Genomic DNA, 115,343 nt, shown 5'->3' with positions numbered 1-115,343 from the left:
AACTCGATCTTCAGGGAGCGGGACTTGGCCAGGACGTATGTGGTGTGCCGGGTGTAGCCCATGTTGTCGCGGGAGCGGCCTGCGGTGTTGAACGTCAGGGTCTGGGTGGGTTGGTTGTTGACCCGCAGTTCGCCGGTCTTGACGGCGGGCGGGCCCACGTAATTGCCGCCCAGGGCGTAAGTGATCCGGTACGTCAGCAGCGGTGTGGTGGGGACCGTGCGGGTCACGGCGCCGTTTGTCGTGCCGTCCAGGTCCAAGTTCTGGCGGCCCTCGGCGGTGGTCCACAGGTGGGTTGTGGAGAGGTCCACATCGCCGGCGGAGACCTGCCACGGGCCGATCTGGGTGCCTGCGGACAAGCGGGAGAAGCCGCTCGGGACGGCAGGTGACTCGAAACCGTCCTGAAAAGCGGGGGCGACGACTGGAGCGGGAGCGGCCAGGAGCGCGGCGGCCAGAAGGGCTCGCATGGGGGACCTCCGTCGGGTGGGCTCGGGAACGAGATCACCGTAGCGGCGGTCGGACGAAACGGGACGTAGCGGACAGCGTGTTGCCGGCCCGCCGAGGACGGCGGACCGGCAACAAGACGGTCAGGAACTGGTGGCGGCCAGGCTGACCGTGAATGGGGCATCCCTGATCACGGACGTGTGGCCGTCGGCGATCAGGGTGTAGGTGCCGGCAGCGGGGAAGGTGCACTTCCCGAGGGGGACGCTGCCGGCCGTCTCGCAAGGCGACGCACCGTCGGCGTCGCGGATGGTGATGCTCCGGGTGTCGCCGCCGGTGCCGAGGGCGGTGACGTCATAGGTGCCCGCGGCCGGCACGGTCAGCGAACGGCACCGGATACCGCTCGGCTGGTCGGTGCCGCCCACCGTGACCGCGGGGCAGCCGACGGCGGGGGTGAGCGAGCGGATCTGGATCTCGTCCTCCCCGCCGTCCGGTGGGGCGATCGTCGAGACCCGGTACGGGCCGGGGCCGGTGAGCTCGCACGGCGGGTTGTACCGGCTCGGGAAGCCGCAGACGCCGGTGCCCGAAGCGTCGTAGATGACAAGGATTCCGGTCTCGGAGAAGCCGAGGATCTTGTCGCCGGCCGTGCCCTCGAACGTGGTGCAGTGGGCCTCGAGCGGGTCGCCGGTCGGGATACGGACGGGCGCCGCGTCCCAGGCCGTGCTGATCCGGCCGGTGCAGTCGGCCGGGTCTTCCAGGACGGCCGCGACCCGGTAGCTGATCGGCTCGGTGCCGTAGCGGTTGCTGACCTCGATCGCGTATTCGCCGGTGGTGCGGATCAGGCAGCGCCAGAGGACGCCGCGCGGGGCCAGGCAGACGCGGTCACCGTTCGCGTTGCGGACGAAGGCCGAGATGCTGTTGCCCGCGCCGCGGACCTGGATGTAGTGCCAGCCGGCCGTGAGCTTGACGTCGTGGCAGCCCGCCTGGCCGGCCGGCACCGTGACCGTGCCGATCTGCTCGGGGGCGAGCGGGCCGTAACGGGCCTCGGTCACCGAGGTGCACGTGGGCGGCTCCGGCTCGGGTTCCGGCTCGGGGTCGGGTTCCGGCTCGGGCTCGGGGGCCGATCCGTACGAGCGGGTGATCTGGTATTTCGCCGCGGTCGGGTCGGCCGTCAGCACGAGCCGGAGCAAGGTGCCGACCGAGATCTCACACGTGAAGACCATCTGGTCGCCGCCCTCGCAGGGCGGGCCGGCGGTCGGACGGACCGAGGCCCGGATGGTGCCCGCGCCGCTGGTCCGCTGCATGGCCACCTCGAACTCGGGGGCGTTGCGGTCGGGCACGAAGTCGAAGCACTGGGTGAACTGGCCGGGGCGGAACGACACCGTCACCGATGGGTCCCAGGGCCGGCAGTTCCAGATCGAGTGCTTGTCCTGCAGGGCGAAGATGTAGTCGCCGGTCGTGGCGTCCGCCGGCGCGGTCACCAGCATCCGGAAGGTCGCCGGGCCGGGCAGATCGCACTCCACGGTGGAGCAGACGACGTTGTTGTCGCTGTCGTAGTAGCGGATGACCGGCACGCCCGCACCGGAGGCGTTCGGCGGCAGCACCAGGCTGGTCTCCGACTCCCACGGGGTCGGGAACTCCCAGCAGTCGACCTGGCCGACCGCCCGGAACTTGCCGCGCGCGTTCGGGCCGGCCACGCCCTGGGTGGTGGTGGCCTTGCAACCGGGCCCGTTCATCGCGGCGAACGTGGTGGTGAACGAGCTGGTGACGATGCGGTTGTTCATCGTCTCGGCGATCACCAGATAGCGCCCGGCGGCCGGGAACGTGCAGACCTCCTGCTGGAGGACGGGCCTCGGGGTGGTGGTGCAGACCGGCTTGCCGTCCGGGGCGAGGACGCCGGTGAGCTGACCGACGTTGGCGGGGGTGCGGAAGCGTACGAGATAGGTGCCCGCGGCCGGAACGTCGAGCACGCGGCAGCGGACGTCGCTGAACCGGTTGGTCGAGCCGAACGGCTTCGGTTCGTGAACCGGGCAGCCCTTCGGGTCGGTCACCGAGCGGACCTGGATCTCGTTGCTGGTGGCCGCGGCCGGCGCCGCGGTCATGGCCAGGAAGGTGCCCGCGCCGGTGAGCCGGCAGGGGTCGTTGTACTGCGACGTCGGCAGGTGGCAGACGAGGCTGCCGTCGAGCTTGCGGACGTTGGCCGAGGCGGCCGGGTTGTAGACGTACACCTTCTCGCCGTCGGACCCGGTGAACCGGACGCAGTTGGCCTCGAGGTCGGTGCTCGGCGCGGGCGCGGTGACGGTGTTCCACGCGGTGCGGACCCGGGTCGTGCAGTGCGCCGCGTCCTGCCGGATCACGGCCGTGCGGTAGGTCAGAGTCTGGCTGGTCGGGTTGGCCAGCTGGACGGTGTAGACGCCGGAGGCGGGGATGTCGCACTCGAGCGCGTCGCAGACCTGGTTGCCGGACGCGTCGCGCACGGTGCCGAACCGCGGCGGCCGGGCGTCGTTGCGGATCTGGAGGTAGTGGGGGCCGGCGGTGAGGGCGACCTCGTGGCAACCCGTCTCGCCCGGCAGCACCTCGCCGGTGCCGATCTGGTCGGCGGCGAGATCGCCGAAGTGGCCCTCTCGAAGCGGCGTGCAGGAGGTGGGTGCGGCTGCCTTTGAGGAAGGAGGGGCAGGAGAGGCGGCATCGGCGACGCCGGTGAAACTCGTGGCCAGGATCAGGCCGCACGCCAGTGCGGCACCCCATCGTTTCAAGTCGTTTCCCCCGTGACTCGATCGGTGTGTCCCCAGTGGATACCACGCGGGACATCGATCTCTCCACCCCGCTCATGACATATGCGTAAGCGGGACGCATATGTCATCAGCTAGAAGCGGCGCCGTGGGTGATTCGCACCGAAGATGAGGGTTGCTACTTTTGTGTGGTACCTCTGAGAGCAAGCCTCGGAGGTGACCCATGAAAGCGCCCAAGCCCGACAACGAGACCGACCGGCTCGCCGCCCTCTACTCGCTCGACATCCTCGACAGCGCGCCGGAGCAGGACTTCGACGACATCGTCGCGCTCGCGTCGAACGTCTGCGGAACACCGATGTCTCTGGTCACTCTGCTCGACACGGATCGCCAGTGGTTCAAGGCCCGGGTCGGCATGGAACAGACCGGGACCGACCGGGACACGTCGTTCTGCGCGCACGCGATCATGGGCCGGGACCTGTTGGTCGTGCCGGATGCCACCAAGGACCGCCGGTTCGCCGACAACCCGCACGTGACCTGCGAGGACGGCATCCGCTTCTATGCCGGGGCGCCGCTGCTGACGACCGACGGGTTCGCGCTGGGGACGCTCTGCGTGGTCGACAACGAGCCCCGCCGCCTCGACCTCGAGCAGCTCCAGGCGCTGCGCGCGCTCGCCCGGCAGGTCGTCTCGCAGATGGAGATGCGCCGGCACGCGGTCGCGCTGGCCAACACCACGGCCCGGCTGCAGGAGCTGGAGCGGCGCAAGGACGACCTGGCCGGCCTGCTCGGCGGGGACCTGCGGGCACCGTTGCGCCTGATCTCGGCGTACGTGGAAAAGCTCGGGAAGACCGGTTACCACGACGCCGAGATGGCCGACCTCATCGGGCGCGCCACCGCCGGTCACATCCGCGGCTTCCTCGACCTGCTGCACCATCTGAGCGAGATGGCCGAGGCCGGGTTCGGCACCGAGGCGCTGCACATGCGTCAGATCGACCTCACCCGCATCACCCAGCGCGCCGTCGACGCGGTGCGGCCGATCGCGGCCACCAAGCAGATCTGGATCCTCAACCAGGCGGGCGGCCCGGCCCTGCCGATCATCGCCGACCCCGTACGGCTCGAGCAGGTGCTCACCCACCTGCTGTTCGCCGCGGTCAAGTACACGCCGTCGGGTGGACGGGTGCGGGTGGGAACCGAGATCGAGTCGGGCCCGGCCGTACGCCTCGACGACATGGACATGCCCGACGGCATGCGGCCCGAACTGTTCCCGCACCTCTACTACGGCGCCATCGCCAACCCGGCCACCATCCCGGGACCCGACCGGGGCCTGGCCGTGGCCAAGAAGATCCTCGACGCGCACCACGCGACGGTGGCGCTCTCGGACCGGCCCGGCGACGGCACCTCGCTGCACGTCGTGTTCCCGTCGGCCGACCTCACGCCGGCCGCCATGCTGGACGAGCTGATCTCCGTCTGAGACACATCGGCCCGCGCCCGCTCGGCTGCAGTTCGAGCGGGCGCGGGCCGACGCTTCACCCGGTGTAGACCGGGCCGGATCCGCCACCCGGGGGCGAGCCGGCTGACGGAAGGTCTTCGGGGCCCAGTTCGGCGGTGTGGCCGCGGGCCGATTGGGTCGGCACCGCGGGGCGGGCGACCGCCCGGCCCGCCGCCGGATGGGAGTCGGCGCGCCCCTGACCCAGTGTCGACGGCCAAGTGTCCACAACGGGCGCAACATCGCGGGGTACGGGAGGGGGAACGGCTTCCGCCCGTACGCCCAGACCGGCTCGGTGCAGTTTGTGCCAGCGCAGCCGTCCGCCGGTCAGGGCCGTGGTCGCCGACTGCATGAGCACCAGATACATCAGCTGCCGGTAGGCGAACTGCTGCAACGGCAACCGCCACAGCGGCTTCAGCGACTCCTTGTCGAAGCGGAACGCGACCGCGGCCGTGAACAGCTGCAGGGCCAGCATGCCGAGCCAGGCGATGACGGTCTCCTCCAGCTCCCAGAAGACCAGGCCGTACAGGAGCATGATGTCGACGACCGGGGCCAGCATCGGCAGCGCCACCCCGAACAGGGCCAGGAACGGCAGCCCGACCCGGCCGAAGCGACCCGACGGGCCCTTGTCGAACAGGGCGCGACGGTGCTTCCACATCGCCTGCATGGTGCCGTAGCTCCACCGGTACCGCTGGCGGTACAGCTGCTCCAAAGTGGCCGGTGCCTCGGTCCAGGCCTTGGCATCCTCCGCGTAGACGACGCGCCAGCCCTGCCGCAGCATGGCCATCGTGACGTCGGTGTCCTCGGCCAGCGTCTCGTCGCTGATCCCGCCCACCTGGGCCAGGGCCTCGCGCCGGAACGCGCCGATCGCCCCGGGGACGGTCGGCATGATGCCCAGCACCTCGTAGAGGCGGCGGTCCAGGTTGAAGCCGATCACGTACTCGATGTGCTGCCAGGCCGCGACCATCTTCTCCCGGTTGCCGACCTTGACGTTGCCGGCGATCGCCCCGACGGTGGGGTCGGCGAACGGCTGCACCAGCGTACGGATCGAGTCCGGCTCGAAGATCGTGTCGCCGTCCACGGTGACGATCAGGTCGTGGCGCGCGAGGGCGATGCCCGTGTTCAGCGCGTTCGACTTTCCGCCATTGGGTACGCGTACCACCCGTACGTTGGGAAGCCGCATCTGCTCGACCAGCGAGGCCGTCCCGTCCGTGGAGCCGTCGTCGACGACCACGACCTCGATCGCCGGGTAGTCGCCGCCGGCCAGGGAGCGTACGGCGGCCTCGATGCCTTCCTTCTCGTTGTAGGCGGGCACGATGACCGACACCGGCTCGACCACCGGAGGACCCCAGCTCCAGCCCGGCTTGCGGCGCTGCCGGGTGTGCCGGGTGGCGAGGAGCAGCAACAACGCCGTACGGCCGATGGTGAGTGCCCCCACGACCAGGAACAGGATGGCGATGAACCAGACCAGGCCGTCGGCGACCCGTACGGTCCAGATGACCGCGCTGCCCCGCCACACGTCGCTGCCGGCCGCGTCGGGGTTCTCCGGCAGCAGCGGCACCTTCCCCGCGGCGGCACTGTTGCTCTGCTCGATCGTGCGGTTCAGGCCCTCGGTGACCGTGGTGAACGTGTAACCGCGGGCCTTCATCATCGGGATGAACTCGCGCAGCGCCGCCACCGACTGCTGCCGGTCGCCGCCCGCGTCGTGGAACAGGATGACCGCCGAGCTCTCGCCGGCCGGGGTCGCGTTCTTCACGATCTGCGGCACGCCCGGCTTCTGCCAGTCCTCGCTGTCCAGGTCGTTGACGACGACCAGGTAGCCCTGCCGGCCCGCGTCCTTGATGATCTTCCAGTTGGTCTCGTCGATCGCGGCGTTCTTCGACGAGTACGGGAACCGGGCCAGGTTGGTGTGCACGCCGGTGGCCCGGGCGATCGCGACCTGGGTCTGCGAGAGCTCGAGGGTGCGCCGCCATGGCGCGAGGCGCTGCAGGTTCGGGTGGGTGAAGGTGTGCAGGCCCAGCTCGTTGCCCTCGTCGGTGATCCGCTTGGTGAGCTCGGGGTGCCGGGAGACCTCGGAGCCGACCACGAAGAACGTGCCGTGCGCGTCGTTCTCCTCGAGCACGTCGAGAATCTTCGGCGTCCACGTCGGATCGGGGCCGTCGTCGAAGGTCAGCGCGATCGTCTTCGCGGGCATGCGGCTGGTGCTCGCCTGGCCGCCGGTGGTGTTGATGACCGGGCCGCCGTTGAGGATCTCCTCGGGGACGCCGGCCTGGTCGCCGACCTCGGAGTCGAGGTGGTCGCTCTTGAATTCGGCGTTGATGTACGCCTGCACGACCAGGACGCCGACGAAGACCAGCACCAGCAGCGTGCCGAGCATGATCCGGGGGCGGGGCAGGAGCCGTCTCCGGACCGGGCCGCGGCCGCGGGTGCGGGCCCGGCGGGTGGGCATCGGCGGGGGTGTGTTGGGTGCCGGGGCCTGGTGAGCGGGGGTGTGGGTCACTGAAGCACCTTGGTCGTGAGGGATATGGATTCGGTGAGGACCAGGTCGGTGGCCTGCAGGGCCTGAGGGGTTATGTCGGTGGGGTCGTCCTTGTCGTCGCCGCTGTCGCTGTCGCCGCCGTTGTTGTTGTTGCTGCCGATCGGTTCCGGGGTCGCCGTGCCACTGCCGCCTCCGGTGCCGCCGCTGCTTCCGCCTCCGTTGGCTTCGCCGCCGCTGCTTCCGCCGTTGCTTGTTCCGGTCCCGCTTGTTCCGGTCCCGCTTGTTCCGCCTCCAGACTGGGACGAGCCCGAGCCGCTCGGGCTCGGGCTCGTCGGGTTGTCCACGGCGCCACCGCCGCCGGACCCACCAGTTCCGCTGCTGGGCGGCGGGACGGGGTTGGCCGGCGGGTCCACCGGGGTGCTGGGCGGGGTGCTGTCCGGCGGATCGTTGATCACCGGCGGCGGGTTGGTGTCGGTCGGCTGGGTCGTCGACTCGGTGGGCGGGTTCGCCGGGGGCTTCTTCACCGGGGGCTTCGTCGTCGGCGACGCGGAGGGCGTGGGCGACTTCGAGGGAACCCGGGTGGACTCCAGCCGAGGGGTTTGCGGCCGGACGGTGGTCCGGCGCACCTCGGGGACGTAGAGGGCGCGCGCGGCCTGGGTCGGCGTGGGCGTCGGGGCCGGGCTCGGGGCGACGGCCGGCTTCTCCTCCTTCTTCTCGGGCTCGAGACCGGGCAGAGGCAGCACAGCGCTGGAGCGGACGGGGCCGCCGGCCAGGCTGACGCTGATCAGGCCGCCATAGAGCATGACCAGCGCGCCGAAGGCGTACGCGAGCCGCCGCAAGAACCGGCTGCGGCGCCCGGTGCTGTCCACGAACACCGGTGCGGGCGTCTCGACCGAGATCACTTCAGTTTCCGGGAACTCGGACGCGACGAATTGCGGGTTTTCTGGCTCGTGCGAAGTCACGCGGCGAGCTTAAAAAGATATTTGGAGATCTTGGTGGCGCTCACTCTTCCGCATGACGGATGATCGTTAAGCGGAAATCAACCGAAATGATGAGGCCTGGAGTTTGACCAGATGGGGGCTCATCTGTGCCACGGCCGAGAGGGCGTCGCTGAGCTGCGGCGAAATGGTGAATGGGCCGAGGTTACGCGGTTTTACCAATTGTTTCGCTGTCGTATCCCCGACAATGAAAGAGGCTAAAGCCCGAAGCTTATTCGCATGGCGATATGCACTTCTTGTAAAGAGTAAACCGTTATGTCCGAATTGTCGAATCGGCTTGATCGAAATTTGAAAGTTCCCCTGGCCACCCGTTGTGTCCGACATCGGAGGTCGTTAAGCTTGCTCGTGCGCGCCCCTATCGCCCGCTTCCCCCGTGGCAGGCGATCGGGGCGCGCCCTTTCTTTCTCCGGGCCCGCTCGCGGTGAGTTTTCCCGCCGGCTCTGAGCCCTCTGTGGATGTCCACGAAACCCCGGTCGCCGCTCCGGTGGACAACTCCGGGCTTCCCGCTTGACACGCGTTAGGGTCGGCCCCGCCGCTTTTCCCTGGGCGGGCGGGGGAGGTGGTGGCTGCTCAAACGATCTTGATATCTGATGATCTTGATAAGCGGTGGGGAAAGTGTCGAGCCGCCGCGTGGCGGGTGCCACGGCGACGGCTCGAGTAGGGCGGGAAGGGCGGGCCTAGATCCAGCGACCGCCCAACCACATTCGGCCGGACCAACTGTCGTACGGGATGGTCTGGGCCGTGAAGATCGGATAGAAGTAGGCGAAGCAGACGGCTACCAGCACGATGAAGGCGCCGGCCACGACCGTGCCTATGAGCTGGCGGTCCGATCTCGCGGAGCCCTGCGCTATGCCTTCGGGTGGCGTCATGATCGCGCCGAGGACGTAGACGACGGCCAGGATCAGGAACGGCAGGGCCGGCAGCACGTAGAACGAGAACATCGTGCGGCCGTCCTTGACCGCGTAGTAGAACCACGGCAGCAGGCCCGCCACGACCGGCACCAGGATCGCCCACGCGCGCCAGTCCCGCCGGGCCAGGCCGAACCAGATCAGGCCGGCCAGCGCGGGGAGGAACGACCACCACAGGATCGGCGTGCCGAGCAGCAGGATCTCGCGGGCGCAGCTGGGGGCGCCGCAGTTGCCGCCGTTGTTCCAATAGAACGCGACCGGCCGCCCGAGCAGCAGCCACTGCCACGGCCACGACTGATAGACGTGCCGTTCGGTCAGGCCGCTGTGGAACCGGTACGCCTCGTGGTGGTAGTGCCACAGGTTGAGCAGCGCGCCGATCACCGGCGGCTCGCTCATGCCGTTGGCCTCGCGGTAGTGGCGGAAGTAGCCGGTGTCGGTGACGAACCAGCCGGTCCAGGTGGCCAGGTAGATCACGAAGGTGAGCGCAAAGCTGAGCAGCAGCCAGCCGAGGTCGCCGATGACGCCGGCCAGGAACGGGCCCTGCACCCCGGCCGAGCGCCGCGCCTGCACGCGCCACAGGATCACCAGCGCGGCCAGGAACGGCGCGAAGAACAGGGCGCTCCACTTCACGCCGCAGGCCATGCCGAACGTGACCCCGGCGACCAGCAGCCACCACGGCACGATCCGGGGCACGTGGGGCGTCTTCGCGGGGTCGTAGCCGTTCTCGAGCGCCTTCAGCCACTGGCGGCGGTAGTGGTCGCGGTCGAGCACCAGCGCCGCGAACGTGGCCAGGATGAACGTGCCGAGGAAGATGTCGAGCAGCGACGTGCGCGAGAGCACCAGCTGGAAGCCGTCGAGCGTCATCAGCAGGCCGGCCAGGCCCGCGAGCAGCACCGAGTGGAACAGCCGGTAGGTGACCCGGATCAGGATCAGGATCATCACGATGCCGGCGATCGCGGCCGGGAAGCGCCAGCCCAGCTCGTTGTTACCGAAGATCATCTCGCCGCCGGCGATCAGCCATTTGCCGAGCGGCGGATGCACCACATACGCCGGGCCGTTGGTCTTCTCGTCCCACTCGACGCCGTGCTGCAGCATGTCCCAGGCGTCGGTCGGGTAGTACACCTCGTCGAAGATGTACCCCTTCGGGCTGCTGATCCCGTTGAGCCGCAGGATCGCCGCGATCGCCACGATCACGCCGGTGACCAGCCACGAATGCGGGTTGAGCCAGTTGTCGAGCGTGCTGAGCCGTCGCCGCACGATCTCCGGGACGGCGCGGACGCCCCCGGGTTCGTCCGCCGACGGCGGTTCCGGGGTGCGTTCTGTCTCCGTCGTCGCCGCCGTAGTCACCCCGCGATCGTAGGACCTGCGTCCGGGAGGTGGTGCCCGCCGTCACCTCGTCGCGGCGTGTGATGGACTTTCCGGGTGGTTCCCACCAACGAAGGCCGCGTGGTGCTGGTCGGCGCTCCGCTGGGCAACATCGGCGACGCCTCGGCCCGTCTGCGCGAGATCCTGTCCACCGCCGACGTGGTCGCCGCCGAGGACACTCGTCGCCTGGCCCGTCTGGCTCGCGATCTGAACGTCACGGTCGCCGGGCGGGTCGTTTCATATTTTGAGGGAAACGACGAAAGGCGCACGCCCGAGCTGGTCGAGGCGCTGGCCGGGGGCGCGGTCGTCGCGGTGGTCACCGATGGCGGCATGCCGAGCGTCTCCGATCCCGGATACCGCCTCGTGCGGGCCGCCTTGGACGCCGGTTATCCGGTCACCGCCGCGCCCGGGCCGAGTGCGGTCACCACGGCTCTCGCGCTCTCGGGTCTGCCGAGTGACCGCTTTGTGTTCGAGGGCTTCCTTCCCCGTACGGGCTCGAACCGCCGATCGCGACTGCGGGAGCTCGCCGCCGAGCCGCGCACGCTGGTCTTCTTCGAGGCGCCGCACCGGATCGCGGGCATGCTGGCCGATCTCGCGGCCACCTTCGGCGACGAGCGGCCCGCCGCGGTCTGCCGGGAGCTGACCAAGACGTACGAGGAGATCAGGCGGGACACCGCGGCCGAGCTCGCCGTGTGGGCGCAGCGGGAGGAGCCCCGGGGCGAGATCACCGTGGTGGTGGGCGGCGCCCCGGAGCGCCCGGCCGAGCGGCCCGCCGACGAGGAGCTGCGGGCGGCGGTCGCGGCCCGGGAAGCGGCCGGATCGTCGCGGCGCGACGCCATCCAGGCCGTCGCCGACGAGTTCGGGATCAAGAAGCGCGAGGTGTACGCGCTGGTGCACGGCTAATAAGCAGCGGCCAGGAACCCGGCCAGCAACGCCAGGGGGCCGGCCAGGCTGAGCAGCACGGCGCCGCGCCGGGCCCGGGCCGTCTCGAGCCGCCGGGCCTTGGTCACGCCCGCGATCGCATAGCCGCAGAGCAGCACGAGCGCGAACCCGAGCAGCCAGCGCAGCTGGAGCAGGGCGCCGGTCCCGCCGACGTACGCCTGCCGGCTGTCCGGACTGACCATGCGGGCCGGAGTCACCGTGCCCGCGATCCGGGCCTGCCCCTCGACGCCGAGCAGTCGCACCTGCGTGATCGTGTAGCGGCCGTCGCCCGACACGAACCGGCCCGAGCAGCGCTGGGTCACGCCGTCGCCGCTGCACTGGGTCGTCGTGACGTATCCCTGGTCGCCGTGGCCGACCGCGAGCCAGAAGGGTTCCGCGCTGACCCAGGCGAAGAACGCCGCCACCAGGCCGAGCGCCACGAGCGACACCTGGGCCGAGAGCGGCAGCCCGGACGGTTTGCGGGTGGCCCGGCCGGTGCCGCGGTGCCGGGCCCGGGTGAGCACCGGCGGCGGCTCCTCGCCGGGCGGGACCTCGATCGTGTCGTCCGTCTGGTCGCGCCAGAACGTGGAGTTCTCGAGCCGCTGGAGGCGGGCGTCGGTGGCCGGGGTGCCGGTCGGCGGGGGCAGCGGCTCGGTGGGCCGGACCTGTTGGCGGGGCCGCATCGGCATCGGATGGTCCAGCGGCACGGTCGGGCGGTGGTGCAGGCTCGGCTCGGGCAGCACCATCACGTCCTCGGGCGGAGGCGTGACCTTTGCCTTCGCCTTGGTCGCGGGAGTCACCGCTTCGGGTGACACCGGGGTCGGCGGTTCCGGAACGACCGGCGCGTCGGTGACGGGCGGAGTGGGCGCGGTGGGCGCGGCGGCAGAAACGGGGGCGGCCGGGGGAGCAGGCGCCACGTGACCGGCCGGCGGGCGCAGCGGGTTGTAGCGGTGCGGGTCCGGCTGGTTGTGGTCGCGCTCGACCGCGGCCGGCGGCTTCTTCACCACCGTCTCCGGGGCCAGCTGCTCCGATACGTCCTGCGTGCCGGCCGCGTGGGCCTCGGCCGCCTCGCCGGTGCGGGGCACGGCGGCCGGGGGCACCAGCACTCCGGTGCCGCCGGCCGCGGGCTGTTCGGGGCCGCGCTGAGGCCGGGCCGGCCGTCCTTCAGCGGAGCGGTCGGTCTTGCCGCGCCACCAGGCCGGGTCGGGATCGCCGAACTTCCACGGGTCGCCGTCGTTGCGAGGCGTTTCCCCAGGCTGTGGCGTGTCTCCGATCACCGGTCCATTGGACTACGCGGCCGAGCGGTGATCACGTTTAGAATCGGGCGTGTCGTGATAAATGCGTATCTCGCGGGAGCCTGAGCGAATCCGTTCGCGAGCCGCCCCGGCCGCTCACTACGCTTGTACCTCATGAGTCACGTTCTCGCCGCGGTTGCCTGGCCCTATGCCAACGGCCCGCGCCACATCGGTCATGTCTCCGGCTTCGGGGTGCCCTCCGACGTTTTCAGCCGGTACATGCGCATGGCCGGCCACGACGTGCTCATGGTCTCGGGGACGGACGAGCACGGCACGCCGATCCAGGTGCAGGCCGACGCCGAGGGCGTGACCGCCCGCGAGCTGGCCGATCGGTACAACCGTGTCATCGTCGAGGACCTGCACGGGCTCGGCCTGTCCTACGACCTGTTCACCCGCACCACCACGCGCAACCACTACGCGGTGGTGCAGGAGCTGTTCACTGCGCTCGAGCGCAACGGTTACATCGTCAAGCGCACGACGCTGGGCGCGCGGTCGCCGTCGACCGGGCGCACCCTGCCCGACCGCTACATCGAGGGCACCTGCCCGATCTGTGGTTACGACAGCGCGCGGGGCGACCAGTGCGACAACTGCGGCAATCAGCTCGACCCCGAGCAGCTCATCAACCCGCGCTCCAAGATCAATGGGGAGACGCCGGAGTTCGTCGAGACCGAACACTTCTTCCTCGACCTGCCCGCCTTCGCCGAGGCCATCGGCAACTGGCTCGACCAGCGGGAGAACTGGCGGCCCAACGTCCTGAAGTTCTCGCGCAACCTGCTCGACGACCTGCAGCCCCGGGCCATCACCCGCGACCTCGAGTGGGGCGTGCCGATCCCGCTCGACGGCTGGCGTGACCGCAACGACAAGCGCATCTACGTCTGGTTCGACGCCGTGATCGGCTACCTCTCGGCCTCGATCGAGTGGGCCCGTCGCTCGGGCGACCCCGAGGCCTGGCGCCAGTGGTGGTCGGCCGACGCCCAAGGCAAGGACGCCCTGGGCTACTACTTCATGGGCAAGGACAACATCGTCTTCCACTCGGTGATCTGGCCGGCGCTGCTGCTCGGCTATTCCGGCGAGGGTGACAAGGGCGGCGAGCCGGGCGAGCTGGGCCGGCTCAACCTGCCGACCGAGGTGGTCTCGAGCGAGTTCCTGACGATGGAGGGCAAGAAGTTCTCGTCGTCGCGGCGGGTCGTCATCTATGTGCGCGACTTCCTGGAGCGCTACGACGCCGATGCCCTGCGCTACTTCATCGCGGTCGCCGGTCCGGAGTCCAACGACACCGACTTCACCTGGGCCGAGTTCGTGCGGCGCAACAACGACGAGCTGGTGGCGGGCTGGGGCAACCTGGTCAACCGCTCGATCTCGATGGCCGCCAAGAACTTCGGCGCCATTCCCGAGGCGGTCGACCTGACCCCCGAGGACGAGGCGTTGCTGGCGGTCGCGAAGGCCGGTTTCGCCACGGTCGGCGAACTGATCGGCAAGCACCGGCAGAAGGCGGCGATCGGCGAGGCGATGAAGGTCGTCGCCGAGGCCAACAAATACCTGTCCGAGCAGGCCCCCTGGAAGCTCAAGAGCGAAGAGGAGAAGCCCCGCCAGGGCACCGTCCTCGCCGTGGCGCTCCAGGTCGTCAGCGACGCCAACACGCTGCTGACGCCGTTCCTGCCGCACTCCGCGCAGAAGGTGTTCGAGCTGCTCGGCGGTGAGGGTGTGCACGCGCCGATGCCGCGCATCGAAGAGGTCGACGACCTTGACGGCGGCCCCGGCTACCCGGTGCTCACGGGTGACTACACGGTTGGCGCCCGCTGGGAGTCAGTGCCGTTGGTCACAGGAACGCCGCTGGCGGCGCCGAAACCGGTCTTCCGCAAGCTCGAGCCCTCGGTGATCGAGGAGGAGTTGGCTCGTCTAGCAGGCTGATCTCATTCCATCGACGAGGCTCATTGGCACTAACGGTGCCAATGAGCCTCGTCCATTTATAGGATTGATCGACGTGAGATCAATCCGGTAGCGTTCGCGCTCCACGGGGGAACACCAGCGTTACATCGATACGGCTTCGTTCTGTCGAAGCCGGGTCAGTTGTGCCCCCTTCGTGAGGTTTTACCCCCTCGAAGGAGCAGTTCCTTGAACACTCGCCTCTCGCGCCCGCTGCTCGCGGCCGTGATCAGCGGCGCCCTGGCCAGCGGCCTGTTCGTCGCGCCGGCGCTGGCTGAGCCGCCGCCGCTGCCCGACGCGACGGAGTCGCCCGCGCCGCCCACCACGCCTCCGGCGACGCCGCCGTCGACTCCCGACACGACGCCGCCCACCACCCCTCCGGTGACGCCGCCGTCGACTCCCGACACGACGCCGCCGGTCACCACGCCGCCGGTGACGCCGCCCGTCACCACCCCTCCGGTGACGCCGCCGGTCACCACGCCGCCGCCGGCCACGGACAAGACCCCGCCCTCGGGTGCGTTCAGCCTGAACCGGTGGTCGATCTTCACCGGCCAGACCGTCACGATCACCGTGGTCGGCGTCGCCGACAACGTCAGCCGGCCCGAGAAGATCACTCGCGTGGTCACCTGGGGCGACGGCCAGACGCAGACCCTGCACTGGACCGCGAAGAACGTCTCGCACACGTACAAGTCGTCCGGCAAGAAGCCGATCACGCTGACGGTGACCGACGAGGCCGGCAACAAGAAGGTCGCCAAGTCGGTCGGCCCGACCGTGGCCAACCCGGTTCTCAAGTACAAGCTGAACAAGTCGTCGGTCTGGCACGGCGAGAAGTTCGTCTGGGAGATGACTCAGGTCCCGGCCGGCGCCACGAAGGTCACGGTGGCGTGGGGTGACACCCGGGCCACGGCCATGTCGCCCAAGAAGCAGAAGATCACGCGTTACTACTACTCGCTTCCGGCCAACGGCAAGTCCGTTCCGGCGGGCGCGAAGACGCTGAAGGCAACCGTCTACAACAAGTACGGTGCCGCCACCGCCATCACGGTGGGCAAGGTGACGCTGAAGAAGGACTCCTGGCGTCCGGTGCTCAAGCTGACCGTTCCGTCCAAGGCGAGCAAGGCCTCGTCGTGGAAGGCGATCAAGGGCACGGCGACCGACAAGGGCTCCGGCATCAAGGAGATGTACGCCGGCATCATCGTGCTGAAGAACAACGGCCACTTCGTCTGCTGGACCGGCAAGTCGTGGGCCAACGCCGACACGACCACGCCCGCCTCCTGCGACCGCCGGGTGACCATCTCCAAGGGCAAGTTCTCGCTGCCCCTGAAGAACACCCCCAAGGGCATCATCGGCATCGGCTTCGGTGCCGCGGACTGGGCTCAGAACCTCGACAACTTCCAGCCGTACGCGCGGCCGATCAGCTGATCTGACACCGCACGTCAAGCCGGCGTCACCCGAGGAGGGTGGCGCCGGCTTGTGCGTTCCAAGAGGAGATGCATGTCCGACGCGTTCGTGTCCTGGTTCCGGTCGTCCCGCACCAGCGCCGAGGAGTTCCTGGCGCTGGTCGAGGATCTGGAGTCGGCCGGTGTGTCGATCGTCCACAAGGCACACGGGACAGCCGTTCTGCTGAACGTCGAGGGCGACCATGTCCCGATGGCGGTCGACGAGGTCGCCCGGCTGATCGAGCTGGCGATCGCCCCGCTCCACATCACCTGGTGGGACGGCGCGGGCGGCCTGCTCTCGCTGTTCGAGGCGAATGCGATCGAGGGCGAGACCCAGATCTACTACCTCGACGGTCAGCCGATGGATCTGCGGGAGCGGCTTACCGGCGTTCTCCGTCGGCGGATCCGCGCGCGGCCCGACGAGACGGTCGGACTGGTCCTCGACAATTCCCGGAACCCGCCCGAGTACGACTGGGAGAGGTTCATGCGGTACGGGCCGGTAGCGCTCGGACCTGTGCCCGACCTGCTCGTGCTGTCGGCGCAGCTGTTCGAGGAGAGCGTCCCCGGGCACTGGCGCGAGGACTTCCATCGCGGCGAGGACGGCCTCTACGTGCTCACCCGCGGTCGCTGACGGTCAGAGGACGTACGGGATGTCGGCGATGTGATGGTCGAGGAGCTCGCCGACCGGGGCCCAGGACTCGTAGACGCCGCGCTCGTAACAGCGCGCGCCGGTGGCCGCGAGCGAGTCGTTGTCGGGCCGGACCAGGCGCAGGCGGGCCCAGGCCTCGTCGCGTTGCAGCACCCAGCACGGCACCCCGCGCCACAGGGCCTGCTCGGCGCGGCGGCTCAGGGTCGACACCGGGTAGCGGGCCGCGCGGGTCAGCGCCCGCACGCGGAACTCCTCCGGCGGGTCGGCGACGGCCTCGTACTCCTTGTCCTTGATGTGCCCGACCAGTTTCGCCGAGCCGGTCGCGGTGCACGGCACGTATTCGCGCTCGGGGCTGACGCCGGGCAGGTTCTCGAGCAGTCCCCGCCAGCGCGGGCCGGCCAGACGCAGCCAGCCGTTCTGCTCCGGCTGGTAGGTGTAGAGGATCACCTCTTCGCCGCCTGGCACGTGCGCAACGATCTGCGAGTTGGCCGGGATCGGCAGGTCGGCGAACCCGGCCGTGACGTATTCCGGGATCAGGTCGTCGGTGCTGGGCGAGAAGCCGGTGCCCAGGATCATCGCGCCGATCCGCTGGTGTGACTGGATCATCGCCAGGCCGGGCTGGGCCGGGCCACCGGGGATCTCGTAGTCGAGCGGGTCAACCGCACGCCAGCGCAGCGCGTAGGCCACCTCGGAGTCGGTCACGCCGTCGGTGCCGAGAAGGGCCAGGTCGCGCGGGTCGGTCAGGTGCGCGACGTCGCAGGCGCGGTAGCAGAAGCCGTACGGAAGCCAACCGCCCAGATGCCCGGAGACCTGGGCCGGAGAGAGCACCTTGGTCATCCGGGTGCCGCGCCGGATGGCCGCCGTGGCCCGGATCTGACGCAGGACGTAGTCGTCGCGGTAGTGGGCCGACTGGCTCATCTGCTGCACCTGAGCCCAGCCGAGGTCGCGCCGCAGCGGGGCGGAGAGCGCAGGCTCGAGCGGATCAGTCTCGATCACGCTGTCCTCGCCCGTCACGGTCACGGTCGGAAAATAGACAACAGCAGTGGACTCGAGGTGAACAAACGGTAGCCACAAGGTCGAAGTGCAGAATGTCTCACATGCCAACGTCACCTTCGGAATCCCGGCGGGAGAAGGCGCGCCGCCGGGCGGGCGAGTTTCCCGCCGCCCCCGAGCCGCTCGCCGTGCCGGTCTTCGACAGCCACACCCACCTGGACCTGACCGTCCAGGAGGCCGGTGTGCCCGGGGGCGACGCCGACCCGGCCGAAGCCCTGATCACCGCGGCCGCGAAGGCCGGCGTCGACCGGATCGTCCAGGTCGGAGTGGACGAGCCGTCGTCGCGCTGGGGGGCCGAGCTGGCCGCGCGCCACCCGTCGGTGCTGGCCGCGGTCGCGCTGCATCCGAACGAGGCGCCGCTGCTGTCCGACCTGGACGAGTCGTTGCGCGTGATCGAGGCGCTCGCGGCCGAGCCCCGGGTGCGGGGGATCGGGGAGACCGGCCTCGACACCTTCCGTACGGGGGAAGAGGGCCGCGCGGCCCAGGAGGCGAGCTTCCGGGGGCACATCGCGATCGCCAAGCGCTACGGCAAGGCGCTGATCATCCACGATCGGGACGCCCACGCCGACGTGCTGCGGGTGCTCGACGAGGAGGGCGCCCCGGAAACGGTCGTCATGCACTGTTTCTCCGGCGACGCCGAATTCGCGGCCGAGTGCGTGCGCCGGGGCTTCCATCTCAGCTTCGCCGGAACGGTGACCTTCGCCAGCGCCGGCAACCTGCGTGAGGCGGCCGCCCTGACCCCGGCCGAGCAGATCATGGTGGAGACCGACGCGCCCTACCTGACCCCGATGCCGCACCGGGGCCGCCCCAACGCCTCCTACCTGATCCCCCTGACCGTACGGGCCCTGGCCGCGACCAGGGGTGATGACGTCGACGCGCTGTGCGCCGCGATCTCGGCGAACGGTGACCGGGTCTTCGGTCCCTGGCATCAGGCTCCCGACTAGGCTTGGAACCCATGGCTGACGCACTTCTCGGCCCGGCGGAGATCCGGGAACTGGCCGCCCGGCTGGGTGTGGCCCCCACGAAGAAGCTCGGTCAGAACTTTCTGCACGACCCGAACACGATCCGGCGCATCGTGGCCGCGGCCGGGCTCACCCCCGACGACGTCGCTCTCGAGGTGGGGCCGGGTCTGGGGTCGCTCACGCTGGGGCTGGCCGGCGCCGTGAAGCACGTGCACGCGGTCGAGATCGACCCGCGGCTGGCCGAGGCACTGCCCGCCACGGTCACGGCGGCTCACCTGACCGTGCACAACGCGGATGCCCTGCACGTGCGGGGCGGTGACTTCGACCCGGCGCCGACGATGCTGGTGGCCAACCTGCCCTACAACGTGGCCGTCCCGGTCGTGCTGCACCTGCTGGCCGAGCTGCCCAGCCTGCGTGGGGGCCTGGTCATGGTGCAGAAAGAGGTGGCCGATCGGCTCGTCGCGGGTCCCGGTTCCAAGGTGTACGGCGTCCCTTCGGTGAAGCTGGCCTGGTATGCCGACGCCCGTGCGGCCGGAAAGGTGCCCCCGGCCGTTTTCTGGCCGGTGCCCAATGTGGATTCGGGGCTGGTCGCCTTCACCCGGCGCACTCCTCCGGGTGACATCGATCGATCGGCGGTGTTCGCGGTGGTCGACGCGGCCTTCGCCCAGCGCCGCAAGACCCTGCGGGCGGCCTTGGCCGGGTGGGCCGGTGGCGCCGCCCGGGCCGAGGAGGTGCTGGTGGCGGCCGGGATCAGCCCACAGGCACGCGGCGAGTCACTGACCGTCGAGCAGTTCGTGGCGATCGCGGCCGCGGCCAAACTGTCGCCTCCCGGCGGTAAGCTCAGCCCGTCCGACACGCAGCCCGAGGAGGTGGACTCATGACCGCAGAACCGGCCGGTCATGTCATGTGGTCGCCCGATCCGCTCCGGCAGCGTCTCGCTGACCACACCGTTGAAGATGTGCTCGCTCTCCCCGATGACGCTCCACGCGTCGAGCTCAGCGACGGAGTCATGATCGTGGTTCCTTCCCCCACCTATGATCATCAAGACATCGTCGGCCTGCTGTGGCATTGGCTGCGACAGCGCACCCCTGAGGGGTTGCGCGCCAGCATGGCGACCGGTGTTGCGCTGAGCCTGGACACCACCTTCGAGCCGGATGTGCTTCTGGTGGATGCGGAGGTCGAAGGCAAGCGGCACTACTCGAAGGCCCACAAAGTTGTCCTCGTGGTCGAAGTTGTGTCGCCCGGCACGAAGAGGCGCGATCGTCTCGAGAAACCGGCCGAGTACGCCGCGGCCGGAATTCGCCATTACTGGCGTGTCGAGCAGGAGCCGATCCACGTCTTCGCCTATGACCTGGTCGGCGATCGATACGAGCTGGTCGCGGATTCGGATATTGAGCTGGTGCTGAGCGCGCCGTTCGAGATCAAGTTGCCGATCGGGGACATCACTCCGTGACCGAAGCCTGGGGACCGGACGACGACGAGCCGCGCCGGCATCACGGGCCCGTGCGTGTCCGGGTGCCCGCGAAGATCAATCTGCATCTCGGTGTGGGGCCGTTGCGGGCCGACGGCTTTCACGAGCTCAACACCGTCTATCACGCGATCAGCCTGTTCGACGAGCTCACTGCCCGGGCGGGTGACACGCTCACCCTGACCATGGAGGGCGAGGGCACGGGCACGCTCGCGCTCGACGAGACCAACCTGATCATGCGGGCGGCCAAGGCGCTGGCCGCGCGGGCCCGGGTGCCGGCCTATGCGCGGCTGCACCTGCGCAAGTCGATCCCGCTGGCCGGCGGGCTGGCCGGGGGCAGCGCCGACGCCGCCGCCACCCTGATCGCCTGCGACCTGCTGTGGGGCACCGGGCTCACCCGCGAGGAACTGGCCGAGGTGGGCGCCACGCTCGGCTCCGACATCCCGTTCCTGCTCCACGGCGGCACCGCCCTCGGCACGGGCCACGGCGAGGCGATCAGCCCGATCCTGGCCCGGCCCACCACGTGGCACTGGGTGGTCGCGATCGCCGATGGCGGCCTGTCCACCCCCGAGGTCTATCGCAAGCTCGACGACCTGCGGGCCGGTTCCTGGCCGCCCAAGGCCCTCGACGGGCCCGACGATCTGATGGCCGCGCTGCGCCAGCGCGACCCCGAGGTGCTCGCGGCCGCTCTGGGCAACGACCTCCAGGCGGCCGCGCTCGCGCTGCGGCCCGAGCTGGCCGACGTGCTCAAGGCCGGCAGCGAGGCGGGCGCGGTCACCGGCCTGGTCTCCGGCTCCGGCCCCACCTGTGTGTTCCTGGCCACCGACGCCGCCCACGCGGGCCAGGTCGCGGCCGGGCTCAACGCCGCCGGGGTGTGCCGCGAGGCGGTCACCGCCCGGGGCCCGATGCCGGGCGCGCGGGTAACCTAGAGCCATCGTGGCGAACATCATCAACCTGGACCGGGTCAGCAAGGGCTACGGCGCCGCCGGCCAGCTTCTCACCGACGTCTCTCTCGGGCTCGACGACGATGCCCGCATCGGCATCGTCGGCCTCAACGGCGCCGGCAAGTCGACCCTTCTGCGGCTGCTCGCCAAGAGCGAGGAACCCGACTCCGGCCGCGTCACCCACCGTCGCGACCTGCGGGTCGCCACCCTGCCTCAGGCGCTCGTCCTGGACGGCGACCTGACCGTGCGCGACGTCGTGCTCGGCACGGCCTGGCTGGCCCAGGGCATGGGCGCCGAGCACGAGTGGGCCGGTGACGCCGGGGTGCGCGCCATCCTCGACGGGCTCGGCATGCCCCACCTGGGTCTCGACACCCCGGTCGGGCCGATGTCGGGTGGTGAGCGCCGGCGGGTGGCGCTCGCGGCCCTGCTCGTACGGGAAAGCGATCTTCTGATCCTCGACGAGCCCACCAACCACCTCGACGTCGCCGGCGTCGACTGGCTGGCCCGTCACCTGCTCACCCGTCGCGGCGGCCTCGTCGTCGTCACCCACGACCGCTGGTTCCTCGACGCCGTCTGCACGGCCACGTGGGAGGTCGCCGACGAGCAGGTCCACACGTACGAGGGTGGTTACGCGGCCTGGACGCTGGCCCGCGCCGAACGGCAGCGTGTCGCCGCCGTGGTCGAGGCCCGCCGGCAGAACCTGCTGCGCAAAGAGATCGCCTGGCTGCGCCGGGGCCCGCCCGCCCGCACGTCGAAGCCGCAGTTCCGCATCGACGCCGCGAACGCGCTGATCGCCGATGTCCCGCCGGTGCGCGACAAGGTCAGCCTGCAGCGGTTGGCCACCTCCCGGCTGGGCAAGCAGGTCTACGACCTCGAAGACGTGACGTTGCACGCCGGACCCAAGAGCATCCTCGAGGGGCTGACCTGGCAGGTCGGGCCGGGCGACCGGTTCGCCATCCTGGGCGCCAACGGCGCCGGCAAGACGACGCTGCTGCGGCTGCTGGCGGGCATCACCACGGCCGACGGCGGCCGCCTGGTCACCGGGTCGACGGTCCGCGCGGCATTCCTCTCCCAGGAACTGAAGGAGCTGCCGGGCGACCTGCGCCTGCTCGAGGCGGTCGAAGAGGTCGCCAAGCGGGTCAAGCTGGGCGACCGGGAGCTCTCCGCGGGTCAGCTGGCCGAGGTGTTCGGCTTCACCGACAAGCGCATCTGGACGCCGGTCAGCGACTTGTCGGGTGGTGAGCGGCGCCGGTTGCAGCTGTTGCGCCTGCTCGCCACCGAGCCCAACGTGCTGCTGCTCGACGAGCCGACCAACGACCTCGACACCGACACCCTGGCCGCGCTGGAAGACCTGCTCGACTCCTGGCCGGGCACGATGATCGTCGCCAGCCACGACCGCTACCTGGTCGAACGGGTCACCGACACGGCCTACGGCATGTTCGGCGACGGGCGCCTGGTGCATCTGCCGGGTGGCATCGACGAATACCTCGAGCGGGCGGCGGCGCGGGGAACCTCCGGCGGCACGCTTTCCTCCGCCGTACGGGAAACCGGGTCTGATCTTGCGGAAAGCGCCAGTGGCCTGTCGGCGGCCGAGGTACGCCAGGCTCGCAAGGATCTGACCCGGCTGGAGCGGCAGCTGGGCAAGCTCGAGGAGCGCATCGTCAAGATCAACGAGAAGCTGGCCGAGCACGGCAGCGACTACGACAAGATCATGGAGTACGACGCGCAGCTCAAGGCCGTTCAGCAGGAGCGGGCCGAGGTCGAGGAGGCCTGGCTGGAGCTGGCCGAGCGGGTGCCCGGAAACTGATCCGGGGGGTGTGCCTGCGCCGCTTGGGGGCAATACGCGAGAATCGGCGGGTACAACACCTGACCTTGGAGACGGACACCATGGCGCACACCCCGGTCAACCACCCGCTGCGGCCTCTCTACCGCGCGCTCGCCCTGGTCGCGGGCGCCTACATGGTCGTGTTCGGGATCATCGGGATGATCCAGACCTCGGGCGAGAGCTTCACCGGCGTCACCGGCGTGCGGGTGCTCGGCCAGGAGACCAACATGCTCTGGTCGATCGTCGCGCTCGTCGTCGGCATCCTGGTGCTGGCCACCAACGCGCTGGGCCGCAACATCGACGTCGCCGCCAACAAATACCTGGGCTGGGCGCTGCTGGTCGTGGGCAGCTACGAGCTGTCGACCAACCGCACCGACGCCAACCTGTTCGGCTTCAGCATGTCGGCCGTCGTGGTGACCTACCTGGTGGGCCTGATCCTGATCCTGGCCAGCCTGTACGGCAAGGTCGCCCCGCAGTCGCAGGCCGGCGCGCCGCGGCAGGTGCGGGAGGGCCGTACCGCCTGATGGCGCACTACCCCCTCAACCACCCTCTGCGTCCCCTCTACCGCTTCCTCGCCTTCCTCGCCGCGGTCTATGTGACGCTGTTCGGCGCCATCGGCCTCGGCGTGACGGCGGGGGAGCCGTTCTTTCACCGCGGCGCCGACTGGGTGCTGGGGCTGCGCACGAATCCGGCCACGGCCTGGATCAGCCTGCTCGTGGGGCTGGTGCTGCTGGCCGCGGTGGTCGTCGGCCGCAACCTCTACCACCAGGTCGCGCTCGTGCTCGGCTGGGGGATCCCGGCCTGGGCCATGGTCGTGATGGCCGTGATCCAGACCGACGCCAACGTCTTCAACTTCTCGATGGTCAACGTGGTCGTGCTGACCGTGGTCGGGCTGATCGTGCTGACGGCCGGGCTGTATGCCAAGACCGGCAGCTCGGACGACGCGCGGCACGAGGCGGAAGCCGCTCACCTGCCCCGCTGACGCCGCTCGACGGCGCCGCCGGCGCTTTCCTCAGCGGGTCTTGCGGGTGAGCAGGGTGGGCTTCGCCTCGAGGTGGGACAGGCCGTTCCACGCCAGGTTGACCAGGTGGGCGGCGACGGTCTCCTTCTTCGGCTTCTTCGCCTCGCGCCACCACTGGCCGACCAGGGCCACCATGCCCACGAGCGCCTGCGAATACAGCTCGGCCAGCTTGGGGTCGAGGCCGCGCGTCTTGAACTCGGCGCCCAGGATGTGTTCCACCTGGTGCGCCACGTCGTTCATGACGCTGGAGAAGGTGCCGGCCGGGGCCAGCACCGGCGACTCGCGGGCCAGCACCCGGAAGCCGTGCGGCTCCTCCTCGATGTAGTCGAGCAGAGCCAGCGCCGCCTGTTCGAGCAGTTCGCGCGGGTGACCCGCGGTCAGCGCGGCCGCGATGCGGTCGAGCAGTGCGCGGACTTCGCGGTCGACGACCACCGCGTAGAGGCCTTCCTTGCCGCCGAAGTGCTCGTAGACGACCGGTTTCGACACCTTGGCCCGGGCCGCGACCTCTTCCACACTGGTCGCGTCGTAGCCCCGCTCGGCGAAGAGCTGGCGGCCGATTGCGATCAGTTGTTCGCGGCGCTGCGCGGCCGACATGCGGACCCGGGGAGTTGTCGCGGGCCGCGTGCGGCGTGGTCTGCCCGTGGCGTCGTCTGGATCCGTCACCCAGCCATCCTGCCAGTTCTGTCCTGATCCCATCGTCCCGCAACTGTGGTCGCACCTTCGGCTTAGTACGGATCCCCGCATCCATGGTTGGCATATTTTCAGGCTTACAACTCTGCGTCGGGACGTGCTTATGTAGGTACATGGTGATGATGCAAGACGCAACGGGGAAGCAGCGTGACGCCGAGCGAGCGTGAGGAGTTTCAGTTCAACCGGATCGAGCTCTTCAGCCAGATGGAGAGCGACTGGTCGCTGATCGACAACTATCGAGCGAACGAGCGGTTCTATCTCGAGAGGTTGGTTGCGACCAGTCGTATGCTTGGCCGACTTGACGAGCGACTAGGGGATGTCGATGACGCTTGATGAGGTGCGCGCTCAGTTGCACGAACATGCGCGCCAGTCGCAGGAAGAAACCGCGCAGATCTACGACAAGCTGGCTGCGATGGCCCGCCGCCGAGGTGACGAGAAAGCGGTAGCGGGTTACGAGCGCGAGGCGGCGCGGCAACGGGCTGTGCCGCTGCCCAACGCCGCCTGAGCGGCATGCCGACTGCCCCGCGCCGCACTCTGACTCCACGGTGTCGCGCGGGGCTCGGCGGTGGCGAAAGGGATTGACCGGGTGCCGCTAAGATGTGACCGGTGGACATGGCCCCGTGGGGGAGATGTCCGTGATGGTCCCGGATCGTCTAATGGTAGGACCGCGGCTTTTGGTGCCGTTTATAGGGGTTCGAATCCTCTTCCGGGAGCAGTCTGTCTGCGGTTGAGTCGTCGCCGCCCGTCTGAGTGACTACTGCGAACACTGGAGTACCGCGTGAGTCAGACCCCTCGTCGTACCGTTGTCGTCCTTGCCGCCGGTGAGGGCAAGCGGATGAAGTCCGCCACGCCCAAGGTGCTGCACTCGATGCTCGGCCGCACGCTGCTCGGGCACGTGCTCACCGCCTCGTCCTCGGCCGGTGCCGAGCAGACGATTGTGGTCGTGGGGCACAAGGCCGACCAGGTCGAGGCCCACCTGACCGAGGTCGCGCCGGCCGCCACTCCGGTTCTGCAGGCGCAGCAGAACGGCACCGGTCACGCCGTGCGGATCGCTCTCGAGTCGGTCTCCGACGCCGCCGGCACCGTGGTGGTGCTCAACGGCGACGTGCCGTTGCTGCGGGCCGAGACCGTGGCGAGCCTGATCGAGGCCCACGAGTCCGGCGCCCGGGGCGCGACCGTGCTGGCGGCCGAGGTCGACAACCCCGTCGGCCTGGGCCGCATCGTGCGCGACGGCGCCGGCAACCTCGAGAAGATCGTCGAGGAGCGCGACGCCTCGGCCGAGGTGCGGGCGATCCGCGAGATCAACGCCGGCATCTACGCCTTCGACCTGGCGTCGCTGCGCGAGGCGCTGTTGAAGCTGTCGACCGACAACGATCAGGGTGAGGAATACCTGACCGACGTCTTCGGGATCATGGCCTCGGTCGGTCACCCGGTCGGGGTGTTCGTGGCCCCCGACGCCGACGAGACGCTGGGCTGTAACGACCGGGCCGAGCTGGCGGGCCTGCGGGCGCTGCTGCGCGACCGGGTGAACGAGGCCTGGATGCGCTCGGGAGTGTCGATCCTCGACCCGGCGACCACCTGGATCGACGTCACCGTGACGCTCGAACCGGACGCCGAGATCGACCAGAACTCGCAGCTGCTGGGCTCGACCACGGTGGCCGCGGGTGCGATCGTCGGGCCCGACTCGACGCTGATCGACACCACGGTCGGCGCGGGCGCGGTGGTGCTGCGCACCCACTCGATCGGCGCCGAGATCGGGGCCGAGGCGACCGTCGGGCCGTTCTCGTTCCTGCGCCCGGGCACCCGCCTGGGTCGCAAGGCCAAGGTCGGCGGCTTCGTCGAGACCAAGAACGCCGAGCTGGGCGACGGCGCCAAGGTCCCCCACCTGTCGTACGTGGGTGACGCCACCATCGGTGCGAAGTCGAACATCGGCGCGGGCACGATCTTCGCCAACTACGACGGCGTCAACAAGCACCACACCAAGGTCGGCGAGGCCGCGTTCGTGGGTTCCGACACCGTGCTCATCGCGCCGGTCGAGATCGAGCCGGGGGCCTATGTTGCGGCCGGCAGCGCCATCCAGAAGGGTGTGCCGGCGGGCAGCCTGGGCGTGACCCGGGCGCCGCAGCGCAACGTCGAGGGCTGGGTCGCGCGCAAGCGGGCCGGCACGGTCTCGGCTGCGGCGGCCGAGAAGGCGATCGCCGAGAAAGACACCGGCGGCGAGGTCAGCACCGCCGAGTAACGCGCGGATCCGGGCGGGGTGGGGTTAGCTGGAGATGGACACAAGGCCACTGCCGGGTATCCGACAGTGGCGGGCCGGAGCCGGTGACCGGTGAGGTGACCGCGCCTGAGCTGGAATGTTCCGGCGGGGGTGAGGCATCCCACGCGGTGGCCTCGGAAAGTGGCGCCGCGGTGGCCTAGGGGGATACTTCACTCCGATTACATCCCCACCCCCTCGATCCAACGGGAGTAGCGAGCCGATGGGCAGCATCGTCGCGGAGAACCGTAAGTCTCTGATGCTTTTCTCCGGTCGGGGTTTCCCGGAGCTGGCGGAAGAGATCGGCCAGGTGCTCGGCGTGGCCCCGACCCCGGCCGACTCGTACGAGTTCGCCAACGGTGAGATCTTCGTCCGCTTCAAGGACTCCGTACGCGGCTCGGACGCGTTCGTCGTGCAGTCGATGACCGAGGGCGTGAACCGCTGGGTCATGGAGACCCTGATCATGATCGACGCCCTGAAGCGGGGCTCGGCCAAGCGGATCACCGTCGTCCTGCCGTTCTACCCGTATTCGCGGCAGGACAAGAAGCACCGCGGCCGCGAGCCGATCTCGGCCCGCCTGGTCGCCGACCTGCTCAAGACCGCGGGCGCCAACCGCATCCTCACCGTCGACCTGCACACCGCGCAGATCCAGGGCTTCTTCGACGGCCCGGTCGACCACCTGTTCGCGATGGACATCCTGGCCGAGCACGTGCAGAAGAAGTACGCCGGCCGGCCGATGACCGTGGTGGCGCCCGACTCGGGCCGGGTGCGCGTGGCCGAGCGCTGGACCGACCGGCTGGGCGGCTGCCCGCTGGCGTTCATCCACAAGACCCGTGACCCGCTCAAGCCCAACCAGGTCGTGGCCAACCGCGTGGTCGGCGAGGTCGAGGGCCGGGTCTGCCTGATCGTCGACGACATGATCGACACCGGCGGCACGATCACCAAGGCGGCCGACATCCTGTGGGACGAGGGAGCGGCCGACGTGATCGTCGCCTCGACCCACGCCCTGCTCTCCGACCCCGCGACCGAGCGGCTCAAGAACAGCCGGATCAGCGAGCTCGTGGTGACCAACACCCTGCCGTTGCCGGCCGAGAAGCGGCTCGACAAGATCACCGTGTTGTCGATCGCGCCGCTGCTGGCCCGGGCGATCCGCGAGGTCTTCGACGACGGATCGGTCACCACCCTGTTCGGCGGTCTGAGCTGACGGGCAGCAAAAACTGCGCTGATGTCGGGTTTGGGGCGCCTTGATCCGGAGATCCTCGATGCAAGTTGCATCGAGAGAGTGAAGTTTTTCGCGCACTGCCGGAGCAAGGCGGACCCGCTGAGTCGTGCGCGCGTGCAGCAGGTAAGCTAGTGCGGTTGCCACGGCGAGGGTGCCCCGCGGTCTGCTGAGGTTCGCAGCCGCTCGGGGGCACCGTGATCGACGCGGTGCTCCGGGCCTGTGCCCAGCGCGCCCCCTTGCCCGGCAGCGCCGACGACGGCCTCCAGCACCGACGGCGGCCGATTTCCACACACTGCCGGACCGTACGCACGCCGACTTAGTCGCAGCCCGATCGAAGAGTTTCAGGAGTTTCCCCGTGTCCGAGGTAAAGATCAGCGCCGAGCCCCGCACCGAGTTCGGCAAGGGTGGTGCCCGCCGCACGCGCCGGGCCGGTCTCGTGCCCGCCGTGCTTTACGGCCACGGCGAGAAGCCGCAGCACATCGCGCTGCCGGCCCGTGAGTTCGCGGCCGCGATCCGGCACGGTGGACTCAACACCGTTTTCACCATCGACATCAACGGTGCGTCGGGCACCACGCTGGCCCTGCCCAAGGCCATCCAGCGTGACCCGATCAAGGACACCTACGAGCACGTCGACCTGATCATCGTGAAGCGTGGCGAGAAGGTCCAGGTCGACGTCCCCGTGACGCTGACCGGCGAGGCTGCCCGCAACACCCTGGTCGTCAACGAGTCGACCACCCTGGCCGTGGTCGCCGAGGCCATGCACCTGCCCTCCGGCTTCGAGGTGTCCATCGAGGGCCTCGAGGCGGGCGCTCAGGTCACCGCGGCTGACGTCACCCTGCCGAAGGGTGTCGACCTGGCCGTCGAGCCCGACTTCGTGCTCGCGATCGTCTCGCAGGCGCAGACCGCCGAGCAGCTCGAGGGCGAGACCGCCGAGGGTGGCGAAGAGACCGCCGCCGAGGGCGGCGAAGAGGCTGCTTCCACCGAGGAGTGATCCTCGCCTAGTCGGCGTACGAGCAGTGACCGGGGAAAGTGCCATCGCGGCACTTTCCCCGGATTGCGTTGGCCTTCAGTCCGGTTTTGGGCGGCGGGCGGGGCGGTTGGATGGGTCTGGAGGGGAACGTCAGTGACCGACGAGTCGCCGTGGCTGGTGGTCGGGCTCGGTAACCCGGGCAAGGAGTACGCCGGCAACCGGCACAACGTGGGCTTCATGGTGGCCGACCTGCTGGCGTCCCGGGTGGACGCCAAGTTCGGCCGGTCGAAGCGCGCGCACGCCGAGGTGGCCGAGGGCCGGCTCGGCTTCGGTGGGCCGAAGCTGGTGCTGATCAAGCCGCTGACCTATATGAACCTCTCCGGCGCGCCTGTGGTCTCGCTCTCTCAGTTCTTCAAAGTGCCTGTGTCGAACGTGATCGCCGTGCACGATGAGCTTGATGTGCCGTACGGGCAGATCCGGGCCAAGCGTGGCGGTGGTGAGGGTGGCCACAACGGGCTGCGGTCCATGTCGAAGTCTTTGGCGAGCAAGGAGTACGCGCGGGTGCGGTTCGGGATCGGCCGCCCGCCCGGCCGGCAGGATGCGGCCGACTACGTGCTCTCCGACTTCTCCGGCGCGGAACGCAAGGAGCTCGAGTTTCTCGTCGACCGGGCGGCCGATGTGGTCGAGGCGGTCGTGCTCGAAGGCGTGGAGTGGGCGCAGAACAAATACCACGGCGGTTGATCTTCCGGGGTCGAAACAAATAGATCGTTTGGGCGGTTTTGTCCGCCTACCGATCCCGTGACGCTCTCGACCGTCCGACCGTTGGTCACACGTATGCACCGTTTCGGTGCGGAATGACCGGCGGGATGGGGGAGGTGCGGGATGCGGCGGGACCTGTCCGCGACAGAGGCGGTGCTCTCGCAACCCACCGTGCTGTTGCCGGCGATCCGACCGGTGCGGCCGCCGGCGCATCCGCCCGAGGGATACGGGCCGGGGACGCGTTCCGTGCGCCCGCCCGAGGGCTACGGCCGGGCCAACCACCCGCCGGCCAACCAGGGCCCGCGGCGCACGAAGATCCCGGCGCCGATCGTCCCGCTGAGCCCACCTCCGGCCGGCGCGGGCACGACCCCGACGATGCGCCCGGACGCCGGAGCGACCCCGACGACGCGCCCGGACGCCGGAGCGACCACGCCGACGCGCCCGAACGCGGGAACGACCACGTCGACGCGCCCGAACGCGGGAACGACCACGTCGACGCGCCCGAACGCGGGTCCGCCCAAGACCACCGAGCGGCCGGACAACGCGCCGCCGCGGACGACCCAGGGCCGGACCGATCCGGCCCGCAACCGGGCGATGGACCGGCACTGGTCGGACCGCCCCAACCGTTCGGCCGCGACCCGGCCCGCCACCCGTCCCTTCGTGCGGGTCCGCGGCCGGCACGCGGCGATGTCGCGCCGCCAGCGCTGGGAACGCAGCTATGTGCGCTCGCTGGTGCTCTGCGACCTGCTCGCGGGCACGGCGGCCGGCGCGGTCACGTTCGGACTGCGCTTCGGCGACGAGGTGACCAGCTACAACCTCGCGTACATGATCCTGTCGGCCCTGCTGCCGGCGCTGTTGCTGGCCGTGCTCGCGGTCTCCCGGGCGTACGAACGCCGTTATCTCTTCGTCGGCACGGACGAATACCAGCGGGTCTTCCGCGGCGGGGTCGGCCTGATCGCCGGGGTCGCCGTGGTGTCGTACGGACTCGATCTCGATCTGGCCCGGGGTTATGTGCTGGCCGCCCTGCCGACGGCGATCGTCTCGTCGGTGGTGCTGCGCTTCGCGTTGCGCAAACGCCTGCACCTGACCCGTTCCCGCGGCGACAGCATGCGCCGGGTGATCCTGGTCGGGCACGAGCTCGCGGTCATCGGCATGACCCGCCAGCTGCGGCGCGAGCGCTATCACGGGCTCGAGGTGGTGGGCGCCTGCCTGCCGCCCGGCCATGACGGCGTCGGGGTGGGCGGGCCGCAGGGCCTGGCCGTCTACGGCACGTTCGACGACGTCGCCGGCGCGGTGGAGCAGGCCGACGCGGACACGGTGGTGGTCCTGAGCTGCCCCGAGCTCGACGGCGCGGCCGTACGCCGTCTGGCCTGGCGCCTGGAACGCGACGAGGTCGACCTCGTGGTCGCCAGCGCGCTGGTCGACGTGGCGGGCGCGCGCACCACGATCCGGCCGTTCGACGGGCTGCCCATGCTGCACGTCGAGCACCCCCGGCTGCATGGCGGTTCGCGGCTGGTCAAGGAGGTGTTCGACCGGCTCGGGGCCCTGCTGCTATTGATGATCTTCGGTCCGCTGCTGGTTGCCGTCGCACTGGCTGTGCGGATGACTTCGCGGGGGCCGGTACTCTTTCGTCAGGTGCGGGTCGGTCGAGACGGTCGATTGTTCCGCATCTTCAAGTTCCGCAGCATGTATGTGGATGCCGAGGCGCGGCTCGCCGAGCTGAGGCATCTCAACGAGCACGACGGTGTGCTCTTCAAGATCCGTGACGATCCGCGGGTGACCCGGGTCGGCCACTACCTGCGTCGTTTCTCGCTGGACGAGCTGCCGCAGCTGCTGAATGTGCTGCTGGGGCAGATGTCGCTGGTCGGACCGCGGCCGCCGTTGCCCTCCGAGGTAGCGGCGTACGCCGACGACGTGCGACGCCGGCTCGCGGTCAAGCCGGGTATGACCGGGCTGTGGCAGGTATCCGGACGTTCCGATCTACCGTGGGAGGAAGCGGTCAGGCTGGACCTGCGCTATGTGGAGAACTGGACCCTCAGTTTGGATCTGGTGATCCTGTTGCGCACCATGACCGCAGTGGTTCGCTCCTCCGGGGCGTACTGACTTAGAGGAGCTGCTGAAGATGGGCGAGCGGACAGAGACGTCGGCGCGCGTGAACTCCCCCCGGGAGAGTAGTGACGGCGGCGTTCCGCCGGTGAACGACGCGGCCTTCGCCCGCTGGCTGGCCGACCGCGCGGGGCAGACGCTGCTCCAGGTGCGCGACGAGATGGGTTTCGCCGACGGCAAGGCCCTCAAGGCCGCCGGTGACAAGGCCGCCCACCACCTCATGCGGGCCGAGCTGGCGCGCTGGCGCCCGGCCGACGCGGTGCTCTCCGAGGAGGACGACCACGCCCGCGACGCGTGGCGTGAGGGCGAACACACCACCGTACGGCCGGAGCGTCTCGGCGCCTCCCGCGTGTGGATCATCGACCCGCTCGACGGCACCCGCGAGTTCTCCGAGGAGGGCCGGGCCGACTGGGCCGTGCACGTCGCGCTCTGGACGGCCGACTGCTCGAGCCCGTCCTGCCTGGCCGCGGGCGCGGTCGCGATGCCGGCCCAGCACCGCACGGTCGCCACCGACCACTCCCCGGCCTACCCGCCCCTGCCGTTGAACGCGGCGACCGGCGGCCCGATCCGCATCGCGGCCAGCCGCACCCGGCCCCCGGCCTTCGTGACCGCGCTGGCCGAGGAGATCGGGGCCGAGCTGGTGCCGATGGGATCGGCCGGCGTCAAGATCGCCGCGGTCATCAGTGGCGAGGCCGACGCCTACGTGCACGCCGGTGGCCAGTACGAATGGGATTCGGCGGCGCCGGTCGCTGTGGCGTTGGCCACTGGCCTGCACGCTAGCCGAATCGACGGTTCTGAGCTGAAATACAACGAGGCCGACCCTAAGTTGCCGGACCTGGTGGTGTGCCGTAAGGATCTCGCTCCTCGGTTGCTTGCAGCGTTGCAGCGTCACCTTCCGTCAGAATGACGGTTGCCTTTGGCGACACGGCCGCAATCCCCCCGAAAGGTCTGGGTAACCACCGATGAGCCAGACGAAGCCGTACCGCGTCTCGCATCTGGACGCTCTCGAAGCCGAGAGCATCTTCGTCATGCGTGAGGTCATGGCCGAGTTCGAGCGTCCTGTGCTGCTGTTCTCGGGCGGCAAGGACTCGATCGTGATGCTGCGCCTCGCCGAGAAGGCGTTCGCCCCGGCGCGCATCCCGTTCCCGGTCATGCACGTCGACACCGGTCACAACTTCGCCGAGGTGCTCGAATACCGCGACCAGCGCGTCGCCGGGCTCGGGCTCAACCTGGTGGTCGCCAGCGTGCAGGAGGCGATCGACAGCGGCCACGTGCGCGAGCTGCCCGACGGCACCCGCAACCGGATCCAGACCCCGGTGCTGCTGGCCGCGGTCGAGAAATACCGCTTCGACGCGCTGTTCGGCGGCGCCCGGCGCGACGAGGAGAAGGCGCGCGCCAAGGAGCGCATGTTCAGCTTCCGCGACGAGTTCGGCCAGTGGGACCCGAAGAACCAGCGGCCCGAGCTGTGGGCGCTCTACAACGGGCGGCACCATCCCGGCGAGTCGATCCGGGTGTTCCCGCTGTCCAACTGGACCGAGCTCGACGTCTGGCACTACATCGCCAAGGAGCGCATCCCGCTGCCGAGCATCTATTACGCGCACGACCGTGAGGTTGTCGAGCGCGACGGGATGTTCTACGCGGTCAACGAGTTCATCCGGCTGCGCGACGGCGAGACCTCCGAGGTCCGCCGGGTGCGCTACCGCACGGTGGGCGACGCCTCACAGACCGCCGCCGTGCTCTCCGAGGCCGACACGGTGGACAAGGTGATCGACGAGGTCGCCGCCACCCGCATCACCGAGCGGGGTGCGACCCGCGGTGACGACAAGGTCAGCGAAGCCGCGATGGAAGACCGCAAGCGAGAGGGTTACTTCTGATGAGTCAGGCCGTCCTGGAGAACGAGACGGCGCCTTCCGCGCGCATGGACCTGCTGCGGTTCGCCACCGCGGGCAGCGTCGACGACGGCAAGTCGACCCTGATCGGCCGGCTGCTGTACGACACCAAGACGATCTTCGCCGACCAGCTGGAGGCAGTCGAGGCGGCCAGCGCGTCGCGCGGCGACGAATACACGAACCTGGCGCTGCTCACCGACGGCCTGCGGGCCGAGCGCGAGCAGGGCATCACGATCGACGTGGCCTACCGCTACTTCGCGACGCCGAAGCGCAAGTTCATCATCGCCGACACCCCGGGGCACATCCAGTACACCCGGAACATGGTCACCGGCGCCTCGACCGCCGACCTGGCGCTGATCCTGGTCGACGCGCGCAAGGGCCTGGTCGAGCAGTCCCGCCGCCACGCGTTCCTGACCAGCCTGCTGCGGGTGCCCCACCTGGTGCTGTGCATCAACAAGATGGACCTGGTCGACTGGGACAAGGCGGTCTACGACAAGATCGCCGACGAGTTCACCTCGTTCGCGGCCAAGCTCGAGATCACCGACCTGACGATCATCCCGGTGTCCGCGCTGAACGGCGACAACATCGCCTCCCGCAGCGAGAACAGCCCGTGGTACGACGGCCCGTCGCTGCTGCACCACCTCGAGCACGTGCACATCGCCAGCGACCGCAACCTGGTCGACGTGCGCTTCCCGGTGCAATACGTGATCCGTCCGCAGTCGACGACCGTCACCGACTACCGCGGCTACGCCGGCCAGGTCGCCTCGGGCGTGCTCAAGCCGGGCGACGAGGTGATGGTGCTGCCCTCGGGCATGACCAGCACGATCGCGGCCATCGACACCGCCGACGGCCCGGTCGACGAGGCGTTCCCGCCCATGTCGGTCACGGTGCGGCTCAACGACGAGATCGACATCTCGCGCGGTGACATGATCTGCCGGCCGCACAACGCGCCCGCCGTCGCCCAGGACATCGAGGCGATGGTCTGCTGGATGGACGAGACGGCCCCGCTGCGGGTCGGCGCCAAATACGCCATCAAGCACACCACGCGCTCGGCCCGCACGGTGGTCCGCGGTCTCCAGTACCGGCTGGACGTCAACACCCTGCACCGCGATGAGCAGGCCGACGGTCTTCAGCTCAACGAGATCGGCCGGGTGCGGCTGCGCACGACCGTGCCGCTGCTGGCCGACGAATACCGCCGCAACCGCACGACGGGCGGGTTCATCCTGGTCGACGAGAGCACCAACCGTACGGTCGGCGCCGGCATGATCATCGAGGCCCAGTAGGCCCGTCGTTACGCACGCTCGACGGCAGTCGCGGGGCCCGGTTCCGCGACTGCCGGGGCGCGGGGTTCACGCGCGGCTGGAGGGTCGCCCAGACCACCTTTCCGGTACGGGTCGGGAGCGAGCCCCAGGCGACCGCGAGCGCACTGACCACCTGCAGTCCGCGGCCGCGCTCGTCGAGCGGCTGGTCCCGCCTCACGCGGCTCAGTTTGATCTGATGCGGCGGATCGGTGACCCCGTCGGCCACGCTCAGGTGGATGCCGGCCCCGCGCAGGCTGACCACGACCGTCATCTCGGTGCCGGCGTGCTCGATCGCGTTGGTGACGATCTCGGACATCACCGACCGGCCGGGGTGCAGCAGTTCGATCCGGTCCCAGGCCTGGCAGGCGTCGCTGACCAGGTTGCGGGCCAGGCTGGGCGCCTCGGGTTCGGGGTTCAGCCTCAGCACGAGCCGTTCGGTGAGCGGCAGACGGCTGGCGATGGCCACCCGGGCCTGGCGCACCTTGGCATAGACGGGCAGGAAGTCGCGGGCGCCGAGACGCTGCATGCGGTCGGCCAGCGGGAGGGCGGGCGGGATGCAGAGGGCGAGCTGGACCGAGGGCATCATCGCCGCCGCCGACCGCTGCGCGGCCATCCAGGTGGTGGCGCTGAGTGCGGTCGGGTCGACGAGATCGGTGAGGTCGACGATCAGCGCCTCGGGGTGTTCGGCCAGGCACTTCTGGAGACGCTCGGTGGTGAGTTTCCACAGGGTTCGATCCCACAGGCCGCTGACGGTCAGCAGCACCACCGACGCGTCGACATCGCATTCGAGATGCACCGCGGACTCCTTGGTCGGCAGACACGCTGCGCTCAGGGACATGCCGCCACGGTAGTAGCGTCCGCAGATCCTTTAGCCCACCCTTAGCTCCCGCGGGTGATCGGACTTAAGTACTGCAACGTTGTATAGTCCATCTCCGTGCCGCCAGGCCTCAAGGATGTCGCCGCGCGGGCCGGTGTGTCCATCAAGACGGTATCCAACGTCGTGAACGGATATGTGCACGTGGCCCCGGCGACGCGTGCCCGCGTGCAGGCCGCCATCGAGGCCCTGGGCTACGTGCCCAACATCGCCGCCCGCCAGCTGCGTAGCGGCCGCTCCGGGGTGATCGCGCTGGCCGTCCCCGAGCTCCAGTCGCCCTACTTCGCCGAGATCGCCGGCCTGATCGTGCAGGCGGCCGAGCGCCGGTCGTGGACCGTGCTGATCGACCAGACCGACGGCCAGGCCGAACGCGAGCGCAACCTGGTCGCGGGTCTGCGGCGGCACGCCATCGACGGCCTCATCTTCAGCCCGCTGGCGCTGGCCGGCGAGGAGCTGGCGCTGCGCGACGGCACCCCGATGGTGCTGCTCGGCGAGCGCGTATGGCACGGCCCGGCCGACCACGTGGCGATCGACAACACGGCGGCCGCGGCCGACGCCACCCGCCACCTGACGTCGCTGGGCCGCCGCCGGATCGCGGCGATCGGCGTGCAGGACAGGCCGTCCGCCGTGACCGCGCACCAGCGCCTGGCCGGCTATCGGACGGCCCTGACCGAGGCCGGGCTGCCCCTCGACCCCACGCTCGAGATGCCGGTCGACGGCTTCCACCGCGCCGACGGCGCCGAGGCGATGGCCCGGTTGCTCGACGCCGAGGAGCCGCCGGACGCGGTGTTCTGCTTCAACGACCTGCTCGCCCTGGGGGCGATCCGCACGCTGGTGTCGCGTGGCATCCCGGTGCCGGGGCGGGTCGCGGTGGTGGGCTTCGACGACATCGAGGACGGGCGGTTCTCGACGCCGACGCTGAGCACGATCGCGCCCGACGCGCCACGGATCGCCCAGCTCGCGGTCGACCTGCTGGCCGAGCGGCTGGGCGACGGCCCCGCGGCGGCGGGCGCCCCTCGCGAGCTCCGCGTCGATCACCGGCTGATCGTGCGGGAGAGCACCGGAGGCTAGGCCGGCACGCTGTTCAGCTGCTGCTCGAGCCGCACCTGCTCGGTGACGTCGTAGGCGAACTTGACCACCTTCTCCGGCCGCCCGTGCAGGTCGAGGATCGGGCTGTAGCTGGACTGGAGCCAGACGTCCCGGCCGTCCTTGCCGAGCCGGTGGAAACGGCCGGAGCGGAACTCACCGTCGCGCAGCCGCGCCCACAGGTCCCGGTAATCGTCGGAAGCGGCGTACTCGTCGGTGCAGAACATCGAGTGGTGCCGGCCGACGATCTCGTCCAGCGTGTAGCCGACCGTGTTCAGGAAGTTCTCGTTCGCCGTTCGGATCCGGCCGTCCAGGTCGAACTCGATCACCGCCTGGGACCGGTCGATCGCGGCCATCCGCCCGGCGATCTCGGCGTTGCGCAGCTTCTCGGCCGTGACGTCGTGGGCGAACTTGACGACCTTCACCGGCTTGCCGTCGGCGTCGAGGATCGGGTTGTATGTGGCTCTTATCCACACTTCGCTCCCGTCCTTGGCGATGCGCCGGTACTCGGCCGAGTGGAACTCCCCGCGGCCCAACTTCTCCCAGAACGACCGGTACTCCGGCCGGCTCGCCTCGTCGGGGTCGACGAACATGCGGTGGTGGCGGCCGACGATCTCATCCTGGCGGTAGCCCATCAGGTCGAGGAACGCGTCGTTGGCCTCCAGCACGATGCCGTCGAGGTCGAACTCGATCACCGCCTGCGAGCGCCGGATCGCGGTGACCTTGCCCTCGAAGTCGGCGTTGCGGGCCTTGGCCTCGGTCACGTCGACCGCGAACTTCACCACCTTCCACGGCTTGCCGTCGATCCCCAGGATCGGGTTGTACACGGCCTGGAGCCAGACGTCCTTGCCGCCCTTGCCATAGCGGTGGAACTCGCCGGAGACGAACTCGCCGGCCCCCAGCCGCTGCCAGAAGTCCTGGTAGTCCTGCGACTGCGCGTCCGCCTCGGAGACGAACATCCGGTGGTGCCGGCCGACGACCTCGTCCCGGGAGTAGCCGACCAGGTCGAGGAAGTTGTCGTTCGCGTCCAGGATGTGGCCGTCGAGGTCGAACTCGATCACGGCCTGGGAGCGGTAGATCGCCTGGATCTTGCCCTGCGCGTCGGCCGTGGCCCGCTTGCCCTGGGTCACGTCGAGCGCGTGCTCGATCACCTTGACCACCTCGCCGGCGCGGTTCTTCACCGGCACCCAGCTGGAGCGGATCCACCGGTCGCCGCCGCCCTGCCAGAGCAGCCGGAACTCGCCGGTGAGGTTGCTGCCGGAACGCAGCTGGTCCCACAGCTCGGTGTACTCGGCCGAATCGGCCACCTCGGGCGAGACGAGCGAGCGGTGGTCAGTGCCCACGATCCCGGCCGGGTCGACGCCCACCAGCTCGGCGAACGCGTCGTTGGCCCGCAGCAGCCGGCCCTCGGGGCTGTACTCGGCGGTGGCCGACCCGCGCTCGTACGCCTCGACCTGGCTCCGGAGCTCGGCCAGGAGCTCGTCCGTGCTACCCGTGGCGGCCGTCTGATCCGACAAGGCAGTGTCCTTCCGCTCGCAGCAAAGCTGCCCAACCCGGCTCAATCCTGTTCGGTTGCCGAACGGGCAACCTGAGCGGTGCTCCGAGGTAGTTAGGGCCTGTCCTGCCAATCACGAGGGGCTGCGACGTGGCCCAGGTGGCGCCTGACGACGTCCGCGAAACGACCACATACAACACCGGTATGCGGCCGCTTCGCGGCCGACGCCAGCCACCACCTGGACCTCGTCTCACTCCCGCGTGATCGGCAGGACAGGCCCTAAGCGAACGGCACATTTCGGCTGTGTTTCGGGATCTTCATCGTGATCTCTTTACAACGTTGAATCCAACGTTGTAAAAATTCTGCATGGCAGTGGCGCAGCTCACCCTTGATCCCGCGTTCGCGATCGCACCCGTCGATCCCCGGCTGTTCGGCTCGTTCGTCGAGCACATGGGCCGATGCGTCTACACCGGCATCTTCGAACCGGGTCACCCCTCCGCCGACGACGAAGGTCTGCGGACCGACGTGCTCGATCTCGTCCGCGAGCTGGGCGTCACCACGGTCCGCTACCCGGGCGGCAACTTCGTCTCCAACTACCGCTGGGAGGACGGCGTCGGCCCGCGCGGCGACCGTCCCCGCCGGCTCGACCTGGCCTGGCGCAGCCTCGAGAGCAACGCGTTCGGGCTCAACGAGTTCATGCGCTGGGCCTCGCTGGCCGGCGTCGAGCCGATGATGGCGGTCAACCTCGGCACGCGCGGCATCGAGGCCGCCGCCGAACTGGTCGAGTACTGCAATCTGGCCGACGGCACCGCGGCCGCCGACCTGCGCCGCAAGCACGGCGTCGCACACCCACACGACGTACGGATGTGGTGTCTCGGCAATGAGATGGACGGCCCCTGGCAGATCGGCAGTCTGACCGCCGAGGAGTACGGACGCCTCGCCGCCCGCGCCGGCCAGGCCATGCGCCGGGTCGATCCGAGCATCGAACTGGTCGCCTGCGGCAGCTCCAACTCGGACATGCCGACGTTCGCGGCCTGGGAGGCGACCGTCCTCGAGCACGCCTACGACCAGGTCGACTACATCTCGCTGCACACCTACTACGACCCCGAGAAGCACGACGAGGCCAGCTTCCGGGCCTCCGCGGTCGACCTCGACGGGTTCATCGAGAACGTGGTCGCGACCGCCGACCACGTGCGGGCCAAGATGCGCCGCAGCAAGCGGATCAAGCTCTCGCTGGACGAGTGGAACGTCTGGTACCAGTCCCGGTTCACCGAGCCCGAGGACCGCGACATCGAGGAGACCCCGGCGCTCATCGAGGACGACTACAACGGCACCGACGCCGTGGTGGTCGGCAACCTGCTGATCAGCATGCTGCGGCACGCCGACCGGCTCACCATCGGCTGTCAGGCGCAGCTGGTCAACGTGATCGCGCCGATCCGCACCCGGGCCGGCGGCGAGGCCTGGCGGCAGACGATCTTCCACCCCTTCGCGCACACCGCGCGCCTGGCCCGGGGAACCGTGCTGCGCCCGGCCCTGGTCAGCCCGTCGATGAGCACCGGACGTTTCGGCGACGTGCCCGCCGTGGACGCCGTTGCGACCCACGACGAGCAGACCGGCGAGCTCACCGTCTTCGTTGTCAACCGCAGCACCGAACCGGTGCCGCTCACCGTCGATCTGCGGGCCTTCCCCCGGCATCGGGTGGCCCGGCACGTGGCGCTCAGTTCGGACCGGCCCGAGCCGGTCGAGCAGGCGCCGGCCGAAGAGATCCTCCTCCCTCCCGTCTCCTGGCACGCGCTGTGCCTCACTCCCGAGGAGTCACGATGATCAATAGAAACCTCTCCCGCCGGGGCGTTCTCGGCCTCGGTGTCGGCGCCGGCGGGGCCGTGCTGCTCAGTGCCTGCGGCGACAGCGGCCCGAACGAGAAGGTCACCGGCGGCGGGCAGAACGCCGCGCCCGCCGCGACCAGCTATGACGGCCCGAACGTGGCGCTGGCCTTCTGGAACGGCTTCACCGGCGGCGACGGCCCGTTCATGAAGAAGCTGGTCGACCAGTTCAACGCCGAGCACCCCAACATCAAGGTGTCGATGAACACCTATCAGTGGGCCGACTATTACCAGAAGACCCCGGCCGCCGTGTCCACCGGCAACGGCCCCGACGTCGGTGTCATGCACGTCGACCACGTCGCCACCAACGCCGCCCGGGGCGTGATCCTGCCGCTGGAGGACCTGGCCAAGGCGCTCAACTTCAAGGCCGAGGACTTCTCGCCGCCGGTGTGGAACGCGGGCGTCTACAACAACACCCGCTACGCGATCCCGCTCGACGTGCACCCGCTCGGCTTCTTCTACAACAAGACCGTGATGGAGAAGGGCGGTCTCGACCCGGAGAAGCCGCCGACCACCGACGACGAGTACCAGGCGGCGCTGGAGTCGATGAAGGCCAAGGGCATCCAGGGCGACTGGGTCACGCCGTTCGAGTTCACCGGCAGCATGCAGTTCCAGTCGCTGCTCTGGCAGTTCGGCGGCAACCTGTTCGACGACGGCGCGACCAAGGCGCTCTTCGCCGAGCAGCCCGGCGTGCAGGCGCTGACCTGGATGACCGACCACATCAAGAACGGCTACAGCCCGAAGAACGTGGCCCAGGACGCCGACATCATCGCGCTGCGCAACGGGAAGAACGCGTTCAACTGGAACGGCATCTGGACCATCAACACGCTCAAGGAGGACAAGAACCTCGAGTGGGGTGTGGCGCCGCTGCCGCAGATCGGGACGCAGAAGGCGGCCTGGGCCGGGTCGCACCAGTTCGTGCAGTTCAAGCAGAAGTCCAAGGACGACAACAAGCTGACCGCGGGCAAGGTCTTCATCAACTGGATCAGCCAGCACTCGATCGAGTGGGCCCGCGGCGGTCAGGTCCCGGCCCGTGCCGAGATCCGCAACGGCGCCGACTTCAAGGCCCTGCCCGAGCAGTCGGCCATCGGCACGCAGATCGACTATCTGCACTTCCTGCCGCCCAAGCCCGGTATCGCCGACGTGATGGCCACCATGGTCACGGCGATCAACGAGGCCGTTCTGGGGCGCAAGGAGCCGGCCAAGGCGCTCTCCGACGGCGCCGCCAAGGCCAACCAGCTCCTGGAGCAGAACGCCAAGAAGTATGGCAGCTGAGACCGCACTCACCCGTACGCCGCCGGTGCAGGCTGGGGAGGCCGGCACCGGCGGCCGGGTGCGGCGTACGGGACCCCTGACGCCGTACCTCCTCCTGCTGCCGTACTTCGTCGTCTTCGCGACCTTCGTGCTCGTGCCGGCGGTGTACGGCCTGTGGATCAGCCTGCACGACTGGGACTATCTGCTCCCCGGCAAGCCGTTCGTGGGGCTGGACAACTACCAGGCGCTGTTCGACTCCAGCTCGGCGGTCTACAGCTTCTTCTGGGAGAGCATGTCGGCCACCGGCATCTTCACGGTCCTCAGCGTGCCGCTGCTGCTGACCGTGCCGTTGCTGCTGGCGCTGCTGCTCAACCGCAAGTTCCGGGGCCGCACGATCTTCCGGGCGATCTACTTCGCGCCGTACGTGCTGGGTGTGGCCGTGATCGGCGTGCTCTGGCGCTTCCTGCTCGACCCCAACCTGGGCGTGGTCAACGCGATCCTGGGCGCGGTCGGGCTGCCGGGGGACACGCCGTGGACCACCGCGCTGCCGTGGGGCTGGGTGACGCTGGTCGGCGTGACCGTGTGGTGGACGCTCGGCTTCAACGCGGTCATCTATCTGGCCGGGCTGCAGGACATCCCGCGCGAGCTGTACGAGGCGGCGCGCATCGACGGCGGCGGCAAGTGGGCCGAGTTCCGGCACGTGACCCTGCCCGGCCTGCGCCCGGTGCTGCTGTTCGTCACCGTCAACACGATCCTCGTCTCGGCCAACATGTTCGGCCAGTCCTACCTGATCACGCAGGGTGCGCCCGGCACCGAGACCCGCACCGCGATCATGTACATCGCCCAGGTCGGCCTGAGTGACTACAAGATGGGCAGCGCGGCGGCGATGAGTTACCTGCTCACCGCGTGTCTGCTGCTGATCAGCCTGCTGGTCTTCCGGCTCTTCAGGGAGAGGAGGGACGCATGAGACGCGTACGTCCGATCGCCTGGTACACGGTCCTGATCGGACTCAGCCTCATCTTCATCGCGCCGCTGGTGTGGATGCTGCTCACCACGTTCAAGACGCCCGGCGAGGCGACCCGGGTGCCGCCCACGGTGCTGCCGGAGGAGCCCACCACGGGCGCCTTCGACACGCTGCTGGGCAACTCGCAGACGCCGGTGCTGCGCTGGTTCCTCAACAGCGTGCTGGCCGCCACCGGTCAGGCGATCCTCGTGCTGGCGGTCGCGTCGATGGCCGCGTACGCCCTGGCCCGCCTCGAGTTCCGGGCCAAGCGCCTGATCTTCGGCATGATCATCGCGACCCTGTTCATCCCGGGTTTCGTGCTGATCATCCCGAACTTCCTGATCGTCGACCGGCTCGGCATGCTCGACTCGTTGTGGGCCCTGATCATCCCCGGGGCGGCCGGCGCGTTCGGCGTCTTCTTCCTGCGGCAGTTCTTCCTCAGCCTGCCCCGCGAGCTGGAGGAGGCGGCCGTGCTCGAGGGGGCCAACGCCTGGCAGGTCTTCACCCGGGTGGTGCTGCCGCTCTCGAAGCCGGCCCTGGCCACGCTCGCCGTGATCAGCTTCCTGACCAACTGGAACGACTTCATCTGGCCGGTCTACGTGCTGTTCAGCCCCGAGGCGTTCACGCTGCCGCCCGGTCTGGCGATCCTGCAGGGCGCTTACACGATCAACTACCCGGTGATCATGGCGGGCGCGCTGGTCGCCAGCATCCCGGTCCTACTGCTGTTCATCGTGGCCCAGCGCTACGTGATCGAGGGAGTCTCCCGCTCCGGCCTGAAAGGATGATCATGAGACGGTCCAGGACGATCATGCGACGCCTGACGGCCGCGCTCGCCGCGGTGATCACGTTGCTGGCCCTGACGGCCGGCGCCCGTCCTCCCGTCCCAGCCTCGGCGTCGTTCGCGGACACCTTCGCCGACCCGGTGATCGTCCGCGGCGACGACGGCTTCTATTACGCGTACGGAACGAGCGACCCCCTGCGCGAGGGCGAACGCACGCCGCACCGCATCCCGATGGCGCGCTCGGCCGACCTGTCGCGCTGGACCTACGTGGGCGATGCGTTTCAAACCCTTCCCTCGTACGCGGCCCCGGGCGCGTCGCTGTGGGCACCGGACGTGCGCAAGGTCGGCAACCGCTGGCTGCTCTACGCGACGGTGACCGAGACGACGACGGCCGCCGGCGCCTCGGCGATCGGGGTGGCGACCGCCCCCGGACCGACCGGCCCGTGGACCTGGGCTCCGGAACCGGCCGTGCCCCCTCGGGCGGCGCCCGGCGGGGGCTGGTGGTGGACGTTCGATCCGGCCCAGCTGACCACGCCCGACGGCCGGAAGTATCTCTACTACGGCAGCTATTTCGGCGGGATCTGGGTCAGCGAGCTCACCGCCGACGGTCTGCGGATCACCGGCACCCCGACGCGGGTGGCCGTCGACAACAAGTTCGAGGGCGCTTACGTCGTACGGCGTGAGGGTTGGTACTACCTGTTCGCGTCCTCGGCCAACTGCTGCGCCGGACCGACCACCGGATACTCCGTCTCGGTGGGCCGTTCCCGCAGCCCGCTCGGCCCGTTCACCGACCGCGACGGCCTGCGCCTCGACGTCTCCCGGGCCGGTGGCACACCGGTGATCGCGCCGAACGGTAACCGCTGGGTCGGCACCGGCCACAACGGACTGGTCACCGACCGGCGCGGCCAGGACTGGTTCGTCTACCACGCGATCGACCGCAACGACCCCTACCTCGACGAGCCGTTCGGGATCAACGAGCGGCCCATGCTGATCGACCGCCTCGACTGGATCGGCGGCTGGCCGACGGTCAACGGCGGGGCCTGGGCGTCCGACAAGCGCGACGCCGCGCCGGCCCGGACGCCGGTGCCGGGCCGGCTGTTGTTCGCCGACGAGTTCAGCGGCTCGGCGGCCGGCTGGAGCTGGGTCCGGGAAGATCCGGCGGCGACCGTGAGCGGGGGAGCGTTGCGCTGGCCGGTGCAGGGCGCTGACCTGACCGGCACCTCGAACAACGCGGGCGTGCTGCTCCGCACGCCACCGGCCGGGTCGTGGATCGCCGAGACGCGGCTGACCCTGCCGCTGGGCGAGGACACCGTCCGGAACTATCAGCAGGCCGGCCTCATCGCGTACGCGAATGACGACCTGTTCGCGCGGCTGAGCGCCGTGGCGATCTGGAACACGCGGCAGGTGGAGTTCGGCAAGGAGATGCCGTACGCGGAAGCCCTGTCCTATGGCGGCACCATCGCGGGGACGCCGGGGGAGTCGGTGACGTGGCTGCGACTGGCCCACCGGATCGATCCGGCCAACGGCGAGCACGAGTACCGCGCGGGCGTGAGCCGGGACGGCAAGCACTGGACGTGGGGTGGAGTGTGGACGCTGCCCGCCGACAGCGCGCCCCGGATCGGCCTGGTCGCGCACGGCGGGGCGGCCCCGGCCGTGACCGCGTCGTTCGACTACCTGCGGTTCTACAAGTGGTGAGGCGGGCCCTGCTGCTGACCGTGGCCCTGCTCGTGAGCGGATGCACAGCCGGAACCGACGAACCCGAGAAGAAGACGGAGGCCGGCGTGACCTTCACCAATCCGGTGCACACGCAGAACTTCCCCGATCCGGGGGCGCTTCGGGTGGGCGACACCTGGTACGCGTACGGGACGAACGGTCCTTCCGGCAACGTGCCCGTGCTGACCTCGCCCGACCTCGTGACGTGGACGCCCGCGGCCGACGCTCTGCCGCAGGTCGGCAAGTGGGCCACCGCCGGCAACACCTGGGCCCCGGAGGTGATCGAGGGGCCCGGCGGCACCTACCTGCTCTATTACACGGCCCGCTCGACCAGCACCGACGTGCAGTGCATCGGTGTCGCGGTGGCCGACCAGCCGGGCGGTCCGTATGTCGACGAGTCGGCCGAGCCGTTGATCTGCCAGGCCAAGGAGGGCGGCTCGATCGACGCGAGCCCGTTCACCGACGAGAACGGCGACCGCTACCTCTACTGGAAGAACGACGGCAACGCGATCGGGCAGTCCACATACCTCTATGGCGCGCGCCTGGCCGAGGACGGCCGGTCGATCAGCGGCGAGCCGGAACAGCTGCTGGTCAACGACGCCGGCTGGGAGGCGCACGTGATCGAGGCGCCGCAGATGGTGCGGCACGACGGCCAGCTGTACCTGTTCTATTCGGCCAACGCCTTCGACAAGGAGGAGTACGCCCTCGGCTACGCCACCTGCGAGGGCCCGCTCGGCCCGTGCGTCAAGGCCGCCGAGAACCCGATCCTGCACACGTCACCGGTCGCGGCCGGTCCGGGCCACGGTTTCCTGGTGACCACGCCGGCCGGCGAGTCGTGGCTGCTCTATCACGCGTGGCCGCCCAGCGCGGTCGGCAGCGTCGAGCCCGGCCGGCTGCTCTGGCTCGACCGGGTCGACTGGGTCGACGGAAAGCCCGTGGTCAACGGGCCCACCGCCGATCCTCAGGAGGCGCCCTCGTCGTCGTCCTGATCGCGGTGCCGGCCCTCGGTGACCTCGTCGATGGCTCCGGTGATGGCGCCGGTCAGGTCGCCCGCGGGCACGGCGACGCTCTCGCCGTAGCCCTCGGGCGGCTCCTTGGCCGGCTCGGGCGCGGTCGCGCCGCCACCGAATCCGAACTCGTTGGGCTCGTTCTGTTCCTGCTGGTCCTGATCCCGCTGCTCAGTGGTCATGAGCGCGGGATACCCCGGCCGGCCGCGGCTAAAGCTTTCCCGCGCCCGCGCCTGCTGTGACGGTCCACGCGGTCGGGGGAGTGAAACCCGCTTCCGCGTACGCCTGTTCGACCGCTGCCGTGACCACGTCGGCCTTGTCGGCGTCGATCAGCGCGAGCACACAGCCGCCGAACCCGCCCCCGGTCATCCGGGCGCCGTAGGCCCCGACCTCGAGGGCGGTCTCGACCGCGATGTCGACCTGCGGCACGGTGATCTCGAAGTCGTCGCGCATCGACGCGTGCGAGGCGGTCAGCAGCGACCCGATCTCGCGGACCTGGCCCGCCTTGAGCAGCTGCACCGTCTCGAGCACCCGGTCGTCCTCGGTGACGATGTGCCGCACCCGGCGGCGCATGACTTCGTCGTCGAGGCGGGCCAGCGCGCCCTCGAGCTCGGCACCGGTGATGTCGCGCAGCGCCGGGACGCCCAGGATGGCCGCGGCCTGCTCGCACGACTTGCGGCGGGCGCCGTACTCCCCGTCGACGTGCTGGTGCGGGGCGTTGCTGTTGATCACCAGGATGGCCAGGCCCTCGGCGGCCAGGTCGAACGGGATCTGCTCGACCTCGTAGGACCGGCAGTCGAGGAACAGCGCGTGGCCCTCGCGGCAGCGGATCGACGCCGACTGGTCGAGGATGCCGGTGGGCGCGCCGACGTAGTCGTTCTCGGCCCGCTGGGCGATCACCGGACGGCGCTCGACCGGCAGATCGAGCCCGCCCAGGTCGATCAGCGCGGTGAGCACCGACGACTCGAGCGCGGCGGACGACGACAGGCCCGAGCCGAGCGGCACCTCGGAGTCGATCGCGATGCGCGCGCCGGGGACCTCGAAGCCGTTCTCGTGCAGCGACCAGACGACCCCGGCCACGTACGCGGCCCAGCCCGTCACCTCGCCCGGCTGGGTGAGCCCGAAGCTGACCGCCTCGTCGGCGAACGTGCTGCAGACCGTCCACTCCCCGGCCGGGGCCGGACCGACCGCGGCCACCGTGCGCTGCGGCAACGCGAAGGGCAGCACGAAGCCGTCGTTGTAGTCGGTGTGCTCGCCGATCAGGTTGACCCGGCCGGGTGCGGCCCAGAGGCCGGCCGGCTCGGTGCCGAATTCCTTGACGAAGGCGTCGCGGGCGTTCATGCGACGTGCGAGCGGTAGAAGGACCAGGCGTCGCCGATCATCGACTGCAGGGTGTTCTTCTCGGGCACCCAGCCCAGCTCGTCGCGGGCCTTGTCGGACGACGCGACCAGGGTGGCCGGGTCGCCCTCGCGGCGCGGCGCGATCTCGACCGGCAGCTCGACGCCGGTGACCTCGCGGGCCACCTCGACGACCTGCTTGTTGGAGAAGCCGTTGCCGTTGCCCAGGTTGTAGATGCGGTGCTCGCCGGCGGTGGCCGCCTCGAGCGCGAGCAGGTGGGCGCGGGCCAGGTCGTGCACGTGGATGTAGTCGCGCACGCAGGTGCCGTCGGCGGTCGGGTAGTCGTCGCCGAAGATCTGCAGCTTCTCCCGCTTGCCCGCGGCGACCTGCAGCGTGATCGGGATGAGGTGGGTCTCGGGGTCGTGCCGCTCGCCGATCTCGTGACCGTCCGCGATGTAGGCTCCCGCGACGTTGAAGTAGCGCAGCGAGACCGCGGCCAGGCTGTGCGCGAACGCCTCGGACGTGAGCGCGTGGTCGAAGGTGAGCTTGGTGGCCCCGTACGTGTTGGTCGGCGCCTTGACCGCGGACTCGGTGATCGGCAGCTCGACCGGGTTGCCGTAGACGGCGGCGGTGGAGGAGAAGATGAACCGCGGCACTCCGGCCGCCCGCACCGCGTCGAGCAGGGCGAGCGACTTCACGACGTTGTCGTGCCAGTACAGCTCGGGCTTGGTCATCGACTCGCCGGCCGCGATCAGCCCGGCGAAGTGCAGCACCGCGTCGAAGCCGGAGCCGGGGGTGAGCACCCGGGCCGCGTCGGCGATGTCGGCCTCGACGAAGGTGGCGTCGGGCGCGACGGCGCCGCGGAAGCCGGTGACCAGGTTGTCGAGGACGGTGACCTCGTGGCCGGCGTCCAGCAGCAATCGGCTGGTGACGCTGCCGACGTAGCCGGCGCCCCCGGTGACGAGCAGTTTCACGGCGCGCTACACCCCTTCGCAGAAGATCCTCCGACCAGCCTAGGCGGCCGCCGGAACACCCCAAAGGTTCCGCCATCTTCGATCATAAGTCAACACTTTCAAACATCGGACATGCGGGCGCGGGCGGTTCGCGATCCGTCGCCCGGGGCTGACACAATGGTCGGCATGTCCGATGTCACCCCCCGCCCACGCGTGCTTTCCGGCATTCAGCCGACCGCCGATTCGTTCCACCTCGGGAACTATCTGGGCGCCGTGCGCAACTGGGTGGCATTGCAGGAGACGCACGACGCGTACTACTGCGTGGTCGACCTGCACGCGATCACCATGGGGCACGACCCGGCCGCCCTGCGCGAGCGCACCCGCATCTCGGCCGCCCAGCTGCTGGCCCTGGGGCTCGACCCCGAGCGGTGCACGCTGTTCGTCCAGTCCCACGTCCCCGAGCACGCCCAGCTGGGCTGGGTGCTGAGCTGCATCACCGGCTTCGGCGAGGCCGGCCGCATGGTCCAATTCAAGGACAAGTCGGCCAAGGCGGCCGACACGACGACGGTGGGCCTGTTCACCTACCCCATCCTGCAGGCGGCCGACATCCTGCTCTACCAGGCCGACCAGGTGCCGGTCGGGGAAGACCAGCGGCAGCACCTCGAGCTCACCCGCGACCTGGCCCAGCGGTTCAACACGCGGTTCGGCAAGACGTTCACGATCCCGGCGCCGTTCATCCTCAAGGACACGGCGAAGATCACCGACCTGCAGGACCCGACGGCCAAGATGTCGAAGTCGGCCTCCTCGCCCAACGGCATCATCGAGCTGCTGGAAGACCCGGCCCGCTCGGCCAAGAAGATCAAGTCGGCGGTCACCGACACCGGTCGCGAGATCCTCTACGACGAGGAGAACAAGCCCGGCGTCAGCAACCTGCTCACGATCTATGCCGCGCTGACCATGCGGACCATAGACGAACTGCTCGAGCAATATGAGGGCCGCGGCTACGGCGACCTCAAGAAAGACCTGGCCGAGGTCGTGGTCGAGTTCGTCAAGCCGGTCCAGGAACGCACCCGGGCCTATCTGGAAGACCCGGGCCACCTCGACAAGGTGCTCGCCATCGGCGCCGAGAAGGCCCGCGCGGTCGCCTCGGTGACGCTCGGCCAGGCGTACCAGAACATCGGTTTCCTGTCTCCGTCGCGCGGAGCCTGACCCTCCCGTGACCACCCCCCTCACGACGCGGATCGGCGTCGCGATCGACATCCCCGAGCCCTGGGGCGAGCTGCTCACCCAGCGGCGCGCGGCCGCCGGCGATCCCCAGGCGGCCTACACCCCCGCGCACGTGACGCTGCTCGGCCCGACCGACGTGCGCACCGACACGCTGCCGGCCATCGAGAAGCACCTCGAGACGGTGGCCGCCGCCCAGGTGCCGTTCACCATCCATCTGCGCGGCACCGGCACGTTCCGGCCGGTCACCGAGGTCGTCTTCGTGACGCTCGCGGTCGGGATCAGCGAGTGCGAGCTGCTGGCCGAGGCGATCGTGAGCTCCGGCGACGTGCACCGCGACTCGCGTTTCCCCTACCACCCGCACGTGACGGTGGCCCAGGACGTGCCGGCCGAGGCTCTCGACGCGGTCTTCGACGACCTGGCCGGGTTCTCGGCCAAGTTCCACGTGCCGGCGTTCACGTTGTTCTCGCGGGGCGAGGGCCCGTGGAAGCGGCGCCGGGACTATCCGCTGGGCGTTCCTCCGGGTGCCTGAGCCGCAGCTCGCGTGACGTCGGTTACGGTCGGCGCGTGAATCCGATCGATCGGGCCTACGAGGCGGCCGAGTCCCGTGTCATGTGGCTCCGTCACCGGTCCCGATACTTCGATCACCTCAGCCGGGCCGTCGTGCGCTACATCGACGTGCAGGGCGGGCGACTTGCCGCGGCGATCGCCTACTACGGGTTCTTCGCCGTCTTCGCCCTGCTGCTGATCGGCTACTCGATCTTCGGCATCCTGCTGAACAGCAACGAGGGCCTGTTCGACATCGTCCGCGACTTCCTCCGGCAGAACCTGCCCTTCCTCGACGTGCAGGCGATCCTGGACAGCGGCAAGACGGTCGGCATCGTGGGCATCGTCGGCCTGACCTTCACCGGCATCGCCTGGGTCGAGGCGATCCGCTCCTCGCAGCGGCTGATCTGGCAGCTCAACGAGCAGCCCGGTTACATCGGCGTGCGGCAGGTCCTCGACCTGCTGGTGCTGCTCGGCATCCTGGCCCTGCTCGCGCTCACCCAGCTCGCCGTCTATGGACTCGAGCTGCTGCTCGACTGGATGGCCGACGGCATCGTCCAGATCTCGGTCGAGGTCCTGCTCCGGATCGCGGTCAACATGCTGCTGGCGGCGGCGCTGCTGGCCGCGGTGCCGAGACTACGGATGACCGTGCGGCGGATGGCCCCGCCGGTGCTCCAGGTCGGCATCGGGCTCTGGCTGCTCAACACGGTGGGCAAATCGTTCGTGGGGCTTGTGCAGCGCAACCCGGCCTACGGCCTGGTCGGTTCGGCCGTCGGCGTGCTGGTCTACCTGTACGTTTTCAACCAGCTGCTGCTGTTCGGGGCGGCCTGGGCGGCGACCAGCCAGCACGGTCGCGTGGTCGACCTGTCAGCTGACGATAAAAATGCCCCCGTGGGGCAAAACACCTGGATTCGGCACACCACACCGGAATGATGGCCCCGTGGGCACTCTCGTGACATTGGACCTGCCGGCCGGCTCGCCGGTGGCCGACCTCCCCTGGGTCATCACGATCGGGTCGCTGGGCGACGAGGAGGACTGGGAACCCGTGGTCTGCGGACCGTACGAGCGGGCCCACGCCCTCGCCCTGGCCCAGGCCGTGGTGGCCGACGAACAGCTGATGGCGGTCGTCGAGCCGCTGCTGCCCCGGCCCGACGCCGAGGCCATCCGCGGCGAGATCGAACTGGCCCGCGCGGCCGTGGAGTCACCGGACGACGACGAGACCGACCCCTTCGACGAGTACGAGACCCGGCGCGTACGGCCCGGCCGCCCGCCCACCGAGGCCGAGGTGCGCGAGGGCTGGGGTCGCATCGCGGCCCGGCTCACCACGGTCTAGCGGTTGGTCAGGGCCCGGAAGCCGCGCAGGAACCCCTCCTTGTCCGGCGCGCCCAGCAGCATGCGTTGCAGCGCGAAGCCCGGGATCAGCGCGTAGAAGGCGCCGGTGACCTCGTCGACGTCGGTGCCGGCGGGCAGTTCGCCGCTCTCGGCCGCGTGGACGATCAGCACGCGGACGCCGGCCCGCAGATCCGAGTAGCGCTCGAAGACGATCCGGCTGATCGACGGGTCGACCGTGGACTCGGCCCAGATCTGCAGCGCGACCGGCAGCGCGCCGCCCGGCCGGGCCTGCTCGTCGATCACGTCGAGCAGCAGCTCCAGCGACTCGAGAAGGGGCAGCCGCCGGGTCGCGATCTCGTCGATCCGGCTGCGGATGCCGCCCACGACCCCCTCGGCGATGGCCGCGATGATCTCGTCCTTGGACTTGAAGTAGCGGTAGACCGCGCCGACCGAGAGCCCCGCCTCCTTGATCAGGTCTTGCATCGAGGTGTTGTGCAGTCCCTTGCGCAGAAAGCAGGCGCGGGCGGCGGCCAGGATCTGCTCACGGCGGGCGGTGAGGTGTTGCTCGGAGACGCGTGGCATGCCTCTCATCATAAAACGAACGCTCGTTCTTGACTAAGTGGAGAGGGCGCCTTCCAGGTCACGACCGTGGCCGACGCGGCCGCCGCCGATGCCGCCATCCGCGACCGGGAGGTGTACGGCGCGATCCTGGTCTCCGCCTCGGGCGCCGAGGTGCACGTCGCTTCGGCCGCGTCGCCCGCCGTCTCGGCGCTGCTGACCCAGGCCGCCGCCGGCTTCGGGCCGCAGACTCCGGTGAGCGACATCGTGCCGCTCGACGCGAACGACCCGCGCGGCACCGGGTTCGCCGGGGGCTTCTTGCCGCTCGCCATCACCAGCCTGCTCGCCGGTGTACTGGTCTCCCTGCTCGTCCGGCAGCGTGTGGCCCGGTTCATCGCGCTGCTCAGCTATGGCGTGCTGGCCGGTCTTACGGTCGCCGTGGTGCAGCAGCAGTGGCTGGACATCCTGCCCGGTGACCATCTGGCCGTGGCCGCCGCGCTGGGCCTGTTCGCGCTGGCCCTGGCGTCCGCGATGACGGGGCTGGCGGCCGTGCTCGACCGGGGCGGTCTGGCCCTCGGAGCCGTGGTGATGTTCCTGGTCGGCAACGCGCTGGCCGGCATCGCGGCCGCTCCCGAGCTGTTGCCGCAGCCGTGGGGTGAGGTCGGCCAGTGGCTGCCGATCGGGGCGGGGGCCCAGCTGCTGCGGTCGGCCGCCTACTTCGACGGCGCGGGCGCGGCCCAGGCGATCGCGGTCCTCACGGCGTACGCGGGAATCGGTCTGCTCCTGACCCTGATCGGCCGCCGCGGTCTGGCCGGCAAGCCGGCCGGGACGACCACCGCCACCCCCGACCTGGTCGCCGTGGCCTGAGCGGGCACACTCGCGGGCATGGTCATCACCAAGCCGACCTGGTCTCGGTGCGATCTTCCGGCCGCTGAATAATCGCGGGCATGGTCATCACCAAGCCGACCTGGTCTCGGTGCGATCTTCCGGCCGCTGAATAATCGCGGGCATGGTCATCACCAAGCGATGGGCAATCTTCCTGACTCTGGTCGGCGTCTGGACGTGGGTCATCTGGCCCCGGTTCGGCCTGGCCATCTGGAAGGACGACCGCTCGTTCGCCGACGGCCGGCCGACCTCGTTCCTGATGGTCCATGCGGTGCTGATCGTCGCCTCGCTGGCGATCGGCACCGTCGTCGGCGTCCTCGGCGCAAAAGCCTGGCGAAAGTCCTGACCGGACCGGAAGGTTTCTGGCCTGTTACCACAGGGGCCGATGATTTGCCGCACTACCGGATAGAAGCCACGACCTGTGCGCCACGCGATTGCGGGCAGATAACGGTGCGCCAACAGTCCGGCCCAAAGTACCGCCGACGTTCTGGCCTGCGGCTACGCTCCCGCGGTGAAGACTCACCGACAAGTGTCGGTGTGCGTTGGAAGGAGGGCGTCTTGCGCCCAGTACGTGGGAAGCGGATCGTTGCGATTCTCGCGGCAGGTGGGCTGACGCTCGCCGCCGCGGCCTGTGGTGACGCTCCTGACGAGACCCCTGCCGGCGGCAGCTCCAGTGGTGCCGCGACCGCCGCCGCATACAAGGCCTGCATGGTCACCGACACCGGCGGCATCGACGACAAGTCCTTCAACGCGTCCGCATGGGCGGGTCTGCAGGCGGCCAAGACCGACGCGCCGAACGTCGACCCGAAGTACGTCGCCTCGACCGCCGAGGCCGACTACGAGCCCAACCTGCGTGGCTTCGTGACCCAGAAGTGCAACTTCATCCTGTCGGTGGGTGGCCTGATGGGCGACTCCACCAAGGCGGTCGCCGAGCAGAACACCAGCCAGCAGTTCGGCATCGTGGACAGCTCGATCCAGGGCGCGACCAACGTCTACCCGATGCAGTTCGCGACCCACCAGGCCTCGTTCCTCGCGGGCTACCTGGCCGCGGGCTACTCGAAGTCGGGCAAGGTGGCGACCTTCGGCGGCCTCAAGATCCCGCCGGTCACCATCTTCATGGACGGCTTCGCCGACGGCGTCGCGCAGTACAACAAGGTCAAGAACAAGAACGTCCAGGTGCTCGGCTGGGACAAGGCCAAGCAGAACGGCAGCTTCGCCGAAGACTTCGCCAGCCCGGCCAAGGGCAAGGCCCTGACCAACACGTTCGTCGCCCAGGGGGCCGACGTGATCATGCCGGTCGCCGGCGGCACCGGCCTCGGCGCGGCCGAGGTGGCCAAGGGCTCCAGCGGCAAGGTCTCGGTCATCTGGGTCGACCAGGACGGCTGCAAGAGCACCCCGCAGGACTGCGACGTGTTCCTGACCACCGTTGTCAAGAACATCAACGACGCCGTCAAGACCGCGGTCGTCGCCGGCGCCACCGGCCAGCCGCTCACCGCCACCCCGGGCTACCTGGGCACGCTGGAGAACGACGGTGTCTCGCTGGCGCCGTACAACCAGTTCGACAGCAAGGTCGACCAGGCCCTCAAGGACGAGGTCGAGAAGCTGAAGGCGGACATCATCGCCGGAACCGTCAAGGTCGAGTCGGCCAGCGCCCCGGCCTGACCGAACGCTAGGTAACATCGGCCGCCGCACGGTCGCGAGGTTTTCTCGTGGCCGGGCGGCGGCCCCCTTCTCAAGTGAATGCGCCCGAAGTCAGGAGATTCCGCTGAGACTCGAACTGCGCGGCATCACCAAGCGCTTCGGCGACCTGGTGGCCAACGACCACATCGACATCACCGTCGAGCCCGGCGAGGTACACGCCCTGCTGGGCGAGAACGGCGCCGGCAAGTCGACGCTGATGAACCAGCTCTACGGCCTGCTGCAGCCCGACGAGGGCGAGATCCTGGTCGACGGCCAGAAGAAGATCTTCCGCAGCCCCCGCGACGCCATCTCGGCCGGCATCGGCATGGTCCACCAGCACTTCATGCTCGTCCCGGTCTTCACCGTGGCCGAGAACATCGCGCTCGGCGCCGAGGAGACCCGCGGCGGCCCGCTCGGCTGGCTCGACCGCCGCCGCAACCGCCGCGACGTGCTCGAGACCTCGAAGCGTTACGGCCTGCCGGTCGACCCCGATGCCCTGGTGGAAAATCTGCCGGTCGGCGCCCAGCAGCGGGTCGAGATCGTCAAGGCGCTGACCCGCGACGTCGACCTGCTGATCCTCGACGAGCCGACCGCCGTGCTGACCCCGCAGGAGACCGACGAGCTGCTCGCGGTCATGCGGTCGCTGGCCGAGACCGGCAAGTCGATCGTCTTCATCACCCACAAGCTGCGCGAGGTCAAGGCCATCGCCGACCGGATCACCGTGATCCGCCGCGGCCGCACGGTCGGCACCGCCAGCCCCGACACCTCCGAGGACGAGCTGGCCGCGCTCATGGTCGGCCGCGACGTGAGCCTCGAGGTGACCAAGACCCCGGCCGACCCCGGTCGCGAGGTGCTCAAGGTCTCGGGTCTGATCGTCGACGACGAGCGGGGCGTGCGCGCGGTCGACGGCGTCGACCTGGAGGTGCGCTCGGGCGAGGTGCTCGGCATCGCCGGCGTGCAGGGCAACGGCCAGACCGAGCTGGTCGAGGCCATCATGGGCCTGCGGGCGGCGCGGGCCGGCAAGATCGAGCTGGAGGACGCCGACCTGGCCGGTCGCAGCACCAAGCAGGTGCTCCGGGCCGGGGTCGGCTACATCCCCGAGGACCGCAGCCTCGACGGCGTGATCAAGGACTTCACGGTCGCCGAGAACCTGGTGCTCGACCTGTACGACCGGGCGCCGTTCGGCAACGGCTTCGCGCTCAACCCCAAGGCGATCGACGATTCGGCCCGCGAGCGGGTGAGCCAGTTCGACATCCGTACGTCGTCCGCGCAGTCGACGGTCGGCACCCTCTCGGGCGGCAACCAGCAGAAGGTCGTGGTCGCCCGCGAGATGTCGCGCCCGCTCAAGCTGCTGATCGCCTCGCAGCCGACCCGGGGTGTGGATGTCGGCTCGATCGAGTTCATCCACAACCAGATCATTCACGAGCGTGACGTCGGCACCGCCGTGCTCGTGGTCTCCAGCGAGCTGGACGAGGTCGTCGGCCTGGCCGACCGCATCGCGGTGATGTACCGCGGCCGGATCCTGGCGACTGTCTCCCCCGACATGCCCCGCGAGGAGATCGGTCTGCTGATGGCCGGCATCGTCAGCAGCGGTGAGGAAGAAGAGGACAGCAAGTGACGACCGAAGCCCCCGCTGCACCACCGGAGAAGAGCCCGGAGAAGAAAGAGAAGGAAGAGTCCTTTTTAGGGCTTTTCGTCCACAATCTCTGGTCGGCCAATACCGTCACTGTCACGATCCTGTCGATCTTCTTGGCGCTGCTCATCGGCGCCGTGCTGATCGTGATCTCCGACGCCAACGTGCTGTCCACATTCTCCTACTTCACCGCCCGACCCAGCGACGCCCTCACCGCCAGCTGGGACCTGATCAGCCAGGCCTACGCCGACCTGTTCAAGGGCGCGATCTTCGACCCGGCCGCGGTGCAGGCCTGGTTCAACGGCAGCGGCGACTGGAAGACGGCCCTCAACCCGCTCTCCGAGACGCTCACCTACGCCGCCCCGCTGGTCTTCACCGGCCTGTCGGTGGCGCTGGCCTTCCGCGGCGGCCTGTTCAACATCGGCGGCCAGGGTCAGGCGGTCATCGGCTGCATCACGGCCGGTGTGGCCGGCTTTGCGATCGGGCTGCCGGCCGGTTTGCACCTGATCGTCGCGCTGGCCGCCGGTCTGATCGGTGGCGCGCTCTGGGGCTTCCTGCCCGGCCTGCTCAAGGCCCGCACGGGCGCCCACGAGGTGATCACCACGATCATGCTCAACTACACGGCCACGCTCTTCCTGGGCTGGCTGATCCTGCAGAACGGCGTGCAGGACCCCGACCGCACCGACGCCATCAGCAAGACCGTCGACTCCAGCGCCGTCCTGCCCGCCCTGCCCGCCCCGCTGCGGGTGCACCTGGGCATCGTGCTCGCGGTGATCGTCACGGCCGCGGTGGCCTGGCTGATCAACCGCTCGTCGTTCGGCTTCGAGCTGCGCGCCGTGGGTGTCAACCCGCCCGCGGCCAAGACCGCCGGCATGAGCGTGGCCAGGACGTACACCATGCTCATGGTCGTCGCCGGTGGCCTGGCCGGCCTCGGTGGCGCCGTGCAGGTGCTCGGCACGGCCGACAAGCTGACCGGTCAGGTGGCCGGCAACATCGGCTTCGACGGCCTGCTGGTCGCCCTGCTGGGCCGCAACAAGCCTTGGGGCACCCTGTTCGCCGCGATCCTCTACGGCGCCCTGCGCGCGGGCGGCAACCTGATGCAGGTCGACGTGGGTGTCTCGCTCGAACTGGTCACCGTCCTGCAGGCCCTGATCGTCATCTTCATCGCCGCCCCGGCGCTGGTAAAGACGATCTTCCAGCTGCGTGATGCCCGGACCGCCCGGCTCGGCACGTCCATGGCGAAGGGGTGGTGACCCGAGTGTCGACCGCGACCGTGGAGGAGCTGGCGGAGGCAACCGCTCCCGACCGCTTCTGGAACCGGCAGCGCCGCCTCGGCGCCGCCCTGGTGATCATCGGCCTGATCGCGGCGGTGATCTTCGGTTCGCTCGCCGAGTCGGCGACGGCCCGTTTCACGCTCAGCGAAGACGCCGAGGGCGCCGCGCTTTCGATCAACGGCCAGTTCGGCGCCATCCTGTTCGGCATCGTCACGATCGCCGCCGGCGCCGCCCTGCTGGCCGGGGTGGCCAAGCGCTGGCAGACCCTGCTGCTCTGCCTGGGCATCGTGTTCTTCGTGCTGTCGTTCCTGTGCTGGCAGGTCGCCGGCAAGTTCCTGCCGCTGGTCGACACGGTCAGCGGCTCGCTGGAACTGGCCCTGCCGCTGATCCTGGGCGCGCTGGCCGGCGTGCTCTGTGAGCGCTCGGGCGTGGTCAACGTGGCCATCGAGGGCCAGTTCCTGATGGGCGCGTTCGGCGCCGCCCTGGTCGGCACCCTGGCCACCAGCGTCTGGGCCGGCCTGGTCAGCGCCGTCATCGGTGGCGTGATCATCGCCTCGCTGCTGGCCGTGCTCGCCATCCGCTTCCTGGTCGACCAGGTCGTCGTGGGCGTCGTGCTCAACCTGTTCGCGCTCGGCGTCACCGGCTTCCTCTACGAGCGTCTGATGCAGCCCGAGGCGCTCAAGTACAACCAGCCGCCGCGGCTGCCCGAGTGGCACGTGCCCGGCCTGGCCGACATCCCGGTGATCGGCCCGGTGCTGTTCGACACCAACCTGCTGGTCTGGCTCGCGCTCGTGCTCGTCTTCGTGGTCCATTTCGGGCTCACCCGCACCCGCTGGGGCCTGCGCACCCGCGCGGTCGGCGAGCACCCGACCGCGGCCGACACCGTGGGCATCCGGGTGCGTGGCCTGCGCTACCTGAACGTGCTGCTCGGCGGCGTGGTCGCGGGCGCCGGCGGTGCGTACTTCACGCTGGTCTCGACCGGGTCGTTCAACAAGAACATGACCGCCGGCGCCGGCTTCATCGCGCTGGCCGCCCTGATCTTCGGGCGGTGGACGCCGTTCGGGGCGCTGGGCGCGGCCCTGTTCTTCGGCTTCGCCCAGAAGCTGGCGAACTACCTGAGCGCGGTCGGCAGCCCGGTGCCCAACCAGTTCCTCAACATGCTGCCGTACATCGCGACCATCATCGCCGTGGCGGGACTCGTCGGACGCGTGCGTGCGCCGGCGGCCGACGGGGTGCCCTACGTGAAAAGCTGACGCCCATGGAGATCGACTGGGCTGGGTTGCGGGCGTCCGCTATCGAAGCCATGCGGCATGCGTACGCGCCGTACTCCGACTTCCCGGTCGGAGCGGCGGCACTGGTGGACGACGGCCGGGTGGTCGTCGGGTGCAACGTGGAAAATGCGTCCTACGGCGTCGGGCTGTGCGCGGAGTGCGGGCTGGTCAGCCAGCTGCACCTGACCGGCGGTGGCCGCCTGGTGGCGTTCTCGTGCGTCGACGCCACCGGCAACCCGCTGATGCCGTGCGGCCGCTGCCGCCAGCTGTTGTGGGAGAACGGCGGCCCCGAGCTGCTGGTCGAGTGGCACACCGGGCCGTTGCGGATGGCCGATCTGCTGCCGCACGCGTTCGGCCTGGACGACCTGGAACGGGTCAACAACCTCCAGACCGGTCCCGAGGTCCCAGCCGAGCTGGCCAAGTGGCGCGGCCGGGGCACCGTTTTTGTGCATCCGGACCTCGCCGGGGGCGAAACTGTCTGGACCGGCTACTGGGAGCGGTCCGGCGGCAACACGGACGCCGAGAAGGGCGTGCTCGAGGAGGGCCCGAACTTCCCGACGGCGGGCGAGGCCGTCGCCTGGGGTCGTGTGCGCACCCCGCGGGTCGTCGTGGTGGACGCCGAGGGGTCGCTGGCCTGGGCCGGCGAGGGCGCGACCCCCGAGGGCATTCCGGACACATGGGAAGAGGGCAGCAATGAGTGAGTTCGCCGCGGTCGACGTCATCCGGGCCAAGCGGGACGGGCAGACGCTGAGCGACGCCCAGATCGACTGGGTCGTCGACGCGTACACCCGCGGGGTGGTCGCCGATGAGCAGATGTCGGCCCTCGCCATGGCGATCCTGCTGCGCGGCATGACCCCGGCCGAGATCGCCCGCTGGACCGCCGCGATGATCGCCAGCGGGGAGCGGCTCGACCTGTCCTCGATCACCCGCCCGACCGCCGACAAACACTCCACCGGCGGCGTCGGCGACAAGATCACGCTGCCGCTCACCCCGCTGGTCGCCGCCTGCGGAGCCGCCGTGCCCCAGCTCTCCGGGCGCGGTCTCGGGCACACCGGCGGCACCCTGGACAAGCTCGAGTCGATCCCCGGCTGGCGTGCCTCGATCAGCAACGACGAGTTCAAGCGGCAGCTTCAGGACGTCGGCGCGGTCATCTGTGCCGCCGGCGACGGGCTGGCCCCGGCCGACCGCAAGCTCTACGCCCTGCGCGACGTCACCGGCACCGTCGAGGCCATCCCGCTGATCGCCAGCTCGATCATGAGCAAGAAGATCGCCGAAGGCACCGGCGCGCTCGTCCTCGACGTCAAGGTCGGCTCCGGCGCCTTCATGAAGAACCTGGACACCGCCCGCGAGCTCGCGAGCACCATGGTGCGGCTGGGCAAGGACAGCGGCGTCACCACCATCGCCCTGCTCACTGACATGAACACCCCGCTCGGCCTGGCCGTGGGCAACGCGATCGAGGTGACCGAGTCGGTCGAGGTGCTCGCCGGGGGCGGCCCGGCCGACGTGGTCGAGCTGACCCTGGCCCTGGCCCGCGAGATGCTGACCGCGGCCGGCATCGACGCCGACCCGGCCAAGGTGCTCGAGTCCGGCGCCGCCATGGACACGTGGCGGGCGATGATCCGGGCCCAGGGCGGCGACCCCGAGGCGCCGCTGCCGGTCGCGCGTGAGACCGAGGTGCTGCGGGCCGAGGCCGACGGGATCGTGGGCGCCGTGGATGCGTACGGCATCGGGGTGGCCGCCTGGCGTCTCGGCGCCGGCCGGGCCCGCAAGGAGGACCCGGTCAGCTTTGGCGCCGGCATCATGCTCAAGGTCAAGCCGGGTGACGAGGTGCGCGCCGGCGACGTGCTGCTCGAGTTGCGCGCCGACGACCCGTCCCGCATCCCCGCCGCCCGCGCGACTGCGGCCGAAGCGGTCGTCATCGGTGCGGAGCGACCCACTTCTACAAATTTGGTGCTCGACCGCATAGCCTGACGCACCATGACGAAGGCCGCACCCGACCCGCGCGCCGTTCGCGAGGCCAGCCTCGACGAACTGGACAGGCTCGGGCTGCCGCTGCCGCCGCCCGGGTTCCCGCTGATCTGGGAGCCCGGAGACTCGATCGAGCTGCGGCCGACCGCCGAGATCGAGGCCCGGCTGGCGGTGCTGCACGTCGTCGTCGCGCGTTGTTTCGGCATGCCGACCGAGGCTGCCATGAGCTGGTTGCTGGGATCGCACCTGGTTGATCTCGTCACACCGCCGGAGTGGCAGTTCGTGATCGGCGCCAAGGGGGATCACCGGTCGTTCGTGCTGCATCACGACGCGGTGTTCGCGCTGGCCTGGGTGCTGGGGCTCAGCCGGCACCTGGATCCGACCGCGCCGCCTGAGGGCCGGTTGATGGCGGACATGCCCGATCTGCCGGCGGGGGAGAGTTATGGGAACTGGCGGTCGCGGTCGCTGATGTCGCCTCGCGATCCGATCGAGGCCGCTGTGCTGCTTGATCTTTACTACTGCCTGGATTGGGCGTTTCAGGAGGCCGAGCGGATCGGGCTGACGTTGCCGGGGGAGATCGACGGCAACGCGATCGGCCAGCGGAGGTGGGCGTTGGAGTGGGCGGTGGTGTTTATCGGCCCCTATCACGACAAACCAGCGGAATGGGAAGAAGTGGACTTGTCCGTTTGAGGGCTTCTTGAAGATCAAAAGCCAGAAGATCAAGAGCTGGATGTCCCGGCTGGGTGGTGGGTGACGGACCGTCGCTCCCGCGGGGACCGCGGCGGGCTTCGCTGGCCGCTGGCGCGTCCATAACGCGAAGCCCACCACGGCGACGTGCGTGAGCGGTTGCGCTCAAACCGGAAGATCAAAACCCGCTGCGGTCGCGCTCGAACTCTCAAACCGGGCGATACGTGGTGACCAGCACCGAGGCGGTGACCGTGGTGGGAGCGGCGGGGAAGTCGGAGACGTGGTGGGCGCTCGGTGTCATGCCGATCAGCGTCCTGGTCTCGACCGCCGTCAGGGTCAGGGCCCGCCGCAGGGCGGTTGAGCTCTCTTCCTTGAAGTGGTCGCCCAGCGCATCCCGTACGCGGGCCGCCTTGTCGGGGTCGACCTGGATCAGGCCGTGCGCGTCGATCAGCTCCCGCAGGTGATCGGGGGCCGGCGTCACCACGAGCAGGCGCCCCTCCGGTCGCAGCACCCGCCGGAACTCAGCACCGTTGCGCGGGGCGAACACGTTCACGATCACATCGGCCACCCCGTCCGCGATCGGCAGCGGCCGCCACAGATCGGTCAGCACCGCCGCCGCCCGCTCGTGGGCCCGGGCCGCCCGCCGCAGCGCCGGCTTGGAGACGTCGAGCCCCAGCCCGGTCGCGCCCGGCGCCGCGTCCAGCACCCGCCCGAGATAGTGCCCCGTACCCGTACCCGCGTCGACGATCAGCCCGTGCAGAAGACCGGTGTCAAGGGCGTCGGCGATGAAGTCGTAGTGCCCGGCCGCCAGGAACTCCGCCCGGTCGGCCACCATCTCCGCCGTGTCGCCCACGTGCGGCATCCGTCCGGCGGTCAGGTCGGCGTACCCCTGTTTCGCCATGTCGAAGCTGTGCCCGGCCGGGCAGCGCAGTGAACGCTCCACACGCGCGAGGCCCTGTTGGCAAACCGGGCATCGCAGGTACGGCAATGCTCCGTCGATCATTGGTCCCCTGCCTCTAGGCTCGGCTGATGGCCGCCATCGCTTTCTCCGACATCGTCCCGGCGCCGAAGGTGCTGCTGCACGACCACCTCGACGGTGGACTGCGCCCCGCCACCATCATCGAGCTGGCCGAACGGGTGGGCCACGAACTCCCCGCCACCGACCCGGCCGCGCTGGCCGAGTGGTTCGTCGCGGCGGCCGACTCCGGCTCGCTGGAACGCTACCTGGAGACGTTCGCCCACACGGTGGCCGTGATGCAGACCGAGGAGGGCCTGCGCCGGGTCGCCCGGGAGTGCGCGCTCGACCTGGCCGCCGACGGTGTGGTCTACGCCGAGGTGCGCTATGCCCCCGAGCAGCATCTCGAACGCGGCCTGAGTCTCGACGAGGTCGTCGAGGCGGTGAACGCCGGCTTCGCCGAGGGGATGGCCGAGGCCGCCGCCCAGGGCACCCCGATCCGCATCGGCGTGCTGCTGACCGCGATGCGCCACGCGGCCCGCTCGCAGGAGATCGCCGAGCTGTCCGTGCGCTACCGCGACGCCGGTGTGGTCGGCTTCGACATCGCGGGCGCCGAGGCCGGTTTCCCGCCCACCCGGCACCTCGACGCCTTCGAATATCTCCAGCGTGAGAATTTCCACTTCACCATCCACGCGGGCGAGGCCTTCGGTCTGCCGTCGATCTGGCAGGCCATCCAGTGGTGCGGCGCCGACCGGCTCGGTCACGGAGTGCGACTGGTCGACGACATCGCCGGCACCCCGGCCGGTGGCGACGTGGTCCTGGGCCGCCTCGCCGCGTACGTGCGGGACAAGCGGATCCCGCTCGAGCTGTGCCCGTCGTCCAACGTGCAGACCGGCGCCGCGGCGTCGATCGGCGAGCACCCGATCGGCCTGCTGCACGATCTGCGCTTCCGGGTCACCGTCAACACGGACAACCGGCTGATGAGCGGAACCTCGATGTCCCGCGAGATGGCGCTGCTCTCCGAGGCCTTCGGCTGGGGCTGGAGCGAGCTGCAGTGGCTGACGATCAACGCGATGAAGTCGGCTTTCATCCCGTACGACGAACGGCTGGCGATCATCAATGACCTGATCAAGCCGGGGTACGCGAAGCTGATCGGATAGCGGCACAAGCTTGTTACAACGCGCGGTCCGGCAAGCGACATTGCCGGTTTGGCGGCACTGATCATCCGTTCGGCCAGAATGGTCCCTACAAACACTGCGAAATCCGGCATCTCACCTTGCCGATCGTTCGCAACCGCGACATCGTCTCTCCTGCCGCGATCCTTTACGATCGTGCGCGGTCGTTCCGGCGTACCCCCGCGCCGTTCCGACCGGACAGGGTGACAGTGAGAAAAGTTGACGTGCACAGCCTGTGACATTGACGGTCGACGTATCGAGCAACACGCGTCACACAACCGGTCCGTGTCCGACGGCCCTTTCTCTTTGACACTCGTCGTGATGGAATCTCGGGGGCCCGACGCGGCAGTCGGCCGTGTGCGGCGCCCGGCGAGCCGAGTGCCGGGGCCCGAAACAGGAGGACGGTGACGTGAGCAAGCGCCCCAAGACGGCGACCGGCGTCATGTCGCGTCTCCGTCGCCCGGCCGATCGGCTGCGAGACCTGCCGATCTGGTCGAAGCTTGGCCTCATCATGCTGGTGCCCACCCTGGCGACGATCATCGTCGGCGTCAGCGGTCTGGTCGACCACATCGACGAAGCCAACAACGCGGAGCGCGCCCGCACCCTTTCGGTGCTGTCGGAGGCCGCCGGTGGTCTGGTCGACCACCTGCAGAACGAACGTGCCTACGGCATGATGATCACGACGATCGAGGACAAGAAGAGCCCCGACTTCGTCAAGGCGACCCAGGCCTACGGTGCCGAGAACGGCAAGGTCGACGCGGCCAAGGTGCCCTACGCCCAGCAGAAGGCCGCGCTCGACGACGTCCCCGACAACGTCAGCACGCTGCTGCTGCGCCTCGACCGCAACCTCGAGGACCTGCCGGCCAAGCGGAGCCAGATCGCCAACGACCGCCCGGGCGCCGAGCAGACGGTCGAAGAGACCTACACCAAGCTGATCGACGACCTCCTGGCCGTGCGCTCGGCCGCCGCCCAGCTCGCCAGCGACACCGAGCTGAGCGACCACCTGCGCGCCGTCGCCGCGGTGGCGACCGCCAAGGAATACGTCGCCCGCCAGCGCGACATCGGTCACAAGATCATCGCCAAGCGCGAGCTCTCCGTCGCCCTGCGCACCGAGTTCCTCGAGGCCCAGCTCGGCTTCACGCTCGCCGGCAACACGCTCCAGTCGGTCGGCTCGGGCGTCGACCGCGACGCGTTCAACGCGATCGAGAACTCGACCGCCGGCCGGGCCGCGACCAACTACACCAACCCGCTGCCCGACCTGCAGGGTGCGAACACCCGGCGGATCCTGTTCACCACCTCGCAGTGGGACAACGCCCTGGCCGGCTATGGCGCGGAGTTCCGCACGGTCGAGGTCAAGATGGACTCCGAGATCGTCGACCAGGCCACCACCCTGCGCAACGACGTGAACCGCCGGGTCTTCATCGAGACCAGCGTGCTGCTCGGCATGCTCCTGCTCGCGATCCTGTTCGCCTGGCTGGTGGCCCGGTCGATGGCCCGCTCGCTGCGCGAGCTGCGCCAGGGTGCCCTCTCGGTCGCCCAGTTCGGCCTGCCCCACGCCGTGAGCCGGCTGCGTGACCCGCAGCTGTCCACTTCGCTCACCCCGGCCCAGCTGGCCGACCAGATCGCCGAGCCGCTTCCGGTCCGCAGCCGTGACGAGTTCGGCCGGGTGACCGAGGCGTTCAACGCGGTCCACCTCGAGGCGGTGCGCACCGCCGCCGAGCAGGCCGCCCTGCGGGCCTCCGTCGCGACGATGTTCGTCAACCTCGCCCGCCGTTCCCAGATCCTGGTCGACCGGCTCATCGGTCACCTCGACCGGCTGGAGCGCGGCGAGGAAGACCCGGACCGTCTGGCCGAGCTCTTCCAGCTCGACCACCTGGCCACCCGGATGCGCCGCAACGACGAAAACCTCCTGGTTCTCGCCGGCGCCGACTCGACCCGCGTGCAGCGCGAGCCGGCCGCCCTGATCGACGTGCTCCGCGCCGCCCAGTCCGAGGTCGAGCACTACACACGCATCGAGTTCGGCATGATCGACCGGGACATCGAGGTGGCGGCGCACGCCGTCAACGACATGGTCCACCTGGTCGCCGAGCTCTTCGACAACGCGACCGCCTTCTCCCCGCCCAACTCGACGGTCATCGTCGAGGCGCGGCGGCTGGGTGACGGCGCTCTGCTCACCGTGGAAGACCGCGGCATCGGCATCAGCCGCGAGCAGCTGCACGAGCTGAACGACCGCCTGGCCAACCCGCCCATGGTCGACGTGGCTGTCTCCCGCATGATGGGCCTGGTCGTGGTCGCCCGGCTGGCCAACCGGCACGCCGTCAAGGTCGAGCTCCGCCCGGCCGACAACGAGCGCGGCACGGTGGCCGAGGTCGGCCTGCCCCTCTCGGTGCTCACCGGTGGCCAGGGTCAGCCCGCCGTCGGCGGTGGCCGCATGCAGGTCGGCGCCGGCTACGACGAGCAGGGCCGCCCGGGCATGCCCGAGCCGCTGGCGCTCGAGAGCGGTGGCCGCGGTGGCTACCCGACCGGCCGCCCGTTCGACCCGAACCCGCCGATGAACAACGGCGGCATGCTCGGCACGAACGGCCGCTCGGTCCCGGCCTGGTCCGACCTCACCGGCGCCCCGTCCAACGGCTTCGGTGGCTCCAACGGCTCGTTCAACGGCGGCAGCAACGGCAACGGCGCCAACGGCTTCTACGGCCCGCGCAGCAACGAGCCGATCCCGCCGCTGCCGTCCGGCCCGATGGGTCAGCCGTCGTCGCCGCAGGGCTTCGCCGGTCCCGACGGGCTGCCGCAGCGCCGCAACGACCAGGGCCGCGACGTCGACACCAACGGCTTCGGCCCGACCATCCCGCGCCAGCTCCCGGCCAACCCCGAGACCCAGGGCCGCAACCCGTTCGTCCCGCCGGTCTCGGCCCCGCCGGTGCCGCCGATCTCCGCCCCGCCCGTGCCGTCGGCCCCGCCTTATGGTGGTCACCCGGTTTCGGGCCCGCCCGGATCGGAACCCCCGGTCTCGGCCCCGCCGACCAACAACCCGGTCTCGGCCGCTCCGCCGGCTTGGCCGCCGGTCGCGCCGGAACGCGAGAACCAGGCCCCGCACGTTCCGGAGAGTCTCGCCGCGGCGCTCGACATGACCGCCGAGCTTCCGCGCTACCGGCCCGAGAACCGCCTCGACGGTCCCCAGGTCGAGCGTCCGACCAACCCGCAGACCGCGCCGATCCCGCCGGTGTCGGCGGTGCCCGTCTCGGGTGCCCCGCAGTCCGAGGCCGAGCGGGCCGAGGCCCAGCGTGCGGCCGCGGCGGCCAAGGCGGCCCACGAGGTCGCGACGGCTCAGGCGGCCGAGGCTCAGGCCACGGCGGCCGCGCAGATCGCCGCCGCGCAGGCCGCGGCCCGGCAGCGCGACAGCGGGCAGGGTCAGTTCGCCGACGAGACGATGGAGCTGCCGATCTTCCGGGAGCTCGAGTCGGCCTGGTTCACCACGGCCCGTCCGGCCGAGGCCAAGCCGTCGTCGAACGGGCTCGATGAACCGGTCAGCTCGCAGCGGATCCCCACCGGGGAGCCGGCCCGTTCGGTCGGTGTGCCGCAGCAGGCTGTCTCGCCCGAGTCGCGCGAACGAGACCCGGCTACTGTTGGTGTCGGTGCCGCCAACGGTGCCGCGACGAACGGCAGCAGCCCGAACGGCAGCGCCGCCACGAACAACCCGTGGCGGACCGCGGCCGACGAGGGCTGGACCGCCGCTCAGGCGGCGGCGGAGGCGCAGGTCGACACCACGACCACGGCCGGTCTGCCCAAGCGCACCCCCATGGCGCAGCTCGTCCCCGGTGGTGTCGACCGCGGCGGAAACTCCGTCGAGCGTCGTACGCCCGAGGGTGTTCGCGGTCTCCTTTCCGCGTACCACCGTGGTGTGCAGCGCGGTCGCACCAAAGAATCGACCAACCCGGAGGAGACTCCGGGAGGGCAGCAGTCCTCGCAGGCTGGCAAGGAGCATGAGGCATGACATCTACGCAGGATCTCGGTTGGCTCCTGGCCAACTTCGCCGACCGCGTTCCCGGCGTCGCACATGCGATCGCGGTCTCCGCTGACGGTCTGCTCCTGGCGGCCTCGCGGGACCTCCCCCGGGACCGCGCCGATCAATTGGCAGCCATCGCCTCCGGCCTGGTCAGCCTCACTCAGGGCGCCGCTCGGTGCTTCGAGGGTGGCGCCGTGCTGCAGACGGTGGTCGAGATGGACAACGGGTTCCTTTTCCTGATGTCCATCTCGGACGGCTCGTCCTTCGCGGTGCTCGCGGCTCGCAGCTGCGACGTCGGACAGGTGGGTTACGAAATGGCCCTCCTGGTCGACCGCGTCGGCGAGGCACTTACTCCCGCTCCGCGTTCGGCGGCCGGGGTACTCGGCTGAACGGGCAGACGGCCGAAGTATTCGGCCGCTGTTCAAAAAGTTGAAAAGTAGAGACACTTCTAAGGGTTCGAGGAAGGGGTGAGCGGTGACGATGCCCGAACGCGATGAGCCGACCGGCGCGCTGGTCAGGCCGTACGCCGTAACCCGCGGTCGGACCCGTCCGAAGCTTGAGATAGCGCTGGAAGCGCTGGTCGAGACAACCGTTCGCGGGCGCTCCGGCATCCGTGGCGGGCAGGGTGGAAGCGAGCATCAGTACATCGCGGCGATGTGCGACGGCGGCCGGGTTCAGTCGCTGGCCGAGATCGCCGCACGCATGCAACTGCCGCTCGGTGTGGCTCGTGTGATCGTCGCCGACATGGCCTCCGATGGCCTGGTGGCGGTTTATGAGCCCACCTCGCTGGACGACGAGACCGACGCGGTAGGCACGGAACTGCTGGAAAGGGTGCTGAGTGGACTTCGCAGGCTCTGACATGTCGCACCGTCCCGCTGCGGGGCGCGTGACGTCGGCGAAGATTGTGATCGCCGGCGGGTTCGGCGTCGGTAAGACGACGCTGGTCGGTTCGGTCTCGGAGATCACCCCGCTGACCACCGAGGCCATCATGACCTCGGCGGGTGTGGGTGTCGACGACAACCGGCAGGTTCCGGGGAAGATGACGACCACCGTCGCCATGGACTTCGGCCGCATCAGCATCGATCGCGATCTGATCCTTTATCTGTTCGGCACGCCGGGCCAGACGCGTTTCTGGTTCATGTGGGACGAACTGGTGCGGGGCGCGATCGGTGCGGTCGTCATGGTGGACACTCGGCGTCTCGCCGACTGTTTCGCCGCGATCGACTTCTTCGAGCACCGGCGGCTGCCCTACCTGGTCGCCATAAACTGCTTCGACGGCATGCAGTATCACAACGCTCAGGACGTCCGGGACGCTCTCGCGATCTCGAGCGACGTCCCGGTGGTGAGCTGCGACGCCCGCAACCGTGAGTCGACCAAGAACGTCCTCATCTCGCTGGTCGAGTATGTGCTGACGATGCGTCGTACCCGCGCGGTAGCGCCCGCCTAACTGACGGTCGAAGCCCCGCTCCGGACGCCGGAGCGGGGCTTTGTGCTGTCCGGAATTCGGAGGTCCCACGGCAGCGCAAGCCCTAGCATCGACCGTCGTGCGTGTCTTTCTGACTCTTGACGACGTGTCCGGGCTGCTGGCCGGTCGGTGGGGCGACGCCGGGCGGGTCACCGGCCTGCAACGGCTCACCGGCGGCACCAAGAAAGGCGTCTACCGGCTGGAGCTCGACGACGGCCGCTCGGTGGTCCTCTACCTGTGGGCGGAGGCGGAGAACTACTGGCCGCCGTCCGGGACCGTGCCCGACGACCCGTTCCAGGACGCCTCCGGCGCCGAGCTGTTCATGACGAACCAGGCCCTGCTGACCGGCGCCGGGGTGCGGGTACCGGAGGTCCTCGTCGCCGGCCCCGAGATGGTGCTGGTCGAGGACGCCGGCCGCGAGACGCTCGAGGCGTTGATGGAGCGTGACCCCGCTGCCGCGGCCCGGCCCCTTAGCGAGTTGGGAGCGGCGCTCCGGCGGATGCACACGACCTATGGCGAGCAGTGGGGCATGCCGGCCGCGCGGACCACCCCGGCCCGGCCGCCGGAAGACATGATCGTCGGGCGGGTGCTGAACCACCTCGGCAAGGTGGCGGACCGCGACCAGCGGCTGGCCACGGCCCGGCCCCGGCTCGAGGAGCACCTGCACAGCCTGCGGGCGGAGGTGCGGCCCCGGCGGGAGTTCGTGCTCGTGCACGGTGAGCTGGGCGCCGACCACGTGCTGATCGGCCCGGCGGGCGAGCCCGTGATGATCGACATCGAGGGCCTGACCTGGTTCGACGTCGAGTGGGAGCACGCCTTTCTCCAGTTGCGCTTCGACGAGGCGTACGGGGAACTCGATCCGGTCGCCCTCGACCCGGCGCGTCTTGAGTTCTATCGGTTCGCGCAGGTCATCGCGCTGATCGAGGGGCCGTTGCGGATCGCCGGCACCGATTTCCCCGACCGCCAGTGGATGCTCGATCTGGCCGAGTGGAACATCGGGAAGGCCCTGGCCGCGATCTGAGCCCGGCGCCGCCATGATCACCCGGACACGGCTAGCCGAGCAGGGGCAGGCGTCCGACCAGCTTGTCGACCGGGTTGCGCGGCCCGACGACGCTGACCGCGTAGTAGTCGATCTTCTCGGCCTCGGTGGCGGCGACGGTGTCCAGGTATTCGCGGTAGACCCGGGTGTGCTGGGCGGCGGCGGGCATGTCGGCCACGAAGAAGTCGGGGCGCGCGGCCGCCCGGGCCCGGATCTTGCGCAGGGTCTCGGTATCGGCCGCGAGCACCGTGCAGCCGGCCCAGGGGAGTCCCGGGTGGCGGTTGCCGTCGGCGTCCACCGCGTCGTCGCCGAGCAGGCCGTTGACCGCCTGCGAGGTGGCGGCGGCGGTGCAGATCGCGGCGTTGGCGGCCCGGCCGGCGGGCAGGTCGGCGTCGACCACCACCACCCACTTGAGGCGGGCCGAGCGGGTGGGGGCGTCCGGGTCGATCTCGTCCGGGGCGAATCCGGTCATCGTCGTTTCCTCCGTGCATTAGTGCGGCGTACGAAGGAAATGCTAGGCAGGTGTTAGGTTGTGCGGCAATCAATCCGTACTTGTCTCGGAAGTGAGCCCGATTTGGCCGAGCTGGACGAATTAGATAAGGCGATCCTGCGGGAACTGCAGTCGGATGCACGGAAGACCAACCGTGAGGTGGCCGCTGCGGTCGGCGTCTCGCCCACCACGGCGCTCGACCGTACGAGGGCTCTGCGCCAGCGGGGTGTGATCCGGGGCGCGATCCTCGACGTCGACCTGAAGGCCATCGGGCGCCCGGTGCAGGCACTCATCGCAATCCGGATCCGGCCGCCGTCACGCCGCAACATCGAGGCGTTCCGCGAGTGGGTGAGCACGCTGCCCGACACGCTCGGGCTCTACGTGACGACCGGCACCGACGACTTCATCGTGCATGTGGCCGTCCCCGACAACGACAGCCTCTACGAGTTCGTCATCGACCGGCTCACCCAGCGGCCCGAGGTGGCCGACGTCCGAACCTCGATCGTCTACGAACACATCCGGAACAACCGGATCCGTCCGTCCGCCGATGGGTGACGATGGGGTCATGACGAAGCTCGATGCGAAGCAGATCGCGGCGGAGAAGCTGGACGGCTGGGTCTACGTGCCCGGCGGGCTGCAGACACGGGTCACGACCGGAGATTTCCGTACGGGGCTGGCTCTGGTGAACGCCGTCGGCGAGGCGGCCGAGCAGGCGGACCACCACCCCGACCTCAACCTGCGCTACCCCGCGGTCGACATCCGCCTGACCAGTCACGACGTGGGCGGGGTGACGGCCCGCGACGTCCGGATGGCCCGGACCATCTCGTCGCTCGCCACCGAGCGCGGCCTGCGGCTGTCGAGCGACGACGTGTCCCGCTCCGAGTGGGCGCTCGACACCCCCGCCGAGGCCACGGTGAAGCCGTTCTGGGCGGCCGTGCTCGCGATGGAGATCACCGAGGGCGCCAACGACATCGTCGACCCGGCCGACCGCAACCCCTGCATCTGGTTCCAGAGCTCCGGCCGCGAGGAGCCGAGGCAGCGCTGGCACCCCGACGTGTGGATCGACCCGTCGCAGGTGCAGTCCCGCATCGACGCCGCCGTCGCCGCGGGCGGCACGCTGGTCAGCGACGCCGAGGCGCCGGCGTTCTGGGTGCTGGCCGACCCCGAGGGCAACCGCGTCTGCCTGTGCACCTGGCAGACCCGCGGCGCCCTGTAGCGCCGCTCTACCTGGTCGTCAGTGCCGGGCCCAGCCGGTTCAGCAGGCTGCGCAGTTCGTCGAGGGCGCGCGGGTCGAGGCGGCGGCCGCAGGTGTCCACCACTTCGGTGACGCCGTCGAGCAGCCGGGTGGCGGCGGTGACGTGGCCCAGCTGGGCCAGGGCCTGCGCGGCCAGCCAGTCGCAGTAGGCGCCCGACGCTCCCGCCTCCCGCATCTGGTCGACCAGCACCAGGCAGACGTCGTCGCAGCCCGTGGCCAGCAGAAGCCGGGCGAGGAAGTCGGTGCCTCGCAGCCACTCCGGCGTGCCCGGGAAGAGCTCGCGCAGCGTCTCCAGGGTGTCGGCCGCTTCCTGCCGCTGCCCGGCCCCGATCAGGCTGCGGCCGAGGTCGAGCAGCGTACGGGCGATCAGCGGCCGGTCGTTCCCCGCCTCGGCCAGGGTCTGCCGGGCCAGGGCGGCATTACGTTCGGCCTTGGCCACCCGGACGGTCGCCTCCGCATAGCCGTGGTGCCGCAGCACAATCGCCTCCCGCGGCGCCGCCACGGTGCGGGCGGACCGGCCGTCCGGGGTGACCAGGCGTTCGTGCACACGGCCGGCCCACCGTACGGACGCCTTGCGGTGCACATGAGCAGCGGTGTTCGTGTACGGCAACTCGTCGTGCGCGTTGTCGACGTCGACCTCGACCACATCGGCCGTGGTGGACTCCAGCAACTTGCGCAGCCGCCCCGGATCCCCCGAGTACCGCTGGTCGGCGTCGACGGTCAGCACCCAGAGAGCGCTCCACCCCGTCAGAGCCTCGTTGCGCGCCGAACCGAAGTCATCGTTCCACTGCCCTTGGGTGACGGTGGCGCCGAGTTCTGAGGCCATCTGAGGCGTTCGATCCGTCGACCCGGTGTCATGCACATGGACGGCGTCGACCACGCCGTCGAGCGAGGCCAGGCAGCCGCCCAGTTCGGACTCCTCATCACGCACGATCAGGCTGGCCACCAGAAACGGGATGCTCACCCGACCATGGTCGGCGCTGAGCCCACGACGTGACCGCCAAACGCCCCGATCACCCGCCCGATCCCTCCGCCGGCGCTCGCCCGCCGACGCCGCCTCGGGAGACGTGGTGCGGCGGCAGCGGCGTTCGGATGACCTGTCGTGCCGGGCGGCGTGTTGGGCGGGGTGGTGTGTTGTGCCGGGCCGCGTGTTTGTGCCGGATGGCGCGGTGCGTCGGATGCTGGCCGGGTGGCGCACCGTTCTTGGCGCACCTCGGTGGGCGGCTCTCTGCGCGCGTGTCCGGTCGGAGTCAGACGCGGCGCTCAGCCAGAACTTCCCTGAACAACGCGAGGTAGCCGTCATGAGCCAGGGCCAGCTCTCCCAGCGCCTCCCCGTCGAACCAGGCGATGGCGTCGTGTTCCTCCGGCGCGGCGTTGACCGGAGACCCCACCCACGCTTCGACCAGCCAGATCCGCATGTCGAACGTGTCGCCATGAACCTCGCGAAGGTGCGGCCCCGACGGCACCGCGACATCGATGCCCAGCTCTTCACGAAGCTCCCGGACAAGCGCCGATCCGGGCATTTCCCCGGGGTCCACATGCCCACCCGGCAGATCCCAGACGTCCGGATACCACCGGCGCCGCGGAGACCGGTGACAAAGCAACACCCGGTCGCCGTCCCGCAGCAGCCCCGCGACGACGCGAGCCTTGGCCGAGCCTTCCCCCGAGATCGACACAAGCGCATCTTGCCACCCGCCGCAGTCCGGCCGGGTGCCGTCCCCAGCCGCGCCCGACTCACCGCCACAGGCCGGAAGGGTGCCGTCTCCAGCCAGGCGCGGGCTGTGCGGGCAGATGGGTGGGCTGCGCGCGGGAGGGCGAAGCGCGCGAGCGTGGGGCTGTGACTCGCGAGAGGGTCGTTCGCGTGCGAGAGGTGGCGGTTCGCGCGCAGATGGGTCGCGCCGGTGGGGGCGTTCGCCGCGGGCGTCGTCGTCCTTCGAATTGCTGGATCGTCCGAGTACGGCGAGCTCGCAGTCCGACCGATCCGTGGTGGTGACTGGCCGCGCATGACAGTTCGACCGCACCAAACACGGGACTCACCGCGCGCGAAGTCGGACGCCGTGCGGGACGTGGGCCGCACACGGTGGGCGGTCGTGCGGGGGTTGCGAGCTCGAGGCGGTCCGCGACGAGGGTGGACCCGTGCGGTGGTGACTCGCGTGGTGGTGACCCGCGCGGTGGTGACCAGCGTGGGAGGCAAGTTGCATGCTGGGCCCGGCCGCCAAAGGCGCGGCTCAGCTTGCTACCTCGACCTGTTGCCGGCCCGGACGCGGGACGGAAAATCCGCGGCGAGGGCGTGCGCGGACGGGGAAGCGGACAGCAAGCGGCCCGGCCGTTCGCGTCGAGCGCGGAGGCCGGGCCGGGAGCGTGCTGCGGGCTAGCGGGAGCCGTAGCCCGCGTTGTTGTTGCGGTATTCGTCGGCGCCCTCGCGGTCTCGGGTGAAGTCCCAACCGCCGGCTGCCTCGCGGCCGGGGCGGCCACCCATGGCGAAGCCGCCGATCTCCTGGCCGCGCCGCCAGCCGCGGAAATAGCCCGTGGTGTGGGCGGCGATGCTCGCCGCGTCGCGGACGATGCGCAGCGGGCGCTCGTCGCGCAGCGGGGAACCCGGGACCAGGTTGGCCTGGGGCACGCGCTTGGGCAGGCCGGCCGCGGTCTCGGCGGCCACCGCGGGGGTGGAGGCCTTCTCGGCGGCGCGCCAGCCCGAGTCGTTCGGGTTGGTCCAGTCGAGCTTGTCGGACTGCTCACTGTGGCCGGTGAACCAGGCCGAGCGGGCCGCCGCGAAGATCAGCAGGTCGGTGTCGTTGCTGTCGGCGGGGACCGGCGGGTTCATGCTGCGGTCGAGCGCGGTCAGCTTGCTGCTGGTCGTCGACGGGGACGCCGGGCGGCGGGCGCCGTTGCGACCCTCGACCAGGCGCAGCGACGGCGGGTCGGAGACCGGCGGCATGTCGGTGACCGTCTTGTCGAGGCCGTTGGCCAGCTGGGACTCGACCAGGCGCAGGGCCGGCGGCTCCTTCGGCATGTCCTGCCAGGGCGGGCGGACCCGGCCGTCGGCGGGCGGGGCGCTCGTGGAGGCGGCCGGCGTGGTCAGGGCGTCGTCGCTGCCGCTGCTGTTCATCAGCGGCCAGTTGGCGCGCGAACCGGGCTCGGCCGGCTCCTGACCGCCGGGGCGCTGGGCCGGCATGGGCAGCGAGTAGTCGGTGGCCTCGCCCGCCGCCGGTGACGTCGGGCGGGTGCTCGGCCGGGGCGGGATGACCGTGCGCTGACGCTCGGCGCGGGCGCTGTTGATCGCCGCGTTGGTGAGCGTGGCCCGGAACGGCTGGCCGCTGTCGGCCGGGCTGCCACCGTTGGGCAGGCCGGACGAGGGCGCCGACGCGGCCGGCGACACCGACGCGGCGGGGTAGGTCGTGCCGGTCGGCGCGGGGCGCGAGCCGGGGGTGATCGGTGTCATGCCCGGCGGGGGCGGCGGCACCGACACCGGCCGATTGCCCGGGGCGGGTGTGCGGTTGGGGAACAGGGACGCGGCGGCGGCCGCGGGCGCGGCGGGCGGCTGCGAGACCGGGCGCGGCGCCAGGGGCGGCGGCATGACCGGGTCGGGCGCGACCGGCGGCGTGGTGAGCGGCCGCGGGATGACCGGGCCGGTGCCGGTAGAGGCCGGCTCGGGGCGGGTGCGGCGGCCGAAGCGCGAGGTGTCGCCGGGCACCGACTGCAACGGGGCCGGCTCGGGGGCCCGCCGGGCCCGGCGGGCCGGGCCGCTGCGGGCGGCGATCGTGCCGATCAGGGAGGCGCAGGCGGAGTCGCTGGCGCGCACCGCGGCGACGGCCTGACGCACCGTCTCGCCCGCGGCCGGGGCCAGCGACTTGTTGACCCCACCGCGCCGGGGCGACTCGCTGATCGCGACCTGGAGGGCGGTGACGGCGGCGATGATCTCGTCTTCGGTGCCGGAGCCGGCCCGGGTGAGCTCGCGGGCGACGTCTTCGGCGACGCGCTGCGGCTCGCCCTGACCGGTGAGCCGGCCGGGCTCGGGCAGCGCGTCGAGAACGGCGAGCGCCAGCGGGTGCGACGGGTCGGGATAGGCCCGCAGCGCGGCCGGGTAGAGCTCGCGGAGCACCTCGCGCAGGGCGATGGCGGCCGCGTGCCGGCCGCTGAGCAGCGCGACGTGCGCGGCCAGCACGGGCTTGTAGCTCACCAGGTCGCGCGGCACGGGCAGGGTGCCCGCGGCGAGCGCGCCGGCCTGCAAGGCCCGGGCGAGGCCGACGGCCCGCCGGGCGGCCGGCGGCGCCTGCATCTCTTCGACGGAGTCGTCGTCGGCGAACCGCTCGGCGAAGTCGTCGGTGGTGTCGTCGTCGGCCACCACGAGTGGGCGGCCGGCCGCGGTGAGCAGGGAGGTGACCAGGTGGTCGTCGCTGTCGGCGGCGACCGCGGCGTCGGTGAATCCACTCGTCCGTTCCACGAGCAGGGCGCCGAGCTCGGCGTAGCCGCCGGGATCATCGCCGATCTCGTGGACGCCGAGCAGTCGTCCTGCGTCATCCACCACGGCGATGGTCAGGTGAGCGGCCGAGGCCGCCCGCACCGAATCATCTGCCGAGGCCAGACCGCAGTACACGCGCACGAGCGCCACGGCGTCGTCTCCTCCCCTGGGAACAGCCTTCAGTAAGCCAAGGATTGATGGTCCCTGGTGAGGGGTCAGTCGCGCCAGTCCACAGCTGCAGAGATCTTGCCGATTACCGAGCGCCAGCCGAGACTTGCCTGTTGTGCCCCGATTTTCTTCAGTCGGCGTCGACCGAAGAACCCACCCATGCCGCCGCTTTCAGCAGCGCGGAGGGACTCGTCAAGGTCATCGAGCGGCGACCCGGACGCCAGTGCCAGGATCACCGGCTTGAGCCGGAGGGCGTGACCGAGGTCACGCGCCACCTCGCCCGCGGCGATGAGCAGTGGCAGGTCCCACGTGTCGTGCCCGCCGCGCAGGTTTTCCACCACGAGGTCGAGCTCGTAGCGGTTCTCCGGCAGCGGGTCGATGTCGGTCGACTGTACCCGGTCGGCCAAGGTGTCCCAGGAGTCGATTTGTGCGAGATCGTGGGGAGCACCCGAACGAATGAAGGAGATCAGCGACTCGGGCGTCTTGAAGGCGATCAACCGGCCCTGGTGGCTCAGGAAGGCGGGCACCTCCTCGTCCTCCGTCTCGGCCGCCGCCTCCTCCGGGTCGTCCTCGAAGTCGGCCGGGTCGGGCTCGTCGGCCGCCTTGGCGTCCTTGTCCTTGTCGTCCGCTTCGCCCTCGGCCAGCAGCGCCTGGAACTCCTCGTCGACGATGACTTCCTCGTCGTCCTCGTCCTGCTGGGCGGCGCGGCGCTTGCGGGCCTCGAACGGGTCGTCCTCGTCGGTCACGACCTCGGTGGGCGTCAGGGTCGAGGAGTTGCGGTAGGCCCGGAGGGTGAGCGCCACCCCGCCGGGCAGCGCGATCTCGACCGGCTCGACGCCGACGGAGTCCCAGAGCTCACGCCCGGAGAGCCCGGCCTCGGACTGCGCGGCCACGGGCGCGGACGCCTCGGGCTCGTCGGACTGGCTGGTCACGGTGACCTCCGGGAAGCAATCTGGCGTATGGGACGGGTGATTCTGCCGACACACCCTAATGGTCGCGCCTGGAAGAGATCTGACCGGTCCGTGCGGAACGGTCAGAAACCCTTCGGGTGCCAGACCGTTTTGATCTCGAGGAGCGCGGTCATCGGGCCGGTGCCCGGGTCTTCCGTGTAGTCAACGCCCGAGGTGGGCCTCAGGACCCGCTTGAGGGTGCCGGCGGCTGCCCGTTCGAGTTCGGTCGCCAGCTCGGTGTCGTCGACGCCGGAGAGGTCGAGCGCGTTCACGTCGTCGTGCGAGGCGAGCCACGGCGCGATCTCGGCGGCCCGGCCGGTGAGGACGTTGACCACCCCGCCCGGCACGTCGGAGGTGGCGAGCACCTCGCCCAGCGTGATCGCGGCCTGCGGGTTGGAGGCGACGACGACCACCGTGTTGCCGGTCACGACGGCCGGGGCGACGACGCTGACCAGGCCGAGCAGCGAGCCGGGGGCGATCACGCCGACCACGCCGGTGGGCTCGGGGGCGGAGATGTTGAAGTAGGGCCCGGCGACCGGGTTGGCGCCGCCGGCCACCTGGGCGATCTTGTCGGACCAGCCCGCGTACCAGACCCAGCGGTCGACCGCGGCGTCCACCTCGGCTCCGGCCACGCCCAGCGACTTGAACTCGGCCCGGCGCGCTTCGAGCATCTCGGCGATGCGGTAGAGCACCTGGCCGCGGTTGTACGCCGTGGCGCCGGCCCACCCGGGCTGGGCCGCGCGGGCGGCGACCACGGCGTCGCGGGCGTCCTTGCGGGAGGCGAGGGCCACGTTGTCGCCGTCCACCAGATAGGTCCGTCCTGACTCGCTGCGCGGAAACTTCCCGGCCACGTACAGCTTGTAGGTCTTCCGCACCGCCAGGCGGGACGGGGTCGCTGACTTAGGCAAGGTAGGCCTCCAGGCCGTGACGACCGCCCTCGCGACCGTAACCGGACTCCTTGTAGCCGCCGAACGGCGACGTGGGATCAAACTTGTTGAACGTGTTGGCCCAGACGACCCCGGCCCGCAGCTTGTCGGCCACGGCCAGGATGCGGGAGCCCTTCTCGGTCCAGATGCCGGCCGAGAGCCCGTACGGCGTGTTGTTGGCCTTCTCGACGGCCTCGGCGGGCGTCCGGAAAGTGAGTACTGACAGGACCGGGCCGAAGATCTCTTCGCGGGCGATCCGGTGGGCCTGGGTCACGCCGGTGAAGATCGTCGGGGCGAACCAGAAGCCGCGGTCGGGCAGCGAACACTCCGGCGACCAGCGCTCCGCACCCTCCGTGGCGCCAATTTCCGACAATTCGGTAATACGGTCGAGCTGTGCCCGGGAGTTGATCGCACCGATGTCGGTGTTCTTGTCGAGCGGGTCACCGACGCGCAGCGTGGCCATCCGGCGCTTGAGCGAGGTCAGCAGCTCTTCGGCGATCGACTCCTGCACCAGCAGCCGGGAGCCCGCGCAGCAGACGTGGCCCTGGTTGAAGAAGATGCCGTTGACGATGCCCTCGACGGCCTGGTCGATCGGCGCGTCGTCGAAGACGATGTTGGCCGCCTTGCCACCCAGCTCGAGCGTGAGCTTCTTGCCGGTGCCGGCCACCGAGCGGGCGATCTGGCGGCCCACCTCGGTCGAGCCGGTGAACGCGACCTTGTTGACGTCGGGGTGTTCGACCAGGTAGCGGCCGGTGTCGCCGGCGCCGGTGACGATGTTGACGACGCCCGGCGGCAGATCGGCCTGGCGGCAGACGTCGGCGAAGAAGAGCGCGCTGAGCGGGGTCGTCTCGGCCGGCTTGAGCACCACCGTGTTGCCCGTGGCCAGCGCCGGAGCGATCTTCCAGGCGAGCATGAGCAGCGGGAAGTTCCACGGGATGACCTGGCCGGCCACGCCGAGCGGGCGCGGGTCGGGGCCGAGGCCCGCGTATTTCAGCTTGTCGGCCCAGCCCGCGTAGTAGAAGAAGTGGGCGGCGACCAGCGGCAGGTCGACGTCGCGGGACTCCTTGATCGGCTTGCCGTTGTCGAGCGACTCGAGCACGGCCAGCTCGCGGGAGCGCTCCTGCAGGATGCGGGCGATCCGGAACAGATATTTCGCGCGTTCCGAGCCGGGCAACGCCGACCAGCTCTCGAAGGCACGGCGAGCCGCGGCGACGGCGCGGTCGACGTCTTCCGGCGCGGCCAGGGCGACCTCGGTCAGCACCTCCTCGTCGGCCGGGTTGATCGTTTTGAAGGTGTCTTTGGCCTCGCCGAACTCGCCGTCGATGAACAGCCCGTACGAAGGAGCGATGTCGACGATCGAGCGGGACTCGGGAGCGGGAGCGTATTCGAAGAGCGACATCGGCCTCAGTCCAGCGTGAAGTAGTCAGGACCGGCGTAGTGGCCGGTGCTCAGCTTGGTGCGCTGCATGAGAAGGTCGTTGAGCAGCGAGGAGGCGCCGAACCGGAACCAGTCGGGGTGCAGCCAGTCGTCGCCGCAGGTCTCGTTGATCATCACGAGGTATTTGATGGCGTCCTTGGTCGTCTTGATGCCACCGGCCGGCTTGACCCCGACCTGTCGCCCGTAGCGCTCGCGGAAGTCGCGCACCGCTTCGAGCATCAGCAGCGTCACCGGGGGCGTGGCGTTGACGCCGACCTTGCCGGTGGAGGTCTTGATGAAGTCGGCCCCAGCCAGCATGGCCAGCCAGGACGCGCGCCGGACGTTGTCGTAGGTCGCGAGCTCGCCGGTCTCGAGGATGACCTTGAGGTGGGCCGGGCCGGCCGCCTGTTTGACCGCGACGATCTCGTCGAAGACCTTGGCGTAGTCGCCGGCCAGGAACGCGCCCCGGCTGATCACCATGTCGATCTCGTCGGCGCCACCGGCCACCGCGTCACGGGTGTCGGCCAGCTTGACCTCGAGCGGCGCCTGACCGGACGGGAACGCGGTGGCGACGCTGGCCAGGTGGACGCCCGAACCGGCGAGCACCGCGGCCGCGGTCGGAACCATGGCGGGATAGACACAGACCGCGGCGACCGGCGGGCAGGTGGGGTCGGCCGGGTCGGGCCGCAGGGCCTTGGCCGAGAGCGCGCGCACCTTGCCCGGGGTGTCGGCGCCCTCGAGGGTGGTGAGGTCGACCATCCGGATGGCCAGATCGATCGCCTGCGCCTTGGCGGTCGTCTTCACCGATCGGGTGCCGAGCGCCGCCGCCCTGGCCTCGATGCCCACCTTGTCGACGCCGGGCAGTCCGTGCAGGAAGGTCCGGAGATCGGCGGGAGAATCGGGCAGGCCGGACAGCCTTGACGTCGCTGTCGCAGTCATGAATCGGATTCTACGCGGCCCCCCGACAGTTGATCTTGATTGACCGGTAGGTTGATCGGCGTGGACGTACTCGTCGTAGATCACCCGCTGGCTCAGACCCGTCTCACGGCGATGCGGAAGTCGGAGACCGACTCTGGTGTCTTCCGCGCGTCCCTGCACGAACTGACGACCATGGTCGTCTACGAGGCGGCCCGCTCGTTCGCCACCGAGAGCTACCCGATCACCACGCCGGTCGCCCCCACCGAGGGCACCCGGCTGGCCAACCCGCCGCTGATCGTGCCGGTGCTGCGGGCCGGGCTCGGCATGGCCGACTCGGCGCTGGCCCTGCTGCCCGAGTCGTCGATGGGTTTCGTCGGCCTCGCCCGCGACGAGCACACATACGAGCCCCGGGCCTACATGGAGTCGCTGCCGGGCGACCTCTCCGGCCAGCCCGTGCTGGTGCTCGACCCGATGCTGGCCACCGGTGGCTCGCTGCTGCACTGCTGCAAGCTGCTGGTCGACCGCGGCTGCACCGACGTGATCGTCTGCTGCGTGCTGGCCGCGCCCGAGGGTGTCCGCCGTCTCGAGGAGTCCGGGCTGCCGCTGCGCCTGGTCACCGCCTCGATCGACGAGGGCCTCAACGACAAGATGTACATCGTGCCCGGCCTCGGCGACGCCGGCGACCGCCAGTTCGGCGGCATGAGAAGGTTTTAGAGGGTCGTAAAAGACCAGCTCAGGGCCTTGCCGTTCGAGAACGGCATGACGCCGTGGAAGACCTCGGGCTTCTCGGCGAAGACCAGCGGCAGGAAGTGCCGGTCCGACTCCCACATCGGCACCCGGCCGGCCAGCACGTCGGCCACCGGCACCCAGTGCAGGCTGCCCTCGTCGTTGCCGGTCAGGGGCGTGCCCGTCCAGGCCGGCACGCGGAAGACGAAACCGAACCAGTTCGCCCCGCCGCGCCCGAACCCGGGCCACGAGATCGTTCCGGCCAGCTCGACGTCCGTGCATTCGATGCCGGCTTCCTCGTGGATCTCCCGCCGCAGGCCGCTGACCACGTCCTCGTCGGGTTCGAGCTTGCCGCCGAGGCCGTTGTACTTGCCGTAGTGGAGATCATCCGGACGGGTGTCACGCCGAACCATCAGCACCTCGCCCCCGCCGGGTGACAGCACGTAGCCCAGAGTCGCGATGGTCGCTTGCACGGAGCGACTCTAGGGCAACGTCTGCAACCGGGATATAACCGACCTGGCGATCTGATTGCGTGACTGGGGACACTATCGTTTCGATCCATGACCTCCATGCCTCTCGCCGAGGAACTGCTCCTCCTCGCGTACGACGACCAGACCGGCAAGGCGACCGGCTCCCGGATCGGGCTCGACCTCGGCATGGCCGCGGCCGTGCTGGTCGACCTCGCGCTGGCGGGGCGCATCGCCTACGTCGACGGCTACCTCAAGGTGATCGACCCCAGCCCGATCGGTGACACCATCGCCGACGCCGTGCTGGCCAAGGCCGCCGACGACGAGCCGCACACGCCCGCCCAGTGGCTGCAGCGACTGCGCCACCGGCTGCGCACCCGGGTGCTGGAAGACCTGGTGGCCCGCGGTGTGGTGCAGGACGTGGACGAGACCCAGATGGGCGTCATCCACGTGCACCGCTACCCGACCACCGACCCGGCCTTCGAGGCCGAGATCCGCAAGCGGCTGGCCGACGCGCTGACCACCGGCGCCCTCTGCGACGAGCGCACCGCCGCGCTGGCCACCCTGCTGGTCTCCTGCCGCATGGAGCCCGCGCTGCGGCTGCCGGCCGACGAGGTCGCCCGGGCCCACGAGCGTCTGGAGCAGATCGCCTCGGGCGCCGGTTTCATGGCCGGCGGCAACCTGGAGGACTCGATCGTCCGCCCCAGCGTGGCGCTGGTCGTGGCCACCCTGAGCAAGGCCATCACGGCCGCGCTGGGCGCCCCGAAGCCCGCCTGACCCGATCCGGCCGAAAGGGTCAGGCGGTCCGAGAGGTCAGGAAGGTCCGACGCCCAGGGCCGCGGCGATCTCACGCCGCAGCCCCACCAGGCCGTCGCCCGCCCGCGCGCGGGCGGCGGCCAGGCCACCCGCGTCGACCGGCTCGACCACTTCCAGGTAGGCCTTCAGCTTGGGCTCGGTGCCCGACGGCCGGATGACCGCGCGGGCCGAGGCCGTACGGAAGGTGAGCACGTTGTTCGCGGCGTCGTCGGTCACGCTCGCCGCCAGTCCCAGCAGCGTCGCCGGCGGGGCCTGCCGGGCCCGGGTCATCGCCGCCCCGATCTCGGCCAGGTCGTCGACCCGCACCGAGAGCTGGTCGGTGGCGTGCACCCCGAACTCGCCGGCCAGCTCGTCGAGACGGTCGGCCAGGGTGCGCCCCTCGGCCTTGAGCCCGGCCGCGAGCTCGGCCACGGTCAGCGCGGCGGTGATGCCGTCCTTGTCGCGCACCAGGGCCGGCGCCACGCAGTAGCCCAGGGCTTCCTCATAGCCGTACGCGAGCTCCCCGGCCGCCCGCACGATCCACTTGAACCCGGTCAGCGTCTCGGCGTACGGCACTCCCCGCGCGGCGCACAGACGGCCCAGCAGCTGCGACGAGACGATCGTGGTGGCGTACGTCCCGGGGACGCCCCGCCGGATCAGGTGGTCGCCGAGCAGCGCGCCCAGCTCGTCGCCGCGCAGCGCCCGCCACCCGTCGGCGGTCGGGATCGCCACGGCGCAACGGTCCGCGTCGGGGTCGTTGGCGATCGCCAGGTCGGCTCCGGACGCGGCGGCCAGCCCCAGCAGCAGGTCCATCGCGCCCGGTTCCTCGGGATTGGGGAACGAGACGGTCGGGAACTCCGGGTCGGGCCCGGCCTGCTCCGCCACCACGGCCGGGGTCGGGAAACCGGCGGCGGCGAACGCGGCCAGCAGCGTCGACGCGCCGACTCCGTGCATCGGCGTGTAGGCGACCGTGAGATCACGTGGGCCGCCCTCGGCCAGCACGGCCGCGGCGCTTCCGGCGTACGAGTGAATGATCTTGTCATCGATCAGGGTGCCCGGCGGGCCCAGGGGGATGTCGCCGATCGGCCCCACGGCCCGGATCGCGGCCTCGATGCCCGCGTCGGCCGGCGGCACGATCTGAGCGCCGTCACCACCGGGACCACCCAGCTCGCGGCCCAGATAGACCTTGTAGCCGTTGTCCTGGGGCGGGTTGTGGCTGGCGGTGACCATGACCCCGGCGACCGCGTCGAACGAGCGCACCGCGTACGCCAGCACGGGCGTCGGCAGCAGCGCGGGCATGACCAGGGCCTCGCGTCCGGCGCCGGTCGCGACCCGGGCCGTCCGCTCGGCGAACTCCTTCGAGCCGTGCCGGGCGTCGTACCCGATCACCAGCGGGCCCTCGCCGCCCTGCTTGGCCAGCCACGCCACGAGCCCGGCGGCGGCCCGCGTGACGACCGCGAGGTTCATCCCGTTCGGCCCGGCCCGCAACCGCCCCCGCAGCCCGGCCGTGCCGAAGGTGAGCGGGCCGGCGAACCGGTCGCGCAGTTCGGCCTCGGTCTCGGGCAGCCCGTCGATCAGGCGGGTCAGTTCGGCCCGCGTGGCCGGGTCGGGGTCATCCGCCCGCCAGGCCTCGGCCAGGGACTTGAGTTCGTCAGGCGCCATCAGGGATTGATAGCACGCCCCGACGGCTCAGGAGGCCTGCAGGGTGTAGGTCTTGATCATTTGATCGAAGATCGGCTTGCTGCCGGCGAACTGGGTCTCGTTGGTGGTGAGGAAGAACGAGTACGCCTTGCCGCCCGAGATCACCGCACCCCAGAGCCCGTGCCGCGCCTGGTCACCGGTGCCGCAGGTGTATTCGAGCACCGCGCCGTCCCGGCCGGAGATCTTGGCGTCGGTCAGACCCACTTGTGCGTACGGCTTGGGGCAGTTCGTCGAGCGGGTCTTGAGCGTGTTCTCCGCGACGCCCAGGAACGACTGCGGCGTGGCCTTGGAGGACGCGTTCTCGACCAGGATCCTGACCTTGCGCTTGGCGTCGTTCGGGTCGACGAAGTCGACGTAGACGCCACCCGGCTTCTTGCTCCACGACTTGGGCACCTGCACCTTGACGCCGCGGTCGTTGTATTCCTGGGTGGCGAACGCGGCGGGCTTGGTCTCGGTGTTGCCGGTCGGGCCTGCAACCGGCGCCCCGGTGTCGTCGTTACCGCTGCCGACCAGCGAGAACACCACGATCAGCAGGACCACCACGGCCAGCGCGCCGCCACCGGCGATGAGCTGCTGCTTGCGCGGCCAGCCCTTCACCGTCTCGACCGCCTTGCCGGTGGTCTCCTTGGCCGTGGCCACGGCGTTGTTGAGCATGGCCTTGCGCTTGGCGGCCGGGCTGCCGCTGATCGTGCCGGCCATCGGGTCGCGGGCCGCGCGGGCGCCGTTCCACGCCTCGCGCGGCGGCAGCACGTTCGTGGTGTCGCCCGAGGCGGCCGAGGCGGCCGGCATCAGCCCGGTCGGGGTGGACTGGGCCGCGCGGCGGCGGGCCGCACCCGGGCCCGAGGAACCGCCCTGCTGCACCTTGTTCAGGTGGTCGGTGAGCGAGTCGCCCGGCGCGAGCATGGCCCGGCCACCGATCTGGCCGTTCGTCGATGGCGAGATCGGCTGGGTCTCGGCGGGCGCCGCGGGCGGGCGCTGGGCGGGGACGACCGAATAGGGGTCGGTCATCATGTGCGGCGGCATCTTGCTGGCCAGCGGCCCGGCGAGCTGCTGCCGCAGCATGGTGCGGGCGGTCTGCACATCCATCCGCCGGTCGGGGTCCTTCTCGAGCAGGCCCATCAGCACCGGGGTGAGCGAGCCGGCCCGCTGGGCGGGAGCCGGCGGGTCTTCCACCACGGCGTGCATGGTCTCGATCGGGTCGCCCTTGTCGAACGGGGGCCGGCCCTCGACCGCCGTGTAGAGCGTGACGCCCAGCGAGAACAGGTCGCTCGGCGGGCCGAACGAGCTGCCCATGGCGCGCTCGGGCGAGATGAAGTGAGGCGAGCCCAGCACCATGCCCGGGGTGGTCAGCTGCACGTCGGTGGGCATGCGCGCGACACCGAAGTCGGTCAGCACGCAGCGGCCGTCCTGGCAGATCAGCACGTTGGCCGGCTTGACGTCGCGGTGCAGAACGCCGTGGGCGTGGGCCACCTCGAGGGCGCCGAGCAGCGCGATGCCGATCTTGGCGACGACCCGGGGCGCGACCGGCCCGTCCTCGATCACCATGTCGGCCAGGCTGCGCGCGTCGAGCAGCTCCATCACGATCCACGGACGGCCGTTCTCGTGGACGACGTCGTAGACCTGGACGACCGCGGGGTGCTGCAGGGCGGCCGCGGCGCGGGCCTCGCGCATGGTCCGCTCGTACATCGCGTCGCGGTCGCTCGGCGCCAGGCCGGGCGGAAGGATGACCTCTTTGATCGCCACGTCGCGGCGCAGCAGCGTGTCGGCTGCGCGCCAGACCGTGCCCATGCCACCGTGGCCCACCGCGGCACGGAGCGTGTATCGCCCGCCGATGAGCGTGCCCGGGGCTGCGCGTCCGCTGGTGGGAGCGTCGTTGCCGCCGCTCCACGTCGGAATCTGAGTCACTGAGGATGCCACCGAGGGGGTCTAGGGGCCTTCGAGACGAACCCCGCTATCTTGCCGTGCCCCCACCCCGATTTGAAAGTCGCGAGAGCCGTGTTCCGGTGAACTCGACCGTAGGTGACCGTGAAATCGCATTGTGTGGACAGTTCCGGACGCAGAGTGCGAAAGCCCTCACGCAGCCGGATGTGAACGTCGGTTCAGCGCCGGCACGGGCCGGGCGGATTCGGCGAAGACCGCCCGGGGACGAAAGAACGTCTTACCGTTGGGGAAAGAAGGCGTTGCACTCCCGTGTCACTGTGGTCGGGGTGTGCCGCACCTCACGCGGTGTATGAGCCGTTTCGGAACGATCTCCGAACGGACTCGCGGTGTGCCCGACCGTGGTGCGCCGTGGCACCGTTGAACTGCGTCACTCACGCGCCCGTAACGGGTTGTAGGGAGTGAGAGGTTTCCGCGGAGCGCCCTTAATCAGGGCTTACGTGACTCAGCGCGATCCACTGGGCACGGGAATGGCGTTGCACAGCGTCACTGAAAACGGTCTAAGCTGTCGCGCGTCGCGGAAACCCGACAAAATTTCGAGAGCGCTGCGCTTGGCGTTGACAGAACTGGAAGCCGACGTGACTACTACTCTGACGGAGCCCGAAGAGGCCCAGACGGAGTGGCCCGGGCCGTTGCCCGGTGCCGAGCCCCTGCCCGGCCAGCTCGACCGCTGGCTTGCCTCCCACGGCGAGGAGCTCGTAGCGATTCGGCGTCACATCCACGCGCACCCCGAGCCGTCCTATCACGAGTTCGAGACCGCGGCCCTGGTCGCCCGCGAGCTCGCCGTCGCCGGTCTGTCGCCGCGCATGCTGCCCGAGGGCAACGGCGTGATCTGTGACATCGGCGAGGGCGACCGGGTGATCGCCTTCCGCGCCGACCTCGACGCGCTGCCGCTGCAGGACCTCAAGGACGTGCCCTACAAGTCCACGGTGCCCAACGTCGCGCACGCCTGCGGCCACGACGTGCACACCACCGTGATGCTCGGTCTCGGCCTGGCCCTGCAGCAGCTCGCCCGGCAGGGGCAGCTGCCCGGCCGGATCCGCCTGATCTTCCAGTGCGCCGAGGAGACCGTCCCCTCCGGAGCGCCCAAGCTGATCGCCGCCGGCGCCCTCAAGGACGTCGCCGCGATCTATGCCCTGCACTGCTACCCGCAACTGCCCGCGGGCCTGGTCGGGGTGCGTTCCGGCCCGTTCACCGCGGCCGCCGACACCGTCGACGTGACGCTGACCGGCCCCGGCGGGCACACCGCCCGCCCGCACCTGACCGCCGACCTGGTCTACGCGCTGGCCAAGGTCATCGTGGACACGCCGGCGCTGCTCGGCCGCCGGGTCGACGCGCGGGCCGGCCTGTCGATGGTGTGGGGCGCGGTGCACTCGGGTGAGGCGTTCAACGCGATCCCGGGTGAGGGCCAGGCGCGCGGCACCGTGCGCATCCTGAGCCGTGAGGCCTGGCGGACGGCCCCCGAGCTGGTCACCCAGCTGATCAAGGACGTGGTCGCGCCGACCGGGGCGCACGTCGAGGTCGGTTACCACCGCGGGGTGCCGCCGGTGATCAACGACCGGATGGCCGCCGCCGTGATCGCGGGGGCCGCGGGCGCCGCTCTCGGCCCCGAGCGTGTGGTCGAGGCCGAGATCAGCATGGGCGGCGAGGACTTCGCGTTCTACCTCGACCAGGTGCCGGGCGCGATGATCCGGCTGGGCACCGGAGTGCCGGGCTCGGACGAGAAGCACGACCTGCACCAGGGCGACTTCGATGTGGACGAGAGCTGCATCGGATACGGCGTCCGGGTCATGGTCCACACCGCGCTGGCCGCCCTGGCGACAGGCGCGTTCTGAGCTAGGGCTTCGGCTGCGGCGGCCCGGAGGCCGGCGGCCCGGAGACGGGCGGGTGCTGCGGCAGCGGAGCGGCGGGCGTCGCGTAGGCCGCCGCCGGCTGCACGACGGGCCGGCGGGAACGGTTGTACCACCGTACGGCGTAAATGACCGCCCAGACCGGCAGGCCGAACGCGACCAGCCAGGGCAGCAGCGCGCCCAGCACGGTCAGCAGCACCTTGAGCGAGGCCAGCAGCGCGTTCCAGCCGGCGCCGAGACCACCCAGGAACCCGGGCGGGTCGTCGTCGTCGGTGACCGCGGCCGCCTCCGGGTCGAGCAGCGTGACCGTGATCGTCGAGAGGGCGGTCAGGTCGGCCAGGTGCCGCTTCTTGGCCTGCAGCGACGCCAGGTCGGACTCGCGGGTCGCCACCTCGCGCTCGAGCATCACCAGGTCGTTCAGCGACTTGGCCTGGGCCAGCAGCTTGCGGCCGCTGTCGACCCGGGCCTGCTGCACGGTGATCCGCGCGTCGAGGTCGACGGTCTGGTCGGTGACGTCCTCGGTGTTGATCTGGCGCTGTTCCTCGGTGCCCAGCTTGGACAGTTGCTCGACCGCGTTGGCGAACTTGTCGGCCGGGACGCGCAGCTCCATGGTCGCGGTGTCGGAGCCGGAGCCGCTGCTGCGGTTGTCGCCGCTGACGAAGCCGCCGAACGTCTTCGCGATGCCGGTGGCCTGCCCGGCCGCGGCCTCGACGCTGTCGACCCGCACGGTGACGGTCCCGCGATAGATGATCGAGCGCTGTTCCACCTTGAGGTCGGGCGCCTGGGCCTGGGCGTCCTGACCCATTTCCTTTCCGGCCGCCGCGTCCGGTGCGGCCTGTTCGGCCATGCCGACGGCCGGGGCTCCGCCCGACGAGGACTGCGCGTCGTCGGAGGCGCCGTCGCCGCAGCCGGCCAGCAGCAGGCCGGCCATCATCACTGTCCCGAGCAAATATGTCCTTCGAGCACGCATGCTTTCTCCCAACCCCGTTTTCGGTGTGCTCCCTGGGACGTGCGGCAGACGTTTTCCGGTTCCGGCAGACTGCATATTGAGCGGTTACGAATCAGCAGCGGAGGGATCCCGTGCAGATCACGAAGTTCACCCATTCCTGTCTGCGGATCGAGGGCGCGGGCGTCCTCGTGGTCGATCCGGGCGCGTTCAGCGAGAGGTCGGCCCTCGACGGCGCCGACGCGGTGCTGATCACCCACGAGCACATCGACCACCTCGACCCCGAGGCGCTCACCGAGGCGCTCGACCGGCGGCCCGGCCTGCGTCTCTATGCCCACGCCGACGTGCTGGCCCAGCACCCGGCCTTCGCCGGGGTGGCGACCGCGGTCGAGCCGGGCGGCGAGTTCGAGGCGGCGGGCTATCAGGTGCGGGTGTACGGCGGCCGGCACGCCGTGATCCACCCGGACATCCCGCGGATCGCGAACGTGGGCTACCTGATCGCCGACGGGTCGACCAACCTCTACCACCCAGGGGACTCGTTCACCGTGCCGGAGGACACGACGGTGGACACGCTGTTCGCGCCGTTGAATGCTCCGTGGATGAAGCTCTCCGAGTCGATCGACTTCGTCCGCGCGGTCAAGCCGGGCCGGGCCTACGCGTTGCACGACGCGCTGCTGACGCCGACCGGGGCCGGCATCTCGGACGGACACCTCGAACGTCTTTCCGGTACGAAGTACGCCCACGTCGCCCCCGGCACTACCATCCCCTGACGTGCCCAGCGCCACCGACGATCTGATCCAGCGGCTCTACGAGTCCCCGCCGGAGGGCTTCGTCGCGGCCCGCACCGCCGCGATCGAAGACGCCCGCCGCGCCGGTGACAAGCCGGCCGCCAAGCGCCTGGCCGCGCTCAAGAAGCCGACCGTGGCGGCCTGGGTGGTCAACCTGCTCGCGCTGCGCCGGCCCGAGCTGATCGAGGAACTGGTCGAGCTGTCCACCGCGCTGCGCGAGGCCCAGCGCGGGCTCGACGGCGCGGCGCTGCGCGAGCTGACCAACCAGCGCCGCCAGGTGGTCTCGGCGCTGGTCGCGGCCGCCGGCAAACTGGCCCGGGCCGAGGACCGGTCGATCAAACTCCCGCTCGGCGAGGTCGAGGCGACGCTGACCGCCGCGCTGGCCGAACCCGAGATCGCGGCCCAGGTGCGTACGGGAAGGCTGATCCGGGCCGCCACCTACGCCGGCTTCGGTGAGGTGCCGCGCCCGCGACTTCGCCTGGTGACCGACGAGGTGGACGGGCCGGACGACGAGGACGACGCCGGCGACGGGGACGACGACGCCGAGGTGGTCGAGTTCCCCCAGCCCAACGCCCGGGAAAAGGCCGCCGCCGAGCGCCGGCGCCGGGAGTTCGAGCAGCGCCGGCGCGACCTGCGCCGCGAACTGACCAACGCGCAGGCGGCCGAGAGGCGCGCCGACGAACAGTTGGAGCGTGCCGAGGCGGCCGAACGTGATGCTGGTCACGTTGTCGAGGACCTGGACGCCGAGCTGGCCGAACTGGAACGCCGTCGAACCGAGGCGCAGGCCGACGTGGCCCGCCGCAAGCAGGCGCGTCGCCTCGCCGAACGGGAGACGGCCGCGGCCCGGCGCCAGGTCGGCGACGTGCAGGCCGCGTTGGAGGATCTTGAATCGGACGAGCCGGAATGATCGGATTCGCCGCCCAGGACAGGAAGAATATTTTCCGAATCCGGCGCGGGGGAGCAGAATCGGGCAGGTGACCCCCGAACAGGCTGCCGCCAACGCCAAGACGGGGCTAGCGACGATCGTGGGCGCCTTTGCCGAGTCGCCCCAGACGCTGCGTCGTGCGCGCCTGCTGGGTCTGTCCGGCTGGGCCTACCACGTCTCGGCGCGCGCGGGTGCGCTCGGCGATGTCCGCCCCGAGACCGTCGCGGCCTCGATCGGCCTCATCGCGCCCGAGGCCGTCATCGACGGGTGGGAGGCCACCGCCAAGACCTCCGCGCCCATGGAGGTCGCCACCTGGCACCTCCACGAGCTGTGCACCTGGGGTGTCGAGCAGCTGAGCGGCTTCCCCCGGCTGGCCCGGCTGCACGAGCTGACCCGCCGCGTGGCGGCCGCGGTCGACTACGCGGGACTGCCCCTGTTCGCCGCGTGGCGGGCGATGCCGGTGCCCGACCAGACCCCCGGCGCCCAGGCCGCGGTGCTGCTCCACCAGCTCCACGAGCATCGTCTCGGGGTGCAGCTGGTGGCGGTGCGGGCCAGCGGGCTCACCCCGCTGCAGGCCATCATCGCCGGTCCCGAGGGCGAGACCGGCGCGGTGGCCTTCGGGTGGCAACCGCCCTACCCGCCGGCCGGGCCGATCGTGCGGCGCCTGATGTGGGCCGAGTCGGTGGCCGACGCGATGGCCGGTCAGGCCTACGCGACCCTCGACCTCGGCGAGCGGGTCGAGCTGATCGGTCTGCTGGAATCCCTGCGCCACCGCCTGGCTCAGTAAAAAGACTCGCCGGATCGACGGTCCCCGTGGTCCGATGCCCGGGTGACTGAGCTTCCCGACGGCTGGAGCGTGCGCCGGCCCACCCTCGACGATGCACCCGCGATCCTCCGGCTGGTGCACGCCAGTGACATCGCCGCGGTCGGCTACCCCGACTGCACCGCGGAAGAGGTGCGGGAGGCCCTCACCGAGCCGAACACCGACATGGCGCGCGACTGCTGGGTGGCGCTCGACGGCGACGGCCGGATCGTGGGCTGGGCCTACCCGGGCAACGCGACCGGCGAGAACCGCGACTTCATCGAGGTCTACGTCTGGCCCGACGAGGGGCGGCCCGCGATGCGTCCGCTGCTCGAACTGATCCTGGCCCGGGTCGCCGAGCGTAAGACCGAGTTCGGCCACGACCCGTACGAGGTCCGGGCCGGCGCCGTGCCGACCGAGAAGCCCTGGATCGAGCTGCTCACCGAGCACGGCTTCGGCTTCCTCAAGCAGCACGCCCGCATGCAGATCGCGCTCGACGGCGTCTCCGCGACCCCGCCCGAACCGCCGGCCGGGGTCACCATCCGCACGGTCCGGCCCGGCGACGAGGCCGACATGCGTGCCTTCCACGGCGTCATCGAGCAGGCCTTCCGCGACTCCGACCACCGCAGCGCCTCCTACGAGGGGTGGCGCAAGCTGATCGACGACGAGACCACGCACGTCTTCGACGAGTGGTTCGTCGCCGAGGTGAACGGCGGGATCGCGGGCGTGCTCGAGTCGTCCTGGGACAGCGACGACGACAACGACGAGGGCTGGGTCAAGCGTCTCGCGGTGCTGGGGGCGTACCGGAAACGGGGTCTGGGTGAGGCTCTTCTGCGCCGCGCCTTCGCCACCTATGCCGCCAAGGGGCGCGCGAAGGCCGGGCTCGGTGTCGACATGGCCAACCCGACACGGGCGGCCCGGCTCTACCTCGCGGTCGGCATGAAGCCGCTCTACGAGGCCAACATCTACCAGAAGATCATTTAGCGGCGTCAGGCCTCGGGCGACGACGTGCCGGTGGGACGGCGGCGCAGCTCCTCGACGTAGTCGTCGGGGGCGCCCGCCTTCTCCGCGGCGTTGGCGATCTCGCTCAGGTACCACGCCGTGGGGAGCCCGCCCTCGTAACCGGCGAAGACGTAGACCCAGGCGCTGAACTCGCCCTCGAGCGTGGAAACACGCACGGTGACCTTCTGGTAGGCCCCGGCCGTCACGCCCTCGACCTCGTCGAGCTGTGACGCGTCCCACGGATGAACGTCGTAGAGGGACACGAAGACCCGGTCGCCGGGCGACTCGACGATCGTCGTGACCGCGCCTTCCCAGCCGATTTCCCCCTCACCGGCAAAGGTCAGGCGCCAGCCTTCTATCCACCCCACGCCAACCATCGGCGAATGCGGACAGTAGGCCCGCATGCGGGCCGGATCGAGGTTTGAGCCATACGCGGCGTAATGACGCACGGCGATGACGATAGCGGCACCGGGCGGTGGTGGAGAATACAAGGAGTGCGTGTCGGCACAACTGCCATGCGGGAAGAGGGTTGGAGCGTCGTGAGTCGGATCGTGATCATCGGTGGGGGACCGGGCGGCTATGAGGCGGCTCTGGTCGCCGCACAGCTCGATGCGGAGGTCACCCTCGTCGAGGCGGACGGCCCGGGTGGCGCCTGCGTGCTGACCGACTGTGTGCCGTCCAAGACGTTCATCGCCAGCTCCGAGGTGATGACCGGCTACCGGCACAACGACCGGTTCGGCATCCGCTCGTCGGGGCTCGACGGGGTCACGGTCGACGCGGTCGCGGTCAACCAGCGGGTCAAGAAGCTCGCCCTGGCCCAGTCCAGCGACATCCAGGCCAAGCTGGTCAAGGCCGGGGTCGACGTGGTGCACGGCCGGGCCCGCATGGGTGAGGACACGCTCGGCCACACCCACCAGGTGCTGATCACCCCCGAGGGCGGGGAGACGTACGCGGTCGAGGCGACCACCGTGCTGCTGGCCACCGGGGCCACCCCGCGGGTGCTGGCCACCGCCCGGCCCGACGGCGAGCGCATCCTCGACTGGCGCCAGCTCTACGACCTCACCGAGCTGCCGTCCCACCTGATCGTGATCGGTTCCGGTGTGACCGGCGCCGAGTTCGCCAGCGCCTACCTGGCCATGGGTGTCAAGGTCACGCTGGTGTCGAGCCGCGAGCGGGTCATGCCGCACGAGGACGCCGACGCCGCCATGGCGATCGAGCGGGTGTTCCGCGAGCGGGGCATGACGATCCTCAGCCAGTCCCGCGGCAAGAGCGTGGAGAACACCGGAGACGGCGTACGGGTGACGCTCGGCGACGACCAGGTGATCGAGGGCTCGCACGCCCTGATCGCGGTCGGCGCCGTGCCGAACACCGCCGAGCTGGGCCTGGCCGAGTACGGCGTGCAGGTCGGCGACGGCGGCTACGTGACCGTCGACCGGGTGTCGCGCACCAACGTGCCCGGCATCTACGCGGCCGGCGACTGCACCGGCGTGCTGCCGCTGGCCAGCGTGGCCGCCATGCAGGGCCGGATCGCCATCTGGCACGCGATGGGCGAGGCCGTGGCGCCGCTGCGGCTGCGCACCGTCTCGGCCAACGTGTTCACCGACCCCGAGCTGGCCACCGTCGGCGTTTCGCAGAACGACGTGGACGCGGGCCGGGTGCCGGCGCGTCAGGTGATGCTGCCGCTGACCGGCAACGCCCGGGCCAAGATGGCCGACCTGCACGACGGCTTCGTGAAGCTGTTCTGCCGGCCCGCCACCGGCCAGATCGTCGGCGGTGTGGTGGTGGCGCCCAAGGCGAGCGAGCTGATCCTGCCGATCACGATGGCGATCGAGAACAACCTGACCGTGGACCAGCTGGCCCACACGATCACTATCTACCCGTCGTTGTCGGGGTCGATTGCGGAAGCAGCGCGTCAGCTGATGCAGCACGAGCTGCAGTGACGTCGGCCTGACCGGCGGCCGCGGCGAGCTCGATCTCGTCCTGCTTGCGGCCGCCGAACAGCGCCAGGATCCAGCCGGCGGTGCCGAAGACGACGGCGGCGGTGGCGGCGATCGCGAACAGCCGCCACGCGGACTGGGTGATCGCCGTGCCGCCGACGTGGCCGACCAGGCCGCCGTAGGTGCCCCAGGCGAGCGCGGCCAGGCCGTCGTAGAGCACGAACAGCTTGATCGGGTAACGACGGCGGCCGGCGTGGAAGCCGGCCGCCATGCGCCCGCCCGGCACGAACCGGCAGAGCAGCAGCACGAGAGGCCCCGGCCGGCGCAGCCCCCGGGTGAAGCGGGCAGCGGTCTGCTTGGTCTTGGAGATCTCTTTGGCGTCTTCGTCGTGCTTGGGGCCGTAGCGCGCGCGGAGGGCGGCCAGGCGGCTCGAGCCCCGGTCAGCCGAGGAGCGGCCGAGCACGAAGGCGATGGTGTCGCCGGTGAACATGCCGAGCGCGCCGACCAGGATCACCAGAGCAAGATCAAGATTTCCGTAGACAGTGAGTGCCCCGGATGTGATCATGATCGCCTGAATCGGCACCACCGGAATCATCGCGTCGACGGCCAGGAAGCCGAAGAGAGCAAGGTACGCCCATGCCGGTGTTGCCATCATGGTCAACAGTTCGGTCATAGGTCATGCCACCTCGCGGCGATTCGGGGTCCACGTCATTGTCGACGAGGCCACCTGAGAATGGGCTGTGTTCAGCATGCTCCCTGATCAGACCCGGTCGTGGGTGATGCCGAACACGGTAAGGTCTCGATCCCTCCGGCGCTCCCCATTTTCGGCTCGGTACCGTCTCGTAAGGGCGGTATGGACACATTCGTCCCGCTCGTTTTTCGCTTGAAGCGCAGCGGGCGTACCGTGAGATTGCCGGAACGCCGGGTCCCCCGTTCTCGGTGAGCCGGCCGGTGGGCCGTCCGTAGGTCCCGTACGGGCGGTCCACCCGCAACTCTTATGAGCGCGTTTCGCTTGTTACACCGGCGCAACGAGCCGTCCGTAGATTCACCGCATGGCGGATCTTTTCGAGGACTACCGCCTCGGCCCCGGCTGGGACGAGATGTTCGGTGAGCCCGGCATGCCCCGGGAGAGCTACGAGGCGCTGAACGCGACCCTGCAGCCGTTGTCGAGCGCCGAACTGGGCGTCCGGGCCGAGGTGCTGGCCCGCGCGTTCCTCGACCAGGGCATCACGTTCGCGCTCAAGGGCGTCGAACGGCCGTTCCCGCTCGACATCGTGCCGAGAATCATCGCGGCCGCCGAGTGGCGCTCGGTCGAGCTCGGTGTGGCCCAGCGCATCCGGGCCCTCGAGGCGTTCCTGGCCGACGTCTACGGCGCCGGGCAGGTGCTGGCCGACGGCGTCGTGCCGCGGCGCATCATCGCCACCAGCGCGCACTTCCTGCGGGCGGCGGCCGGCATCAACCCGCCCAACGGCGTCCGCATCCACGTCGCCGGCGTCGACCTGATCCGCGACGAACAGGGCACGTTCCGCGTGCTCGAGGACAACGTACGGATCCCGTCCGGTGTCAGCTATGTGATGGAGAACCGCCGGGCCATGGCCCAGGTGCTGCCCGAGGTGTTCGCCGCGACCCGCATCCTGCCCGTCGAGTCCTACCCGGCGATGCTGCTGCGTGCGCTGCGGGCGGCCGCCCCGAGCGGGGTGCCCGACCCGACCGTCGTGGTGCTCAGCCCCGGCGTCTACAACTCGGCCTACTTCGAGCACGCGCTGATCGCCCGCGAGATGGGCGTCGAGCTGGTCGAGGGGCGTGACCTGGCCTGTGTCGGCAACGACGTGCTGATGCGCACCACGGCGGGGGAGCAGCGGGTCGACGTCATCTACCGCCGCATCGACGACGACTTCCTCGACCCGGTGCATTTCCGGGCCGACTCCGTGATCGGCGTGGCCGGCCTGCTCAACGCGGCCCGGGCCGGGCGGGTCACGATCGCCAACGCGGTCGGCAACGGGGTGGCCGACGACAAGCTGCTCTACACGTACGTCCCGGATCTGATCCGCTACTACCTCAACGAGGAGCCGCTGCTCCCCAACGTCGAGACCTACCGGCTGGACGAGCCGGGGGTTCTCGACCACGTGCTGCCCCAGCTCGACCAGCTCGTGATCAAACCGGTCGACGGCGCGGGCGGGGCGGGCATCGTCATCGGTTCCCAGGCCACGGCGGAGGAGCTTTCCCTCGTACGGGAAAAGGTCGTCAAAGACCCCCGAGGCTGGATCGCGCAGCGGGAGGTGAAGCTGTCGATGGTCCCGACGCTGATCGGCAACCGGCTCCGCCCGCGCCACGTCGACCTGCGACCGTTCGCGGTCAACGACGGCGAGAAGATCTGGGTGCTGCCGGGCGGCCTGACCCGGGTGGCGCTGCCCGAGGGCGCGCTGGTGGTCAATTCCAGTCAGGGCGGCGGCTCCAAGGACACCTGGGTGCTGGCCTCGGACGACGACGTGGTGCCGTTCGAGGTGCCGCACCTGCCGGCCGATCCGGCGCCCCTGCCGACCTCGGCCGGCCCCGACCTCGGCCCCGGCGCACCGGCGGTCGAGGAACAACAGCAGCAACAGCAGCAGTCCGGGGGTGCCTCGTGCTGAGCCGCATCGCGGAATCGCTCTACTGGATCGGCCGCTACGTCGAGCGCGCCGAAGACACCGCCCGCATCCTCGACGTGCACCTGCAGCGGATGGCGGCCGACCCGTGGACGAGAGAGGACCAGGCCTGCCGGGCGCTGCTCGCGGTCATGGGCACCGCCCCCGGCGACGGACCGGTCACCTCGGCCCGGGTGGTCGACCTGCTCGGCCTCGACCAGGCCAACCCGAGCTCGGTGGTGGGCGCGCTGGCCGCGGCCCGGGAGAACGCGCGCGGCTCCCGCGAGACGATCTCCTCGGAGATGTGGGAGTGCCTGAACGCGACCTGGCACGGCCTGCCCAACGCCCGCCGGCGGGTCGAGCAGCAGGGGGTGCACGCGTTCTTCCGCTGGGTGCGGGAGCGCTGCGCGGTGCTGGCCGGGCTCACCGAGGCCACCATGAGCCGCGACGAGGGCTGGACGTTCCTGGTGCTCGGCCGCAACATCGAGCGCGTCGACATGACGGCCCGGCTGCTGCGCACCCACGAGCGGGCGGGCGGCAGCATCCCGTCCTGGCTGACGCTGCTGCGCTCCTGCGGGGCCTGGGAGACCTTCCTCCGTACGTACCGGGGTTCGCTCGACGACCGCCACGCGGCCGAGTTTCTGCTGCTCGACCGGCTGTTCCCACGCTCGGTGTTCGCGGCGCTGTCGACCGCTGAGGGCTGCCTGGCCGACCTGGAACCCGATCCGGGCCGGGCCGGCGTGGCGACCGACGCGCAGCGGATCGTCGGGCGGGCCCGCACCAACCTCGAGTTCCGCGGCGCCGACGAGCTGATCGGTGACCTGCCGTCGGTGCTGTCCCGGCTCGAGAAGACGTGCTCGCAGGTCAACGACGCGGTGTCGCGGCGCTACTTCCGGCAGACGACGGCTGTGAACTGGGTGCGGGGAGCGGTGGCCTGATGGTCGACAGCTGGCGTCTGAAGGTGCAGCACAAGACCGGTTTCGACTACGCCGGGCCGGTGTCCTCGTCGTACAACGAAGCTCGCATGTGGCCGCGTAACGGGTCGCGGCAGGCCGTGCTCGACGCGCGGGTCGAGGTGTGGCCGCCCGCTCGCACCTACCGGTACGAGGACTACTGGGGGACCGTTGTCACGGCCTTCGACGTGCATGCTCAGCATGAGTCCCTGACCGTCACCGCCACCTCTACTGTGGAGACGTTGCCGCCTGGCGATCTCCTGTCCGCTTCCGACGGTCTGCCGTGGTCTGATCTTTCTTCCCCGGCGCTGGTCGATCGCTGGTACGAGTTTCTGCTACCCACGCAGCGGACCGGCCTCGACGACCCGCTGCGGTCCATCGTGTCCGACTTGCGCGATAAATCGGACACTCCGCACGTGGCGGCCTTGGCGGTCTGCGAGTTCGTACGGTCCGAGGTCACGTATCAGCCCGGCGCGACCGGCGTGCAGAGCGACGCCCTGCACGCCTGGGAGCAGCGCAAAGGTGTCTGCCAGGACATCAGCCACCTGACCGTCGGCATGCTGCGCGAGATGGGCCTGCCCGCGCGTTACGTCTCGGGTTATCTGCACCCCTCGCCGGCGGCCGAAATCGGCGAGAGCGTGGTCGGGCAGAGCCACGCCTGGGTCGAGTGGTGGGTCGGCCGGTGGACCGCGTTCGACCCCACCAACGGCGTCGCCGTCGGCGAGCGCCACGTCGTGGTCGGGCGGGGCCGGGAGTACGGCGACGTGCCGCCCCTCAAGGGTGTCTATGCCGGGCCGGCCAGCACCGGGCAGGGCGTGGAGGTCACCATCACTCGCCTACGCTGAGCGGGTGCCTGAGCTCGTTCCGCCCACAGTCGACGCTCGCGAGTCCTTCCTCGTCGCCATGGACGAATACGTGGCCGACGGCCGGGGTGGGTTCGACGACTTCAGCAACATCGGCAACGACCTTCGCGCGTACGCGTCCACGTGGTCGACGCCGGCCGGGTTCGCCCGCTTCGTCGGCTACCTGCGCGCGCAACGCCTGGAGGAGACGCCCCGCCCGGTCGGCTTCGTGCCGACGACGGTGCTGTGGTGGCTCGACGGCCCCGAATACCTGGGGCGCCTGAACATCCGGCATCGGCTCGCGCCCGGTCTCGCCGGGGAACGCAACGGCCACATCGGCTACGACGTGCGGCCCGGGGCCCGCCGGAAGGGGCACGCCACCGCCATGCTGGCCGCGTGCAAGCCCATCGCGGCCGCGCTCGGGTTGTCCCAGGTGCTGGTGACCTGCGACTTCGACAACGAGGCGTCGCGTCGCACGATCGAGCGCAACGGTGGGGTGCCCACGCGGCGGCTCGACGAGAAACTACGCTTCTGGGTCCCGGTCTAGCTCGTCCGGGTCCGGTTCTTCTGGGCCGCGGTCCACGTCTTCCGGGGTCCGGTTGAGATCTTCTGGGGCCCGGTTCAGCTCTTGGAACAAGGCTCGGGCGAGGGCGATCGGGTCCTGGTCGCGGTCGGGGAAGGCGCCCGAGAGCCAGAGCGTCGCGAAGCCGTGCGCGATCGACCAGCCGGCCTGCCCCGTGATCCTTGCGTCTTTCTGGTTGCCGTTCCGCGCGTCGCTCTGGATGCCGTCTCCCGCGCTTTTCTGGTTGCCGTGCTCCGCGCGGTCGTAGAGCGCCTCGGCCGACTTGGCGCGCGCGGCCACCAGGGCCGGATCGTCGGCGTGATAGAGATCGGGCCGGTACATGACCTCGAACTGGGCCCGCCGCGTGAGCGCGAACCGCACATAGGCCACCCCCATCTCGAGGAAGCTGCCGCCGGCCAGTTCCTGGGCCAGTTGCTCGTACCCCTCAGCCGCGAACGCCGTGAGCAACCCTGCCTTGTCACCGAAGTGGTGGGTCGGCGCCGCGTGCGACACCCCCGCCCGCCGGGCCAGGTCACGCATGCTCAGCGCCGCGACCCCGTTCTCCTCGATCGCCTCAGCGGTCGCCTCGAGCAGCACCCGCCGAAGATCACCGTGGTGGTAAGCCATACCGCGCATCCTATCTAGCCATTGACAAGATGGCGTCGCTAGGAGCAATCTTTACAGCGACAAGATTGGAGAACGGCTGATGGCTCCCTTGATCGCCCTGATCGCCGGCAGCGCGCTGGCCCGGCTGGTCGGCCTGGTTGGCGTCGACGCCCTGGACGGCTGGTGGCCCGCCCTGAGGGTCGGCCTGGCCCTGATGTTCGTGCTGACCGGCCTGGCCCACTTCGGCCTGGGCCGGCGCGAGGGTCTGATCGCGATGGTCCCGCCCGCGCTGCCCAACCCCGCGCTGCTGGTTACCGTGACCGGTGTGCTCGAACTGGCCGGCGCCGCGGGCCTGTTGCTGCCGACGACGGCCCGGCTGGCCGGGGCTTGTCTGGCCCTGCTGATGGTGGTGATGTTCCCGGCGAACGTCTCGGCCGCGCGCCGTCACCTGGAGCTGGGCGGTCGGCCCGTGACCCCGTTGGCCGCACGGATCCCGATGCAGCTGCTGTTCATCGCCGCAGCCGTGGCGGTGGCAGTCGGCGGCTGAAAACACGCCCGACATCCCCGACACGCCAGACGGGGGCCCGCCCTCCACCGGGGGCCCCCTCCACCGCCCATTATCCCGGATTTGGCCGATCTTCGAGATCCGCGGGCCCTCGGCCTGTGGACAGCCGGGAATTGTGGACAACGACGCTTACGAGCACCCCGGCATCAGCGCTGTTCACCGCCGGGGCATCCGAGGCCCGTACGTCCGTGCCGTTTTCGAAAGACCGAGTGCGAGTCGGCCTCAGTCGATGGTGCAGACCACGATTCCGGCCGTGACCGTCTCGCCGACCGTCAGGGACAGCCCGGACACGACACCGTCCTTGTGGGCCTGCAGCGGCTGCTCCATCTTCATGGCCTCGACCACGACGACCACGTCTCCCTCGGAAACCGTGTCACCGTCGGCCACCGCGACCTTCACGATCGTCCCCTGCATCGGCGCGGTCAGAGCCGCGGCCCCACCCGCCTGGGCCGCCTTGGCGCCGGCGCGCGAGCGTCGCGACGAGGGCCGGCCCGGCTTGGGGGCGGCGGGACCGCCTTGAAGCAGACTCGCCGGCACGCGGACCTCGAGCCGCTTGCCGCCCACCTCGACCACGACCGTCGAGCGCTCGTCATCGGCGCCCGAGGCCGCGGCGCCACCGGTGAACGGCTCGACGCCGCCCGCCCACTCGGTCTCGATCCATCGTGTGTGGACTGTGAACGGTTCCGTGGTGAAGGCCTCGTCACGGACGACCGCGCGGTGGAACGGGAGCACGGTCGCGATCCCCGTCACCACGGTCTCGTCGAGAACGCGCCGGGAGCGTTCCAGGGCCTCTTCCCTCGTACGGCCGGAAACAATGATCTTTGCCAGCAGGGAGTCGAAGTTGCCTCCGATGACACTGCCCGCCTCGACCCCGGCGTCGACCCGCACGCCCGGGCCGGAGGGCCACGTGAGCGTCTCGACCGTGCCGGGAGCGGGCAGGAAATTGCGGCCCGGGTCCTCGCCGTTGATGCGGAACTCGATGGAGTGGCCGCGCGGGGCCGGGTCTTCGGTGATTTCCAGCGTCTCGCCGTCGGCGATGCGGAACTGCTCGCGGACGAGGTCGAGGCCGGCCGTCTCCTCGCTCACCGGGTGCTCGACCTGCAGACGGGTGTTGACCTCGAGGAACGAGATGGTGCCGTCCTGGCCTACGAGGTATTCGACCGTACCGGCGCCGTGGTAGCCGGCCTCGCGGCAGATCGCCTTGGCGCTGGAGTGGATGGACGCGCGCTGCTCGTCGGTGAGGAACGGGGCCGGCGCCTCCTCGACCAGCTTCTGGTGGCGGCGCTGGAGCGAGCAGTCACGGGTGCCGACGACGACCACGTTGCCGTGCGTGTCGGCCAGCACCTGGGCCTCGACGTGCCTCGGACGGTCGAGGTAGCGCTCGACGAAGCACTCGCCCCGCCCGAACGCGGCCACCGCCTCGCGGGTCGCGCTCTCGAACAGCGCGGGAATCTCGTCGATGGTGCGCGCCACCTTGAGGCCGCGGCCACCGCCACCGAACGCTGCCTTGATCGCCACGGGCAGGCCGTGCTGCTCGGCGAACGCGACGATCTCGGCCGCGTCCTGAACCGGCTCGGGCGTGCCCGGCACCAGCGGCGCCCCGGCCCGCTGCGCGATGTGCCGCGCGGTGACCTTGTCGCCCAGGTCGCGGATGGCCTGCGGGGTGGGGCCGATCCAGGTCAGGCCGGCGTCGATCACGGCCTGCGCGAACTCGGCGTTCTCGGACAGGAAGCCGTACCCGGGGTGGACCGCGTCGGCCCCGGCCCGCGCGGCGACGTCGAGCAGCTTGTCGATGCGCAGGTAGGTCTCGCCCGCAGTCTCGCCCTCCAGCGCGTACGCCTCGTCGGCGAGCCGGGCCGGCAGCGCGTCACGGTCGCTGTCGGCGTAGACGGCGACGCTGGTCAGTCCGGCGTCCTGGCAGGCCCGGATGACCCGGACGGCGATCTCGCCACGGTTGGCGATCAATACCTTGCGCACGGGCTGAGCTTACGCTGACAGAGTGTCCGCAACGCGCATGATGATCCTTGGTCTGGTCGGCTGGATGGAGCCGGTGCACGGCTACGACGTACGGCGTGAGCTGTTGAGCTGGAGCGCCGACAAGTGGGCGAACGTACAGCCCGGGTCGATCTATCACGCTCTCCGCAAAATGACCGACGAGGGCCTGCTGCGCGAGGTCGCCACCGAACAGGTCGGGGCGCGACCGGCTCGTACGACGTACGGAATCACCGAAAAAGGCAAGGCCGAGTTCGAATCGCTGCTCCGGAACGGCTGGTGGACCCTCGCTCCCGGTCCCGACCCGTTCATGGCGGCTTTCTCGTTCCTGCCCGGCCTGCCGCGCGAGGAGACCGTGGCCGCGTTGCACAACCGGGCGACCCAGCTGCGCGCGGCCGTGCACCATCTCGAGGCCATGACCAAGGCGGACTGGGCCGACAACAAGCCGGTCTACGTGAGCTGGATGTGGGAGCGCAGCATCGCCATGGCCGAGGCCGAGATCGCCTGGTGCGAGCGGACGGCCGTACGGATCGAGGAATCGGACGGCAACTGGTTCCATAATCAAGTTTGACTAGTAAAACTTGACGGTCGTAGGCTGCGGGACATGATAGAGACTCGCGGCTTGCGCAAGTCGTTCACCTCGCGCCAGGGGCGCGAAAAGAAGACCGTCGAGGCCGTACGCGGTGTCGACCTCAACGTCGCCGAAGGCGAGATCTTCGGCTTCCTCGGTCCGAACGGGGCCGGCAAGACCACCACGCTGCGGATGCTCGCCACGCTGATCGTGCCCGACGACGGCACGGCCACCATCGCGGGCGCCGACCTGCGCAGCGATCCGGGCGAGGTGCGCCGGCGCATCGGCTACGTCGCCCAGGGCGGCAGCACCTGGGACGACTCGACCGCGCGGGAGGAACTGATCCTCCAGGCCCGGCTGTACGGCGTGTCCAAGACCGTCGCCCACCAGCGGGCCGAGCGCGTCCTCAAGGGTTTCCAGCTCAGCGATTACGCGGACCGCAAGTGCAAGACGTACTCAGGCGGCCAGCGGCGGCGGGTCGACATCGCGCTCGGCATCATCCACGAGCCCAAGGTCGTCTTCCTCGACGAGCCGACCACGGGCCTCGACCCGCAGAGCCGGGCCCATATGTGGGACGAGATCAGACGGCTGCGTGCGGAGGGCATGACCGTCTTCATCACGACCCACTACCTCGACGAGGCCGACGCGCTCTGCGACCGGATCTCCATCATGGACAACGGCGAGATCGTCGCCTCGGGCACGCCGGCTGACCTGAAACGCGAGATCTCGGGCGACGTCGTCCGGGTCGGGCTGCCCGCTTCATCCATTGCGGCGGCGGCCGAGGCGCTCGAGGGCTACAAGTTCGACACGTACGACGACAACGTGCGCCTCTATGTGGAGGACGGCGCGGTGGCGATCCCGCAGATCCTGCGCGCCCTCGACGCGGCCGACGTCCCGCTCGGCACCGTCGAGCTGCACCGCCCCAGCCTCGACGACGTGTTCCTCACCAAGACCGGCCGATCGCTGCGGGAGAGCTGAGCCATGAAGCTGCTACGCGACATCTCACTGATCTTCAACCGGCAGATGCAGCTGCTGCTGCGCAATCCCGTGTGGATCCTGGTCGGCGTCTTCCAGCCGGTCATGTACCTGCTGCTGTTCGCGCCGCTGCTCAAACCGGCCCTCGGGGTGAGCACGGACGCCGAGGCGTACGAAATTTTCGTCCCCGGTCTGTTGGTCCTGCTCGCCATCTTCGGCGGCCTGTTCCAGGGCTTCGGCCTGATCGCCGAACTGCGCGCGGGCGTGATCGAACGCTCCCGCGTGACACCGGTCAGCCGCGTCGCCCTGCTGCTGGGCCGCTCACTGCGCGACGTCGTCTCGCTGATCGCCCAAGCCGTGATCATCACGCTGCTGGCGCTGGTGTTCGACCTGCGCGTGTTCCTGGGCAACCTGCTGCTGGCATACCTGATGCTGGCTCTGATCTCGCTGATGACATCGGCGGTCAGTTACGGCGTGGCGCTCGTGGTCAAGAGCGAGGACGCGCTGGCGCCGCTGATGAACACGGTCGCCCAGCCGGTGCTTCTGCTCAGCGGCATCCTGCTTCCGCTCACGTTCGCCCCCGGCTGGTTGCAGGGCGTGGCCGACTGGAACCCGTTCTCGTGGGCGGTCAACGGCACACGAGCCCTGTTCCGAGGCGACCTCGGCGCGCCGGACGTCTGGCAGGGCCTCCTGATCATGGCCGTGCTGGCGGTGCTGGCCGTCGCTTGGGCGGCGCGCGAGTTCGCGCGGAGCGTCCGTTAGTCCCGTCCCGGTCCTGCGGCCCTCCGCTGCTCCCGGCTGCGCGGCCTTTCCGTTCCGGTCCGCAGCTTTTTCGTCCGCCCCGGTCCGCGGCTTTTCGTCAGTCGCGGTTCGCAGCTTTTCGTCAGTCGCGGTTCGCAGCTTTTCGTCAGTCCCGGTTCCACAGCTTGATGTAGGGGACGCCCATCTCCGCGAGCAGGTTGCGCAGCAGCGGAAGGGACAACCCGATGACGTTGCCGGGGTCGCCTTCGATCCGATCCACGAAGGCGCCCCCGCGACCGTCCAGCGTGAACGAGCCGGCCACCTGCAGAGGTTCCCCGCTTGCGACGTACGCCGCGATCTCGTCATCACTGATGTCCGCGAAATGCACCGTGGTCGTACCCACGGCTTCGGCCTGCTTGCCGGTCACCAGACTCGTCACGTGGTGGCCCGTGTGCAGCACGCCCGACTTGCCGCGCATGCGCTTCCACCGGGTCGTGGCTTCTTCGGCGTTGGCCGGTTTGCCGAACACCTCATCCTCGAAGGCCAGCACGGAGTCACACCCGAGAACCACAACCCCCGGATCCGCGTTGAGCTGAGCCGCGATGGCGCGCGCTTTCATGCGGGCCAGGGCGAGACAGAGCGTGTACGCATCCTCGGCCTGCACAACCGACTCATCCACGCCGCTGACCATGACTTCGGCCTCAATGCCAGCCGCACTGAGCAGCCCACGCCTCGCCGGGCTGGCCGAGGCAAGAATCAGCCGGTACGCGATGTCCTTGTCCACGACCCGAGGCTACAAGCCCCACCCACACCCAGCCCGCACACAGAGCGGCGTTTCGTGACCGCTTATATGCGCTTTTGTTAGTTCAGCCGAAGCGCGGGGTCCGACCGCGCACGCGGGTCCCGCCGATACCAGCGTGCGCGCCGCTATCGCCGACCCTTCAGACGCGCCCCCGCCCGCGACGCCGAAGCACAAGCGCAAGCACGAGGGCGCCCGCCGCCACAACGCCGGCAAGCCCCCCAAACAGCAACACGCTGCCGTTCCCCGCACTCTCAGCCTCAGCCGCGTTCCCAGTAGGCGCCGGCGAGGCAAACTCAGGTCGAATAGCCCCAGGCGCACTAGTAGAACTACCGGAGGCCACCCCTCCACTTGCTGGCGCGGAGGTCCCACTGCCAAGGGGCGCCACGTCGGCGGTCAACGCTCGAACAATATTGAGGCGCCCAAACCCACATTCATCGTCCCGCCCGGGAGGCCCAATATCATCCGCAGTCGCAGTAAGCCGATGTATAACTTCGGCCTGAGATAGATCGGGAAACTTGGCTCGAACTAGCGCGACGGCGCCTGACACTACGGCAGTAGCCGCCGACGTGCCGTCGACATCGACGTATTTGCGCTGAGGCTCGGCAGTGGTTATATCTACGCCTGGTGCGCACAGTTGAATTTTACGGTCGGTGACGGAGAAGCTGGCGCGTTTCCCGTTTCGATCGATTGCGCCGACAACGAGCACGCCGTCGATTGCTGCCGGGTATGCGATAATTGCCTGGGAGCTCTTGTTGCCAACGCCGGCCACGACGACGATGTTATTTTGAATTGCGGACTTGACGGAGTTGATCAACTCGAATCCGGGCCCCGTTTGTGCAGAGACGTTTATCACCTCTGCGCCTTGGTCGGCCGCCCATTTGACTCCGCGACCCATTGTCTCGGCCGAGATCTGATTCCCGCTATTGGTGATCTTAACTGGCAATATTTCAGCCCGGGGTGCGATCCCGAGAACGCCGTCGTTGTTGTTCCTCCCATGAGCGGCGATGATCGCGGCCATGTTAGTTCCATGGCCAGCTGAATCTATCCGCCCATCACCCTTTGACCCTGGAATAAGATTCGCCCCGGCTAAAAGGTTATTTCTAATGTCGGGATGTGGTGCGGACCCGCTGTCGACAACTGCGACGGTTATTCCATTGCCGGTGCTGATGGCATGTGCTTTTGATATCTGAAGTGTCTTTAGGTACCACTGGTCATTCCGGAAACTGTCGGCTCTTGCCGGAGCTGCCGGGGCTACGGCCGCGATCGCCAGTGCGACAGCTCCGGAGACTATGCGGTGACTTTTCGCGGTCAACTTAGGCCGATCGCTGGTCCTGGATCAACTCGCTGCTCGCGGGCTGGTAGAACGATGGGGGCAACGCCCTCTTCGGTCTGCCATGGATTGTCTGGATCCCAATGCTTGCTGTCGTCTCGATCGCTTCGGTTTGTCGAGCGCCCGAGTGGCTGACCGTAGGCGCTTTGCTGCCCCGCGCGCTCCCCCGTCGGAACGCCTCGCCCGCCGAGTCCGGCATGGGGGCTAGTTCCTCCGATGACACCACCGACTGGGTTTACGCGCGCTCCACCCGGTCGCGCCGTCGCAGGCTGCCCGATCCCGACCCCGGGGGCACCGATCATGCCTCCAGGCGGCATTGCGTGGAGGCCGGGAGCGGCAGGCGACATTCCAGGTCGGACCATCGACTCCCGAGGTGCAGGAACGCCGCGTGAAACATTGTTGGCATTCGGCGGTATCGCGCCAGAACCGCCCGGAAGGAAGCCGTTTACGCCCGGAGGGAGTAAGCCGGGACTGGTAATCGGCCCAGGCGCCCCGGTCGGAAGTGTGGACGGGAAGGGCGTCGCAGTTGGAGGTAGGCCGGTGACCGGCGTTGGTGATGTGCCGCCCAATACGAGCCCAGGCTGAGGCGTAACGGTCGGTTGCGGCGCTGGCGGAGTGGGAGTGTTTGATGTCGGAAATACGGTCGTCGGCCTGGTTGAAGACGACGAGCTCGTGCCCGAATCTCCCGTAATAGGTGTAATCGGCGGAATCGGGGGCGCTGTGTAGCTGCCTCCGTCGTTCAGCGTTGTTTCGTCGCCGATGATGCGGCCCGGCCTGTAGGGAGTCGGGGTGCGGACGCTGAGCTGGGCCTGAGCCAGGTCTGCGCTTACGCCGCTCAGGAGGGTTACGGCCCTCTGGTGCAGCTCCTCCTGGCGGCCCGGAGCCACCGGGGGCTGCTCGCCGCTGGGGCTTGGGCTGGGTGTGGGCTGGCCGCTTGCGTTCTGCTGCTGGGCGGTGAACGTGGTCAGCGCCTGTTCGTTGGCCAGGTACTCCCGGGCGATCTCGTCCATGTCCTTCTGGGCGAGGCTGATGGAGAGTGTCGCGCGGGCGAAGGCGTCGTGGTTGGCGATCGTGGCCTCGTACGTGTCGTCGAGGTTGTCGATCAGCTCGTTGAGGCGGTTGATGTATGCCTCGGACGCCTTGTTCGTCTCCGGCGGCCATACCGCGGCCAAGTTGTCGCGGTAGTTCGTCACCTGCCAGCGGTGCTCGTTGATCAGGTCGGCGGAACGCTGCCAACCCGTCAGCAGCTCGTAGTGCTTGTCGGTGTCGGGGTTCTGGATGTACTGCTGCATCGCCTGGACGGTCATCAGGCCCCAGGGCGTGCCGCCGGCTCCGCCGCCGCCGCTTGCTGCCAGCATCAGACGTCTCCCTCGCCGGTCGAGGTGGAGGTCGAGGGATAGCTGTCGGTCGGCCCGGGGATGCCCACGCTGTCCATGGCCCGGTTCACGTCGGCCACCCGGGCGTGCGAGAACGCGTCGGAACCGCTGTATTGCTTGCTGACCTCGGTGGCCGCGGTGGCGAAACCCTGAGTGCCGTTCGCGTAGTTGTAGACGTTCTGGTGGGTGACATCCTGCGCCTGGTTGTGCGCCGTCAGGAAGGACGTGAGCTCGACGAACCCGGCGGGCGGGCTGGGCAGCGGCGCCCCCATCGACTCGGAGACGCTGGCCATGTGAGGGGCGTAGCTGTCTTTCACGTTGGCGGCCAGCTTGGCTGCGAACTGTTCCATGGCCTGGATGTCGGCCTCGATCGCGCCGAAGTCTGTTGTTCCGTAGTCACGCAGCCATGCGGGACCGCGGTCCTCCTCAGGAATCATCTGCGTCTCCCCCGACCAAACAACCGCCGGCCAGGCCGGTCGCCTTGTTGTCTCAGCGACCGTCAAGCCAACTTCCGAAAACCCAACACAAGTACGCGAAGCGTCTGTGAGAGTAGTCGGTCACTGCCAGCACGGGGGACCCTGTGGACAGTGATGGAGGATGATCTAGCGAGGTAGAGCCGACGCCCGCCAGGATGACGGAGCCATCGACGGGCGTGCGGAGCGGGCCCACGCCGAGGGTGCCGGCTCGGGGGACTGGTCATCCACTCTGCTGGATGCGGCGACCAGGACTGTGACCAGCGCGGCCAGCTCTTCGGCGGTCGGTTCGCCGCGCACGACGCTGACCAGCGGTTCCGTATCCATTGACCGAGCGTACGACGTTGTGGGGGAGATCCGGTGACACGCATCCCACACTCGGCTGATCGATTCGCTGTCGCTCGACATGACCGGGTATTTTCTCCGTGATGTCTTCCTCTCCCCCGCTCGTAGTCGCTGACCGTTACCGGCTTGTCGCGCCGCTCGGTCAGGGCGGGATGGGTCGCGTCTGGCGGGCGACCGATGTCGTCCTGCACCGTGAGGTCGCCATCAAGGAGCTGGTGCCTCCGCCTGGCCTGACCCCGGGCGAGCGGCAGGAGATGCGCGAGCGTTCGCTGCGTGAGGCCCGCGCGATCGCCCGGCTCAACAACATCAACGTGGTCCGCGTCTTCGACGTGCTGCGCACGGACGCCGACCCGTGGATCGTCATGGAGTACGTGCCGTCCCGCTCGCTGCAGGACACGCTCGCCGCCGACGGCCCCTTCAGCGCGGTCCGTACGGCCGAGATCGGCCTGGGCGTGCTCAACGCGCTGCGCGCCGCCCACCGGGCCGGAGTCGTGCACCGCGACGTCAAACCGGGCAACGTGCTGATCGGCGCCGACGGGCGGGTCGTGCTCACCGACTTCGGCCTGGCCACCGTGCCGGGCGACCCCAACGTCACGCGTACGGGCCTGGTGCTCGGCTCCCCGGCCTACATCGCGCCGGAGCGCGCCCGTGACGGCTCGGCCGGACCCGCCGCCGACCTCTGGTCCCTGGGCGCCACGCTCTACGCCGCCGTCGAGGGTGCCTCGCCGTTCGCGCGCCCCTCCGCGATCGCCACGCTGGCCGCCCTGGCCACCGAGAACCCGCCGCCCGCGCGCAACGCCGGCCCGCTCAAGCCCGTGCTCAACGGTCTTCTGCGCAAGGACCCGACGCACCGGATCAACGCCGAGGAGGCCGAGCGCCTGCTGCTGCGCGCGGCCGGCCGCCGGTCCAAGCTGAGCTTCCCGATGAGCCCGACCATGCGCCGCCCGGGTGTGGGCCGCGACCGGGGCGCGCTGACCAGTGGCACCGCTTCGACGCCGGTTGTGCCCGGTCCCCGTCCTCCGGTGGCCCGGCCCAGCAGTCCGGCCGGTCCGCCGGTCACCCCGGGGCGTCCCGGTGCCGGCGAGGGCCGTCCGCCGATCTTCGCGCCGGGCAAGGCCCCGGTCAGCCGCCCGACCGAGCAGCCGGCCCGGCGTCGCCCGGCCACCGAACCGCCCGCCCGCAACCGTCCCGCCGCCGAGACGCCCACCCGGGTCGACACGCCCAAGGTCGATCCGCGCATGGACGCGACCCGGGTCGACGCTCCCAAGGTCGACCCGCGCATGGACGCCACCCGCGTCGACGGGCCCAAGGTGGACGCCACGCGCGTCGACGGCCCTCCGGTTCCAGACGATCGAACCACGGTTGTCGGCCCGCCGGCGTCGCCCGATCCGGCGCGATCAGGCGGCCTTTCCCGTACGGCCCGAGGGACGCAGGCGGGCTTCACGGCGGCCGACGTCGCCGCGAACCGTCGCAAGAAGGCCGCTCCCGAGCACGAGAGGTCGCTGGCCGAGGCCACGGCGTTGATCCCGCTCCCCGACCTGAAGCCGGAGACGCCCGCCAAGCCGAAAATGCCGAGCCCGGACAAGGCCGAGCCCACGACCAGGATCGCGTTCCCGGCGAAGCGCCCGGAGAAGCAGGCCCCAGCCAAGGCCGCGCCTGCCGAGACCGACCAGACCACGAAGATCTCCGCGCCGGTCGACCCGACCACCAAGATCTCGGAGCCGGTCGACCGTACGACCAGGATCGCGGCCCCGCCCTCGGCCAAGCCGGCCGGCGAGACGGCGCCGGGCGAGACGGCGCCCGGCGGCAAGACGGCGGGCGAGACGACGCCCGGCGGCAAGACGGCGGACGAGACGACGCCCAGCAGCGAGACGGCGGACGACAAGTCGACGACGGCGCCGGAGAGCAAGGCCGAGACCCGGAGCGGGACGACCGGAAGCGACACCGCGACCGGGGCCGACAGCGAGATTGCGCCCGACAGCAAGACTGCGTCCGGAAGCGGGACGGCGGCCGGAGACAAGGCCGCGAGCGAGCCGAAGACCAGCCCCGAGGCGCCCGCCCGGCAAAAGGGAGCCCAGGACGCGACCCAGGTCGTGAGCCCGGCCAAGAACACTCCCGCGAAGTCAGCACCTGCCAAGAAGATGACCCCGGCCAAGACGAAGCTGACCAACACGGCACCGCCGAAGACCGCCGACGACGAGCCCGGGAAGCCCGGGGCGGAGAAGTCCGCCGCGAGCGGCGTTCTGGCCGCCGGGTCGGCCGCGGCCGGGAACGTCGCCGGATCGGGACCAGCCGCGAGTAGCGCCGCCGGGGCCGAGCCGATCGAGGCAGAGGCCGCAGACGGCAAGGCGACCGAGGGCAAGGCGACCGAGGGGACGAACGCCGAGGCGTCCCGGATCGAGGCCGACCAGGCGCCCGCCGCTCCCGCGAAGAAGGCTGAGCCCGAGAAGAAGCCCGAGCCGGCCGCGGCGGAGAAGGTCGAGGAGCCGGCGCCGAAGCAGGACGAGGTCGAGGCGACCACGACTCTGGCGGCGGCTGCTCTGGCCGACAAGACGACCAAGATTTCCGAGCCGGCGGCCAAGGCAACGGCGACAAAGCCGGCAGCGGCGGAGAAGGCCGAGGAAGCGGCGCCGAAGCAGGACGAGGTCGAGGCGACCACGACCCTGGCGGCGGCCGCCCTGGCCGACAAGACCACCAAGATCGCCGAGCCGGTGAAGCGACCGGCCCCGGAGGACGACGACCCGGAGGACGCGGGCGACCACCACCTGACGCCGCCTCCCGCCTTCAACCGGCCGAGCCGTCCGGCCTGGGCGCCCATGCCCGTCGATCAGACTCCCGGCGTCACCGTCTTCGGCACCCGGCTCACCTACCTCCAGGCCGCGATCGGTGGCGGCATCGTGCTGCTGGTCATCGTGCTGCTCGTCGTGGTGATCGGTCGCGGCTTCGGCGACGACGGTGACGGCAGCAACCAGTCGCAGCCGCCCGCGGTGGTGCCGAGCACCGGCGGCGGCAACTCCGCGCCGGCCTCGGCCGCGGCCACCTCGAAGCCTGCGCCCTCGTCGGCCGCGCCGACCACCTCGCCCGCGCTCAGTCTGCCCAGCACGTGGGAGATCCACTCGGACCCGACCGGCTTCAAGATCCCGCTGCCCAAGAGCGCCCGCATCTCGCGTTCCGGCAGCGAGACGCAGGTTCGCTGGAACAACCGCTACCTGTTGATCGACCAGACCGACAGCCCGAAGCCGGATGCGCTCGAGGACTACAAGGAGCAGGAGCGCAGCCGGGCCGGGTCGGCCTACCGGGATTACCGCAAGGTCCGCATGGACGTGGTGCCGAACTACTTCAAGCAGTCCGTCGACTGGGAGTTCTACTACACCACCTCGACCGGCAACAAACAGCGCGCGGTGAAGCGGAACATCATCGTCAGCGGCAGCCAGGCATACTCCATCTCCTGGTACGTGTCGCCCGACGACTGGGAGGCCTCCCAGTCCGATTTGAAGCTGCTTTACCAGGGATTTCAGCCCAAGAAGTAACCCTCGCGAGTGATAACCGGGATGAATGGGTAGTTCATCCGGTATCACGGACGGAGGTGCGACATGAACTGCCGACGCCACGGCAGGAAACCCACGCTGGCCCTCTGGATGCTGGTCGCGTTAGCCGACCTCGCCATCCTCACCGCGGCCGCGGGTGTGCTGGTCATGCTCACCATTCTCGCCACGGTGGCGGTGCTGGCCGGCGGCGTGGTCGCCGCCCGCTCACTCTCCCGGCGTTCCGAACCAGCCGAAGCTCCCGCCCGCCGTCGCGCCTGATCAGCCATGTTTCGTACGGAAGGTGGTGTGGCGCCGCATGCGAGCGCGCGCGACGGCGTACGGGAAATCGGTGTGTAGCCGCACTGCAAAGAGCGTGGCGCGGCGTGTGAGGTAGCGCGAAACTGCGCGTGGCAGAGCTCGAATCCGCGGATGAGGCCGCTTGACGCCGTACGGGAAATCGGTGTGACGCCGCGTGGGAGCGGGCCTGACGCCGTACGGGGGAATAGGTGTGATGTCTTGTGGGAAAGGCGCTTGGCGCGGGCGCGTGACAGGAAGCGCATAGCGGGATCGGCTACAGTTCCGCGCTGTGTCGATCGAAGGTGTGACTGACCTCTGGGACAAGCTGCTCGGTGCCCAACCCGACCCGCCCGGCCTGCTGGTGCTGCTCACGGCGCTGGCCGGTCTGCTCGCGGTGGCGTTCCGGCCGGTCTGGCGGATCGCCCGCAACGCCGTCACGATCGCCCACGAGGGCGGGCATGCGCTGTTCGCCCTGCTCACCGGGCGTCGCCTGCGCGGGATCCGACTGGAGTTCGACACGTCCGGCCTGACCCTGTCGTCGGGGCGGCCGACCGGACCGGGCATGATGCTCACCCTGCTCGGCGGCTACATCGCGCCGTCGCTGGTCGGTGTGCTCGGCGCGTGGCTGCTCGGTGGCAACCGGATCACGTTGCTGCTCTGGCTCGCCGTCGTGCTGTTGCTGCTCATGCTGATCAACATCCGGAATCTGTTCGGCGTCCTGTCGCTGGTGGTCACGGGGGCGATCGTCTTCGCCGTGTCCTGGTGGGCGTCTCCGGAGGTGCAGGCGGCTTTCGCGTACGTGGGAGTCTGGTTCCTGCTTTTCGGCGGCGTGCGACCGGTGTTCGAGTTGCAGGCCCTGCGCCGCCGCGGCCGGATGCCCGACTCCGACGCCGACCAACTCGCGCGCATGTCGCACGTACCGGCGCTGTTCTGGGTCGGCTTCTTCCTGATCGTCAACCTGGTGGCCCTGGTGGTCGGCGCGTTCCTCCTGGCCGGCCAGTGGTTGCCGGCCACGGTCTGATCCGGATCGGATCCTCTTAACGGTCGATAGGGCGGATACGCCGGCCGAATTAGCTTCCGGAGATGGAAGAGACAGGGCTGGCCTGGACGACGGCGGTCGTCGCGTTCATCGCGGCCGTCCCGCTGTGGAAGATCACGACGCATGCCATCACGATCGCCCACGAGGGCGGTCACGCCATGTTCGGTTCGCTCACCGGTCTGCTGGTCAAACGCATCACCGTCAAACCGCAGGGCGCCGGTGGGACGTCCTTCCGGCAGGAGAAGCTGGGTGTGTTCCAGACGCTCGCTGCGGGTCTGGCCGGTTACCTCGGCCCGTCGATCTTCGGACTGGCCGGCGCGTGGATGCTCGTGCACGGCATCAGCCCGCGCTCCATCCTGCTCATGACCCTGGTGCTGATGGCGATGCTGCTGGTGATGGTCCGCAACTTCTTCGGGTTCATCGCGGTGCCGTTGACCGGGTTGCTCGTCTGGGCCGTCGCCATGCGCGCCACCGAGGACGTCCAGCTGGTGTTCACGTACATCTGGATCTGGTTCTTGCTCATGGGCGGCACGCGGCAGATCCCCGAGCTGTATGGCAACTGGAAGGCGGGTGGCGAGGCCGACACCGGTCACCTGGAGAAGGCGACCGGTCTGTCCAGCGCGTTCTTCGTCGCACTGTTCTGGTTGGGCTCGATGGCCGCGCTGATCTACGGCGGCGTTCTGTTGTTACAGCACAACGCCTGATACGCGGTCGGCCCAAAGCGTGCCGGGGTTGAAGTGCGCTGCCCTGAGGAACGGCCGGCCTCGGAGCGGCAGCCGTGTGCAGCGCAGTCGCCCCTAGCACAGCCGTCCGATCAACGTGGCGTCGTCCACAGGGAGCGGGTTGTCCACAGGGGAGCCGCCGAGGACCTCCCGCAGCCCCTGAAACAGGTAAAATTGCAGGTGGCGGGGGTCCCCCTGGGAGGGTGGGTCTCTGGATAGGAGCCGCTACCCCCCCCGTTACCTTTTTGATCGTCCCCGTTGGGGACGGCTCGGTCGCCCGGTCCGGTATGACTCTTCGCCCCTGTCGTTGGCATGATCCGGGGGTGTTGTCGCCGGGCCGGGTGGCATCGATGGACCGCT

At 69.9% G+C, this 115,343-nt stretch carries 106 protein-coding genes and 1 tRNA gene (1 of these 107 running past the window's edge); 71 read left to right on the top strand and 36 right to left on the bottom strand.

Annotated features, from left to right (window positions below; translation table 11 throughout):
* A protein-coding gene (locus JIG36_RS42745) for a DUF642 domain-containing protein (RefSeq protein ID WP_203382600.1) crosses the window boundary here: on the bottom strand, window positions 1–464 show its 5' portion. The gene continues 106 nt to the left of window position 1, outside the view; 464 of the gene's 570 nt are visible here — the first part of the coding sequence; the start codon lies at window positions 462–464; the stop codon falls past the left edge of the window.
* A gap of 120 nt (window positions 465–584) precedes the next feature.
* Entirely contained in the window at window positions 585–3,194 is a 2,610-nt protein-coding gene (locus JIG36_RS42740) for a PPC domain-containing protein (RefSeq protein ID WP_203382599.1), read from the bottom strand.
* 199 nt (window positions 3,195–3,393) lie between these two features.
* Here JIG36_RS42740 and JIG36_RS42735 point away from each other — a divergent pair, with 199 nt between their 5' ends.
* The gene (locus JIG36_RS42735; RefSeq protein WP_203382598.1) at window positions 3,394–4,638 is read left to right on the top strand and encodes a GAF domain-containing sensor histidine kinase; all 1,245 of its coding nucleotides are present in this window, start codon (window positions 3,394–3,396) and stop codon (window positions 4,636–4,638) included.
* Between the two features lie 55 nt (window positions 4,639–4,693).
* Here the strand turns inward: JIG36_RS42735 and JIG36_RS42730 are convergent, their stop codons facing one another.
* From JIG36_RS42730 to JIG36_RS42720, 3 genes are all read right to left on the bottom strand, one after another.
* Entirely contained in the window at window positions 4,694–7,153 is a 2,460-nt protein-coding gene (locus JIG36_RS42730; RefSeq protein WP_498370788.1) for a bifunctional polysaccharide deacetylase/glycosyltransferase family 2 protein, read from the bottom strand.
* Window positions 7,150–8,094, bottom strand: a complete 945-nt coding sequence (locus JIG36_RS42725; protein ID WP_203382597.1) for a hypothetical protein — start codon at window positions 8,092–8,094, stop codon at window positions 7,150–7,152. The genes JIG36_RS42730 and JIG36_RS42725 overlap by 4 nt, the downstream gene beginning before the upstream one ends.
* A 713-nt stretch (window positions 8,095–8,807) precedes the next feature.
* The gene (locus JIG36_RS42720) at window positions 8,808–10,385 is read right to left on the bottom strand and encodes a dolichyl-phosphate-mannose--protein mannosyltransferase (protein WP_203382596.1); all 1,578 of its coding nucleotides are present in this window, start codon (window positions 10,383–10,385) and stop codon (window positions 8,808–8,810) included.
* A 75-nt stretch (window positions 10,386–10,460) separates the two neighbouring features.
* Here JIG36_RS42720 and rsmI point away from each other — a divergent pair, with 75 nt between their 5' ends.
* A complete protein-coding gene (gene rsmI / locus JIG36_RS42715; RefSeq protein WP_203382595.1) occupies window positions 10,461–11,306 on the top strand; it encodes a 16S rRNA (cytidine(1402)-2'-O)-methyltransferase in 846 nt (281 codons plus the stop codon).
* Here the strand turns inward: rsmI and JIG36_RS42710 are convergent.
* The gene (locus tag JIG36_RS42710) at window positions 11,303–12,601 is read right to left on the bottom strand and encodes a hypothetical protein (RefSeq protein ID WP_203382594.1); all 1,299 of its coding nucleotides are present in this window, start codon (window positions 12,599–12,601) and stop codon (window positions 11,303–11,305) included. The genes rsmI and JIG36_RS42710 overlap by 4 nt on opposite strands.
* A gap of 132 nt (window positions 12,602–12,733) precedes the next feature.
* Here JIG36_RS42710 and metG point away from each other — a divergent pair, with 132 nt between their 5' ends.
* From metG to JIG36_RS42695, 3 genes are all read left to right on the top strand, one after another.
* Complete coding sequence (gene metG / locus JIG36_RS42705) at window positions 12,734–14,530, top strand: methionine--tRNA ligase (protein ID WP_203382593.1); 1,797 nt, start codon at window positions 12,734–12,736, stop codon at window positions 14,528–14,530.
* 204 nt (window positions 14,531–14,734) lie between these two features.
* Entirely contained in the window at window positions 14,735–15,964 is a 1,230-nt protein-coding gene (locus tag JIG36_RS42700) for a PKD domain-containing protein (protein WP_203382592.1), read from the top strand.
* A 72-nt stretch (window positions 15,965–16,036) separates the two neighbouring features.
* Window positions 16,037–16,612, top strand: coding sequence for a hypothetical protein (locus tag JIG36_RS42695; RefSeq protein WP_203382591.1), 576 nt, complete (start codon window positions 16,037–16,039; stop codon window positions 16,610–16,612).
* 3 nt (window positions 16,613–16,615) lie between these two features.
* Here the strand turns inward: JIG36_RS42695 and JIG36_RS42690 are convergent, their stop codons facing one another.
* On the bottom strand, window positions 16,616–17,650 hold the full coding sequence (locus JIG36_RS42690; protein WP_203382590.1) for a hypothetical protein: 1,035 nt from the start codon (window positions 17,648–17,650) through the stop codon (window positions 16,616–16,618).
* A gap of 68 nt (window positions 17,651–17,718) precedes the next feature.
* Here JIG36_RS42690 and JIG36_RS42685 point away from each other — a divergent pair, with 68 nt between their 5' ends.
* From JIG36_RS42685 to JIG36_RS42655, 7 genes are all read left to right on the top strand, one after another.
* On the top strand, window positions 17,719–18,627 hold the full coding sequence (locus tag JIG36_RS42685) for a TatD family hydrolase (RefSeq protein ID WP_203382589.1): 909 nt from the start codon (window positions 17,719–17,721) through the stop codon (window positions 18,625–18,627).
* A gap of 11 nt (window positions 18,628–18,638) precedes the next feature.
* Window positions 18,639–19,526, top strand: coding sequence for a 16S rRNA (adenine(1518)-N(6)/adenine(1519)-N(6))-dimethyltransferase RsmA (rsmA, locus tag JIG36_RS42680; protein ID WP_203382588.1), 888 nt, complete (start codon window positions 18,639–18,641; stop codon window positions 19,524–19,526).
* Entirely contained in the window at window positions 19,523–20,098 is a 576-nt protein-coding gene (locus JIG36_RS42675) for a Uma2 family endonuclease (protein ID WP_203382587.1), read from the top strand. Before rsmA ends, JIG36_RS42675 begins: the two co-directional genes overlap by 4 nt.
* Window positions 20,095–21,042 (top strand): 4-(cytidine 5'-diphospho)-2-C-methyl-D-erythritol kinase, encoded by a 948-nt coding sequence (locus JIG36_RS42670; RefSeq protein WP_203382586.1) that lies wholly within the window; start codon window positions 20,095–20,097, stop codon window positions 21,040–21,042. Before JIG36_RS42675 ends, JIG36_RS42670 begins: the two co-directional genes overlap by 4 nt.
* Window positions 21,043–21,049: 7 nt before the next feature.
* Window positions 21,050–22,864: an ABC-F family ATP-binding cassette domain-containing protein gene (locus JIG36_RS42665; RefSeq protein ID WP_203382585.1), complete on the top strand. Its 1,815-nt coding sequence runs from the start codon at window positions 21,050–21,052 to the stop codon at window positions 22,862–22,864.
* 65 nt (window positions 22,865–22,929) lie between these two features.
* Complete coding sequence (locus tag JIG36_RS42660; RefSeq protein WP_236049319.1) at window positions 22,930–23,406, top strand: DUF4383 domain-containing protein; 477 nt, start codon at window positions 22,930–22,932, stop codon at window positions 23,404–23,406.
* Window positions 23,406–23,864 carry a DUF4383 domain-containing protein gene (locus JIG36_RS42655; protein WP_203382584.1) on the top strand — a complete coding sequence of 153 codons (459 nt, stop codon included), beginning with the start codon at window positions 23,406–23,408 and terminating at the stop codon, window positions 23,862–23,864. The genes JIG36_RS42660 and JIG36_RS42655 overlap by 1 nt, the downstream gene beginning before the upstream one ends.
* 30 nt (window positions 23,865–23,894) lie before the next feature.
* Here JIG36_RS42655 and JIG36_RS42650 read toward each other — a convergent pair whose 3' ends face one another.
* A complete protein-coding gene (locus tag JIG36_RS42650; RefSeq protein WP_203382653.1) occupies window positions 23,895–24,497 on the bottom strand; it encodes a TetR/AcrR family transcriptional regulator in 603 nt (200 codons plus the stop codon).
* A gap of 243 nt (window positions 24,498–24,740) precedes the next feature.
* Here JIG36_RS42650 and JIG36_RS42645 point away from each other — a divergent pair, with 243 nt between their 5' ends.
* The 11 genes from JIG36_RS42645 to cysN all read left to right on the top strand — a co-directional run bounded on the left by JIG36_RS42645 (window position 24,741) and on the right by cysN (window position 35,076).
* Window positions 24,741–24,926 carry a hypothetical protein gene (locus tag JIG36_RS42645; RefSeq protein ID WP_203382583.1) on the top strand — a complete coding sequence of 62 codons (186 nt, stop codon included), beginning with the start codon at window positions 24,741–24,743 and terminating at the stop codon, window positions 24,924–24,926.
* Complete coding sequence (locus tag JIG36_RS42640; RefSeq protein WP_203382582.1) at window positions 24,916–25,098, top strand: hypothetical protein; 183 nt, start codon at window positions 24,916–24,918, stop codon at window positions 25,096–25,098. The genes JIG36_RS42645 and JIG36_RS42640 overlap by 11 nt, the downstream gene beginning before the upstream one ends.
* Before the next feature lie 137 nt (window positions 25,099–25,235).
* Window positions 25,236–25,306, top strand: a tRNA-Gln gene (locus tag JIG36_RS42635).
* 65 nt (window positions 25,307–25,371) lie between these two features.
* Window positions 25,372–26,832: a bifunctional UDP-N-acetylglucosamine diphosphorylase/glucosamine-1-phosphate N-acetyltransferase GlmU gene (gene glmU / locus JIG36_RS42630; RefSeq protein WP_203382581.1), complete on the top strand. Its 1,461-nt coding sequence runs from the start codon at window positions 25,372–25,374 to the stop codon at window positions 26,830–26,832.
* Window positions 26,833–27,070: 238 nt separating this feature from the next.
* Window positions 27,071–28,051 (top strand): ribose-phosphate diphosphokinase, encoded by a 981-nt coding sequence (locus tag JIG36_RS42625; RefSeq protein WP_203382580.1) that lies wholly within the window; start codon window positions 27,071–27,073, stop codon window positions 28,049–28,051.
* 373 nt (window positions 28,052–28,424) lie between these two features.
* Window positions 28,425–29,060, top strand: a complete 636-nt coding sequence (locus JIG36_RS42620) for a 50S ribosomal protein L25/general stress protein Ctc (protein ID WP_203382579.1) — start codon at window positions 28,425–28,427, stop codon at window positions 29,058–29,060.
* A gap of 132 nt (window positions 29,061–29,192) precedes the next feature.
* Window positions 29,193–29,780: an aminoacyl-tRNA hydrolase gene (pth, locus tag JIG36_RS42615; protein ID WP_203382578.1), complete on the top strand. Its 588-nt coding sequence runs from the start codon at window positions 29,193–29,195 to the stop codon at window positions 29,778–29,780.
* Between the two features lie 612 nt (window positions 29,781–30,392).
* Window positions 30,393–31,901, top strand: coding sequence for a sugar transferase (locus JIG36_RS42610; RefSeq protein WP_438870797.1), 1,509 nt, complete (start codon window positions 30,393–30,395; stop codon window positions 31,899–31,901).
* 19 nt (window positions 31,902–31,920) lie between these two features.
* On the top strand, window positions 31,921–32,811 hold the full coding sequence (locus tag JIG36_RS42605; protein ID WP_203382577.1) for a 3'(2'),5'-bisphosphate nucleotidase CysQ: 891 nt from the start codon (window positions 31,921–31,923) through the stop codon (window positions 32,809–32,811).
* A 55-nt stretch (window positions 32,812–32,866) separates the two neighbouring features.
* Window positions 32,867–33,778: a sulfate adenylyltransferase subunit CysD gene (cysD, locus tag JIG36_RS42600; protein ID WP_203382576.1), complete on the top strand. Its 912-nt coding sequence runs from the start codon at window positions 32,867–32,869 to the stop codon at window positions 33,776–33,778.
* Entirely contained in the window at window positions 33,778–35,076 is a 1,299-nt protein-coding gene (gene cysN / locus JIG36_RS42595; RefSeq protein WP_203382575.1) for a sulfate adenylyltransferase subunit CysN, read from the top strand. The genes cysD and cysN overlap by 1 nt, the downstream gene beginning before the upstream one ends.
* Here the strand turns inward: cysN and JIG36_RS42590 are convergent.
* On the bottom strand, window positions 35,060–35,932 hold the full coding sequence (locus JIG36_RS42590) for an ATP-binding protein (RefSeq protein ID WP_203382574.1): 873 nt from the start codon (window positions 35,930–35,932) through the stop codon (window positions 35,060–35,062). The two genes, cysN and JIG36_RS42590, sit on opposite strands and share 17 nt — an antisense overlap.
* 96 nt (window positions 35,933–36,028) lie before the next feature.
* Between JIG36_RS42590 and JIG36_RS42585 the strand changes: the two genes are divergently transcribed.
* A complete protein-coding gene (locus JIG36_RS42585; RefSeq protein ID WP_203382573.1) occupies window positions 36,029–37,039 on the top strand; it encodes a LacI family DNA-binding transcriptional regulator in 1,011 nt (336 codons plus the stop codon).
* Here the strand turns inward: JIG36_RS42585 and JIG36_RS42580 are convergent.
* Window positions 37,036–38,571 carry a PAS domain-containing protein gene (locus tag JIG36_RS42580; protein WP_203382572.1) on the bottom strand — a complete coding sequence of 512 codons (1,536 nt, stop codon included), beginning with the start codon at window positions 38,569–38,571 and terminating at the stop codon, window positions 37,036–37,038. The genes JIG36_RS42585 and JIG36_RS42580 overlap by 4 nt on opposite strands.
* Window positions 38,572–38,915: 344 nt before the next feature.
* Between JIG36_RS42580 and arfA the strand changes: the two genes are divergently transcribed.
* From arfA to JIG36_RS42550, 6 genes are read left to right on the top strand one after another with little or no spacing between them, the layout of a single operon-like run.
* On the top strand, window positions 38,916–40,373 hold the full coding sequence (gene arfA / locus JIG36_RS42575; RefSeq protein ID WP_203382571.1) for an arabinosylfuranosidase ArfA: 1,458 nt from the start codon (window positions 38,916–38,918) through the stop codon (window positions 40,371–40,373).
* The gene (locus tag JIG36_RS42570) at window positions 40,370–41,707 is read left to right on the top strand and encodes an ABC transporter substrate-binding protein (protein WP_203382570.1); all 1,338 of its coding nucleotides are present in this window, start codon (window positions 40,370–40,372) and stop codon (window positions 41,705–41,707) included. Before arfA ends, JIG36_RS42570 begins: the two co-directional genes overlap by 4 nt.
* Window positions 41,697–42,653, top strand: coding sequence for a carbohydrate ABC transporter permease (locus tag JIG36_RS42565; protein ID WP_203382569.1), 957 nt, complete (start codon window positions 41,697–41,699; stop codon window positions 42,651–42,653). The genes JIG36_RS42570 and JIG36_RS42565 overlap by 11 nt, the downstream gene beginning before the upstream one ends.
* Window positions 42,650–43,474: a carbohydrate ABC transporter permease gene (locus JIG36_RS42560; protein ID WP_203382568.1), complete on the top strand. Its 825-nt coding sequence runs from the start codon at window positions 42,650–42,652 to the stop codon at window positions 43,472–43,474. The genes JIG36_RS42565 and JIG36_RS42560 overlap by 4 nt, the downstream gene beginning before the upstream one ends.
* Window positions 43,475–43,476: 2 nt before the next feature.
* Complete coding sequence (locus JIG36_RS42555) at window positions 43,477–45,165, top strand: glycoside hydrolase family 43 protein (RefSeq protein WP_236049317.1); 1,689 nt, start codon at window positions 43,477–43,479, stop codon at window positions 45,163–45,165.
* Window positions 45,159–46,172 (top strand): glycoside hydrolase family 43 protein, encoded by a 1,014-nt coding sequence (locus JIG36_RS42550; protein ID WP_203382567.1) that lies wholly within the window; start codon window positions 45,159–45,161, stop codon window positions 46,170–46,172. The genes JIG36_RS42555 and JIG36_RS42550 overlap by 7 nt, the downstream gene beginning before the upstream one ends.
* Here JIG36_RS42550 and JIG36_RS42545 read toward each other — a convergent pair.
* From JIG36_RS42545 to galE, 3 genes are read right to left on the bottom strand one after another with little or no spacing between them, the layout of a single operon-like run.
* On the bottom strand, window positions 46,145–46,372 hold the full coding sequence (locus JIG36_RS42545) for a hypothetical protein (RefSeq protein ID WP_203382566.1): 228 nt from the start codon (window positions 46,370–46,372) through the stop codon (window positions 46,145–46,147). The two genes, JIG36_RS42550 and JIG36_RS42545, sit on opposite strands and share 28 nt — an antisense overlap.
* Before the next feature lie 28 nt (window positions 46,373–46,400).
* Window positions 46,401–47,531, bottom strand: coding sequence for a galactokinase (galK, locus tag JIG36_RS42540; RefSeq protein WP_203382565.1), 1,131 nt, complete (start codon window positions 47,529–47,531; stop codon window positions 46,401–46,403).
* Window positions 47,528–48,502, bottom strand: a complete 975-nt coding sequence (gene galE / locus JIG36_RS42535) for a UDP-glucose 4-epimerase GalE (RefSeq protein ID WP_203382564.1) — start codon at window positions 48,500–48,502, stop codon at window positions 47,528–47,530. Before galE ends, galK begins: the two co-directional genes overlap by 4 nt.
* A 165-nt stretch (window positions 48,503–48,667) precedes the next feature.
* On the opposite strand from galE, the gene trpS reads away from it, so the two are divergent.
* The 4 genes from trpS to JIG36_RS42515 are packed head-to-tail and all read left to right on the top strand — an operon-like array spanning window position 48,668 to window position 51,584.
* Entirely contained in the window at window positions 48,668–49,690 is a 1,023-nt protein-coding gene (gene trpS, locus JIG36_RS42530; protein WP_203382563.1) for a tryptophan--tRNA ligase, read from the top strand.
* Window positions 49,691–49,697: 7 nt separating this feature from the next.
* Window positions 49,698–50,237 (top strand): 2'-5' RNA ligase family protein, encoded by a 540-nt coding sequence (locus tag JIG36_RS42525; protein WP_203382562.1) that lies wholly within the window; start codon window positions 49,698–49,700, stop codon window positions 50,235–50,237.
* A 35-nt stretch (window positions 50,238–50,272) separates the two neighbouring features.
* On the top strand, window positions 50,273–51,184 hold the full coding sequence (locus JIG36_RS42520; RefSeq protein ID WP_203382561.1) for a YihY/virulence factor BrkB family protein: 912 nt from the start codon (window positions 50,273–50,275) through the stop codon (window positions 51,182–51,184).
* A gap of 7 nt (window positions 51,185–51,191) precedes the next feature.
* Entirely contained in the window at window positions 51,192–51,584 is a 393-nt protein-coding gene (locus tag JIG36_RS42515; protein WP_203382560.1) for a hypothetical protein, read from the top strand.
* Here JIG36_RS42515 and JIG36_RS42510 read toward each other — a convergent pair.
* Complete coding sequence (locus JIG36_RS42510; RefSeq protein WP_203382559.1) at window positions 51,581–52,165, bottom strand: TetR/AcrR family transcriptional regulator; 585 nt, start codon at window positions 52,163–52,165, stop codon at window positions 51,581–51,583. The two genes, JIG36_RS42515 and JIG36_RS42510, sit on opposite strands and share 4 nt — an antisense overlap.
* A gap of 66 nt (window positions 52,166–52,231) precedes the next feature.
* On the opposite strand from JIG36_RS42510, the gene JIG36_RS42505 reads away from it, so the two are divergent.
* From JIG36_RS42505 to JIG36_RS42465, 9 genes are all read left to right on the top strand, one after another.
* Window positions 52,232–53,008, top strand: a complete 777-nt coding sequence (locus JIG36_RS42505) for a hypothetical protein (RefSeq protein WP_203382558.1) — start codon at window positions 52,232–52,234, stop codon at window positions 53,006–53,008.
* A 142-nt stretch (window positions 53,009–53,150) separates the two neighbouring features.
* Entirely contained in the window at window positions 53,151–53,372 is a 222-nt protein-coding gene (locus tag JIG36_RS42500) for an SCO4848 family membrane protein (protein WP_203382557.1), read from the top strand.
* 212 nt (window positions 53,373–53,584) lie between these two features.
* On the top strand, window positions 53,585–54,688 hold the full coding sequence (locus JIG36_RS42495) for a BMP family lipoprotein (RefSeq protein WP_203382556.1): 1,104 nt from the start codon (window positions 53,585–53,587) through the stop codon (window positions 54,686–54,688).
* 148 nt (window positions 54,689–54,836) lie between these two features.
* Complete coding sequence (locus tag JIG36_RS42490) at window positions 54,837–56,324, top strand: ABC transporter ATP-binding protein (protein WP_307873137.1); 1,488 nt, start codon at window positions 54,837–54,839, stop codon at window positions 56,322–56,324.
* Window positions 56,321–57,592: an ABC transporter permease gene (locus JIG36_RS42485; RefSeq protein WP_203382555.1), complete on the top strand. Its 1,272-nt coding sequence runs from the start codon at window positions 56,321–56,323 to the stop codon at window positions 57,590–57,592. Before JIG36_RS42490 ends, JIG36_RS42485 begins: the two co-directional genes overlap by 4 nt.
* Window positions 57,593–57,597: 5 nt before the next feature.
* Window positions 57,598–58,866 (top strand): ABC transporter permease, encoded by a 1,269-nt coding sequence (locus JIG36_RS42480; RefSeq protein WP_203382554.1) that lies wholly within the window; start codon window positions 57,598–57,600, stop codon window positions 58,864–58,866.
* Between the two features lie 5 nt (window positions 58,867–58,871).
* Window positions 58,872–59,585, top strand: coding sequence for a cytidine deaminase (locus JIG36_RS42475; protein WP_203382553.1), 714 nt, complete (start codon window positions 58,872–58,874; stop codon window positions 59,583–59,585).
* Window positions 59,578–60,855 carry a thymidine phosphorylase gene (locus JIG36_RS42470; protein WP_203382552.1) on the top strand — a complete coding sequence of 426 codons (1,278 nt, stop codon included), beginning with the start codon at window positions 59,578–59,580 and terminating at the stop codon, window positions 60,853–60,855. The genes JIG36_RS42475 and JIG36_RS42470 overlap by 8 nt, the downstream gene beginning before the upstream one ends.
* 6 nt (window positions 60,856–60,861) lie before the next feature.
* Window positions 60,862–61,542 (top strand): DUF4272 domain-containing protein, encoded by a 681-nt coding sequence (locus tag JIG36_RS42465; protein ID WP_203382551.1) that lies wholly within the window; start codon window positions 60,862–60,864, stop codon window positions 61,540–61,542.
* A gap of 205 nt (window positions 61,543–61,747) precedes the next feature.
* Here the strand turns inward: JIG36_RS42465 and JIG36_RS42460 are convergent, their stop codons facing one another.
* Entirely contained in the window at window positions 61,748–62,542 is a 795-nt protein-coding gene (locus tag JIG36_RS42460) for a putative RNA methyltransferase (protein WP_203382550.1), read from the bottom strand.
* Window positions 62,543–62,568: 26 nt separating this feature from the next.
* On the opposite strand from JIG36_RS42460, the gene JIG36_RS42455 reads away from it, so the two are divergent.
* The 6 genes from JIG36_RS42455 (at window position 62,569) to JIG36_RS42430 (ending at window position 70,161) form a co-directional block, all read left to right on the top strand.
* Window positions 62,569–63,654: an adenosine deaminase gene (locus JIG36_RS42455; RefSeq protein ID WP_203382549.1), complete on the top strand. Its 1,086-nt coding sequence runs from the start codon at window positions 62,569–62,571 to the stop codon at window positions 63,652–63,654.
* A gap of 424 nt (window positions 63,655–64,078) precedes the next feature.
* Window positions 64,079–67,663, top strand: coding sequence for a sensor histidine kinase (locus JIG36_RS42450; RefSeq protein ID WP_203382548.1), 3,585 nt, complete (start codon window positions 64,079–64,081; stop codon window positions 67,661–67,663).
* Complete coding sequence (locus JIG36_RS42445) at window positions 67,660–68,064, top strand: roadblock/LC7 domain-containing protein (RefSeq protein WP_014447580.1); 405 nt, start codon at window positions 67,660–67,662, stop codon at window positions 68,062–68,064. The genes JIG36_RS42450 and JIG36_RS42445 overlap by 4 nt, the downstream gene beginning before the upstream one ends.
* Window positions 68,065–68,155: 91 nt before the next feature.
* The gene (locus JIG36_RS42440; protein ID WP_203382649.1) at window positions 68,156–68,533 is read left to right on the top strand and encodes a DUF742 domain-containing protein; all 378 of its coding nucleotides are present in this window, start codon (window positions 68,156–68,158) and stop codon (window positions 68,531–68,533) included.
* 1 nt (window position 68,534) lies between these two features.
* The gene (locus JIG36_RS42435) at window positions 68,535–69,122 is read left to right on the top strand and encodes a GTP-binding protein (protein WP_133874399.1); all 588 of its coding nucleotides are present in this window, start codon (window positions 68,535–68,537) and stop codon (window positions 69,120–69,122) included.
* 97 nt (window positions 69,123–69,219) lie between these two features.
* Entirely contained in the window at window positions 69,220–70,161 is a 942-nt protein-coding gene (locus tag JIG36_RS42430) for a phosphotransferase family protein (RefSeq protein WP_203382547.1), read from the top strand.
* A 31-nt stretch (window positions 70,162–70,192) separates the two neighbouring features.
* On the opposite strand, the gene JIG36_RS42425 is transcribed toward JIG36_RS42430, so the two are convergent.
* Window positions 70,193–70,651: a DUF2000 domain-containing protein gene (locus JIG36_RS42425; RefSeq protein WP_203382546.1), complete on the bottom strand. Its 459-nt coding sequence runs from the start codon at window positions 70,649–70,651 to the stop codon at window positions 70,193–70,195.
* Window positions 70,652–70,753: 102 nt separating this feature from the next.
* Between JIG36_RS42425 and JIG36_RS42420 the strand changes: the two genes are divergently transcribed.
* A complete protein-coding gene (locus tag JIG36_RS42420) occupies window positions 70,754–71,224 on the top strand; it encodes an Lrp/AsnC family transcriptional regulator (RefSeq protein ID WP_236049315.1) in 471 nt (156 codons plus the stop codon).
* 10 nt (window positions 71,225–71,234) lie between these two features.
* A complete protein-coding gene (locus JIG36_RS42415; RefSeq protein WP_203382545.1) occupies window positions 71,235–71,885 on the top strand; it encodes a 4a-hydroxytetrahydrobiopterin dehydratase in 651 nt (216 codons plus the stop codon).
* A gap of 7 nt (window positions 71,886–71,892) precedes the next feature.
* On the opposite strand, the gene JIG36_RS42410 is transcribed toward JIG36_RS42415, so the two are convergent.
* The 7 genes from JIG36_RS42410 to deoC form a co-directional block, all read right to left on the bottom strand.
* Window positions 71,893–72,888, bottom strand: a complete 996-nt coding sequence (locus tag JIG36_RS42410) for a glycosyltransferase (protein ID WP_203382544.1) — start codon at window positions 72,886–72,888, stop codon at window positions 71,893–71,895.
* A 286-nt stretch (window positions 72,889–73,174) separates the two neighbouring features.
* The gene (locus tag JIG36_RS54470; RefSeq protein WP_203382543.1) at window positions 73,175–73,600 is read right to left on the bottom strand and encodes an NUDIX domain-containing protein; all 426 of its coding nucleotides are present in this window, start codon (window positions 73,598–73,600) and stop codon (window positions 73,175–73,177) included.
* Between the two features lie 695 nt (window positions 73,601–74,295).
* Window positions 74,296–76,536 carry a transposase gene (locus tag JIG36_RS42400; RefSeq protein ID WP_307873136.1) on the bottom strand — a complete coding sequence of 747 codons (2,241 nt, stop codon included), beginning with the start codon at window positions 76,534–76,536 and terminating at the stop codon, window positions 74,296–74,298.
* A 65-nt stretch (window positions 76,537–76,601) separates the two neighbouring features.
* A complete protein-coding gene (locus JIG36_RS42395; RefSeq protein ID WP_203382542.1) occupies window positions 76,602–77,486 on the bottom strand; it encodes a SatS C-terminal domain-containing protein in 885 nt (294 codons plus the stop codon).
* A gap of 101 nt (window positions 77,487–77,587) precedes the next feature.
* Window positions 77,588–78,412, bottom strand: a complete 825-nt coding sequence (locus tag JIG36_RS42390; protein WP_203382541.1) for an aldehyde dehydrogenase family protein — start codon at window positions 78,410–78,412, stop codon at window positions 77,588–77,590.
* A complete protein-coding gene (locus tag JIG36_RS42385; protein ID WP_203382540.1) occupies window positions 78,405–79,829 on the bottom strand; it encodes an aldehyde dehydrogenase family protein in 1,425 nt (474 codons plus the stop codon). The genes JIG36_RS42390 and JIG36_RS42385 overlap by 8 nt, the downstream gene beginning before the upstream one ends.
* 5 nt (window positions 79,830–79,834) lie before the next feature.
* The gene (deoC, locus tag JIG36_RS42380) at window positions 79,835–80,785 is read right to left on the bottom strand and encodes a deoxyribose-phosphate aldolase (RefSeq protein ID WP_203382539.1); all 951 of its coding nucleotides are present in this window, start codon (window positions 80,783–80,785) and stop codon (window positions 79,835–79,837) included.
* 60 nt (window positions 80,786–80,845) lie between these two features.
* Between deoC and upp the strand changes: the two genes are divergently transcribed.
* Window positions 80,846–81,478: a uracil phosphoribosyltransferase gene (gene upp, locus JIG36_RS42375; protein WP_203382538.1), complete on the top strand. Its 633-nt coding sequence runs from the start codon at window positions 80,846–80,848 to the stop codon at window positions 81,476–81,478.
* Here upp and JIG36_RS42370 read toward each other — a convergent pair.
* Entirely contained in the window at window positions 81,475–81,963 is a 489-nt protein-coding gene (locus JIG36_RS42370) for an NUDIX hydrolase (protein WP_203382537.1), read from the bottom strand. The genes upp and JIG36_RS42370 overlap by 4 nt on opposite strands.
* Before the next feature lie 87 nt (window positions 81,964–82,050).
* Between JIG36_RS42370 and JIG36_RS42365 the strand changes: the two genes are divergently transcribed.
* Window positions 82,051–82,734, top strand: coding sequence for a GOLPH3/VPS74 family protein (locus JIG36_RS42365; RefSeq protein WP_203382536.1), 684 nt, complete (start codon window positions 82,051–82,053; stop codon window positions 82,732–82,734).
* 36 nt (window positions 82,735–82,770) lie between these two features.
* Here the strand turns inward: JIG36_RS42365 and JIG36_RS42360 are convergent, their stop codons facing one another.
* Window positions 82,771–84,414, bottom strand: coding sequence for a phospho-sugar mutase (locus JIG36_RS42360; protein WP_203382535.1), 1,644 nt, complete (start codon window positions 84,412–84,414; stop codon window positions 82,771–82,773).
* 27 nt (window positions 84,415–84,441) lie between these two features.
* On the bottom strand, window positions 84,442–86,358 hold the full coding sequence (locus JIG36_RS42355; protein ID WP_203382534.1) for a serine/threonine-protein kinase: 1,917 nt from the start codon (window positions 86,356–86,358) through the stop codon (window positions 84,442–84,444).
* Between the two features lie 611 nt (window positions 86,359–86,969).
* Between JIG36_RS42355 and JIG36_RS42350 the strand changes: the two genes are divergently transcribed.
* Window positions 86,970–88,226, top strand: a complete 1,257-nt coding sequence (locus tag JIG36_RS42350) for an amidohydrolase (RefSeq protein ID WP_307873135.1) — start codon at window positions 86,970–86,972, stop codon at window positions 88,224–88,226.
* A gap of 1 nt (window position 88,227) precedes the next feature.
* Here JIG36_RS42350 and JIG36_RS42345 read toward each other — a convergent pair whose 3' ends face one another.
* Window positions 88,228–89,190 (bottom strand): DUF4349 domain-containing protein, encoded by a 963-nt coding sequence (locus JIG36_RS42345; protein WP_236049313.1) that lies wholly within the window; start codon window positions 89,188–89,190, stop codon window positions 88,228–88,230.
* Between the two features lie 131 nt (window positions 89,191–89,321).
* Here JIG36_RS42345 and JIG36_RS42340 point away from each other — a divergent pair, with 131 nt between their 5' ends.
* The 4 genes from JIG36_RS42340 (at window position 89,322) to JIG36_RS42325 (ending at window position 92,686) form a co-directional block, all read left to right on the top strand.
* The gene (locus tag JIG36_RS42340; protein WP_203382532.1) at window positions 89,322–89,957 is read left to right on the top strand and encodes an MBL fold metallo-hydrolase; all 636 of its coding nucleotides are present in this window, start codon (window positions 89,322–89,324) and stop codon (window positions 89,955–89,957) included.
* Window position 89,958: 1 nt separating this feature from the next.
* Window positions 89,959–90,882 carry a hypothetical protein gene (locus JIG36_RS42335; RefSeq protein ID WP_203382531.1) on the top strand — a complete coding sequence of 308 codons (924 nt, stop codon included), beginning with the start codon at window positions 89,959–89,961 and terminating at the stop codon, window positions 90,880–90,882.
* A gap of 67 nt (window positions 90,883–90,949) precedes the next feature.
* On the top strand, window positions 90,950–91,687 hold the full coding sequence (locus JIG36_RS42330; protein WP_203382530.1) for an SCO6745 family protein: 738 nt from the start codon (window positions 90,950–90,952) through the stop codon (window positions 91,685–91,687).
* 42 nt (window positions 91,688–91,729) lie between these two features.
* Window positions 91,730–92,686: a GNAT family N-acetyltransferase gene (locus JIG36_RS42325; RefSeq protein WP_203382529.1), complete on the top strand. Its 957-nt coding sequence runs from the start codon at window positions 91,730–91,732 to the stop codon at window positions 92,684–92,686.
* 5 nt (window positions 92,687–92,691) lie between these two features.
* Here JIG36_RS42325 and JIG36_RS42320 read toward each other — a convergent pair whose 3' ends face one another.
* Window positions 92,692–93,153: a gamma-glutamylcyclotransferase gene (locus JIG36_RS42320; protein WP_203382528.1), complete on the bottom strand. Its 462-nt coding sequence runs from the start codon at window positions 93,151–93,153 to the stop codon at window positions 92,692–92,694.
* Between the two features lie 90 nt (window positions 93,154–93,243).
* Between JIG36_RS42320 and JIG36_RS42315 the strand changes: the two genes are divergently transcribed.
* Window positions 93,244–94,644, top strand: a complete 1,401-nt coding sequence (locus JIG36_RS42315; RefSeq protein WP_203382527.1) for an NAD(P)H-quinone dehydrogenase — start codon at window positions 93,244–93,246, stop codon at window positions 94,642–94,644.
* On the opposite strand, the gene JIG36_RS42310 is transcribed toward JIG36_RS42315, so the two are convergent.
* A complete protein-coding gene (locus JIG36_RS42310) occupies window positions 94,574–95,314 on the bottom strand; it encodes a DedA family protein (RefSeq protein WP_203382526.1) in 741 nt (246 codons plus the stop codon). The genes JIG36_RS42315 and JIG36_RS42310 overlap by 71 nt on opposite strands.
* Before the next feature lie 379 nt (window positions 95,315–95,693).
* Between JIG36_RS42310 and JIG36_RS42305 the strand changes: the two genes are divergently transcribed.
* Genes JIG36_RS42305 through JIG36_RS42290 form a run of 4 tightly spaced genes read left to right on the top strand, consistent with a single transcriptional unit; the run spans window position 95,694 to window position 99,607 of the window.
* Complete coding sequence (locus JIG36_RS42305) at window positions 95,694–97,271, top strand: circularly permuted type 2 ATP-grasp protein (RefSeq protein WP_203382525.1); 1,578 nt, start codon at window positions 95,694–95,696, stop codon at window positions 97,269–97,271.
* On the top strand, window positions 97,265–98,203 hold the full coding sequence (locus JIG36_RS42300) for an alpha-E domain-containing protein (RefSeq protein ID WP_203382524.1): 939 nt from the start codon (window positions 97,265–97,267) through the stop codon (window positions 98,201–98,203). Before JIG36_RS42305 ends, JIG36_RS42300 begins: the two co-directional genes overlap by 7 nt.
* Window positions 98,203–99,063, top strand: coding sequence for a transglutaminase family protein (locus JIG36_RS42295; RefSeq protein WP_203382523.1), 861 nt, complete (start codon window positions 98,203–98,205; stop codon window positions 99,061–99,063). Before JIG36_RS42300 ends, JIG36_RS42295 begins: the two co-directional genes overlap by 1 nt.
* Before the next feature lie 4 nt (window positions 99,064–99,067).
* Window positions 99,068–99,607 (top strand): GNAT family N-acetyltransferase, encoded by a 540-nt coding sequence (locus JIG36_RS42290; RefSeq protein ID WP_203382522.1) that lies wholly within the window; start codon window positions 99,068–99,070, stop codon window positions 99,605–99,607.
* On the opposite strand, the gene JIG36_RS42285 is transcribed toward JIG36_RS42290, so the two are convergent.
* The gene (locus JIG36_RS42285) at window positions 99,584–100,258 is read right to left on the bottom strand and encodes a TetR/AcrR family transcriptional regulator (protein ID WP_438870796.1); all 675 of its coding nucleotides are present in this window, start codon (window positions 100,256–100,258) and stop codon (window positions 99,584–99,586) included. The genes JIG36_RS42290 and JIG36_RS42285 overlap by 24 nt on opposite strands.
* A 70-nt stretch (window positions 100,259–100,328) precedes the next feature.
* On the opposite strand from JIG36_RS42285, the gene JIG36_RS42280 reads away from it, so the two are divergent.
* Window positions 100,329–100,775 carry a DoxX family protein gene (locus JIG36_RS42280; protein ID WP_203382520.1) on the top strand — a complete coding sequence of 149 codons (447 nt, stop codon included), beginning with the start codon at window positions 100,329–100,331 and terminating at the stop codon, window positions 100,773–100,775.
* A gap of 240 nt (window positions 100,776–101,015) precedes the next feature.
* Here JIG36_RS42280 and JIG36_RS42275 read toward each other — a convergent pair whose 3' ends face one another.
* Window positions 101,016–102,770 (bottom strand): acetyl/propionyl/methylcrotonyl-CoA carboxylase subunit alpha, encoded by a 1,755-nt coding sequence (locus JIG36_RS42275; protein ID WP_203382519.1) that lies wholly within the window; start codon window positions 102,768–102,770, stop codon window positions 101,016–101,018.
* A 22-nt stretch (window positions 102,771–102,792) separates the two neighbouring features.
* Here JIG36_RS42275 and JIG36_RS42270 point away from each other — a divergent pair, with 22 nt between their 5' ends.
* From JIG36_RS42270 to JIG36_RS42260, 3 genes are read left to right on the top strand one after another with little or no spacing between them, the layout of a single operon-like run.
* Window positions 102,793–103,356: a PadR family transcriptional regulator gene (locus JIG36_RS42270; protein ID WP_307873134.1), complete on the top strand. Its 564-nt coding sequence runs from the start codon at window positions 102,793–102,795 to the stop codon at window positions 103,354–103,356.
* Between the two features lie 33 nt (window positions 103,357–103,389).
* Window positions 103,390–104,334 carry an ATP-binding cassette domain-containing protein gene (locus JIG36_RS42265; protein ID WP_203382517.1) on the top strand — a complete coding sequence of 315 codons (945 nt, stop codon included), beginning with the start codon at window positions 103,390–103,392 and terminating at the stop codon, window positions 104,332–104,334.
* Window positions 104,335–104,337: 3 nt separating this feature from the next.
* Window positions 104,338–105,093, top strand: coding sequence for an ABC transporter permease (locus JIG36_RS42260; RefSeq protein WP_203382515.1), 756 nt, complete (start codon window positions 104,338–104,340; stop codon window positions 105,091–105,093).
* Between the two features lie 145 nt (window positions 105,094–105,238).
* Here the strand turns inward: JIG36_RS42260 and JIG36_RS42255 are convergent, their stop codons facing one another.
* From JIG36_RS42255 to JIG36_RS42235, 5 genes are all read right to left on the bottom strand, one after another.
* Window positions 105,239–105,856: a Maf family protein gene (locus JIG36_RS42255; RefSeq protein WP_203382513.1), complete on the bottom strand. Its 618-nt coding sequence runs from the start codon at window positions 105,854–105,856 to the stop codon at window positions 105,239–105,241.
* Window positions 105,857–106,013: 157 nt separating this feature from the next.
* Entirely contained in the window at window positions 106,014–107,186 is a 1,173-nt protein-coding gene (locus JIG36_RS42250) for a S8 family serine peptidase (RefSeq protein WP_203382511.1), read from the bottom strand.
* A complete protein-coding gene (locus JIG36_RS42245; RefSeq protein WP_203382509.1) occupies window positions 107,183–108,562 on the bottom strand; it encodes a hypothetical protein in 1,380 nt (459 codons plus the stop codon). Before JIG36_RS42245 ends, JIG36_RS42250 begins: the two co-directional genes overlap by 4 nt.
* Window positions 108,562–109,017, bottom strand: a complete 456-nt coding sequence (locus tag JIG36_RS42240; protein ID WP_203382508.1) for a hypothetical protein — start codon at window positions 109,015–109,017, stop codon at window positions 108,562–108,564. Before JIG36_RS42240 ends, JIG36_RS42245 begins: the two co-directional genes overlap by 1 nt.
* 165 nt (window positions 109,018–109,182) lie before the next feature.
* Window positions 109,183–109,380, bottom strand: a complete 198-nt coding sequence (locus tag JIG36_RS42235) for an acyl-CoA carboxylase subunit epsilon (RefSeq protein ID WP_203382506.1) — start codon at window positions 109,378–109,380, stop codon at window positions 109,183–109,185.
* 101 nt (window positions 109,381–109,481) lie between these two features.
* Here JIG36_RS42235 and JIG36_RS54895 point away from each other — a divergent pair, with 101 nt between their 5' ends.
* The 4 genes from JIG36_RS54895 (at window position 109,482) to JIG36_RS42215 (ending at window position 114,965) form a co-directional block, all read left to right on the top strand.
* Window positions 109,482–112,928, top strand: coding sequence for a serine/threonine-protein kinase (locus JIG36_RS54895; protein WP_498370787.1), 3,447 nt, complete (start codon window positions 109,482–109,484; stop codon window positions 112,926–112,928).
* Window positions 112,929–112,991: 63 nt separating this feature from the next.
* Window positions 112,992–113,204: a hypothetical protein gene (locus JIG36_RS42225; protein ID WP_203382504.1), complete on the top strand. Its 213-nt coding sequence runs from the start codon at window positions 112,992–112,994 to the stop codon at window positions 113,202–113,204.
* 307 nt (window positions 113,205–113,511) lie between these two features.
* A complete protein-coding gene (locus JIG36_RS42220; RefSeq protein WP_203382502.1) occupies window positions 113,512–114,243 on the top strand; it encodes a M50 family metallopeptidase in 732 nt (243 codons plus the stop codon).
* A 62-nt stretch (window positions 114,244–114,305) separates the two neighbouring features.
* Entirely contained in the window at window positions 114,306–114,965 is a 660-nt protein-coding gene (locus JIG36_RS42215) for a M50 family metallopeptidase (RefSeq protein WP_203382500.1), read from the top strand.
* Window positions 114,966–115,343 lie beyond the last annotated feature (378 nt).

Origin of the sequence: Paractinoplanes ovalisporus (genome assembly GCF_016834655.1) — a bacterium.
GTDB classification, from domain to species: Bacteria; Actinomycetota; Actinomycetes; order Mycobacteriales; family Micromonosporaceae; genus Actinoplanes; species Actinoplanes ovalisporus.
This window is presented reverse-complemented; position numbering and strand designations above follow the sequence as displayed.

Coding starts and splice junctions, on each gene's coding strand:
- JIG36_RS42735 (WP_203382598.1), top strand. CDS start 3,394: ATGAAAGCGCCCAAGCCCGACAACGAGACCGACCGGCTCGCCGCCCTC.
- metG (WP_203382593.1), top strand. CDS start 12,734: ATGAGTCACGTTCTCGCCGCGGTTGCCTGGCCCTATGCCAACGGCCCG.
- JIG36_RS42695 (WP_203382591.1), top strand. CDS start 16,037: ATGTCCGACGCGTTCGTGTCCTGGTTCCGGTCGTCCCGCACCAGCGCC.
- JIG36_RS42685 (WP_203382589.1), top strand. CDS start 17,719: ATGTCTCACATGCCAACGTCACCTTCGGAATCCCGGCGGGAGAAGGCG.
- rsmA (WP_203382588.1), top strand. CDS start 18,639: ATGGCTGACGCACTTCTCGGCCCGGCGGAGATCCGGGAACTGGCCGCC.
- JIG36_RS42675 (WP_203382587.1), top strand. CDS start 19,523: ATGACCGCAGAACCGGCCGGTCATGTCATGTGGTCGCCCGATCCGCTC.
- JIG36_RS42655 (WP_203382584.1), top strand. CDS start 23,406: ATGGCGCACTACCCCCTCAACCACCCTCTGCGTCCCCTCTACCGCTTC.
- JIG36_RS42650 (WP_203382653.1), bottom strand. CDS start 24,497: ATGTCGGCCGCGCAGCGCCGCGAACAACTGATCGCAATCGGCCGCCAG.
- JIG36_RS42640 (WP_203382582.1), top strand. CDS start 24,916: ATGACGCTTGATGAGGTGCGCGCTCAGTTGCACGAACATGCGCGCCAG.
- JIG36_RS42625 (WP_203382580.1), top strand. CDS start 27,071: ATGGGCAGCATCGTCGCGGAGAACCGTAAGTCTCTGATGCTTTTCTCC.
- JIG36_RS42610 (WP_438870797.1), top strand. CDS start 30,393: ATGGACCGGCACTGGTCGGACCGCCCCAACCGTTCGGCCGCGACCCGG.
- JIG36_RS42605 (WP_203382577.1), top strand. CDS start 31,921: ATGGGCGAGCGGACAGAGACGTCGGCGCGCGTGAACTCCCCCCGGGAG.
- cysD (WP_203382576.1), top strand. CDS start 32,867: ATGAGCCAGACGAAGCCGTACCGCGTCTCGCATCTGGACGCTCTCGAA.
- cysN (WP_203382575.1), top strand. CDS start 33,778: ATGAGTCAGGCCGTCCTGGAGAACGAGACGGCGCCTTCCGCGCGCATG.
- JIG36_RS42590 (WP_203382574.1), bottom strand. CDS start 35,932: ATGTCCCTGAGCGCAGCGTGTCTGCCGACCAAGGAGTCCGCGGTGCAT.
- arfA (WP_203382571.1), top strand. CDS start 38,916: ATGGCAGTGGCGCAGCTCACCCTTGATCCCGCGTTCGCGATCGCACCC.
- JIG36_RS42570 (WP_203382570.1), top strand. CDS start 40,370: ATGATCAATAGAAACCTCTCCCGCCGGGGCGTTCTCGGCCTCGGTGTC.
- JIG36_RS42565 (WP_203382569.1), top strand. CDS start 41,697: ATGGCAGCTGAGACCGCACTCACCCGTACGCCGCCGGTGCAGGCTGGG.
- JIG36_RS42560 (WP_203382568.1), top strand. CDS start 42,650: ATGAGACGCGTACGTCCGATCGCCTGGTACACGGTCCTGATCGGACTC.
- JIG36_RS42555 (WP_236049317.1), top strand. CDS start 43,477: ATGAGACGGTCCAGGACGATCATGCGACGCCTGACGGCCGCGCTCGCC.
- JIG36_RS42545 (WP_203382566.1), bottom strand. CDS start 46,372: ATGACCACTGAGCAGCGGGATCAGGACCAGCAGGAACAGAACGAGCCC.
- galK (WP_203382565.1), bottom strand. CDS start 47,531: ATGAACGCCCGCGACGCCTTCGTCAAGGAATTCGGCACCGAGCCGGCC.
- trpS (WP_203382563.1), top strand. CDS start 48,668: ATGTCCGATGTCACCCCCCGCCCACGCGTGCTTTCCGGCATTCAGCCG.
- JIG36_RS42510 (WP_203382559.1), bottom strand. CDS start 52,165: ATGCCACGCGTCTCCGAGCAACACCTCACCGCCCGCCGTGAGCAGATC.
- JIG36_RS42500 (WP_203382557.1), top strand. CDS start 53,151: ATGGTCATCACCAAGCGATGGGCAATCTTCCTGACTCTGGTCGGCGTC.
- JIG36_RS42475 (WP_203382553.1), top strand. CDS start 58,872: ATGGAGATCGACTGGGCTGGGTTGCGGGCGTCCGCTATCGAAGCCATG.
- JIG36_RS42470 (WP_203382552.1), top strand. CDS start 59,578: ATGAGTGAGTTCGCCGCGGTCGACGTCATCCGGGCCAAGCGGGACGGG.
- JIG36_RS42465 (WP_203382551.1), top strand. CDS start 60,862: ATGACGAAGGCCGCACCCGACCCGCGCGCCGTTCGCGAGGCCAGCCTC.
- JIG36_RS42460 (WP_203382550.1), bottom strand. CDS start 62,542: ATGATCGACGGAGCATTGCCGTACCTGCGATGCCCGGTTTGCCAACAG.
- JIG36_RS42455 (WP_203382549.1), top strand. CDS start 62,569: ATGGCCGCCATCGCTTTCTCCGACATCGTCCCGGCGCCGAAGGTGCTG.
- JIG36_RS42445 (WP_014447580.1), top strand. CDS start 67,660: ATGACATCTACGCAGGATCTCGGTTGGCTCCTGGCCAACTTCGCCGAC.
- JIG36_RS42440 (WP_203382649.1), top strand. CDS start 68,156: ATGCCCGAACGCGATGAGCCGACCGGCGCGCTGGTCAGGCCGTACGCC.
- JIG36_RS42435 (WP_133874399.1), top strand. CDS start 68,535: ATGTCGCACCGTCCCGCTGCGGGGCGCGTGACGTCGGCGAAGATTGTG.
- JIG36_RS42425 (WP_203382546.1), bottom strand. CDS start 70,651: ATGACCGGATTCGCCCCGGACGAGATCGACCCGGACGCCCCCACCCGC.
- JIG36_RS42415 (WP_203382545.1), top strand. CDS start 71,235: ATGACGAAGCTCGATGCGAAGCAGATCGCGGCGGAGAAGCTGGACGGC.
- JIG36_RS42385 (WP_203382540.1), bottom strand. CDS start 79,829: ATGTCGCTCTTCGAATACGCTCCCGCTCCCGAGTCCCGCTCGATCGTC.
- deoC (WP_203382539.1), bottom strand. CDS start 80,785: ATGACTGCGACAGCGACGTCAAGGCTGTCCGGCCTGCCCGATTCTCCC.
- JIG36_RS42365 (WP_203382536.1), top strand. CDS start 82,051: ATGACCTCCATGCCTCTCGCCGAGGAACTGCTCCTCCTCGCGTACGAC.
- JIG36_RS42360 (WP_203382535.1), bottom strand. CDS start 84,414: ATGGCGCCTGACGAACTCAAGTCCCTGGCCGAGGCCTGGCGGGCGGAT.
- JIG36_RS42310 (WP_203382526.1), bottom strand. CDS start 95,314: ATGACCGAACTGTTGACCATGATGGCAACACCGGCATGGGCGTACCTT.
- JIG36_RS42305 (WP_203382525.1), top strand. CDS start 95,694: ATGGCGGATCTTTTCGAGGACTACCGCCTCGGCCCCGGCTGGGACGAG.
- JIG36_RS42295 (WP_203382523.1), top strand. CDS start 98,203: ATGGTCGACAGCTGGCGTCTGAAGGTGCAGCACAAGACCGGTTTCGAC.
- JIG36_RS42285 (WP_438870796.1), bottom strand. CDS start 100,258: ATGCGCGGTATGGCTTACCACCACGGTGATCTTCGGCGGGTGCTGCTC.
- JIG36_RS42280 (WP_203382520.1), top strand. CDS start 100,329: ATGGCTCCCTTGATCGCCCTGATCGCCGGCAGCGCGCTGGCCCGGCTG.
- JIG36_RS42265 (WP_203382517.1), top strand. CDS start 103,390: ATGATAGAGACTCGCGGCTTGCGCAAGTCGTTCACCTCGCGCCAGGGG.
- JIG36_RS42260 (WP_203382515.1), top strand. CDS start 104,338: ATGAAGCTGCTACGCGACATCTCACTGATCTTCAACCGGCAGATGCAG.
- JIG36_RS42245 (WP_203382509.1), bottom strand. CDS start 108,562: ATGCTGGCAGCAAGCGGCGGCGGCGGAGCCGGCGGCACGCCCTGGGGC.
- JIG36_RS42240 (WP_203382508.1), bottom strand. CDS start 109,017: ATGATTCCTGAGGAGGACCGCGGTCCCGCATGGCTGCGTGACTACGGA.
- JIG36_RS42235 (WP_203382506.1), bottom strand. CDS start 109,380: ATGGATACGGAACCGCTGGTCAGCGTCGTGCGCGGCGAACCGACCGCC.
- JIG36_RS54895 (WP_498370787.1), top strand. CDS start 109,482: ATGTCTTCCTCTCCCCCGCTCGTAGTCGCTGACCGTTACCGGCTTGTC.
- JIG36_RS42225 (WP_203382504.1), top strand. CDS start 112,992: ATGAACTGCCGACGCCACGGCAGGAAACCCACGCTGGCCCTCTGGATG.
- JIG36_RS42215 (WP_203382500.1), top strand. CDS start 114,306: ATGGAAGAGACAGGGCTGGCCTGGACGACGGCGGTCGTCGCGTTCATC.